112 protein-coding genes, 17 tRNA genes, 1 rRNA gene, 8 pseudogenes, 2 riboswitches and 3 other annotated features (2 of these 143 cut by a window edge) are annotated in these 114,065 nt (G+C 44.2%); of the genes and pseudogenes, 99 read left to right on the top strand and 39 right to left on the bottom strand.

Annotated features, from left to right (window positions below):
• The 8 genes from M654_RS06125 to M654_RS06160 form a co-directional block, all read left to right on the top strand.
• Positions 1–1,850: the 3' portion of a phage tail tape measure protein gene (locus M654_RS06125; protein ID WP_236251207.1), read on the top strand. It extends 181 nt beyond the left edge of the window; the window shows 1,850 of its 2,031 coding nt (coding positions 182–2,031); its start codon lies beyond the left edge, outside the window; its stop codon occupies positions 1,848–1,850.
• A 50-nt stretch (positions 1,851–1,900) separates the two neighbouring features.
• Positions 1,901–2,683 (top strand): phage tail family protein, encoded by a 783-nt coding sequence (locus M654_RS06130; RefSeq protein ID WP_236251248.1) that lies wholly within the window; start codon positions 1,901–1,903, stop codon positions 2,681–2,683.
• 20 nt (positions 2,684–2,703) lie between these two features.
• Entirely contained in the window at positions 2,704–5,352 is a 2,649-nt protein-coding gene (locus M654_RS06135; RefSeq protein ID WP_026588442.1) for an XkdX family protein, read from the top strand.
• On the top strand, positions 5,349–7,214 hold the full coding sequence (locus M654_RS06140; RefSeq protein ID WP_051290425.1) for a phage tail protein: 1,866 nt from the start codon (positions 5,349–5,351) through the stop codon (positions 7,212–7,214). Before M654_RS06135 ends, M654_RS06140 begins: the two co-directional genes overlap by 4 nt.
• Before the next feature lie 12 nt (positions 7,215–7,226).
• Positions 7,227–7,490, top strand: coding sequence for a hemolysin XhlA family protein (locus M654_RS06145; RefSeq protein ID WP_026588441.1), 264 nt, complete (start codon positions 7,227–7,229; stop codon positions 7,488–7,490).
• A 56-nt stretch (positions 7,491–7,546) separates the two neighbouring features.
• Entirely contained in the window at positions 7,547–8,527 is a 981-nt protein-coding gene (locus M654_RS06150) for an N-acetylmuramoyl-L-alanine amidase (protein ID WP_026588440.1), read from the top strand.
• Between the two features lie 21 nt (positions 8,528–8,548).
• Complete coding sequence (locus tag M654_RS06155) at positions 8,549–8,806, top strand: holin (RefSeq protein ID WP_026588439.1); 258 nt, start codon at positions 8,549–8,551, stop codon at positions 8,804–8,806.
• Between the two features lie 116 nt (positions 8,807–8,922).
• Positions 8,923–9,225 carry a hypothetical protein gene (locus tag M654_RS06160; RefSeq protein ID WP_026588438.1) on the top strand — a complete coding sequence of 101 codons (303 nt, stop codon included), beginning with the start codon at positions 8,923–8,925 and terminating at the stop codon, positions 9,223–9,225.
• Positions 9,226–9,283: 58 nt separating this feature from the next.
• On the opposite strand, the gene M654_RS06165 is transcribed toward M654_RS06160, so the two are convergent.
• Positions 9,284–9,481, bottom strand: a complete 198-nt coding sequence (locus M654_RS06165) for a helix-turn-helix domain-containing protein (RefSeq protein WP_026588437.1) — start codon at positions 9,479–9,481, stop codon at positions 9,284–9,286.
• Positions 9,482–9,611: 130 nt separating this feature from the next.
• On the opposite strand from M654_RS06165, the gene M654_RS06170 reads away from it, so the two are divergent.
• Both M654_RS06170 and M654_RS06175 read left to right on the top strand, forming a co-directional pair.
• Positions 9,612–10,394 (top strand): helix-turn-helix domain-containing protein, encoded by a 783-nt coding sequence (locus tag M654_RS06170; RefSeq protein ID WP_026588436.1) that lies wholly within the window; start codon positions 9,612–9,614, stop codon positions 10,392–10,394.
• A gap of 61 nt (positions 10,395–10,455) precedes the next feature.
• The gene (locus tag M654_RS06175; RefSeq protein WP_026588435.1) at positions 10,456–10,785 is read left to right on the top strand and encodes a YolD-like family protein; all 330 of its coding nucleotides are present in this window, start codon (positions 10,456–10,458) and stop codon (positions 10,783–10,785) included.
• Positions 10,786–11,781: 996 nt separating this feature from the next.
• On the opposite strand, the gene M654_RS06180 is transcribed toward M654_RS06175, so the two are convergent.
• On the bottom strand, positions 11,782–11,976 hold the full coding sequence (locus M654_RS06180) for a hypothetical protein (RefSeq protein WP_026588434.1): 195 nt from the start codon (positions 11,974–11,976) through the stop codon (positions 11,782–11,784).
• Positions 11,977–12,375: 399 nt separating this feature from the next.
• Here M654_RS06180 and M654_RS06185 point away from each other — a divergent pair, with 399 nt between their 5' ends.
• The 3 genes from M654_RS06185 (at position 12,376) to erm (ending at position 13,946) form a co-directional block, all read left to right on the top strand.
• The gene (locus M654_RS06185) at positions 12,376–12,567 is read left to right on the top strand and encodes a hypothetical protein (protein ID WP_142246038.1); all 192 of its coding nucleotides are present in this window, start codon (positions 12,376–12,378) and stop codon (positions 12,565–12,567) included.
• A 201-nt stretch (positions 12,568–12,768) separates the two neighbouring features.
• Positions 12,769–12,813 carry an erythromycin resistance leader peptide gene (locus M654_RS24310; RefSeq protein WP_156177705.1) on the top strand — a complete coding sequence of 15 codons (45 nt, stop codon included), beginning with the start codon at positions 12,769–12,771 and terminating at the stop codon, positions 12,811–12,813.
• Positions 12,814–13,091: 278 nt separating this feature from the next.
• On the top strand, positions 13,092–13,946 hold the full coding sequence (gene erm / locus M654_RS06195) for a 23S ribosomal RNA methyltransferase Erm (RefSeq protein WP_026588432.1): 855 nt from the start codon (positions 13,092–13,094) through the stop codon (positions 13,944–13,946).
• Between the two features lie 258 nt (positions 13,947–14,204).
• Here the strand turns inward: erm and M654_RS06200 are convergent, their stop codons facing one another.
• From M654_RS06200 to M654_RS06210, 3 genes are all read right to left on the bottom strand, one after another.
• Positions 14,205–14,567: a VOC family protein gene (locus tag M654_RS06200; protein WP_026588431.1), complete on the bottom strand. Its 363-nt coding sequence runs from the start codon at positions 14,565–14,567 to the stop codon at positions 14,205–14,207.
• Between the two features lie 50 nt (positions 14,568–14,617).
• On the bottom strand, positions 14,618–14,989 hold the full coding sequence (locus M654_RS06205; protein ID WP_163170552.1) for a helix-turn-helix domain-containing protein: 372 nt from the start codon (positions 14,987–14,989) through the stop codon (positions 14,618–14,620).
• A gap of 177 nt (positions 14,990–15,166) precedes the next feature.
• Positions 15,167–15,853 (bottom strand): YukJ family protein, encoded by a 687-nt coding sequence (locus M654_RS06210; RefSeq protein ID WP_026588430.1) that lies wholly within the window; start codon positions 15,851–15,853, stop codon positions 15,167–15,169.
• 582 nt (positions 15,854–16,435) lie between these two features.
• Here M654_RS06210 and M654_RS06215 point away from each other — a divergent pair.
• From M654_RS06215 to M654_RS06245, 7 genes are read left to right on the top strand one after another with little or no spacing between them, the layout of a single operon-like run.
• On the top strand, positions 16,436–16,642 hold the full coding sequence (locus M654_RS06215; RefSeq protein WP_026588429.1) for a DUF1657 domain-containing protein: 207 nt from the start codon (positions 16,436–16,438) through the stop codon (positions 16,640–16,642).
• Positions 16,643–16,701: 59 nt separating this feature from the next.
• Positions 16,702–17,169, top strand: a complete 468-nt coding sequence (locus M654_RS06220) for a YhcN/YlaJ family sporulation lipoprotein (protein WP_035428432.1) — start codon at positions 16,702–16,704, stop codon at positions 17,167–17,169.
• A gap of 11 nt (positions 17,170–17,180) precedes the next feature.
• The gene (gene spoVAC, locus M654_RS06225; protein WP_026588427.1) at positions 17,181–17,660 is read left to right on the top strand and encodes a stage V sporulation protein AC; all 480 of its coding nucleotides are present in this window, start codon (positions 17,181–17,183) and stop codon (positions 17,658–17,660) included.
• Positions 17,660–18,673, top strand: a complete 1,014-nt coding sequence (gene spoVAD, locus M654_RS06230; protein ID WP_026588426.1) for a stage V sporulation protein AD — start codon at positions 17,660–17,662, stop codon at positions 18,671–18,673. Before spoVAC ends, spoVAD begins: the two co-directional genes overlap by 1 nt.
• On the top strand, positions 18,674–19,024 hold the full coding sequence (gene spoVAE, locus M654_RS06235; protein WP_026588425.1) for a stage V sporulation protein AE: 351 nt from the start codon (positions 18,674–18,676) through the stop codon (positions 19,022–19,024).
• 16 nt (positions 19,025–19,040) lie between these two features.
• Positions 19,041–19,247 (top strand): DUF1657 domain-containing protein, encoded by a 207-nt coding sequence (locus M654_RS06240; RefSeq protein WP_026588424.1) that lies wholly within the window; start codon positions 19,041–19,043, stop codon positions 19,245–19,247.
• A 26-nt stretch (positions 19,248–19,273) separates the two neighbouring features.
• A complete protein-coding gene (locus tag M654_RS06245) occupies positions 19,274–20,140 on the top strand; it encodes a DUF421 domain-containing protein (RefSeq protein ID WP_201278490.1) in 867 nt (288 codons plus the stop codon).
• Between the two features lie 14 nt (positions 20,141–20,154).
• On the opposite strand, the gene M654_RS06250 is transcribed toward M654_RS06245, so the two are convergent.
• The gene (locus tag M654_RS06250; RefSeq protein ID WP_026588422.1) at positions 20,155–20,829 is read right to left on the bottom strand and encodes a DUF421 domain-containing protein; all 675 of its coding nucleotides are present in this window, start codon (positions 20,827–20,829) and stop codon (positions 20,155–20,157) included.
• A 162-nt stretch (positions 20,830–20,991) separates the two neighbouring features.
• Here M654_RS06250 and M654_RS06255 point away from each other — a divergent pair, with 162 nt between their 5' ends.
• Positions 20,992–21,906, top strand: coding sequence for a VanW family protein (locus M654_RS06255; RefSeq protein ID WP_026588421.1), 915 nt, complete (start codon positions 20,992–20,994; stop codon positions 21,904–21,906).
• A gap of 135 nt (positions 21,907–22,041) precedes the next feature.
• Positions 22,042–22,959 (top strand): class I SAM-dependent methyltransferase, encoded by a 918-nt coding sequence (locus M654_RS06260; RefSeq protein ID WP_026588420.1) that lies wholly within the window; start codon positions 22,042–22,044, stop codon positions 22,957–22,959.
• Positions 22,960–23,016: 57 nt separating this feature from the next.
• Here the strand turns inward: M654_RS06260 and M654_RS06265 are convergent, their stop codons facing one another.
• Positions 23,017–24,645, bottom strand: a complete 1,629-nt coding sequence (locus M654_RS06265; RefSeq protein ID WP_026588419.1) for a high affinity choline transporter 1 — start codon at positions 24,643–24,645, stop codon at positions 23,017–23,019.
• A 118-nt stretch (positions 24,646–24,763) separates the two neighbouring features.
• Positions 24,764–25,318: a choline uptake/conversion transcriptional regulator CudC gene (gene cudC, locus M654_RS06270; RefSeq protein ID WP_026588418.1), complete on the bottom strand. Its 555-nt coding sequence runs from the start codon at positions 25,316–25,318 to the stop codon at positions 24,764–24,766.
• 323 nt (positions 25,319–25,641) lie between these two features.
• Between cudC and betB the strand changes: the two genes are divergently transcribed.
• The 3 genes from betB to M654_RS06285 all read left to right on the top strand — a co-directional run bounded on the left by betB (position 25,642) and on the right by M654_RS06285 (position 29,032).
• Positions 25,642–27,114, top strand: a complete 1,473-nt coding sequence (gene betB / locus M654_RS06275; protein ID WP_026588417.1) for a betaine-aldehyde dehydrogenase — start codon at positions 25,642–25,644, stop codon at positions 27,112–27,114.
• A gap of 17 nt (positions 27,115–27,131) precedes the next feature.
• Complete coding sequence (locus M654_RS06280) at positions 27,132–28,340, top strand: choline dehydrogenase (protein ID WP_026588416.1); 1,209 nt, start codon at positions 27,132–27,134, stop codon at positions 28,338–28,340.
• A gap of 107 nt (positions 28,341–28,447) precedes the next feature.
• Positions 28,448–29,032, top strand: a complete 585-nt coding sequence (locus M654_RS06285; RefSeq protein WP_026588415.1) for an MOSC domain-containing protein — start codon at positions 28,448–28,450, stop codon at positions 29,030–29,032.
• Positions 29,033–29,144: 112 nt separating this feature from the next.
• On the opposite strand, the gene M654_RS06290 is transcribed toward M654_RS06285, so the two are convergent.
• Entirely contained in the window at positions 29,145–29,633 is a 489-nt protein-coding gene (locus M654_RS06290; RefSeq protein ID WP_026588414.1) for a DinB family protein, read from the bottom strand.
• Positions 29,634–29,750: 117 nt separating this feature from the next.
• Here M654_RS06290 and M654_RS06295 point away from each other — a divergent pair, with 117 nt between their 5' ends.
• On the top strand, positions 29,751–30,662 hold the full coding sequence (locus M654_RS06295) for a DMT family transporter (protein ID WP_026588413.1): 912 nt from the start codon (positions 29,751–29,753) through the stop codon (positions 30,660–30,662).
• A 9-nt stretch (positions 30,663–30,671) separates the two neighbouring features.
• Here the strand turns inward: M654_RS06295 and M654_RS06300 are convergent, their stop codons facing one another.
• The 6 genes from M654_RS06300 to M654_RS06320 all read right to left on the bottom strand — a co-directional run bounded on the left by M654_RS06300 (position 30,672) and on the right by M654_RS06320 (position 35,112).
• Complete coding sequence (locus M654_RS06300; RefSeq protein ID WP_026588412.1) at positions 30,672–31,994, bottom strand: TrkH family potassium uptake protein; 1,323 nt, start codon at positions 31,992–31,994, stop codon at positions 30,672–30,674.
• Positions 31,995–31,996: 2 nt separating this feature from the next.
• Entirely contained in the window at positions 31,997–32,653 is a 657-nt protein-coding gene (locus tag M654_RS06305) for a potassium channel family protein (protein WP_026588411.1), read from the bottom strand.
• Between the two features lie 153 nt (positions 32,654–32,806).
• Positions 32,807–33,454, bottom strand: a complete 648-nt coding sequence (gene pcp / locus M654_RS06310) for a pyroglutamyl-peptidase I (protein ID WP_026588410.1) — start codon at positions 33,452–33,454, stop codon at positions 32,807–32,809.
• A 93-nt stretch (positions 33,455–33,547) separates the two neighbouring features.
• Positions 33,548–33,676: a hypothetical protein gene (locus tag M654_RS24090; RefSeq protein ID WP_256860181.1), complete on the bottom strand. Its 129-nt coding sequence runs from the start codon at positions 33,674–33,676 to the stop codon at positions 33,548–33,550.
• 1 nt (position 33,677) lies between these two features.
• Complete coding sequence (locus M654_RS06315) at positions 33,678–34,787, bottom strand: response regulator aspartate phosphatase (protein WP_026588409.1); 1,110 nt, start codon at positions 34,785–34,787, stop codon at positions 33,678–33,680.
• A 136-nt stretch (positions 34,788–34,923) separates the two neighbouring features.
• Entirely contained in the window at positions 34,924–35,112 is a 189-nt protein-coding gene (locus tag M654_RS06320) for a hypothetical protein (protein WP_026588408.1), read from the bottom strand.
• A gap of 180 nt (positions 35,113–35,292) precedes the next feature.
• Between M654_RS06320 and M654_RS06325 the strand changes: the two genes are divergently transcribed.
• Both M654_RS06325 and M654_RS06330 read left to right on the top strand, forming a co-directional pair.
• Positions 35,293–36,291: a processed acidic surface protein gene (locus M654_RS06325; protein ID WP_026588407.1), complete on the top strand. Its 999-nt coding sequence runs from the start codon at positions 35,293–35,295 to the stop codon at positions 36,289–36,291.
• A 93-nt stretch (positions 36,292–36,384) separates the two neighbouring features.
• Positions 36,385–36,957 (top strand): class D sortase, encoded by a 573-nt coding sequence (locus M654_RS06330; protein WP_026588406.1) that lies wholly within the window; start codon positions 36,385–36,387, stop codon positions 36,955–36,957.
• A 20-nt stretch (positions 36,958–36,977) separates the two neighbouring features.
• Here M654_RS06330 and thiT read toward each other — a convergent pair whose 3' ends face one another.
• A complete protein-coding gene (gene thiT, locus M654_RS06335) occupies positions 36,978–37,562 on the bottom strand; it encodes an energy-coupled thiamine transporter ThiT (RefSeq protein WP_026588405.1) in 585 nt (194 codons plus the stop codon).
• 109 nt (positions 37,563–37,671) lie between these two features.
• Positions 37,672–37,771, bottom strand: a riboswitch (TPP riboswitch).
• A 161-nt stretch (positions 37,772–37,932) separates the two neighbouring features.
• Here thiT and M654_RS06340 point away from each other — a divergent pair.
• Positions 37,933–39,036: a GntR family transcriptional regulator gene (locus M654_RS06340; RefSeq protein WP_026588404.1), complete on the top strand. Its 1,104-nt coding sequence runs from the start codon at positions 37,933–37,935 to the stop codon at positions 39,034–39,036.
• A gap of 795 nt (positions 39,037–39,831) precedes the next feature.
• Positions 39,832–40,252, top strand: a sequence feature (most likely nonfunctional fraction of RNA operon).
• A gap of 318 nt (positions 40,253–40,570) precedes the next feature.
• On the opposite strand, the gene M654_RS06345 is transcribed toward M654_RS06340, so the two are convergent.
• The 4 genes and pseudogenes from M654_RS06345 to M654_RS06360 form a co-directional block, all read right to left on the bottom strand.
• Positions 40,571–40,837: a pro-sigmaK processing inhibitor BofA family protein gene (locus M654_RS06345; RefSeq protein ID WP_026586113.1), complete on the bottom strand. Its 267-nt coding sequence runs from the start codon at positions 40,835–40,837 to the stop codon at positions 40,571–40,573.
• 64 nt (positions 40,838–40,901) lie between these two features.
• Positions 40,902–41,120, bottom strand: a complete 219-nt coding sequence (locus tag M654_RS06350; protein WP_163170574.1) for a YaaL family protein — start codon at positions 41,118–41,120, stop codon at positions 40,902–40,904.
• Positions 41,101–41,259: pseudogene (locus tag M654_RS06355) on the bottom strand (alkaline phosphatase); the annotation flags it as partial. The gene M654_RS06350 and the pseudogene M654_RS06355, both read right to left, overlap by 20 nt.
• Positions 41,216–41,524, bottom strand: coding sequence for a hypothetical protein (locus M654_RS06360; RefSeq protein ID WP_236251178.1), 309 nt, complete (start codon positions 41,522–41,524; stop codon positions 41,216–41,218). The pseudogene M654_RS06355 and the gene M654_RS06360, both read right to left, overlap by 44 nt.
• Before the next feature lie 144 nt (positions 41,525–41,668).
• Here M654_RS06360 and M654_RS06365 point away from each other — a divergent pair.
• The 5 pseudogenes from M654_RS06365 to M654_RS06380 form a co-directional block, all read left to right on the top strand.
• Positions 41,669–42,058 (top strand): annotated as a pseudogene (locus M654_RS06365) (BRCT domain-containing protein); the annotation flags it as partial.
• A 36-nt stretch (positions 42,059–42,094) separates the two neighbouring features.
• Positions 42,095–42,406 (top strand): annotated as a pseudogene (locus M654_RS06370) (PH domain-containing protein); the annotation flags it as partial.
• A pseudogene (locus M654_RS23820) lies at positions 42,400–42,570 on the top strand (hypothetical protein); the annotation flags it as partial. The pseudogenes M654_RS06370 and M654_RS23820, both read left to right, overlap by 7 nt.
• Positions 42,571–42,920: 350 nt before the next feature.
• A pseudogene (locus M654_RS06375) lies at positions 42,921–43,361 on the top strand (ABC transporter transmembrane domain-containing protein); the annotation flags it as partial.
• Positions 43,357–43,896, top strand: a pseudogene (locus M654_RS06380) (preprotein translocase subunit SecY); the annotation flags it as partial. The pseudogenes M654_RS06375 and M654_RS06380, both read left to right, overlap by 5 nt.
• Here the strand turns inward: M654_RS06380 and M654_RS06385 are convergent.
• Positions 43,866–44,549 carry an urea transporter gene (locus tag M654_RS06385; RefSeq protein WP_163170539.1) on the bottom strand — a complete coding sequence of 228 codons (684 nt, stop codon included), beginning with the start codon at positions 44,547–44,549 and terminating at the stop codon, positions 43,866–43,868. The pseudogene M654_RS06380 and the gene M654_RS06385 overlap by 31 nt on opposite strands.
• A gap of 475 nt (positions 44,550–45,024) precedes the next feature.
• Positions 45,025–45,364: a sequence feature (most likely nonfunctional fraction of RNA operon), on the bottom strand.
• A gap of 15 nt (positions 45,365–45,379) precedes the next feature.
• Positions 45,380–45,642: a sequence feature (23S ribosomal RNA rRNA prediction is too short), on the top strand.
• Between the two features lie 123 nt (positions 45,643–45,765).
• On the opposite strand from M654_RS06385, the gene rrf reads away from it, so the two are divergent.
• From rrf to M654_RS06470, 17 genes are all read left to right on the top strand, one after another.
• Positions 45,766–45,881 (top strand): 5S ribosomal RNA (gene rrf / locus M654_RS06390).
• Positions 45,882–45,889: 8 nt separating this feature from the next.
• Positions 45,890–45,964: transfer RNA gene (locus tag M654_RS06395), tRNA-Asn, on the top strand.
• A gap of 7 nt (positions 45,965–45,971) precedes the next feature.
• Positions 45,972–46,063: transfer RNA gene (locus M654_RS06400), tRNA-Ser, on the top strand.
• Between the two features lie 15 nt (positions 46,064–46,078).
• Positions 46,079–46,153, top strand: a tRNA-Glu gene (locus M654_RS06405).
• Between the two features lie 115 nt (positions 46,154–46,268).
• Positions 46,269–46,344 (top strand) — tRNA-Val (locus tag M654_RS06410).
• Between the two features lie 21 nt (positions 46,345–46,365).
• Positions 46,366–46,442 (top strand) — tRNA-Met (locus tag M654_RS06415).
• 23 nt (positions 46,443–46,465) lie between these two features.
• Positions 46,466–46,542: transfer RNA gene (locus M654_RS06420), tRNA-Asp, on the top strand.
• Positions 46,543–46,551: 9 nt separating this feature from the next.
• Positions 46,552–46,627 (top strand) — tRNA-Phe (locus M654_RS06425).
• Positions 46,628–46,630: 3 nt separating this feature from the next.
• Positions 46,631–46,703 (top strand) — tRNA-Thr (locus tag M654_RS06430).
• Between the two features lie 7 nt (positions 46,704–46,710).
• A tRNA-Tyr gene (locus tag M654_RS06435) sits at positions 46,711–46,795 on the top strand.
• Between the two features lie 7 nt (positions 46,796–46,802).
• A tRNA-Trp gene (locus M654_RS06440) sits at positions 46,803–46,876 on the top strand.
• 20 nt (positions 46,877–46,896) lie between these two features.
• Positions 46,897–46,969, top strand: a tRNA-His gene (locus M654_RS06445).
• An 8-nt stretch (positions 46,970–46,977) separates the two neighbouring features.
• Positions 46,978–47,049 (top strand) — tRNA-Gln (locus tag M654_RS06450).
• A 53-nt stretch (positions 47,050–47,102) separates the two neighbouring features.
• A tRNA-Gly gene (locus M654_RS06455) sits at positions 47,103–47,177 on the top strand.
• Positions 47,178–47,192: 15 nt separating this feature from the next.
• Positions 47,193–47,263: transfer RNA gene (locus tag M654_RS06460), tRNA-Cys, on the top strand.
• A 12-nt stretch (positions 47,264–47,275) separates the two neighbouring features.
• A tRNA-Leu gene (locus M654_RS06465) sits at positions 47,276–47,364 on the top strand.
• A gap of 13 nt (positions 47,365–47,377) precedes the next feature.
• Positions 47,378–47,459: transfer RNA gene (locus M654_RS06470), tRNA-Leu, on the top strand.
• 137 nt (positions 47,460–47,596) lie between these two features.
• Here the strand turns inward: M654_RS06470 and M654_RS06475 are convergent.
• The 4 genes and pseudogenes from M654_RS06475 to M654_RS06495 all read right to left on the bottom strand — a co-directional run bounded on the left by M654_RS06475 (position 47,597) and on the right by M654_RS06495 (position 51,602).
• Positions 47,597–47,956, bottom strand: coding sequence for a hypothetical protein (locus M654_RS06475; protein ID WP_026586114.1), 360 nt, complete (start codon positions 47,954–47,956; stop codon positions 47,597–47,599).
• 259 nt (positions 47,957–48,215) lie between these two features.
• Entirely contained in the window at positions 48,216–48,632 is a 417-nt protein-coding gene (locus tag M654_RS06480; protein ID WP_026586115.1) for a YxiG family protein, read from the bottom strand.
• A 413-nt stretch (positions 48,633–49,045) separates the two neighbouring features.
• Positions 49,046–50,272: pseudogene (locus M654_RS06485) on the bottom strand (T7SS effector LXG polymorphic toxin); the annotation flags it as partial.
• A 556-nt stretch (positions 50,273–50,828) separates the two neighbouring features.
• A complete protein-coding gene (locus M654_RS06495) occupies positions 50,829–51,602 on the bottom strand; it encodes a hypothetical protein (protein WP_236251208.1) in 774 nt (257 codons plus the stop codon).
• A 477-nt stretch (positions 51,603–52,079) separates the two neighbouring features.
• On the opposite strand from M654_RS06495, the gene M654_RS06500 reads away from it, so the two are divergent.
• From M654_RS06500 to M654_RS06520, 5 genes are all read left to right on the top strand, one after another.
• Positions 52,080–52,658 (top strand): TetR/AcrR family transcriptional regulator, encoded by a 579-nt coding sequence (locus tag M654_RS06500; RefSeq protein ID WP_268884453.1) that lies wholly within the window; start codon positions 52,080–52,082, stop codon positions 52,656–52,658.
• Positions 52,658–53,566 carry an ABC transporter ATP-binding protein gene (locus M654_RS06505; protein ID WP_026586119.1) on the top strand — a complete coding sequence of 303 codons (909 nt, stop codon included), beginning with the start codon at positions 52,658–52,660 and terminating at the stop codon, positions 53,564–53,566. The genes M654_RS06500 and M654_RS06505 overlap by 1 nt, the downstream gene beginning before the upstream one ends.
• Positions 53,566–55,167: an ABC transporter permease gene (locus tag M654_RS06510; RefSeq protein ID WP_026586120.1), complete on the top strand. Its 1,602-nt coding sequence runs from the start codon at positions 53,566–53,568 to the stop codon at positions 55,165–55,167. Before M654_RS06505 ends, M654_RS06510 begins: the two co-directional genes overlap by 1 nt.
• Before the next feature lie 300 nt (positions 55,168–55,467).
• A complete protein-coding gene (locus M654_RS06515) occupies positions 55,468–55,899 on the top strand; it encodes a DUF805 domain-containing protein (RefSeq protein WP_026586121.1) in 432 nt (143 codons plus the stop codon).
• 351 nt (positions 55,900–56,250) lie between these two features.
• Positions 56,251–57,345 (top strand): response regulator aspartate phosphatase, encoded by a 1,095-nt coding sequence (locus M654_RS06520; protein ID WP_026586122.1) that lies wholly within the window; start codon positions 56,251–56,253, stop codon positions 57,343–57,345.
• A gap of 110 nt (positions 57,346–57,455) precedes the next feature.
• Here the strand turns inward: M654_RS06520 and M654_RS06525 are convergent, their stop codons facing one another.
• Positions 57,456–57,824, bottom strand: a complete 369-nt coding sequence (locus tag M654_RS06525; protein WP_035427959.1) for a four-helix bundle copper-binding protein — start codon at positions 57,822–57,824, stop codon at positions 57,456–57,458.
• Between the two features lie 148 nt (positions 57,825–57,972).
• Between M654_RS06525 and aroD the strand changes: the two genes are divergently transcribed.
• Positions 57,973–58,740, top strand: coding sequence for a type I 3-dehydroquinate dehydratase (aroD, locus tag M654_RS06530; protein WP_026586124.1), 768 nt, complete (start codon positions 57,973–57,975; stop codon positions 58,738–58,740).
• Positions 58,741–58,780: 40 nt separating this feature from the next.
• Here the strand turns inward: aroD and M654_RS06535 are convergent, their stop codons facing one another.
• On the bottom strand, positions 58,781–59,557 hold the full coding sequence (locus M654_RS06535; protein WP_026586125.1) for a sporulation protein: 777 nt from the start codon (positions 59,555–59,557) through the stop codon (positions 58,781–58,783).
• 215 nt (positions 59,558–59,772) lie between these two features.
• Positions 59,773–59,882, top strand: a riboswitch (TPP riboswitch).
• Positions 59,883–60,022: 140 nt separating this feature from the next.
• Between M654_RS06535 and thiC the strand changes: the two genes are divergently transcribed.
• The 5 genes from thiC (at position 60,023) to ssuD (ending at position 65,749) form a co-directional block, all read left to right on the top strand.
• Complete coding sequence (thiC, locus tag M654_RS06540) at positions 60,023–61,798, top strand: phosphomethylpyrimidine synthase ThiC (protein ID WP_026586126.1); 1,776 nt, start codon at positions 60,023–60,025, stop codon at positions 61,796–61,798.
• Positions 61,799–61,999: 201 nt separating this feature from the next.
• The gene (locus M654_RS06545) at positions 62,000–62,767 is read left to right on the top strand and encodes an ABC transporter ATP-binding protein (RefSeq protein WP_026586127.1); all 768 of its coding nucleotides are present in this window, start codon (positions 62,000–62,002) and stop codon (positions 62,765–62,767) included.
• Positions 62,768–62,785: 18 nt separating this feature from the next.
• Entirely contained in the window at positions 62,786–63,787 is a 1,002-nt protein-coding gene (locus tag M654_RS06550; RefSeq protein ID WP_026586128.1) for an aliphatic sulfonate ABC transporter substrate-binding protein, read from the top strand.
• A gap of 53 nt (positions 63,788–63,840) precedes the next feature.
• A complete protein-coding gene (locus tag M654_RS06555; RefSeq protein ID WP_152520986.1) occupies positions 63,841–64,617 on the top strand; it encodes an ABC transporter permease in 777 nt (258 codons plus the stop codon).
• 13 nt (positions 64,618–64,630) lie between these two features.
• On the top strand, positions 64,631–65,749 hold the full coding sequence (gene ssuD / locus M654_RS06560; RefSeq protein WP_026586130.1) for an FMNH2-dependent alkanesulfonate monooxygenase: 1,119 nt from the start codon (positions 64,631–64,633) through the stop codon (positions 65,747–65,749).
• 45 nt (positions 65,750–65,794) lie between these two features.
• Here ssuD and M654_RS06565 read toward each other — a convergent pair whose 3' ends face one another.
• Together M654_RS06565 and M654_RS06570 are read right to left on the bottom strand one after the other, a co-directional pair.
• Complete coding sequence (locus M654_RS06565) at positions 65,795–66,250, bottom strand: DUF2178 domain-containing protein (protein ID WP_026586131.1); 456 nt, start codon at positions 66,248–66,250, stop codon at positions 65,795–65,797.
• The gene (locus tag M654_RS06570; protein WP_026586132.1) at positions 66,247–66,453 is read right to left on the bottom strand and encodes a helix-turn-helix transcriptional regulator; all 207 of its coding nucleotides are present in this window, start codon (positions 66,451–66,453) and stop codon (positions 66,247–66,249) included. Before M654_RS06570 ends, M654_RS06565 begins: the two co-directional genes overlap by 4 nt.
• Before the next feature lie 549 nt (positions 66,454–67,002).
• Here M654_RS06570 and M654_RS06575 point away from each other — a divergent pair.
• The 7 genes from M654_RS06575 to M654_RS06605 all read left to right on the top strand — a co-directional run bounded on the left by M654_RS06575 (position 67,003) and on the right by M654_RS06605 (position 71,263).
• Complete coding sequence (locus tag M654_RS06575) at positions 67,003–67,212, top strand: hypothetical protein (protein ID WP_026586133.1); 210 nt, start codon at positions 67,003–67,005, stop codon at positions 67,210–67,212.
• A gap of 108 nt (positions 67,213–67,320) precedes the next feature.
• Complete coding sequence (locus M654_RS06580; RefSeq protein ID WP_026586134.1) at positions 67,321–68,067, top strand: ABC transporter ATP-binding protein; 747 nt, start codon at positions 67,321–67,323, stop codon at positions 68,065–68,067.
• Positions 68,033–69,502: a hypothetical protein gene (locus M654_RS06585; protein WP_026586135.1), complete on the top strand. Its 1,470-nt coding sequence runs from the start codon at positions 68,033–68,035 to the stop codon at positions 69,500–69,502. Before M654_RS06580 ends, M654_RS06585 begins: the two co-directional genes overlap by 35 nt.
• Positions 69,492–70,400 (top strand): PqqD family protein, encoded by a 909-nt coding sequence (locus M654_RS06590; RefSeq protein ID WP_026586136.1) that lies wholly within the window; start codon positions 69,492–69,494, stop codon positions 70,398–70,400. The genes M654_RS06585 and M654_RS06590 overlap by 11 nt, the downstream gene beginning before the upstream one ends.
• On the top strand, positions 70,397–70,681 hold the full coding sequence (locus M654_RS06595) for a hypothetical protein (RefSeq protein WP_026586137.1): 285 nt from the start codon (positions 70,397–70,399) through the stop codon (positions 70,679–70,681). The genes M654_RS06590 and M654_RS06595 overlap by 4 nt, the downstream gene beginning before the upstream one ends.
• 103 nt (positions 70,682–70,784) lie before the next feature.
• On the top strand, positions 70,785–71,054 hold the full coding sequence (rpsN, locus tag M654_RS06600; RefSeq protein ID WP_026586138.1) for a 30S ribosomal protein S14: 270 nt from the start codon (positions 70,785–70,787) through the stop codon (positions 71,052–71,054).
• A gap of 135 nt (positions 71,055–71,189) precedes the next feature.
• Positions 71,190–71,263: transfer RNA gene (locus M654_RS06605), tRNA-Gly, on the top strand.
• A 102-nt stretch (positions 71,264–71,365) separates the two neighbouring features.
• On the opposite strand, the gene M654_RS06610 is transcribed toward M654_RS06605, so the two are convergent.
• Entirely contained in the window at positions 71,366–71,995 is a 630-nt protein-coding gene (locus tag M654_RS06610) for a hypothetical protein (protein WP_026586139.1), read from the bottom strand.
• 82 nt (positions 71,996–72,077) lie between these two features.
• On the opposite strand from M654_RS06610, the gene queG reads away from it, so the two are divergent.
• From queG to M654_RS06695, 17 genes are all read left to right on the top strand, one after another.
• Positions 72,078–73,226 carry a tRNA epoxyqueuosine(34) reductase QueG gene (queG, locus tag M654_RS06615; protein WP_026586140.1) on the top strand — a complete coding sequence of 383 codons (1,149 nt, stop codon included), beginning with the start codon at positions 72,078–72,080 and terminating at the stop codon, positions 73,224–73,226.
• 61 nt (positions 73,227–73,287) lie between these two features.
• Complete coding sequence (locus M654_RS06620; RefSeq protein ID WP_026586141.1) at positions 73,288–74,193, top strand: amidase domain-containing protein; 906 nt, start codon at positions 73,288–73,290, stop codon at positions 74,191–74,193.
• Between the two features lie 39 nt (positions 74,194–74,232).
• The gene (trmL, locus tag M654_RS06625; RefSeq protein ID WP_152520956.1) at positions 74,233–74,715 is read left to right on the top strand and encodes a tRNA (uridine(34)/cytosine(34)/5-carboxymethylaminomethyluridine(34)-2'-O)-methyltransferase TrmL; all 483 of its coding nucleotides are present in this window, start codon (positions 74,233–74,235) and stop codon (positions 74,713–74,715) included.
• Positions 74,716–74,800: 85 nt separating this feature from the next.
• Positions 74,801–75,415, top strand: coding sequence for a YhbD family protein (locus M654_RS06630; protein ID WP_026586143.1), 615 nt, complete (start codon positions 74,801–74,803; stop codon positions 75,413–75,415).
• A gap of 14 nt (positions 75,416–75,429) precedes the next feature.
• Positions 75,430–76,140: a polymer-forming cytoskeletal protein gene (locus M654_RS06635; protein ID WP_026586144.1), complete on the top strand. Its 711-nt coding sequence runs from the start codon at positions 75,430–75,432 to the stop codon at positions 76,138–76,140.
• Positions 76,141–76,153: 13 nt separating this feature from the next.
• The gene (locus M654_RS06640; protein ID WP_026586145.1) at positions 76,154–76,852 is read left to right on the top strand and encodes a hypothetical protein; all 699 of its coding nucleotides are present in this window, start codon (positions 76,154–76,156) and stop codon (positions 76,850–76,852) included.
• 405 nt (positions 76,853–77,257) lie between these two features.
• Positions 77,258–79,153 (top strand): serine/threonine protein kinase PrkA, encoded by a 1,896-nt coding sequence (gene prkA / locus M654_RS06645; RefSeq protein WP_026586146.1) that lies wholly within the window; start codon positions 77,258–77,260, stop codon positions 79,151–79,153.
• A gap of 150 nt (positions 79,154–79,303) precedes the next feature.
• Complete coding sequence (gene yhbH / locus M654_RS06650) at positions 79,304–80,473, top strand: sporulation protein YhbH (RefSeq protein WP_026586147.1); 1,170 nt, start codon at positions 79,304–79,306, stop codon at positions 80,471–80,473.
• A gap of 302 nt (positions 80,474–80,775) precedes the next feature.
• Complete coding sequence (locus M654_RS06655) at positions 80,776–81,408, top strand: HlyD family secretion protein (RefSeq protein ID WP_026586148.1); 633 nt, start codon at positions 80,776–80,778, stop codon at positions 81,406–81,408.
• Between the two features lie 64 nt (positions 81,409–81,472).
• Positions 81,473–83,038, top strand: coding sequence for a DHA2 family efflux MFS transporter permease subunit (locus tag M654_RS06660; RefSeq protein ID WP_051290399.1), 1,566 nt, complete (start codon positions 81,473–81,475; stop codon positions 83,036–83,038).
• 18 nt (positions 83,039–83,056) lie between these two features.
• Positions 83,057–83,587, top strand: coding sequence for an NAD(P)H-dependent oxidoreductase (locus M654_RS06665; RefSeq protein ID WP_026586150.1), 531 nt, complete (start codon positions 83,057–83,059; stop codon positions 83,585–83,587).
• 13 nt (positions 83,588–83,600) lie between these two features.
• Positions 83,601–83,945 (top strand): hypothetical protein, encoded by a 345-nt coding sequence (locus tag M654_RS06670; protein ID WP_026586151.1) that lies wholly within the window; start codon positions 83,601–83,603, stop codon positions 83,943–83,945.
• Positions 83,946–84,074: 129 nt separating this feature from the next.
• A complete protein-coding gene (locus tag M654_RS06675; protein WP_026586152.1) occupies positions 84,075–84,842 on the top strand; it encodes a hypothetical protein in 768 nt (255 codons plus the stop codon).
• A gap of 3 nt (positions 84,843–84,845) precedes the next feature.
• Positions 84,846–85,226 carry a GntR family transcriptional regulator gene (locus tag M654_RS06680; protein WP_026586153.1) on the top strand — a complete coding sequence of 127 codons (381 nt, stop codon included), beginning with the start codon at positions 84,846–84,848 and terminating at the stop codon, positions 85,224–85,226.
• The gene (locus M654_RS06685) at positions 85,216–85,920 is read left to right on the top strand and encodes an ABC transporter ATP-binding protein (protein ID WP_026586154.1); all 705 of its coding nucleotides are present in this window, start codon (positions 85,216–85,218) and stop codon (positions 85,918–85,920) included. Before M654_RS06680 ends, M654_RS06685 begins: the two co-directional genes overlap by 11 nt.
• Positions 85,921–85,953: 33 nt before the next feature.
• On the top strand, positions 85,954–86,877 hold the full coding sequence (locus M654_RS06690) for an ABC transporter ATP-binding protein (RefSeq protein WP_026586155.1): 924 nt from the start codon (positions 85,954–85,956) through the stop codon (positions 86,875–86,877).
• Positions 86,870–87,811, top strand: a complete 942-nt coding sequence (locus M654_RS06695; protein ID WP_026586156.1) for an ABC transporter permease — start codon at positions 86,870–86,872, stop codon at positions 87,809–87,811. The genes M654_RS06690 and M654_RS06695 overlap by 8 nt, the downstream gene beginning before the upstream one ends.
• A 115-nt stretch (positions 87,812–87,926) precedes the next feature.
• On the opposite strand, the gene cspB is transcribed toward M654_RS06695, so the two are convergent.
• A complete protein-coding gene (gene cspB / locus M654_RS06700) occupies positions 87,927–88,127 on the bottom strand; it encodes a cold shock-like protein CspB (protein ID WP_003155376.1) in 201 nt (66 codons plus the stop codon).
• A gap of 367 nt (positions 88,128–88,494) precedes the next feature.
• Between cspB and M654_RS06705 the strand changes: the two genes are divergently transcribed.
• Entirely contained in the window at positions 88,495–89,880 is a 1,386-nt protein-coding gene (locus tag M654_RS06705; protein ID WP_035427961.1) for an L-cystine transporter, read from the top strand.
• Between the two features lie 39 nt (positions 89,881–89,919).
• On the opposite strand, the gene M654_RS06710 is transcribed toward M654_RS06705, so the two are convergent.
• Both M654_RS06710 and M654_RS06715 read right to left on the bottom strand, forming a co-directional pair.
• Positions 89,920–90,279 (bottom strand): hypothetical protein, encoded by a 360-nt coding sequence (locus tag M654_RS06710; protein WP_026586158.1) that lies wholly within the window; start codon positions 90,277–90,279, stop codon positions 89,920–89,922.
• A 54-nt stretch (positions 90,280–90,333) separates the two neighbouring features.
• Positions 90,334–92,124, bottom strand: coding sequence for a S9 family peptidase (locus M654_RS06715; protein ID WP_026586159.1), 1,791 nt, complete (start codon positions 92,122–92,124; stop codon positions 90,334–90,336).
• 142 nt (positions 92,125–92,266) lie between these two features.
• Between M654_RS06715 and M654_RS06720 the strand changes: the two genes are divergently transcribed.
• Complete coding sequence (locus M654_RS06720) at positions 92,267–92,848, top strand: YhcN/YlaJ family sporulation lipoprotein (RefSeq protein ID WP_026586160.1); 582 nt, start codon at positions 92,267–92,269, stop codon at positions 92,846–92,848.
• A 1,004-nt stretch (positions 92,849–93,852) separates the two neighbouring features.
• Here the strand turns inward: M654_RS06720 and M654_RS06730 are convergent.
• Entirely contained in the window at positions 93,853–94,512 is a 660-nt protein-coding gene (locus tag M654_RS06730; protein WP_077737144.1) for a spore coat protein, read from the bottom strand.
• 286 nt (positions 94,513–94,798) lie between these two features.
• On the opposite strand from M654_RS06730, the gene M654_RS06735 reads away from it, so the two are divergent.
• The 4 genes from M654_RS06735 to M654_RS06750 all read left to right on the top strand — a co-directional run bounded on the left by M654_RS06735 (position 94,799) and on the right by M654_RS06750 (position 101,399).
• Positions 94,799–94,969 carry a hypothetical protein gene (locus M654_RS06735; RefSeq protein WP_163170553.1) on the top strand — a complete coding sequence of 57 codons (171 nt, stop codon included), beginning with the start codon at positions 94,799–94,801 and terminating at the stop codon, positions 94,967–94,969.
• 177 nt (positions 94,970–95,146) lie between these two features.
• Entirely contained in the window at positions 95,147–97,162 is a 2,016-nt protein-coding gene (locus M654_RS06740; protein ID WP_026586161.1) for a PAS domain-containing protein, read from the top strand.
• A 113-nt stretch (positions 97,163–97,275) separates the two neighbouring features.
• Positions 97,276–100,809: a 5'-nucleotidase C-terminal domain-containing protein gene (locus tag M654_RS06745; RefSeq protein ID WP_026586162.1), complete on the top strand. Its 3,534-nt coding sequence runs from the start codon at positions 97,276–97,278 to the stop codon at positions 100,807–100,809.
• Positions 100,806–101,399, top strand: coding sequence for a class D sortase (locus M654_RS06750; protein ID WP_026586163.1), 594 nt, complete (start codon positions 100,806–100,808; stop codon positions 101,397–101,399). The genes M654_RS06745 and M654_RS06750 overlap by 4 nt, the downstream gene beginning before the upstream one ends.
• 397 nt (positions 101,400–101,796) lie before the next feature.
• Here M654_RS06750 and M654_RS06755 read toward each other — a convergent pair whose 3' ends face one another.
• The 3 genes from M654_RS06755 to hxlA form a co-directional block, all read right to left on the bottom strand.
• Positions 101,797–102,792, bottom strand: coding sequence for an NAD(P)/FAD-dependent oxidoreductase (locus M654_RS06755; RefSeq protein ID WP_026586164.1), 996 nt, complete (start codon positions 102,790–102,792; stop codon positions 101,797–101,799).
• A gap of 243 nt (positions 102,793–103,035) precedes the next feature.
• Positions 103,036–103,593, bottom strand: a complete 558-nt coding sequence (gene hxlB / locus M654_RS06760; RefSeq protein WP_026586165.1) for a 6-phospho-3-hexuloisomerase — start codon at positions 103,591–103,593, stop codon at positions 103,036–103,038.
• Positions 103,594–103,609: 16 nt separating this feature from the next.
• On the bottom strand, positions 103,610–104,251 hold the full coding sequence (gene hxlA, locus M654_RS06765) for a 3-hexulose-6-phosphate synthase (protein WP_026586166.1): 642 nt from the start codon (positions 104,249–104,251) through the stop codon (positions 103,610–103,612).
• 355 nt (positions 104,252–104,606) lie between these two features.
• Here hxlA and M654_RS06770 point away from each other — a divergent pair, with 355 nt between their 5' ends.
• From M654_RS06770 to M654_RS06795, 6 genes are all read left to right on the top strand, one after another.
• Entirely contained in the window at positions 104,607–107,048 is a 2,442-nt protein-coding gene (locus M654_RS06770; protein WP_035427963.1) for a GcvT family protein, read from the top strand.
• 2 nt (positions 107,049–107,050) lie between these two features.
• Positions 107,051–108,214: an N-methyl-L-tryptophan oxidase gene (gene solA / locus M654_RS06775; protein WP_026586167.1), complete on the top strand. Its 1,164-nt coding sequence runs from the start codon at positions 107,051–107,053 to the stop codon at positions 108,212–108,214.
• Between the two features lie 56 nt (positions 108,215–108,270).
• Positions 108,271–109,419, top strand: a complete 1,149-nt coding sequence (locus M654_RS06780) for an aromatic ring-hydroxylating oxygenase subunit alpha (protein WP_026586168.1) — start codon at positions 108,271–108,273, stop codon at positions 109,417–109,419.
• A gap of 665 nt (positions 109,420–110,084) precedes the next feature.
• A complete protein-coding gene (locus M654_RS06785) occupies positions 110,085–111,344 on the top strand; it encodes a quaternary amine ABC transporter ATP-binding protein (RefSeq protein ID WP_026586171.1) in 1,260 nt (419 codons plus the stop codon).
• Positions 111,341–112,195, top strand: coding sequence for an ABC transporter permease (locus M654_RS06790; RefSeq protein ID WP_026586172.1), 855 nt, complete (start codon positions 111,341–111,343; stop codon positions 112,193–112,195). The genes M654_RS06785 and M654_RS06790 overlap by 4 nt, the downstream gene beginning before the upstream one ends.
• A gap of 31 nt (positions 112,196–112,226) precedes the next feature.
• Positions 112,227–113,135: a glycine betaine ABC transporter substrate-binding protein gene (locus M654_RS06795; protein ID WP_026586173.1), complete on the top strand. Its 909-nt coding sequence runs from the start codon at positions 112,227–112,229 to the stop codon at positions 113,133–113,135.
• Here the strand turns inward: M654_RS06795 and M654_RS24190 are convergent.
• Positions 113,040–113,273, bottom strand: coding sequence for a hypothetical protein (locus M654_RS24190; RefSeq protein ID WP_328700241.1), 234 nt, complete (start codon positions 113,271–113,273; stop codon positions 113,040–113,042). The two genes, M654_RS06795 and M654_RS24190, sit on opposite strands and share 96 nt — an antisense overlap.
• Before the next feature lie 4 nt (positions 113,274–113,277).
• Here M654_RS24190 and M654_RS06805 point away from each other — a divergent pair.
• A pseudogene (locus M654_RS06805) lies at positions 113,278–113,700 on the top strand (GNAT family N-acetyltransferase); the annotation flags it as partial.
• A gap of 169 nt (positions 113,701–113,869) precedes the next feature.
• Here the strand turns inward: M654_RS06805 and M654_RS06810 are convergent.
• Positions 113,870–114,065 carry the 3' portion of a winged helix-turn-helix transcriptional regulator gene (locus M654_RS06810; RefSeq protein WP_026586174.1) on the bottom strand. 140 nt of this gene lie beyond the right edge of the window, so only the last 196 of its 336 coding nucleotides appear in the window; its start codon lies beyond the right edge, outside the window — the gene reads right to left on this strand; its stop codon occupies positions 113,870–113,872.

Raw genomic sequence — 114,065 nt, forward strand, 5'->3', positions numbered from 1 at the left:
CCGATCGCGTAGCCAAGACGCAAATGGATAACCTGAACGGCTCCTTCGAAGAATTTAAAAGCGCGTTAGACGGCCTCGGTATCAAGATCGGTAACGAATTCTTGCCTACTTTCCGAAAAATTGTCGAAACAGGGACGAAGATTCTCGGTTTTCTCAACGAGCTAAATCCGGGGATCATTACGACAGGGCTCGAAATGGCCGGCACAGCCGCAGCAATTGCGCTTGTCACATCGACGATTCTAAAACTCAGTGTCGCGTTGAAAGGGTTGTTCGTATCGATGGGTCCTGCGGGGTGGATTATCACAGGACTTTCAATTCTTGGCGGATTACTGGTAGGCGTTAAAGAAGGCTACGACGAAATGAACACCGTCAGTTTAGAGACGGCAGAGGCGAAGCAGAAGGAGATCGATTCTATAAACGATCTCGCTACAGAGTTTGACAAGTTGAAAAATAAAACGAAATTAACTGCGGATGAGTTTGCCCGTTATCTCGATATAAACGATCTTTTGAAAACTGAAACCGATCCGGATGTAATCAAGCGCCTCAAAGATGAGCAAGCTGACTTGATGGAAAAGTCAGGGCTTACAAACGAAGAGTTCCGCCGTTTCTTGAAATTAAACGGTGAGGTTGTAAAGAAATCTCCTGATACAGAAGCGGCTATTAGCGCACAAGGGAACGCGGTTGCGAAGAATACAGATGCGTTGAAACGTTTGAACGAACAAAAAGCCGAGGAACTTCGTCTGGAGCTTGAAAAACAGAAAAACCTTGCTGAAAAAAATTATGATCAGAACTTAGAGAGACGAAAAAATATCACGAAGGAAATAAACGATCTAACGAAGGACAGAAAAAGGCTTGAATCTGATGTCGCTTCTCAACTCGAGACGATAGAGTCTACTGAGAAAAGGTTATCTCAGGCAAAAGCAGACGGAAACAAGAAAGAAGCTGATTCAGCGCAAACTGTACTAGATGTTCAAAAAGGAACTCTTAAGAACCTCCGAAAGCAATTAGATACAATTTACGGGAAAATTAGTGCGAAGAATACGGAACTAAATAAGGTCAACGAGGAGATTGGAAAACTTGACACGATAAAGCAAAAGATGATCGATCTTGAACTTCGACAAGTAGGGCTTAATGCAAAAAAAGGTGAAGGCGTGAAGGTCATCAATAAGGAGATTGCCCGTTTGAAAGACGCGAAGGCTAATCTTAAAACCAACACTTCGGCCGCAGACAAAAAGACGAAGGAATATCGTGATTCAGTTAAAGCGATCGACACTGAAATTTCGCGGCTACAGAGCGCCAAGAAGAAGGTTCAGGACATCACGAACTCAGCCGAAGATATGAACAAAAAGTTAGCTCGCCGGATCAACAAAAAGATCCACGTCACCTACAGCATGGACGGAACGGAGATCGAAGAGAGTGCGGAGACGTTCAAGAAGACGCACGGCAAAGGCGGACGGGAAGTGCCGTTCCACGTCGGCGGTATCGTCGGCCGCGGTCAAATTAACAAGCTACACACCGGTGGTCTTGCGTCTAAGTTCGAAAATGCTCCGATGAGCCACGAGGTTGACATCCGGGCACTACGGAATGAAATGGTCCTGACGGAAGCGCAGCAGGCGAATTTAATGCGGATGATTGACGCTGGACATACGGCGGCGCTCGAAGGAAGTCCGGGATTATCAAGCGAGGTCATCGGTATATTGCGTTCGATTGATCAGGGCGTCCGACAAAATCGCAATGTAGCCGTTCAAGTTAGCGGAGAAACGATTGCTTCCGCAACTTATCCGTATGTTAATCAGAAAATGACGGGCGATTTAAAAAGCGAGCTTCGAAGCATGGGGGTGAAGGAATGAAGGTTCTGCATAATTTTAAGATCGTATATAAGGACGGCACTGTATATGATATGGCTTCGGACTTTAACGTTTTGGTTCGGAGCTTCACTATTTCTTCGCCTAGCCCTAACATCGAATCGGAGACGCTCGATAATGGCGATGGCTATATCCGTATGGGTAAAACGTGGGGTTCCCGAAAAATATCGGCGTTGTGTATGTTCAGTGCAGTCGATGATTACGACTATGCGTTGCTCGTCGATAAGCTTTTCCGTGTCTTGATGTCGAGAGACGAATACTATTTGATCTCTGATGCGGAGCCTTGGCGTCGATGGCTCGTCGAGGTATCTAGCGAATGGAGTGCCGATCAGCTTGGATCGACTGGAGAATTTCAGCTCTCGTTTGTGAGTGCGAGTCCATACGCAGAGTCAGTCGGTACATCTCTTTCGAACTTCACGACCGACGTTAACCTGTGGGGATTCGGCAACGGCTTATTTGCGGAGGACTATCAATACGTTCACACGGATAAGGCGTTTCATATATACAATGCGGGTGATGCGACGGTTGACCCGAGAAATAAACCGTTAAAAATAACGATTAAGTCGAAAAAGAATATCTCGAAGGTTTCAATCGGATTATACAACGCGACAACAAAAGACGAATGGACGTACACCGGGAGTATGAATACGACCTTGCCGATCGTCATCGACGGCACTCGGACGGTAAGGAGCGCGACATCACTTACTGACAAAACAAACTACGGTCTGATTACGCTTGCTCCCGGCTGGAATAGCATACAGGTTACTGGCGAAGAAGTGGCGGAAGTCTCGTTTGACTTTCGCTTTTATTATTTATAAACACGAAGGGAGGCGGATATATGGCGAATATAAAAGACGTAAAAGCGCCATTAGACCGCGAGTTTCGCAATACGATAAACGAAAATTTCCGGGCTATGAACGGAGACGTATCGGCATCAAAGGCGCAAATGGACGAAGCACTTTCGGAAGCGAAGGCCGCCAACAAAACGGCCAGCGACGCGTTAACGACCGCAGACGAAGCCGAACGCGTTGCGAATAATGTTCAGCAGCAGTTTAACGGAGTTGTGCTCGAAGGCTCTATCGATCCAGAAACCGCACAAGCTCGCGTTGACTATAACGGAAAGGAATATGCGACATTAAAAGCACGTATCGACGCTAACCAGGTCGAAGTAATGTCGACTCAATCATCGGTCCAATCGCTTAGCCTTAACGCGCTGGATTTCAAAGCGGATGGCGACACAGATGCGGTGGCCATTAACAAAGCGATTGATTATGCGGTACAGAACGGACTCGGCAACGTTCACATCTCGAAGGACGTTACGTTAGATGCTCCGATCTACGCGAAAAGTAATATTCGAATCACAAGCGATCCGGCTGCGAAGATTGAGGTTAGCGGGGGCAACGGGATTGTCATCGAAGGCTCAATCGGTGAGGAGATTCCTATCGCGGCTAACCTGACGATGGGAGACACGGTAATCGAAACGACGGTAGCCCACGGCCTTAAGGTCGGAGATTTAGTACGTATTAAATCGCAAAGAGACGCTTTGTCTTCAGACGCCGGCGATAACTGGCGATTAGGATATGCGACGGCTTCTGTACCGGGATGTTATTTCGGAGAATTTGTCCGGGTCAAAACGGTCACGTCAACGACTTCTTTCGAAACCACAGCGGGGCTCCTATTTCCGGACTACCGAACCGACAGCGCAAACGAAACGGCTTCAACCGCACGAGCAACGACAACGATTCAGAAAATCACACCGATCGAGAACGTAATTATCGAAGGGCTCAATTTTACCGGCCAGGCATCTCGCTTCATCACCGCCAAGTACGCTAATCACTGCTATACGCGAAACAATACGGCTTATAGCGTTGCGGACGGGTACTTTATTATTTTCGAAAACTCCCTCGCTTGTGGCGATAGCGGAAGCCGAATCTATTACGATACTACAACGGCTCCGACCGAAATGTACACACGGAACGCCTTCAAGGTCGTATCGTCCCAGGCCTGCGGGTTCTTCGGATCATACGCAGAGAATGGTACGCAGCCGTTTGATATCACGTACACAACCGGCGAGACTCCGTCGATTAACTGCTACGTAAACAATTGCGAAACAAAAGGATCGACGCAAAATCCGATGACGAGCCACGGTGGGACCTATGCGGTCACCGTTTTAGGCAATACGTTCAATGAATGTCAGTTAAATGGTCCGATGATAAGAACGCGCTCTTCTCGGATTTCAAATAACACGGTGATCGGAACTTCGAACAGCTCAAGTTACGGAATAGGACTGTACGAAGGATGGGCGAGGGATTGCGTTGTAACGTCTAACACGGTCTCAAGCTTCAAAGACGGAATCCGTGTGATTGATGGAACTGATGCGGATCAACAATTTAAATGGGTCGGCGCTATTATCTCTAATAACACGATCACAAACACGAACCAGGCGCTCTATATTTCGCGGGACTCTACGAACCTTTACACAGGCGAAGTCGGGATCGAGATTTTCGGAAACGTCGTAAACAACATGGCCGGCACAACAGCGAAGCCCGTACGGATTGAGGCTTATGTTTGTGGTGTTGAGATTCATAACAACGTATTCAATGGTTCCGGAGCCGCAAACTACGGGGTTTATGCGCAACCTAACACGAACCGGATCGCGATTGTACGAAATAAGTTCGTTAATACCGGACGCGGGATTCGTCTGGATGCTCCGACAGATTCAACGATTGGAACTCCTGTTTGCGAAATCGTTGAGAATAAATATCTTGACGGAACATTATCAGCCGATCAGATCGACGGGTGGAAAACGAAAAACAAAGAAATCCTCGGCTTTTTAAATCCGAAACTGGACAACAAAGAATCTATCGGTATGAGTACGAATAGGTGGGCGTACATCTACGTTGCTTCCGGGACTATTTCGACGTCAGACCGAAATTACAAGAAAGATATAGTCGATGAGACTCTCGGACTGAACTTCATTAGCCGCCTAACACCTCGTTCTTATAAATTTCTGGACGGAACAAGCAACCGCACACACCACGGCTTAATCGCACAGGAAGTCGAAGAAGTCGTCAACAGTCTCGGAATTTTGACGGATGACTTTGCGCCAATTTCAAAGAATCCGGAATATGACGAAGCGGGAAACGAAACAGGCGACTTTATTTACGGATTGCGCTACGAAGAGCTAATCGGACCTTTAATCAAAGCGACGCAAGAACTTTACGCACAGGTTCAGGACTTGGCCGCAAAAGTAAATAAACTTACGCCTGATTCGACAGGCTCGATTGCTCTTTCGCAAAACGCCGACTTGCTCCTGTATCTAGCGGATTCAAGCGATCCGGACTGGTGGTTTAAAAACATCCGGATTCTTTATACAAACGGCATGTATTCGAAGGAACAAGTCGCTAATTACGTCACACTTGCGAAAATTAGCCGCGAACAATACGCAGCAATTACCGGAGAAGTTTACGAGGAGGGCACCGCATGAAAATAACGAATATAACCGGTTCTTCCGAAGTATTATCCGGTTATACCAATCTCGCGATAAAGCGGACAGTGAACGGCGATATTTCGCTGTCTTTTTTATTGCCGAAAACGGAGCAAAATGCGCATGCATTCGATCTAGTCGAAGAGGAATCAGTCCTGACATACAACGGAATTGATTACCGTATAAAGCAGTGTGTCGAGCAACTGGTCGGGGTTACGCCGGTTAAATCCGTCACAGCCCCGCACGTTTTTTTCGATCTAATCGATGATTTCCGTTATGATACGTTAACGACCGGTTTTAAATCGATTAACGTTATTTTCGATTTCATATTCCGCGATACTGGATGGACGTTTAGCATTATCGATTCGTTCGATACGGAGGAGTTCGAGAATTTCGGAAACGATAACTGTATATCGCTATTTAAAAATGCACTTGATAGGTTCGAAGCTGAGTACGAAATTATCGGCCGCGATGTACGGATTTTTAAACAGATCGGTAGTTCGCCCGACTTTCAATTCCGGTATAACCACAATGTAAAAACGTTTAAGAAAACGGTTGATAGCTCGAATTTATCAACATATATTCGCGGCGAAGGAAAACGAGATAATAACGGGGACCCTATCGTAACAGCGGAGTATACATCGCCTCTTGCCGGTATTTATGGCATCCGACATGCTCCGATATATTCGAATGAAACGATTACGAAAAAAGCGACTTTGGAGCGTTATTTAAAGGCGAAGCTTCAGGATAAGCCGGAAATCACAATTGAATTAGACTTCGTTGAATTGAAAAATGCCGGATACGCAGTAGCGAAACCGAGTCTTGGCGATACCGTTCCGACAATTTATGAGCCGTTAGACGTAAGTCTTAACCTTCGCGTAATGGAAATCGAAGAGTATCCCGAATCAAACACGGCACCGAAAGTAACGCTCGCTTCGACAGTAAAGACGTTCGCAAAGTCGGTCATTTCTTATTCGAAGCAATTGCTCGATAAAATATATGATGAGAATTCCGGGAAACTGCGATATGATGCGTACGACGAAGCGGTTCAGCGAGCAACCGAGGCGCTTAATAATTCGTTGACTCAACTGGAATATCCGGAAGGCATGGGGATTATTGCGCGAGATCCAAACGATCCTAACCGATTCGTTGCGTTAAGGTCGAGCGGATTAGGCGTCACAGTAGACGGAGGCCAGACGTTTAAAGAAGCGATCACGGCAGACGGCGTTGTGACCAGCGTTCTGACAGCCGGACAGATTAAAACGAACAATATTCAGATCATCGGAAACGGTGATCTTTTTTATTGGGACGGAAACTATCTGATCGCAATTAACGCCGCCGACCGTAATAAATTTGTGCGTCTGGATTCAAGCGGCCTATATGTCGCAAAGGGAGCCGTATCGATAGAGCGTCCGGACGGTGCGGTCCTTGTAAATAACGGAAAGTTTGCGTTTAACCTAGCGGTTCAAGAAAAGCAGTTCTATGATCCGGCTGTGGTCGAGTTCACCGGAAGCTACTATCAATCGGATTCGACTTCGTATACGAATGCGGAGGTTCTTTATATTTCGCATGACGCGCGGTTCTTGAACTTAACGGTCGCAGCTCGTATACCTTATACGGGTACAACTGACCCACTCAATACCTACGTCAGACTTTCGGAATTTGACGCAGATGACGGAGCCGAATCGGTAGTATCCGAAGTGTCTATACCAACAGAGAAAAACAAGACGAACTATGCGCAAATACAGGTTGATCTCGGTATACCTACGTATAAAGCTCGGAACTTTTATCTGCAATTTAAGTCGGGTTGGTCCGGTAGAGCTACGATGGTAAGAACAACTCGCGCATGGTTAAACGGATAGGAGGCGTAATCATTGGGCGAACCATCGAACAACGAATTAAACGATAAGATAGCCGACATTCGCGAATGGCTTGTGCGTATCGATACGAAGGTCGATTATTTCAACGAAGTAAAACATACAGCAGATCGAGCGTATGAAAAGGCCGACGAGGCGTTGATACTCGCGAAAGAAAGCCAAGCGGATATCTCCGATATGAAAGCAAATACGAAATGGTTATGGGGCGTAATGCTAACGGTCGTTGGCTTGACGATTTCGGGAGCTGCGCTATTTTTATGAGCCCGTTCGGTGAGAGTCCGGCGGGCTTTTTATTATACGAAAAGGGAGACGATTAAATGGCGATTTCAGTCCGAAAAAATCTAGTCGCGTCAAGCAAACATTCGCTCAAGTGTCCGTATTCAATGAACGCGAAGTATATCACGTTCCATAATACGGCGAACGACGCTCCAGCAGCGAATGAAATTTCGTATATGGTCCGGAACAACAACGAAGTATCGTATCACTTCGCAGTAGACGATAAGGAAGTCGTTCAGGGGATTCCGACAGATCGCAACGCTTGGCATTGCGGAGATGGTAGCGGCTCTAATTCCGGAAACCGTACGTCAATTGGCGTCGAGGTATGCTATTCGAAATCTGGCGGCGCTAAATATAAAGCGGCCGAAAAATTAGCGATTAAATTTATCGCACAGCTATTGAAGGAGCGCGGTTGGGGCGTTGATCGTGTCCGGAAACACCAGGATTGGTCCGGAAAATACTGTCCGCATCGGGTTCTCGATGAAGGCCGTTGGGACGAAGTGAAGTCGGCTATTGCGGCGGAACTTAAAGCACTCGGAGGTAAGTCGACTTCTTCTACGAAATCATCTGGAAAGACCTATACCGTTAAGAAAGGCGACACGCTTTCAGAGATCGCAGTCAAAACGGGTGTTAGTGTGGCGAAACTTCAGTCTTATAACGGCATCAAAAATCCGGATAAAATTATGGTCGGTCAGGTGCTGAAGCTTAAGGGAAGTGGCGGTTCATCGTCCAAGTCATCTAAAAAATCGTTCACTCTACCGGACGGAATCATCAAAGTAACGAGTCCGCTGACGAAAGGGACGAAGGTAACGCAAGTTCAGTCTGCACTGGCTGCGGTTTATTTCTACCCGGACAAAGGCGCAAAGAACAACGGAATCGACGGCTATTACGGTCCGAAAACAGCGAACGCAGTCAAACGGTTCCAGTTGATGCACGGACTCGCAGCCGATGGAATCTACGGACCGAAAACGAAAGCGAAACTTGCTGCGGCATTGAAAAAAGAAGGCTATTCCGTAAACTAATCGAAAAGGGAGACGATATAAATGAAAGAAGTACTATTGTTCGCGACTGTATTAGCGCCTATTCTTACGGCGCTTGTTCAACTCGTTAAGAAAACGATTAACATGCCGACTAATATCGTACCGGCAGTAAGCTTCGTTTTGGGGATCGTACTCGGAGCGGTAGCATATCCGTTTACGGACCTCGAATTAGTATTACGGTTGTGGGCCGGGGGCTTTGCGGGCCTCGCTGCGACTGGTCTTTTCGAGATCGGTGTGAAACGTGAAGGAACGACTAAGTAAGCGGAACTTTTGGCGGGCGCCTGCGTATAAGATCGTAGGTGCTCGTATACATAATTGTAATGACATACAACTTTAGTATGGGTTAAAATTGAGGAAGAAGATAAGGGGGTCTCATTATGGTTAATTTTATTAAATATGTAGGTTTCTCGATACTTGCGGCAGGAGTAATTACTTTCTTGTATTTAGGTTTAGGTATGAAAACATATGAACCGGGTCTTTCAGAAGGGTATACATATGAAGAGCCTCATCCGTTGAGATGGGTGTATGCAATCGCATCTTTTCTCTCGTGCGCATTTTTTGGAAGTGTTTTACTTGGAATTTCTCGAATTTTACAACACAAAGAGAGCGAATCGGAATATCTAAAAGGAATTCATGAAGATATTAGGCATATGAAAGCTCGTAATGGGATCATAGATTAACCTTAAGCTCCAACTTTAAACAGTTGGGGCTCTTTTTTTGTTCCGCCCAAAGAATTCCTCAATCAACCTCGAATAATTCGTTCATATCAGTGATGTTAAATTTATCAATAATTTTTTCGAGAGTCTCCTTCGGATACCTCTTCGTTTTACCCGAACAAAGCTCACTTACTGCGCGAGTAGATAGCTGCAATTCTTTTGCGATTTCTTTCTGCTCATACCCATTCTCCTCAAGCAGCTCTTTAAGACGAAGTCGCATTCACCTCACCCTTTCGCATTCTATATCCGTAGTATACGATAAAGTTAAAAATTACGCAATCCGTAATTGACAATTCCGTTTAGTGTAATTATAATTACGTTAAACGGAAATTACGGAAGGCGGAATCGTTATGCATTACTTAGCGGAACACCAAACGTTCAACTCGACGGCTGAACTCAACACGGCTGTCTACGAACACATTAAACGCAATACATACGAATTGAACGACACAGACCGGACGGCGTTGAAGACGATTGCTCGCTATGCGGTCAAGTTCGCCGGCGCAGCGCATCTTAAAGCGGACACACTCGCGGACCTCATCGGAAAGTCCGTCAAGACTGCGCGTCGTGTCGTCAACAAACTCGCATCACTTTCGATCATTCAAAAGATCGCGACAACACGGAAAATAAACGGCGGTCACGGCGCCAATATCATCGTTATTTTACCGATTGACCAGTCGACAATGACCATGCGTGAGGATACGACGAAGTCAACGGAGACAACGGACGAAGCGCCTAAAACTGCGAATGAACCATCGCATTCTATAAATCTTTCAAAAAATCACGTAATAGATACGGTGGCGGCCTGCGGTCTTAAAAATGCGTTACCAAGCGAAGTCTACTCCGCAATGGCGCGCTACTTCGAAGCAGACGAAATTTATAAATACTACGGAATCTTATTGCGGGCTAAGGCAAGCGTAGACCCAACGCTAATCATCGAGGATCAGCCGCAGCCATTCGTTGAAGCGTGGCATGCTTCGATTCTCAAACGAAAACAACGGAAAATAAGCCGTTTTGACGACTACCTATACGCTAGCTTCCGACAAGCCGCATGGACGGTAAAAGCCCGTGAAAATCGCATGAAAAACGTTGGGCTATTGGCGGACTTCGAAACGTTCCTAGAAGCGGAATAAATTGCTCGGGAACATTTGTTCGTGTTATACTTTCGGCATAGGACCGAAGGAGGAAATACGAATGACATTACGCGATAGAGGAACGATGAAATGGACGTCTATATTCTTGCCGGAGCACATTGCGCAGTTGAGGCGGGTTAAGTCCGAAATGGATAACGCCTATAACCGGAAGCCGTCGATTGATCCGGAGCAGTGGTCGGACTTTGAATCGAAAATACAATACGCGTACAGGACCGGAATGGACTGCGAGATCCGTTATTGGCGGAATTGGGTCGCTGAATCGGTAAGCGGCGTGATTGAATCCGTTGATCCAGTCGGCGGGGCATTGCGGATTGATGGCGTAGAAGTGCCGTTTAGGGAGATCGTGTGGGTTGCGTTGGAGGACGTGTGACTTCGCGGAAAAAGCAGAGTATAGTATTACGGACTTGCAACGTAGCGCGTCCGATGTGTATAATAAGATCGATTGACGATTGAAAAACGGTGACTAAGCGCATGAACGCTTGACTTTACGGAATGACTGAGCGGAAGACTTAACGGAAATTACTTCGGAAAGCTGGCAGTGTAGAGGTCAGCGGTTCGAGCCCGCTATGCTCCATACTGAAAACCCTTGATATATCAAGGGTTTTTTATTTTCCTGTTAAGAAATTGGGGTGTATTCTTGAATTGTTGGCAAAACCTTTTGTCAGTGATCGATTCTAATGTTTTAAGGTTTGTCTGTGGATAGTATTACCGGAATGGCTACGTGGACGAAGTTATTCGCAACATAAAAGCGGGCCATCCCCGGCCTGCTAATATATCATTAAATATCAGCGCTCTTTTTCAGCTTTTAAAAGCTTTTAAAAGTTTTTTCAGTCCGTAAACCGTAATAAAGCCGGATAAAGCTAATCCACCAATAAAATACAGTAATAAATATAATGTACCCATTGGGGACATTCCTTTCTTAGTTGGATTTTAATCGGGATTTTTAATTTATTATAAAAAAAACTGTTGCCAATTTCTAGAGGGCCTATTTTATTTCCACACTAGTTAACGTCCTCAAATTTAATTGAAATTGGTGTCTCCTTTTGAATCCATGACATGAAAAACCTTGCGGACTTCACATATTATCCTTTCCATGTCTTTTATATGGACCATGTCGAGTACTGGTCTTTCTCACTCTGTTGTGGTTGCTGTCCAACTCTCGAAGCAAACTGACATGTTACGGCAGCATTATGCCTGTCCATGTGATTGTTCCCCGATCTTGTCATCTTTCATGAAGTTATTCTTCTTTGAGAAAATTAAATAGGAACGAATATTCGTATTTAGCTTTGGGATAGAAGAAGTCCCGACAAAGCATGCAAAAAAAATTGCAGGAGTTATAACGGGGTATATTTGTCAACAGCTTAGCTTACATAAACAAGACTTTATTAAACCTTTCCGGCATAACCAATTTCTCTGAAAGGTTCCGGCCAACGGTAACTAGATCACTTCGATTCAATTGTTTAACAGCAGCTTTTCCTAGTGCATGACACCCCAGTTTCATCTCTTCCGGACAAGATTTTAAGCATTTTGCCAGGTGTTCTGCTGCTTCTTCTATATCCAAATCCTCTTTAAATTTTCCTAAGCTGAAATAAAAGGGATGGACAGAATCGAATATACTTGTTCAGAAAGCATCATCTACACTGACAGTGTAGAGCGCTATGCTCCATATTGGAAACCCTTGATATATCAAGGGTTTTTTTATTTTCCTTTTTATGAAAAGCGCATCTTGAAAAAGTCGGTTATTAATATTCCCTCATGACGAGATAAATAAAAGAAAAAAATCAATTTCAACTGGAAAATCCCCTGAAACATACCAGCATAAACAATGCTCATGTTGTAAAAAGTAACGGTGAATATGAAGAGAAGGAAGTGAGACAATTTGAATTTCCAGTGGATAACAACACTGTTTAGAAACAGAGGTCTTTTATTTGGCCGAAGAAGAAACAGAGGAACCATGTGGATGTCTTTATTAGGCTTAGGAATTGGTGTAGCTGCATTTTTGTTCAGAAGGAATGGCAATCAAAATAACCCTGTGCAAAATGTAATGAAAAATTTTACACAACAAGGCAATCTGCAAAATGCTGCGCTTACCAATGAGTTTGCAAATGAAATAAAACCTAACCAAAATGCATTTAACACCAAGAAGAATTAATTATTAAAGAGCCCCCCTTATAAAAGAGGTGGGTCTTTTTATACTGATCAGCCGCCTTTTTTCAAACCTTTAAATTGGTTTTCCACCGCCTAATAAATAATGTTGCTTCTTGTCTTTATTTCCTATTTTTTGATTTTGACTTTTGCTTTGAACCCCTTTATAATGTTAATGATTTTGAATTTTATGGAGGTTTATTAAAAAATGACACATTCAATGAGACTTCGATTCCCAACTTTGAACCGTTAATTTAATACGTTCAAAGGCTCTGTTTGTGCAAACAGAGTAAACGGGATCAGTCTGTCCTTTTTTAATAATCTTCATTTTTCGCATTGAAATATGTGATTTGTGTAGAAAGGCGGATCGTTGTGCCTTTCTTTTTTTCCCTCTTTTGTTTTTGAAAGAAAGGTTTATTTGACGACGACTGTTTTGCCTTTCGCCAATTTAATAAGGATAGATTTTCTTCCCTTTACTCTAAATCACAGGCAGGTGGCTTGTGATTTTTTTATTTGAAAGGAAGAGATCATATGGCGAAAAAAATTCGTAAGGACAGCGGAAAAAAACGAAGCCGTGAAGAACCTCCCAATTTTTCTGGACAGCATTTAATGTACAATAAAAAGCTGCTGAATGAAATCGTAGATCGAGCAAATGTAAGCCAACATGAAACGGTTTTAGAGTTAGGAGCCGGAAAAGGCGCGCTCACAACTATTTTAAGTCAGAGAGCCGGCAAGGTTTTGGCCGTAGAGTATGATCAAAAGTTTGTCGATATTCTTAAACGCAAAACCGCACAGAACGCAAATACGAAAATTATTCATCAAGACATTATGAAAATCCATTTACCGAGAGAAAAGTTTGTTGTTGTCTCGAATATTCCATATGCCATCACAACAGCGATTATGAAGATGCTTTTGAACAATCCTTCAAACAGGTTTCAAAGAGGTATCATCGTAATGGAAAAAGGAGCAGCTCGACGATTCACTTCAAATTCAGTAAAAAACTTTTATGTTTTGGTTTGGAAAATGTGGTATGATATCCGACTCGTTCAAGTGATATCTAAAGAAAATTTCTCCCCTCCGCCAAAAGTGGACTCAGCACTGGTTATGATCACCAGAAAGAAAGAAGCGGTCATTTCTCATAAGGATTACATGGCTTTTATGGGGCTTGCCCAATATGCGCTCAAGAAGCCGCAAGCTCCTTTAGACCTTGCTTTAAGAGGGATCTTTACTTCTCCCCAAATGAAGCATTTGAAAAGAAATTTAAACATCAACAGTGGAACGTCTATCGAAAGGCTTAATGAATATCAATGGGGGGTTGTTTTTAAAACAATGGTTCAACATGTACCGCGAGCTCGTTGGCCAAGAGTAAACAAAAAGAAAATATGAAAAAAGTCGGCCAGCTTCAGCAGCCACGATGAGAAATCAAGTTTTTCTTTTGATTTAAGGCACCCGGGGTATTGTTCAAATAAAGCAAGAGTCACCTTTAAAAAAGGTGGCTCATTTTTTTATGGATTACGGATAAAAAAATGACCAAGCCGACTCAACAATGCGGTTATCCACCTTAACGTACCGAAGTATAAGCGAGAGAACAAACTTTACCCGAATAAGAAAGACAGACCAGTCCCCAACTGATCTGTCTTCTGTTTACCCTTTTATCAGAAATTCGTTGCCGTCTTCATCGCTAAAGTGTGCATATGTGCCCCATTGCATTTTTTCGGGCTTTCCTTTAAATTCTACTCCATTTGCTTTCATCTTTTCATAGGTCTCGAAAACATGATCGCATTCAAATACCACGGATGCCCTCATCTTTTCATAGCCTTTCATCATGGATTTTGGATATATGACTAAACGGGTTTGCGCATTTTGAGGGGCGACTTCAAGCCAGAATGCTTCCGGTCCCATTGGATGCTCTGCCATAACCTCAAAGCCTGCTTTGTTTACCCAAAAGTCTTTTGCTTTTTGCTGATCTTCAACATAGACTGCAACAGTTCCTAAATTTGTGATCATCAGAAATCCTCCTTCAATCAATATCAATTCCTATCGTAATCAAATATGTTTTATTCATCTTGTAAAAAAACGACGTTTTCATGTTTATGTTGTTCTCGATTCATTTTTTCTAACATCCAGTTTCTATATTCATTCGGAATCAGGCCGATGCATTCTTTAAAGTCTTTTGAGAAATGAGCATAGTCATAATAGCCAAATTCGTGCATACAATCATGAAGGTCTATTTCAGGAGTGAAAAATATTCTTAATCGAACTTGATTAAACCTCGCTGCTTTGCTTAACTTTTTGGGAGAAAGACCTGTTAATTCCAGTGCTTCATTAAAAGAAGTTACAAACCATGCAGCAATAGATGACTTTTTATGGGGGATGGCAGCAGAGGGAAAAGAACGGAAAGGATGGGCATCAGAAAAATATATAAACAATTGAATTTACTGCAATGGTACGAACCAGGCGCCTATCAAAAGATTGTGTCCATTTTAGAAGAAGAATTCAGCAATGTAGCTGTATTGAATGAAAACTAAAAACCACCGATATCGGTGGTCTTTTATTGATTTTCATTCTATGTTTGTCAATAATGCCGTCCGCCGTCACAGGCGCTATTATTCAAACTCTTTATCAGGCTCTGTAAAAGCACAAAATCTGATGGAATTCCCTTGTTTATCGGTGCACCATGACTGTGTTAAAAAAGCTAGGAAAATCGCGACCCAATGATCGCGAAATTGGATGAGTATACCGCCGTCATGGTAAACGCCATTGTCCTTTTTCCATCTCCCTGAATTCCCTTGATTCATATGGATATTGTGCATACCATTGGTTGGTTTGAAGCCAAATATTTTATCCTCTTTATTTTCCGGCCCGAATTTTGAGCCGTAAATATAAATCGAAGCTTTTTCGTTTTTCGCTTTGTTCATATATGTTTCGATAAAATCATTCAAATCATTATGTTCACCAGTCACTTCATGGGGCAGAGGGACCATTTTAGTCGGATCGAACAGGCTGCCTCTTACATAATCAAGCGCAATTCGTTGATTCGTCTCATCTTCATGAATCGGAGTGTATCCATTCGGCAGGTTTTGAACATGGGTGATTTCACTGGCGTTAAATTGATCGTCCGCATAATACAGCACTTCGGATTCGGCTGAACTCGACATCACATTAATGGCGCACCTGTAGTGTTTGTCATCTTCTCCAATCACATCTACTTGGTAATGGGGCGTATCAAAATCGACCTCTCTTTTCGTATCATGCACAATTCCTTTTAAAACCCCGTAATTTTCAACCGCCATCATTCTTCCTCCTTCACTGCTGAAATGTGGTGAGGCGCTTCTTTATTCATAAGTGTATATTCAATCCTCATTTGATCGCAAGAAAATTTACATTTTTCTAAAGATTTCTTCAAATTGTATGATGAAATAAAACATTTAGATGCAAAGGCATGCCGCCAATGTGGTATAGCAGCCGGGTTGCTCTCTTTTCCTGCTAAAGTTTGATAGATTGCACAAAAAAACACCGATCGCTTAACCGGTGTATCAAAAACGCTAAAGAGGTTCTTGCTAAAAGCATACTCATCGATGAACGTTTTTATTCTGCGTGTTTTCGAAAAAAAGAGCCCGCAGCGGGTGCAGCTCTTTTTTATGCGTCTATATAACATATCTGAAGGAGTGAAAGAGATGCGGCATGAAGCCTTTTAGCTTGATAAGAATGTTTTGTCAATTCTTTTAAAGCTGCTTCCCTATCTATGATATGCTTTGCCTGGCTTACGGGTGATTTTTTCGGGTTTTGAAAATATTGGATGGTATATGGTTGGCAAAGTTATTCAACCTACAAGATAAATACAGTTTTTGTAAAAAGGTGAAGGAGGCAAACAAATGACTGTTATCAATCAAGTTAAACAGGCTGTAGCCAGCCTGAAAAGCGCCCAGGCGAGCCTGGAGACTTTTTCATTAAGCACTGACAATCAGGAGGCCAAACAGCTGTATCAGCAGGCCGCTCAACAGACGCAGACGATCGTTGATTCGCTTGAGCCGCGCGTTCAGCAAATCGAGCAGGAAGAACCGCAATATAAGCAGCAGTAGTGTTCGAAAAGGTTGGTCAATGAAGCCAGCCTTTTTCTTGAAAGGGGAGTGCCTCGCAGATGGTTTTTTCCAGGTATGTTCTGATTGGGTTTTTTTTGCTTACTCAACTCTTCGCCAGCGGCTGTCAAAATGCCGACGATCCCGCCGACCAAAACCAGTCGATGGCGGTCCGGCACGTAAATGCCCGAAATGAGGCGACGAACCAAACAGCTGCAAACAAAGCGAAAGACTTGTTATTCAAAAAAGAAGAAGTGACTGAAGTCAGGGGCGCGAGCCGTGATAAAGATCTCGTCCTCGCCGTTCAGGTTGAACAGTTTGACCGCTTTCGGCTGAAGGATATTGAGAAACAGTCGAAAGACATGCTCAAAAAACATTTTCCCGGTTACCGCATTGAAGTCTCGACAGATCAAAAGATTTTTTGGGAGTTAGACAAACTGGAACAAAGAATTGAAAGCAAAAAAATGAGCGATAAAAAACTGAAGAAAAGAATCGAGAAAATCAAAAAATTGATGAAAGAAAAGCCTTAAGAGGTGGTCAAATGGCTGATCAAAAAAAGAAAAATTTAACGCCTGTTATGCAGGAGTATCAGCAATTCGCAAAAGCAAGGGAAGCCAAACGGCCTGTCTTGAAAAATTGTCTGCAGGCCTTTTTAACAGGAGGAATCATTTGTTTAATCGGACAAGCGATTCAAACGTTTTACATGTATTTTTTTAATTTCACAACTTTGACGGCCGGGAATCCGACGGTGGCCACGATGATATTCATCTCCATGCTGCTGACGGGGTTTGGGGTTTACGACCGCATCGCACAGTTTGGCGGGGCAGGTTCGGCCGTTCCTGTCACCGGGTTTGGAAATGCGGTCATCTCCGCTGCAATTGAACATCGGACCGAAGGATTTGTACTTGGTGTAGGGGGCAATATGTTCAAATTGGCTGGATCTGTCATTATGTTTGGCGTTTTTTCCGCGTTTGTCTTTGCGACGATCAAAACGATCCTCATCATGTGGGGGGGACTGTAATGCTTTCAGGGCACCAGACTTGGATTTTTGACAATAAACCGGTGATTGCCGCTACGGGAACGGCGGCGGGGCCTTTTGAAGGCAACGGTAAAATCCCGGAAGATTTCGATCTCCTTCACAACGATATCTGGCTGAATCAGGATTCGTTTGAAAAAGCTCAGCAGGTTCTTTTGGAAGATGCCTGTGAAGCGGCGGTTAAAAAGGCAGACATCCAAAAGGATCAGGTCCAGTTTTTTCTCGGCGGAGATTTGATCAATCAAATCACACCCACCAGCTTTGCGACCAAAACATTGGGAGCGCCTTACATTGGATTGTTTGGCGCGTGTTCGACGTCAATGGAGGGCTTGGCTCTGGCTGCTTTTCTGATCAATCATAAGGGAGCCGACTGTTTGCTGACAGGGGCCGCCAGCCATAACGCGGCAGTTGAAAAACAGTTCCGTTACCCAACGGAGTACGGATCGCAAAAGCCTCCTACTTCACAATGGACGGTGACCGCCGCCGGTGCGGCGCTGTTAAAAGATCAAGGGGATGGACCTGTTGTCACATCCGCTACCATCGGCAGAATTGTCGATATGGGATTGACAGACCCTTTTAATATGGGCGGTGCGATGGCTCCAGCGGCAGTTGATACGATTGAAACCCATTTAAAAGAGCGCGGTGTTGATCCTTCCTATTACGACGTCATCGCGACCGGTGATCTCGGACATATCGGCAGGGAAATCGCTTTGGATTTATTCAAAAAACACGGAACACCGATTCATGAGAAGCAATTCCAGGATTGCGGCTTGATGATTTACAGGGAAGGACAGCCCGTTCTTGCCGGAGGAAGCGGTGCGGGGTGTTCGGCAGCCGTCGCCTACGGGCATTTGTTCAATCGGATGAAAAAAGGCGAAATCAAGCGCCTTCTCGTCGTTGCGACGGGAGCGCTGCTGTCTCCATTGTCATATCAGCAAAAGGAGACGATTCCGTGCATTGCTCATGCTGTCTCAATCGAGTTCGGAGGTGAACAATAGGTGATATTTTTTTGGGCTTTTGTAGTCGGGGGCCTCATCTGTGTGATCGGGCAAATTATGTTTGATGTTTTTAAGCTGACGCCCGCCCACACGCTGTCGATCCTCGTTGTTCTGGGAGCATTGCTTGATGCGTTTGGCCTTTACGAACCATTTATTGATTTTGCGGGAGCAGGAGCGACCGTGCCGATCGTTAGTTTCGGAAATCAGCTCTTTCACGGAGCGATGGAAGAAGCGGAGCAGTATGGTTTGATCGGTGTCATCACCGGAATGTTTAAAGTGACGAGTTCCGGAATTTCGGCTGCGATCATCTTCGGATTGATTGGCGCGCTTCTATTTAAACCAAAAGGGTAAGGAGGTTTTTTAAAATATGACAGTTGGAGCTCAAGTGAAGCAATGCCTGGCCAGTCTCAAGAGCGTTGAAGCGGGTCTTTCGGCTTTGGCGGAGAAATCCCAGGATGAAGATGTGAAGCGTCTTTTTCATGAAACGATGATGGTAAGCGAAGAAGTGGTATCAGACTTGAAAAAGCGGGTCGGTGAGCTTGAGCGGGAGGAATACCAATATAAAGGCTTCTGATTTAGTTTTATTTTATGGCAGGAGGGATGAATGTGCCTGAGTGGCTCGATATTATTGTACGTTCGGTTATTTTTGTCATCGTTCTGTTTCTCATGACGAAATTGTTAGGGAAGAAACAGTTGGCAGAGCTTTCGGTGTTTGAATATATCGCTGGCATCACCATTGGAGGCATTACCTCTGAAGTCGTCATGGGGCTTGAAAGAAGCATCATTAACGCAATCATCGCGATTGTATGTTTCTCTTCCGTCCCCTTTTTGGTCGAGTGGGTTTCCTTAAAAAATAAAAAAGCCCGCGATTTTCTTGAAGGAACCGGAACGGTTTTTATTAAAGACGGAAAAATCATGGAAGATAATTTGAAAAAAGAAAAATACTCGGCAGACGAGCTCCTCGAACTGCTGCGCAAAAAGAATGTATTCAACGTCTCCGAGGTGCAATTTGCCATCCTGGAGCAAAGCGGCGATTTAAATGTGCTGCTAAAAAAAGAACACAGGCCGGTTACCATGAAGGATTTGCAGATGCCTTACAAGTCGGAGAAAGAGCCGCAAACGGTGATCATGGACGGGGAAGTTTTGGATGAACCGTTGTCTGTAGCCGGGCTAAACCGCCGTTGGCTCAACGAAGAGCTTGACAAATTAGGCGTTGCGATGGAAAACGTCTACCTTGGACAAGTCGACTCTGACGGGCAGCTGAGCGTGGATCTGTATGATGATCAAATAAAAGTTCCGTCTCCTCAAGAAAAGCCTTTACTATTGGCAACGATTAAAAAATGCCAGGCTGATCTCGAATTGTTCGCTCTTGCCACTGACTCAGCATCGGCGAAAGCGATGTATGCCAAAAATGCAAAAAAACTGAAAGATATGCTGAAAAAGCTGGATCCCGCCTTACATGATTGACGTTTTGTCTAGCTTTAGTCATCGGCATTTATCATATTAACCGTTAATGAATGATCGGTGTCCCTGACAGAGGCGTAAAAAATCTCATGGATGTTGTCATACCCTTTTTCCTTCAGTTCTTTCTTTAGCCAATCTTCGTCTTTGTTGATTAATGTTAAATTATGCTTTTGAACCTTTCCCTCGATAATGAGCGCAATCGGTAATCCGCTGTAGTCTGTTTTGATATGCAAATCCTTCGGCGTCACCGGAATCAGATCCTTTTTTGGCAAAATGCTGATTTCCCCGTTCGCCTCAAGGATCGCATACTCAATATCTTGAATATCAGGATAGCCTGAAGCCCTTAGATTCGAGAGAAGTTCCGCCAAAGAATATCTGCTTTTTTTCAAATTTGAATAAATGACTTTGCTGTGCTTGATCAGAATCGTCGGCTTCCCAATAATAAAGTCGTTCAGCCAATTGAATAAGCTTAATTTTGAAATGATCAGATGGACGATCGTGATCACAGCGATTCCGATGATTCCCTCGTGAACCCCTTTAATTTTAATGGGAGCAAAGGCCAAATAGGCTAAAAAGATAATCGCTCCGAAATCGTAGGGGGTAAGCTGCGCCAGTGCAGATTTCCCTAAGAGCTTAACAGCCAAAATAAATATAAGAAATAAAAGGATCAATTTAGCGACAAAAACAAACATGACAGCCCTCATTTCGCGGTTTGTTATCATTACTAAATATTCCCTTTTCTGAGGCGGGTTAAAAGAAAAATTTTTAATTGCCCTATTTTATATCATTCCTCATGGAGAAATACATGAAAGGAGCGACAATAGTTCATCATAACGATTGGAGGTGCACGCTTGATGTTACATATATGGATTACCGGCCTTTTGTTGTTGGCTCAGCCCGCCGATCATTCTGATAGCTTGACGATTACCCAGCAAGGAGAGACGATTGCCACTGTCGATCGTTCCGACTTTAAGACGGCGCTTCCAGGTACGCCGCTGATCGATGATGAAAAATATCGCCAATTTGTCGATCGGCTTGATCAGAAGATTTCCCGCAAGCCCGTAAACGCTGTGATCAACGATCAGGGGAGAATCGTCCCGGGAAAGATAGGTTACAGACTGTATCGGCAGGCGTTTAAGGAAAAGTTTTATGACTATTTTTTCGGCCATGGCCCTTCCAAAATCGAAGCTCCTGAATTGAGCATTTTTCCAAAAGTGGACAGCGAACTGCTTGCCCACATCCGGAGTCAGCAGATTGGCCAGTATGTGACTTATTTTAATTCCAGCAATCAAAGCCGGTCACACAATATTTCGCTTGCCGCAAAAGCCATTGACAATCACGTTGTCTTCCCGAATGAAACATTCTCGTTTAACAAAGTTGTAGGTATGAGAACGCAAGGCAAGGGATACATGCGCGCTCCGATCATCGTCAAGGGTGAGTTGTCCGAAGGTGTCGGCGGGGGAATTTGCCAGGTCTCATCTACCCTGTTTAATGCCGTCGATCGCGCCGGATTGCGAATCGTTCAGCGCTATTCACACAGCAGGCGGGTTCCTTATGTGCCGCCCGGACGCGATGCCACTGTGAGCTGGGGCGGTCCTGACTTTCGCTTTCAAAACAAATACAACCAGCCGGTGTTGATTCGGGCGAAACGGTATGGCGGAAGCATGATTGTTACGCTTTACTCATCAGATGTGATCAATAATGAAGAGCGTAAAGTTCCGAAGGCCCCGTCAAGCTTGCCAAAAGAAATCCAAACGGAGGAACCGTGAAAGCTGCCTGCGAAAAACTTGACAAAAAAATTTATTTATGCTATAATTTACTATTTTGGATATAAGCTATATAATAGGATTCTCCTGGCCGGGGGAATCCTATTTTTTTGCTCTAAAGTGAAGGAGTTGCTTTCCATGAAAAAAGACGAATCCAGTTTAACTTCATTAATATCCGCTTTTGCCAGAGCTTATCATCATCAGTACGACGAACCTAAAATCTTTGACGACGATATCGCTGAACAATTGATGTCTCCGCAAGAATGCCATGACATCAAAGAGAATTTGATTCAAGGCATCCAGTTTTTCAACAAAGACATAGCGCAAAAGCTTAAAGGGGATAAAGAAGAGATATTAAAATGGGTGACACACGTGCAGCTTTCTCCCACCCCTTTGGCGCGTGCTAGTTATTGCGAAAACATCTTGCATCATGAAGTGACATTGGGGGCCAAACAATATGTGATTCTTGGAGCCGGTTTAGATACATTTTGCTTCCGACATCCGGAATTGAAGGACACCATTGATATATTTGAAATTGATTATCCTGCAACACAGGAGTTTAAACAAAACAGGCTCGATCAAGCCCGTGTGAAAATCCCGGATTATCTTCATTTGATTCCTTTGGATTTCACCAAACCGTTTTCCATTCAAGATCTCATTGAAAAGGGATTTCATGTTAACAAAAAAACGTTTTTTAGCTTTTTAGGTGTTTCTTATTATTTAACCAAAGAAGAAACGGTCAGACTCATGCGTTGTGTAATGGACGAAGTCCCTTCCGGAAGCTCGATCGTTTTTGATTATGCAGACGAAAATCTGTTTCAAGAAAAAGGATTGTATAACCGGGTCGAGAATATGGTGAAAATGGCTGCGGCAAGCGGAGAACCGATGAAATCGTGCTATTCCTATCGTGAAATGGAGATGATGATGGAACAATCCGGTTTGCTGATTTATGAACATTTATCTCCTGAGCAAATCGATGAACGCTATTTTAAAGATCGACAAGATGATCTGTCAGCGTTTGAAACGATTCACTATATTCATGCTGTCAAAAAATAAAACGGCTCAGGTTTTTGTAAATCAAGAAAAACGCCCGGCTTCGGGCGTTTTTCCATTTTACGCTGCTTGATCTTCTTTCTTTTTTTCTTGGGGGAGTACAAGCTGTTTAGGAGGGCATTTGCGCTGCGTCAGTTCAGACACAACGAAGATCGTCGCAAATGCTGTGATTGCAGCCAATGTACGGAACGGAAAGAGAACCACACCGTCTTCAATCATCGGATACGGCAGAAGTGGAGGAATGCCGAAAGCAGGTTCCCCGCCGCCGAGCCTCAAAATGATGGCGACTGCAAACCCAGCAATTGACCCGTATAAGTTTGCTCTTTTATAAAAGAGGGCCATTGTTAACTGGGGAAATAAAATACAATAAACTAAATCTGAAGCTAAATACCATAATGTGTAAACGCTTTTGACATTTAAGGCGATCACGGCTGCTCCTGCCCCAAACAAAACGATTGACCGTTTGACGACTTTTTGCAGCTGTTTTTGTGTGGCTTTGGGCTTGATCAGCGGACGGTAAATGTTCCATGCAGCCATTGACGATGCCGACAGAATCGATGAGTCCATACTTGACATGACAGCTGCGGCTATCGCGCCCAATCCGATGCCTGCCACAATACCCGGTGTTAAATAAGCCAGCGCCTGTGGCAAAACCATCGCCGGGTTATCCGGTGCGGTTGTACCGAACAAGCTCCAATCCGCACTATTTGCGGAAGCTCCGATCATCACACAAGGAATAGCGGCGATAATGCAGATGACTCCTGCGATAATAGACTGCCACATGGCAGCATTTTCCGATTTGGCTGAAAGAACGCGCTGGAAATAGACTTGCCATGCAATCCCTCCGAAAATCAAGAGAAACGCATAATCCCACCAGTTCCAAAAAAGGTTTCCCCATTCTGAATCCTTCCAGCCGTCCAATGGAGGAAACAGGCTGGCAGCGCCGCCGAAATCATGTTTGTAATTGGTCCATACGACATCCCATGAACCGACATTAGATAGTACAAAGGGGACAACGAGAATCAATCCGAGCAAAATGATGATCATTTGAAATACATCTGTAAAGGCAACCGCCCACATTCCGCCGGCAACCGTATATGCAATCGCTATCATTGCCGAGAGAATGATCGAGGTTTGAAAATCGATATTCAGAATCATTCCGAATGTCGTGCCCAATGCCGTTAAAATCGCGGCGCTCCAAAACAATTCTCCTAACAGCGCCGGTATATACAAAATCCCGGCCATCCGCTTACCGAAGCGCTGTTCGAGAGGATCGATAATGGTCATAAACTCATAACGGCGCATTTTTCTCGCGAAGAAAATCCCGCCGATGATCAGACTTAACGCATAGCCCCACGGCGCTTGGGCCCAGACGATTCCGCTGCTGTAGACCGATTCCGCGGTTCCGTTGATATAGCCTCCGCCGACCCAGGTTGCGGCCATGGTCACCATTCCGACGAAAAACGGCATGCTTCTTTTGGCAACAATCATATCGGAAAACGAATTTGATTTCTTCGCTGCGTAAAAAGCACCCAGATAATAAGTAAAAGCAAAGAAAATCATCATCGAAATAAAACCGCCCCAATGGATATCCGCATTGGAAAATCCGACATAAGCCAATATTCCTCCCAGAAATATTGCAAATATCAATAACTTCAGCCAATTTTTTTTCTTTTCAGCATAATTCATGTATGCACATCGCCTCCGAAAATATTTTTTTGAATTTTCTTGAAATTAAAATGTGAAAAAGGTTTTGCGCCACTCTATAGAGAAGCATAAAAATGACTTCAGAGCGGATAAAACCTTTTTATTTCTCGTTTTCAATTGGTATAAACTCGAATATCTCTCCTGACTGAACAGACTTGGCGAGTCTCAGCAGCCAGTCGTAATACGGTTTTGAATGTTCAAGCTGCTCATAAAGAGCACTTGCCTCTTCTTTAACGCTTTGACCGGCATCATCGCTATCGATGATGTCCATTAGCGCTTGCTGGGCGTCTTTAATCGCTGTCAGATTGACTTTAACTTCTCTTTCCCATTTTTGCGGGAAAAAGCTTGTGAAAAATTTGAAGAAATCCTTTTCAGCGACAAAGCTGTGCTTTCTTCTGCCTCTATGGAATGTCTTTTTCACGACGTTTAAGTCCTGCAGCTTTTTTACGCTCGTGCTCATGCTGGGCTTGCTCATCTGCAGCTCTTCCCGCATTTCATCCAGCGTCATCTCATCTGAAAAGTACATCGTTCCGTACAAAATTCCCGCGCTTCGGGTAATTCCGTACAGATCCATCGTTTCTGCGATGGAATCAATGACCAAGTCTTTTGCTTGAGCAATGGTTTCTTTTGCTGCAAGATCACGGGTATCGTCCATAACTTGCCTCCTTTCAGGGCGAGCGGAAACATTCATCATCGAGATCAACATCCTTAGAAATAAAGGGGTGAATCCGAATTCCGCGTTAAGTTTGTTAAGTTATTTCTGTATGTTCTTTATGTTAACGAAAGAAATGAAAATGTCAAAATTAAATTTTTTTTGAAATCCGGCTCAGCCCATGTGAGGAGTGCGTTCATATAAAATTCAAAAAAAATAATCGGCAGAATTTTCTTTGACACAAAAAAATCCACATGATAAATTCAAAGTGTTCAAAACGTTAAATTTTTATTTAACAAACTTTGCGTGATGAGGAGGTTGCTTTTATGAGTCAAACACTTTTCATTGACGGAAAATGGGTGAGCGCCGAAAAAGGCGAAACACGCAACATTATCAATCCTTACAATCAAGAACATATTGAAACCGTCAGTGAGGGAGACAGAGAGGACGCTGTGAAAGCGATTGCCGCTGCACGCCGCGCTTTTGACGACGGCGAGTGGGCGAATACACCAGGTCTGGAACGCGGCAATATCGTGTTAAAGATCGCGGAACTGATCAGACGCGATCATGAAGAACTGGCAGAGCTGGAATCGCTTGATACAGGTAAAACATTAGAAGAAAGCAGAGCCGATATGGATGATATTGCAAACGTTTTTCAATATTATGCAGGGCTTGCTGATAAAGACGGGGGAGAGGTGATCTCTTCACCGATACCGGATTCAAAAAGCGAAATCGTCAGAGAGCCTGTCGGAGTCTGCGGGCAAATTACACCGTGGAACTATCCGCTCCTGCAAGCAAGCTGGAAGATTGCTCCGGCTCTTGCGGCCGGCAACACAATCGTTGTGAAGCCAAGCGAAATCACGCCGCTGACAACGATCAAAATCTTCAAGCTGATGGAAGAAGCGGGCGTGCCGAAAGGTGTTGCCAATCTTGTGCTCGGACCTGGAGCCACTGTGGGTGATGAGCTCGCCAGAAATACAGACGTCGATCTGATTTCTTTTACCGGCGGAATTGAAACAGGGAAGAAAATCATGCAGGCGGCAAGCACGAATGTTAAGAAAATCGCGCTTGAGCTTGGCGGGAAAAATCCAAATATTGTGTTTAAAGACGCCGATTTTGATGTAGCGGTTGACCAGGCGCTGAATGCGGTGTTTTTCCACGCCGGACAGGTTTGTTCTGCGGGCGCCCGTCTGCTTGTCGAAGAATCGATCCATGACGAATTCGTGGCAGAGATTGTAAAACGCGCGAAAAAAATCAAGCTTGGCAACGGATTCCATGAGGAAACACAAAGCGGTCCGCTCATTTCCGCTGAGCACCGCAGCAAAGTCGAAAAATATGTCGAAATCGGCCTCGAAGAAGGTGCAAAACTTGAAACTGGCGGTAAGCGCCCGGAAGATCCGGAGCTCGAAAACGGTTTCTTCTACCTGCCGACGATTTTCTCAGGCTGCAAGTCTGACATGAGAATCGTACAGGAGGAAGTGTTCGGACCTGTATTAACAGTCGAAGCATTCGCGACAGAGGAAGAAGCCGCAGCCCTTGCAAACGACACGATTTACGGCCTTGCCGGCGCCGTTTGGACACAGGATATCGAAAAAGCGGAACGCGTCGCATCCAAGCTGCGGATGGGTACGGTCTGGATCAATGACTTCCACCCTTACTTCGCTCAGGCGCCTTGGGGCGGATACAAGCAGTCAGGCATCGGCCGCGAGCTTGGCCGTATGGGTCTTGAAGAATACACGGAAGTCAAGCATGTGTACCGCAATACAAAACCGGCAGCCGTCAATTGGTTTAAAGCATAAAAAGGAGGAGATTATTGATGACTTTAAATATGAAAGTAGAAGCAATGAACAAATTCCACACGTTTGAAATTCCGACTGTCATTAAGCACGGCATCGGCGCTGTTAAGCATGTGGGGGAAGAAGTGAAAAAGTTTGGCGTCACAAAAGCGCTTCTCGTGACAGACCCTGGCATTTACAATGCAGGCGTGACAAACCCAGTCGTTGAATCTCTGCAGGAAGCCGGCGTTGAAGTTGTCGTCTTTAATAAAGTAGAGCCAAACCCTCCTGTACGCCTTGTAGCTGAAGGATCAAAGCTTTATGCAGAAGAAAACTGCAACGGCCTTGTCGCAGTCGGCGGCGGAAGCTCAATGGATACGGCGAAAGCGATCGGTGTTGAAGCGACTCATGAAGGCTCAGTCCTTGATTATGAAGCCGCAGAAGGAAAAAAACCGCTTGAAAACCGGATCCCTCCGCTCACGACCATTCCGACGACAGCCGGAACCGGCTCAGAGGTTACACAATGGGCGGTCATCACAGATGAAGAGCGCGAATTTAAATTTAATACAGGCGGACCGCTGATCGCGGCACACTTGACAGTCATCGACCCTGAATTGCATGTATCCATGCCACCGCATGTTACAGCGATGACAGGTATTGACGCATTGGCTCATGCGATCGAGTGCTACACGATGAAATTTGCACAGCCGATCACTGACGCTGTAGCGTTATTGGCGATTGAATACGGTGCGCATTACATCCGCAGAGCGTTTGCTGACGGGGAAGACCTTGAAGCGAGATACGGAATGGCTCAAGCTGCAATGCTTGCAGGTCTTTCATATGGAAGCGAATCAGCGGGTGCGGCCCACGCAATGAGCCAGACACTCGGCGGAATCATTCCGGTCGCACACGGCCAATGTGTGGCAGCTATGATGGGACCTGTTATGGAATACAACTGGAAGGGCTACCCTGAAAAATTTGCGCGCATCGCCAAAGCATTCGGCATCGATACAAGCGGTATGTCAACGGTCGAAGCGGCGAAAGCTTCAGTCAACTGGATGTATCAGCTTGTAGAAGATTTAGAGATTCCTAGCCTTGAGGAACAAGGTGTATCACCTGAGATGATCGACCGCCTTTCAAAAGAAGCAATGAAAGATCCGCAAACGGTCGGAAATCCAAGGGATCTGAACGAAAAAGCATACAATTGGATTTACAAACGCTGCTTTGATTTAACACCGAAAACGGTATAAAAAACATGCGGCCCGCTGTGAACTCACACAGCGGGTTTTTTCAATTTGAGAAAAATAGACAGGCAATGTAAAATAAATCACATATTCAAATAAAGGGGGTGGATCGAATGTGGAAAAAATGGACCGCCGTTGCCGAGAACGTTTACATAGCGGAAACTCCGTCCTTTGTGACAGACAAAAAAGAAAAGATTTCGCTTGATTACGGGGGAATTCCCGGCGACCTTCATTTCGGTTTGACAAAGAAGGCGGGGGCGCGGGAGCCGATGTATCAAAAGGGGACGGAGATTTTTAACAGAAGGCAGATTTCGATCGTCTCAGTCGAGGAATGTCTGGTGATGGCTGAAAAGCTCGGCGTTCCCGCCGTTTTGCCCGAATGGCTCGGAGCCAATATCGCCTTGAGCGGCCTGCCTCATTTGACATCCTTGAGAGAGGGAAGCCGATTGATCTTTCCGAGCGGGGCCGCACTTTTATGCGAAGGTGAAAACGAACCGTGCATTCAGCCCGGGGAAGTCATTCAGCAACAGTTTCCGGACAAGCCGAAGCTTGCTTCCCGATTTGTGCGTCATGCGATGGGCAGAAGAGGAATCGTCTGCGTTGTCGAACGCCCGGGCCTTATTTTTCAAGGTGATCATGCGGAAGTATGGTCCTATTCGCCTAATGCGGTAAAGGGTGACGCCAGGTCATTTGCATAGCCGAAGCAGGAGACCCTTGAAAAAGGGTCTCCTGGAGCATTTCGGCGATTCCCTTGTCAGCAGCTGTGAAAATCGTTCCGATGCCAAGGCCTCTTTAGACAGCGGAGAGGTTTCAATCACGCCCCAATTTCTGTTTGATTTCCTGGATTTGCTGAATATGCCGTTTTTCATGATGACCGATAAAATCGATCCATTGCCTGACCGTCAGTTCTTTAAAGACCGGATGAGGCAATACCCGCTGAAAATCTTCTTCCTGAAAGGCGGCGATGACGGAGGTCAGCTGTGTTCTGACATTGTCCAGCTCAGCCTTGATCGTTAACAAATCTGTGTTTTTTCTTTCAGGCTCGACATGTTGAGGCGCTTTTCGTTTAGGGCTTCGCTCCTCCGCGATCTTGACGGGCTTTTCTTCTATTGTTTTGATCGGTGCATGCTGAATTTTTTCTTTGAACAAATGAGCGGCCATCAAATCGATCTTTTTCAAATGATCCAGCACTTCTTGAACGCTCCATTCTTCCTCTGCCGGCCTTTTATTCAAATCCTCATCTGACAGGCCTTGAAGTTCGCTCCAAAGTTCTTTTCTCGCTTCATTAAAAATGCTCATCGTGAATCCCCCCTGTGTTAACTTTACCATAATGAACGCTGGTAAAATAAATAAGCGCTCGATTTTTATATCATATTCAGATATGCTTAAGAAAAATGAATGAGAGAAGGGGCTTTTTTGAAATCGAATCTGTATCCGTATGCGGCATTGGTGGTCGGCGTTTTGGCCGTATCCTCCTCAGCCGTTTTCGTCAGATTGTCAACAGCCGAACCTGGCATCATCGCATTTTACCGGCTGTTTTTTTCAACTTTGCTGATCTTTCCTTTCTTTTGGGGAAAACGAAAAGAGGTTTTGCGTTTTTCCAGAAAGGACTGGCTATTTTCCGGGGCGGCCGGATTTTTTTTAGCGTTTCATTTCATTTTATGGTTTCAGTCACTTGAACATACGACAGTGGCAAGCTCAGTCGTGCTTGTTACGCTTCAGCCCATCTTTTCCTTTCTGGGGACTTATGTTTTATTTAAAGAAAAGGTTTCAGCGGCTGGAGTTGTCAGCGCGCTTCTGGCTATCGGCGGAAGTGCATATATCAGCTGGGGGGACTTTAAGGTGAGCGGGCAGGCGTTGTATGGCGATATTCTCGCCTTGATCGCCTGCGCATGGGTGACGGCCTACCTGCTGTTCGGGCAGCACGTCAGAAAACGACACAGCCTGTCTGTTTATACGTTCATCGTCTACGGAATCAGCGCCGTTGTTCTACTCGTTTACTGCCTGTTTGATGGCGCGGCTTTTTTCTCCTACCCGCCTGCGGACTGGGGCTATTTCGTTCTGCTTGCCGTCATTCCGACTCTCCTCGGACACTCGTTGTTCAACTGGGTATTAAAGTGGCTGAGCACCAACATGATCTCTGTGGCAATTCTTTTTGAACCGGCAGGCGCGATTGTTCTGGCCTATTGGATTTTGCATGAGTCCGTCATGACCACACAGCTTGTCGGCGGCGCGGTCATTTTTGCCGGCATTCTACTGTTCATGGCGTCGCAGCGTAATCCCAGAAGAATTGATGTGCGAAACAACAGGGCGAAAAGAATGATTTGAAGCGGGCTTTTATCCGGTCAGAATGTCTTCGCTTGAGTAGCGGATGTTGTTTTCCTGTTCGGGCCTTGCCAGTGAAAACGCCAATGTCAGCGGTCCGAGCTTCCCAAGGAACATGATAAAGATGATGATCACCTTCCCGATGGGCGACAGGTCCGCTGTAATGCCCATCGACAGCCCCACCGTGCCAAAAGCGGAAACCACCTCAAACAATATGTTCAAAAAAGGGGTGGGCTCTGTGATATTTAAAATAAAAACGGCAGCCAAAATCAACAGCACACTGATGGTCGAGATGGCGAGAGAACGAACGATCATTTTGTCTTTCAATGTTCTTCGGGCGACGGATATATGTTTTTTTCCTTTCAGAAAGGAACCGACTGAGAGAAGGATGACGATAAATGTTGTCAGCTTGATTCCTCCTCCGGTTGAAGCGCTTCCCGCCCCGACAAACATTAGCAGCAAGAGCAGTGTGATCGTGGCTTCGTGCAAGCTTCCGATGTCAACCGTGTTAAAACCGGCCGTTCTTGGTGTAACGCCTTGAAAATAGGCGCCTAACAGTTTTTCGCCGAACGGCAGCGGCCCCAGTGTTTTGGGGTTCCGGCTTTCAAGCAGGAAGACCATGATCAAGGCGTAAACATTCATCGCAAATGTCCCGTAGATCATCAATTTTGAATGCAGGCTTAAATGTTTAAAATTTCGCTTATGCCACAAATCCGACAACACGGTAAAGCCGATTCCTCCGATGATAAACAGCGAAGTGATGACAAGGTTGATAAGCGGATCGCCTTCATAGCGCATCAAGCTGTCAGGCCACACGGAAAAACCGGCGTTGTTAAAGGCCGATACCGAGTGAAAAAGGCTGTAGTAGACCCCGTTTTTCCAGCCGTATTCAGGAACCCACTTCAATGCCAGTATGATCATCGCCGTCATTTCAATTGTAAAAGAAAAAATAAATAAACTCCGGATTAATTGAATGATGCCGCCCAAAGAGGTCTGATTAAGAGATTGCTGTATCAGCAGCCGTTCTTTAAGACCGATTTTTTTTCCCAGCATAATAAATATAAGAACCGCAAAAGACATAATCCCGAGTCCGCCGAGCTGAATCAAAATAAGAATCACCGCCTGGCCGAACGCCGTGTAATCCGCTGCGGTATCAACGACGACCAGCCCGGTTACGGTCATGGCCGATGTCGCGGTAAACAGCGTGTCAATCCAATTCACGCGTTCCGGTGTTGCAATCGGAAGCTTTAACAAAAGGGTGCCCAACAGGATAAAAAATAAAAAAACCAGGACAAGCAATTGCGACGGGCTTAACTGAATCTGTTTGAATTTCATGTTTAATCACCCTTTTTTTCAAAGGCTTCAATATCTTTATTTTGGCCAATCACAATTAAAACATCGTTTTCATAAATGATATCTTCGGCGCTGGGAGCAATGATAAAATGACCGTCCCTTTTGATCCCCACGATATTGCAGCCGAAATTTGCACGGACATCAATATCGCCCAGACTTCTTCCATCCAGTTTCTTCGTTGCGACAATTTCGACAATGCTGTAGTTTGACGAAAGCTCGACGAAATCGATCATTTTTTCAGACGTAATATGGTTTGCTATTCTTCTTGCCATGTCTTTTTCAGGATGAATGATTCGGTTGACGCCGATTTTGCGAAGGACCTTTTGATGATAATCATTCTGCGCTTTTGACCATACCTGGGGAACACCCATTTCGATCAGCAAAAGCGAGGTTAAGATACTGGCCTCAATGTCGTCTCCAAATGAAACAAACGCATGGTCAATATTGCGAATGCCGATTTGTTTTAATGTGTTCTCATCGACAGCATTGGCGCAAACAGTGTAGGTGGCATAGGCCGAATATTCGTTTACTTTTTCCTCTGATTTATCGATGCCTATGACCTCGGTTCCTTTTTCGTGGAACGCCTTGACAAGGCTGCCGCCGAACTGGCCGAGCCCGAAAACGGCATAAGATTTCTGCATCCTGCTCACCCTTTTGGCTGTTTTTCTTTTAGTGTTTACGTTTTTTTCCGAAAAACACGCCTCGGTTTACATCTTTGGGAAAAGAGCAAAAGTGAGATGAACGATTTGCGGAGACGGAACTTGGGGAGCGGGCTCGCTTTATCAAGCGGAAAGTCAGCTGAGCGAGCCGCCGGTTTCGCGGATGTCTGTTTTGTGATTGGCAGTAGCGGATGCGGCAATTCGCAATCCTTTGATGATCGTTTCCAGACTGAGGCTGGGCTCTTTTTTATCGACCGTTTGTTCAGGCAGGTACGGAATGTGGATGAAGCCTCCGCGCATATTGGAGGAAGTGCGGTCAATGTAGCGCATCAGCCGGTAAAATAAATGATTGCATACGAAGGTGCCGGCCGAATTGGAGACAGATGCGGGAATCCCGTTTTCCCGCAAGCCTTTAACGATTCGCTTAATCGGGAGCGAGGACCAGTAAGCGGCAGGACCTTCGGGTGAAATGTATTCATCAATCGGCTCCTGTCCCCTATTATCGGGAATTCTCGCATCATCGATATTAATCGCGACACGTTCCGGTGTGATATGAAGTCTTCCACCGGCTTGTCCCACACAAATGACCGCATCAGGTGCATGTTTTGCGATCGCTTTTTCCAAAACGTCCGCCGACTGGTGAAAGACGGTCGGGATCTGCTCGACGGCAATGACCGTGTCATCGGTGCGATCGCCGTCCAGCCGTTTAACAGCTTCCCAGGACGGGTTGACAGGCTCACCCCCAAAAGGGTCAAATCCTGTTAGAAGAACTTTCTTTTTCATACGAATCGCTCCTCTAAAATATGTGTTTTAAGACATGGCTACGGCAAAATACCCATCCGGGCAAAATGCCGAATGGGTATTGTTTCGTTATGATCAGCCGCTTGCACCTCGGGAAGCCAGAATCATCTGATCGCTTTGGGAGGCGGCTTGGGATGCATCATCTGCTAATGAAAAACTGAAAACAGCTCCCAACAAGCATAATGCCAGTAAAAACTTTTTCATATTAATCTCCTCCTCTTCCGGCGAGTTTGCTCGCCTTATCTGTTTTAATATAAAAGTAAATCGCTTCCTTATATAATTTCTGTTCCCGGTAATAATTCGCCACATCCATCAATAATTCCTCCAGATCTACCCAAGCTTTTTTATTTTCTAATTGATGAACAAAGTCCTTGATAATTTCCATTTTATTCTCGATATCTGAATATAATGTATTTAAAATATTGAATTTTAATTCAAGGATTTCGCTGTCCATTTCCCGGGATTTTTTAAAGCCTATATTGATCCATTTAAAAGCTTGATCATATGCTTTGGTTTTCAGGAGAGATCTGGTGTTTTCATAAACGCACAGAATATAAGCATAATTTGCTTTTTCAAAATCCTTGACGGCGAAAGCTTTCGAATAAAACGCCAGCGCTTCTTCATGTTTCTCTTCTTTGCTTTTTAAAAAGCCCATATTGTAATAGGCGTAAGGCAACAAATACCGGTCGCCGATTTTTTCGGTTTTTGCGATCGCTTCTTTTAATAAATCTTCACTTTCTGAAAATTTAAACTGATCAATATAGTTAAGCCCCATCAGCATTTTGCAATTGATGACCCTTTTGGCGTACCCGTCGTATCCTTGAAAGATTCCCGAGGCGATATGAATATGGTGGATCGACAGCCATGTCGCCTTTAAATTGTAGTACAGCACGCCGATTTTATAATGAAATTCGGCTTTTTCTATTTCATTTTGAATCGCTCCAAGCCTTTTTTCCGCTATTCTGAAAAAATTGAGCGCTTCCGTATGATTTTGCTTGTAGTCTTCATAGATTCCCTTGAAAAGATAAAAATAATAGTTCAACTTGTCATCGGTGCTTTTTGGGTCTTTATCATGAAAGCTGATGGCTTCTAATTTTTCGGTGGATGATTGGGAGATATCCTCAAGAAGGAGCCTTAAGCGAAAATCCAACATTTGATAATAGAGGAGGACATCCTGATCTTGTTCCATTTCTTCAATGGCTTTATCTATGTCATCTTTCATTTCGATCGAGCGTGAAATGTCTCGTTTCTTCATCAGTATGTACCAATCGTTCAGCATGTTGGCGACTTCCTGAGAAGCCACGGTTTTAGCCATGTTCTTCCCTCCAATCTTTGTGAATTTTTTGTAAATTGAAGTTCTATTAATCATAGCATAAACTGCCGCCGTCTGTGAATATCGCTGAAATCCGAGTTTGCCCCTGTCGGCAAGCTGATAAAGGACAATTTTCGGTCTATATGGTCATTTTCCAAAAGAAGTGAGAGAAAAAAGCAAAAACGACACCGAGCGGAATACAGGAGATCATTGCCGTTCCATTCACCAATCCGTCGGCTCCGCTAATTTTCAAGGCTTCCCGGTAGCCTATTAAAAAATGGATGATGGATAGCACATAACATATAAGCATCATATAGTAAGGATTCATTTTCATACCTCCCTATTCGCTATACTATATTACATTCAATAGAAGCAAGGTTTATGACTTTTTTAAGCTGCAAAATGGACGGAATATTATAGATGAAAACAATTTTTATTACAATACATGTTTTTTTAAAATATTCCATTATAATCAAAGAGAAAAGATAGATTTAGGGGGGACAATTCAATGAAAAAAAGGCTGATGCCGCTTGTAATCTGCGTGTTGTTATTCATGCCTGGAGCTGGGGTTTTTGCTGCACCGAAACAGGCGGAGCTTAAAGAGTACCTTGAAGAGGTAGGAATGACAGAAAAAGAATTGGAAGCCTACTTACAAAATACGTATGATGAAAGTCTGAAAGATTTTGATTCAACGGAAGAATTAAGAGATTTTTTGGGGGAAAGACTGACGAAAGAACTTCTCGCTTCATATTTAAAAGAATATGGGTTAACTGAACAAGAAGCCGCCGGGCTTTTCGCGGAAAACGGCTATATGGAAAGCGGACAAAACATCCTTGACGTGTTTCTGTTTGAATATGAATTGGATGACGCCCTTTTTTCAGTGACATATGAAGAAGGTGATGATGTGGAAATCGGCAACATCTTTCAGGAATTAGGCGTTGACGATTCTGAATGGGAGAGGCTTGTCAATCATCTTCGCAATGTGCGGGACAAAAATCCCAATTTTGAAAACGATCTGTTGGCGCTGGGGGAACGGCTTGAAGCGGTAGCTGATTTTGAGTCGGTATCAGAACTGTCAGGCCAAGACATCGCGGAAATGATTTCTGTATTGAATGATCTTCAAAAGACGCTTGAAGTGAAAACGAAATATTACCTTGTCAAGGACGGCAAGAAAAAAGCGGTGACTTTGACAACCCTTGTCAGCGCAGATGAGCTGAAGGGAGCGAGCCTTCTTGTGGAAGTCTACGATCTGAAAGGAAATTTCATTTTGGATGTGTTGCTTACACCTGAAATGATCGGCTCTGATCTCATTCATGATACAGGTTCAAAAGTGAAGCAAACGCAAACCGCTGTTAAGCATGATGCAAAGAAATCTCATGTGAAAAAGACGGTTACAGGGGCAAAGCTTCCAAAAACTGCAGGGCATTATGCGGAATGGTCCATGCTTGGATTCGTTTTGATGGCTGGCGGATTTTTCATGGTCAGAAGGCTTCGGAAGGCAGCTTAAAGAAACGCAAGCGAATGGGCGCTTTTTTATGGGGAGTGAGTCAAGATCAGAAGATCCCGGAAAAAAAGAATGTTATTGGTGTTATCCATCATGATGATAGCGGCAGGGCTCTATTTAACGACGACAAATGGATTTAAGCTGCTTCATGGCTATACCCTGTTTTCATTTCAGGAGATGAAAAAAGAGAAAGTCCCAGAAACAAAGCCCGTTCCAGCCGAAAAAAAAGAAAAAACCGTGATTGAGCAGTCGTTTGCAAACGGTGAAAAAATCGGTGATCTTGTGATCCCGAAAATCAATGCCGTGCTTCCGATTTATCATGGAACTGACGAGGATGAACTTCAAAAGGGAGTCGGCCATTTTGCCGGATCAGTGCTGCCTGGTGAAGATGATAATTCCGTTCTGTCGGGCCATCGCGATACGATCTTCAGAAGGCTCGGGGAAGTGGGGAAAGGGGACCGCTTAATGATAAAAGCCGTCTACGGAACCTTTACCTATCAAGTGAAAAAGGTTCGAATCGTTGATGCGGATGATCGGACGGTGATCGTCCCCAAACCGAGAGCGACGCTGACTGTTTCCACCTGCTACCCGTTTGATTTTATCGGTTCTGCGCCAGAGCGTTATGTTCTGGTAGCTGATTTGCTGGAACGGAAAAACAGCGGCACCTAAACCAGGTGTCCGCTGTTTTTTTATCTCATATCATCGCCCGTCCTCAGAAGCCTCGGAGCCGTCAGCAGCAGCAGACAGAGCACGATTGTGCAAATGACAAATGACGGAACCATATATGTGCCATTATACGTTAAGGTATAAATCCAAACCGGAGTCCCTTTCGGCGCATAATTTGCGAAAAAGACCGCACCGCTGATGACGTGGGCGAGAAATTTCAGTCCGCTTCCAAAAAAGACCGCAAGCGTGACATAAGCAACAAGCTTCCCTTTTGCGGTTTCCGCGGCCGAAGTTCGGATCGGACCTGCGAATAAACCGCCGATTCCAGCGGCTGTTGGCGCGATAAAATAATCGAGCAGAAATTGGATCGGATGAACGTAAAAAAGCCCCCCTGTGACAAACTGGAGCAATCCGGCCAGCAATCCGGTCATCAGCCCGGCTTTCAGTCCTCGCCGAAAAGAGATTAAAAAAATCGGGATCATCATGATGGCAATCGAACCGCCCTGGGGCATTTTTAAAAACATCCCGGAAATCGCATCTAAAATCATTGCGATTCCTGTCATGATTGCAATTTCAATAAGCTGTACGAGTTGTTTTGATTGATTCATTGTAACCCTCACTTTTGATGAACAAAGGGATACTGGACTTCTTTCCCAATAAAAAAGCAATGCGGGGAAGGAGTAGGAAAGTTTTCCACGCACTGCTTTGGATGCAATTAGAATGACTTTGCCACATCCCTACGCCAGCGTTAACTAACAGGTTCAAAGGGTCAGAACGGTTGTTCACTCTCAGCCTGAAGGCTCCCCTTGTGGTCATCATGTTATTTAGTTATTTTCTACTATACTAAAAAAGAAAACAGACGACAAGATAAATATTCAAAAAAATTTGCTTATTTTCTCCAATATGTAGCAATCACATCTTCCTTTCTTTATAATAGGACTTATTCGTACGTACAAGATGCAGTAAAGGGTTGATCTGATGAGTGAGCATACAAAATACAGCATGGTCAAAAATCAAATTAAATCATGGATATATGAGGGCAAAGTCAAGCCTGGGGAAAAAATTCATTCCGAAAATGAATTAATGAAAATTTTTGATGTCAGCAGACATACGATTCGGCAGGCGATCGGTGACTTGGTTCATGAAGGCCTTCTGTACAGGGAACAGGGCTCAGGAACATATTGCTCACATCGCCTCCGACCTTCTGACAAAGGCAGGGAAAGACATAAAATGATCGGCGTCATCACGACCTATTTGTCTGACTACATTTTTCCCTACATTATCAGGGGGATCGAATCGACGTTGTCGAGTGAAGGGTATACGCTGCTCGTCGCAAGCACGAATAATGACATAGAGAAAGAAAAACAATGCCTTGTCAACATGCTTGACAAAAACATTGACGGATTGATCGTTGAACCGACGAAAACCGGAAGCTTCAATCCGAATTTGAACTACTACCTGACGCTTGAACAGCATCATATCCCTTACCTGATGATCAATCAGCTTTATCAGGAGCTGAATCCGCCCCATTTTATTTTAGACGATGAATACGGCGGATTTATAGCGACTGACCATTTAATCAAGCTCGGCCATGAAAAAGTGTTCGGCCTTTTTAAACAGGATGACATGCAAGGCGTCAACAGAATGAAAGGTTTTATCCGCGCTTTCAGAGAAAACGGCCTGTCTTTTTATCCGGACATGGTTGTCACCTATACGACAGAAAACAAGGAAGAAAAGACCGTCTCTGAGGTGAGAAAACGCCTGTCTTCTTCAGATCGTCCGTCGGCCATTTTCTGCTATAACGATCAAATTGCCCTTTTAGCGCTTGATGTGATTAGGGAACTCGGTCTGAAAGTACCTGAGGACATCTCGATTGTCGGCTATGATGATTCGCATTTAAGCCAGGCCTCGGAAGTCAAGCTGACTTCAGTCACCCATCCGAAAATGCAGATGGGAATTGATGCGGCCAAGTGGATGATCGCTAAAGTCGAAGGGCGAAACGCCGATCAGCTTGAGCATTCCACTGTCTATAAACCTGAACTGATTGTCAGACAATCGACGGCGGAATTAAAAAAGCGCTGAAAAATATAAGGGAATCGAAAAAGTGGACTGCCATCACCTGAATGAATGGCGGTCTTTATTTTGGATCAACTGACCGCTAGCTAAAGCGGAAAGATAAATGAAAATGTGTTGGTGTGATTTCCGGTTTTAACAGCTCCGAGATCTCCCCTGAAACAAGAGAAACCGCTGCCGAAAAGAGTGGTCAACGTTTTTTCGGTAAACTATGTTGTCAGCACATAACCTATAATGGAAGAAAAGCATTTATGAGTATGGTCGGCAACTTGCTCCATTTTATTCATTAAAGAAAGGGGCGGAAATGCTTCATCTTATAAAGCGGAAGTTATCTCCTATCTAATAGAAGAAACAAAACGGTGCAATACTATCCTTTGATTGGCTATGGTTATTGAAGGCAAAAGTTTATCCTTTAGGTGTGCATATACGTTCGATGCGCAATATCGTTCATCTTGATTATTATTTTTTTGAAAAAACTATTGTACAAAACATAAATAGATGTTATATTAATGTCCGTGCCTAAAAAACGGCTTTATAAAAACAACGTTTTGAAATGGATTTAAAAAAGTTGTTGACATCACTTTGGTAGAATGTTATATTAATAAAGTCGCTTCTTTGAGGCGGAAATGATCTTTGAAAACTAAACAAGACAAAACGTACCTGTTCATTCATTTTTATAAATCGCACATGCGAGTGTGCGTAGTCATTATCAAACAGGCCTGCACGATGCAGGTCACACAGACTCATCTGTGTTCCATTTATGGAGAGTTTGATCCTGGCTCAGGACGAACGCTGGCGGCGTGCCTAATACATGCAAGTCGAGCGGACCGATGGGAGCTTGCTCCCTGAGGTTAGCGGCGGACGGGTGAGTAACACGTGGGTAACCTGCCTGTAAGACTGGGATAACTCCGGGAAACCGGGGCTAATACCGGATGCTTGATTGAACCGCATGGTTCAATCATAAAAGATGGCTTCGGCTACGCATCGTCGCCTTGGTGAGACGTTACCTCACCAACTAGCTAATGCACCGCGGGTCCATCTGTAAGTGATAGCCGAAGCCATCTTTTATGATTGAACCATGCGGTTCAATCAAGCATCCGGTATTAGCCCCGGTTTCCCGGAGTTATCCCAGTCTTACAGGCAGGTTACCCACGTGTTACTCACCCGTCCGCCGCTAACCTCAGGGAGCAAGCTCCCATCGGTCCGCTCGACTTGCATGTATTAGGCACGCCGCCAGCGTTCGTCCTGAGCCAGGATCAAACTCTCCATAAATGGAACACAGATGAGTCTGTGTGACCTGCATCGTGCAGGCCTGTTTGATAATGACTACGCACACTCGCATGTGCGATTTATAAAAAATGAATTAACAGGTACGTTTTGTCTTGTTTAGTTTTCAAAGAACTTCGTTGCCTCTCTCGAAGCGACTATAATATATTAACATCAATCTGATGTGTCGTCAATAACTTTTTTCAAAAAAAAAAATAATTCGTCATTAGCGACGAATATAAATTTAACACCTTTAAGAACAGATGTCAACAATAATTTAAACAGCGATAAATTGTTTAATTACGATGAGAGCCGCTACCCCCGGTACACCTAATAATCCGCTGACCCCCGTTGTCACAATATTAATCGGCACATGAATGCCAATGCTTTCTCCAAACAGATTTACACAAAACAACAACAGGGCGCCGATGATCAATCGAACGGCAATCGTCCCGATCCATTTTAAAGGTTTAAAGGCGGTCTTTGAAAAAAACAGCAGGGCAACCAAAGCCGCAATTGCCCCGATAATGATAACAGATCCCACGAACTCTCTCACTCCTCACCTTTTCTAGTACAAGCATATGAAGAGATTCACGTAAATAGACCTGCTACTTCCATCCGCCGATTCTTAAGTTTCTTTTTTTGGCTTCCCGCAAATAAAAAAAGTACTTTGCTTCAGCTACTTTCAACTCGTAGAGGACTTCAGCGGAAGGCTCAAGGCTGTTTTCAATCAGCCGCTGTTGCCTGTTCCATTCCTCTTTTTGCTGCATCAGCTGTTCAACCAGCTTGTTATCAAATTCTTTTCTAAGCTTCTTTGACCGCGTCATCAAATGCCAGGACATCGCTGATGATGCCGATCGGATCATTTTGATGCGCCGCCCAGTCCGGCTTGCTGCCTTCAACGAATAAGAAGAAACCGTCTTTATCCTTGGACAGCGTCTGAATCGATTTTTTCGTCATCTTGATTCCCGTTTGCCGCGAGCGTTTTGACTTCTCCGCCGAGGGTTTCCACCTCTTTTTCAAATGCCGCTTTGTCTTTGTACCAGCGCTCTTCTTTCAGCGTGTCGATCGCAAAGCCGACATATAATTTGTCAGAATCGGCAGTCAGCTTTACTTTTTCCTCTTTTTCAGCACTCTTTTGCACAGTATTGAACGAGCACCCCGCTGCGGCGAACAGCAGGCCGAACAAGACGAGCGCAAACAGTCCTCTTTTCAAATTTGCTGTCAACATGAAAACCTCCCATTTCATTGAAACATCACAGTTTAAACCGCTTGATCATCCCGTTCATCCGTTCGACCATTTCTCCGAGCAGGCGGGCGCTTTCATCCACTTTTTCAATGGAACCGCTTTGTCCATTGATTTTGCGAAATGAATGAATTAATCGAAGTGGAAGAAATCGGCGATAAGATGGCGGACGCCCTCGTCACTTATTTTGAAAAAGAAGAGATTCTGAAGCTGTTGGCTGAGCTGGAAGAGCTCGGCGTCAATACGGTTTACAAAGGCCCGAAAAAAGCGGCCGCCGAAGACAGCGATTCCTATTTTGCCGGAAAAACGATCGTGCTGACCGGTAAGCTCAGCGAGATGTCGCGAAACGACGCGAAAGCGGAAATTGAAGCGCTCGGGGGAAAAATCACAGGCAGTGTAAGCAAAAAAACCGATCTTATCATTGCCGGCGAAGCGGCAGGCAGCAAACTGGCCAAAGCTGAAGAGCTGAACATCGAAGTCTGGGATGAAGCAAGGCTGATCAGTGAGCTAAAGAAATAAGAGGAGTGTGTTCTATTGAAAAAGATATTATGTTTGGCGGCTGCTGCGGGTGTGCTGATTTTCCTTTTTTTGATTGCAAGCAGCATAATCAAATGGCGGAAATTCACCTATCGGATTGAGGAGGATGAACTGCGGATCGAGGAAGGTCTGATCACCAGAAAGAAAAGGTACATTCCGATTGAGCGCATTCAAACGATCAACACGAGCGCGGGTCTCATCCAGCAAATGTTTAAGCTTGTCAAGCTTCAGGTCGAAACGGCCGGTGACGGCAAAGAAGCGGAAGTGTCCCTTGTCGCCATCACACAGGAAGAAGCTGACAATATCCAGCAGGTTCTGTTTGACAGGCAGGGGTTTATAAAAACCAAGGAAAAGGGTATCAAACATATCAATGGAACGGAAAGATCAATGATACAACCGCCCTTAAACCGGGCAAATATCATATGCTCGCTTACGCCTCTTCTAAAGGAAAATCAAGCTATGTGCTGACAGAGGAGCCGTTTATCGTCGAATAATGGGAAGCCTTGTTGAGAGTCACTCAACAAGGCTTTTTTATGTTAAAATACGGATAATCAAACCCCCTCGCGTTCACAGGAGAAGCCCTTCTCTTTAAAACGCGAAAAAATCCAATCGGAGGATTTCGCTTATATGCTTTCATTTCTCGTATTATTCGGCTTATCCTTCATGTTCAAGGTCATGTTTTTTGTTCCTTTCTCATTTGTAACTACACAAGTTACATTATGTAATAATAATAGTTACACCTCTTTCATCTGTCAACCTTAAAGTTAAATAAAAAAACGGCAGGCTTGGAAACCTTTTGCCGCCTATCTCGTAGTATGATTCGTTACAGAAAGGAGGCAAGCAAATGAAAACAGAGAACAAACCAACCAGCATAAAACCGTTCTTCTCATTGATTCTCTCATCCAACGTCCCTAAACTCGCATTAGCAATCGGCTTAAGCACAAGCCTGATTACGACATTGGTGGGGCTGTCCATCCCGCTTTTAACGAGGGAAATGGTTGACGGCTTTTCCGCCCAATCGATCAACATCGCCTTAGCGGGAATCCTCGCGCTCGTTTTTATCATTCAAGCGATTTGCGACGGGTTTTCCACCTATTTTCTTGCCTATGCCGGGCAAAAAGTCGTCGCTTCCTTGCGTGAGCGGATGTGGTTTAAATTGCTGCGACTCCCCGTTCGGTACTTTGACGAAAAGACGAGCGGCGAAACCGTCAGCCGCGTTGTCAATGATACCGGCATCGTGGAAGACTTAATATCCGACCATTTTCCGCAATTCATTTCAGGGATTCGGTACTTATTTGACCATTGCGATTGTGCTGACTGCCGGAACTGCTTTTTTAATGTGGCTGGGAGAACAAATTACGTCCCATGGAGTTGGTAATGGAATATCGATTATCATCTTCGCCGGTATCGTTGCCGGTATTCCGCAGACGGTCAATCAGATCTACGCTCAGCAGTTTACAGACGCTGGAGATCAGTTGTTCTTGCAAATCTTAAAGGTTGTCATCATATTGGTTGCGATTGTGGCGATTGTCGTTGGCGTGATTTTTATCCAACAGGCAGTAAGAAAAATCTCAATTCAATATGCGAAAGGTTCAGGCCGTTCACCGGTTCCTGGCGGTCAGTCAACACACTTGCCGCTGAAGGTTAACCCGGCGGGTGTTATTCCGGTTATCTTTGCTGTTTCGTTTATCATTACACCGCGGACCGTGGCTTCATTCTTTGGTACCAACGATGTGACGAACTGGATCCAAAAAACGTTTGATTACACGCATCCGGTTGGAATGGCGATCTATGCAGCACTGATGATAGCAACTGCATTTCCGATAACTGTATATAGTCCTAGTTTTCTTCCTGCCCAACATACGGCGAGGAATACTAAAATCCCAGATACTGTGTTACTAAGAAAAAATACTTGTCCAATTCCATGAAAGACCCCGTCTATTAAATTGACTTCACCTGCTGTCTTTAGTTCCCAGTGTGTTAAATCCTGAGGTACCAGGGCAGAACTTAATCTAATCCCTTTTAATTTGTATGAAGCTAATAATATAAACCATGTCAGGATAACAAAGGGGAATGTAAGAATTGGAACTTCGGTTCTTTTCGTAAAATGCATCATGGCGGCTGTGAAGATGGCTGCTGCGGCTGCCCCAATTAAAGCGATAAGCCACATGTAAGGGCCAGTTAAGAATGATGCCAATGCCATTCCAGTTAACACAGAATTATATCCTAACAAACCCTGATTTATATTCTTTTCATCTGCCGCCCCCAATTTCCCTGCTAAGGTGCCGATAATAGCGGACAACAGAGCAATTATGCCTAAATAATAAGAAGAAACAGTGATGGCTATCAGAATTAGAAAGCCGGTCATTACATTCTCAATCAGGATGACTTGAGAGATGCCTTTGAGAGAAGCTGTTATTAAAGGGAAAAACACCCCCTCGCTTAATAAATGATGCTTGTTTTTTTGCATCATGTATCATCTCCTTCTTTTCAACTTAAATATCTACAGTATATCATATGTAAATTTTTAAATATATAAATTGACATATATGTAAGAAATGATATACTCATTTCAAATGGAAGCGGGGAATCAAGTATATTTTCAGTTTGAATAACAGGTGGCCAATCTTATCCTGTATTTGTGAAGGTAAATCCAATGGTTTCCAGCATGGTTTTTTGGCAGTTGTCTCTTTGCACAACAGGCAGGAAACACTTGATTTTTAGGCGCTGTCAGGTCGGAAATATGAATATGAAGAAGAGAAATTGTTTGGTTTCTATGAAGATGAAGAATGATCTTAATATAAAAACCCACTTATAGAGTGGGTTTTTATATATTGTGGGAATATCAAAACAGCCGGACCATAAAGCACACTCTTTTCTTGTTGATGCAAAGAGCCCTCCGATCTTATTCTAACAGTGATGCATGCCATCCTCTCTCTTATAAGCCCTCGATCGATTAGTATCTGTCAGCTCCATGTGTCGCCACACTTCCACCTCAGACCTATCAGCCTGATCATCTTTCAGGGATCTTACTTCCTTAACGGAATGGGAAATCTCATCTTGAGGGGGGCTTCATGCTTAGATGCTTTCAGCACTTATCCCGTCCGCACATAGCTACCCCGGGGATAACAGGCTTATCTCCCCCAAGAGTCCACATCGACTGGGAGGTTTGGCACCTCGATGTCGGCTCATCGCATCCTGGGGCTGTAGTCGGTCCCAAGGGTTGGGCTGTTCGCCCATTAAAGCGGTACGCGAGCTGGGTTCAGAACGTCGTGGGACAGTTCGGTCCCTATCCGTCGCGGGCGCAGGAAATTTGAGAGGAGCTGTCCTTAGTACGAGAGGACCGGGATGGACGCACCGCTGGTGTACCAGTTGTTCTGCCAAGGGCATCGCTGGGTAGCTATGTGCGGACGGGATAAGTGCTGAAAGCATCTAAGCATGAAGCCCCCCTCAAGATGAGATTTCCCATTCCGTTAAGGAAGTAAGATCCCTGAAAGATGATCAGGTTGATAGGTCTGAGGTGGAAGTGTGGTGACACATGGAGCTGACAGATACTAATCGATCGAGGGCTTAACCAAAACTTTTGTGAATCGTCTTGAACCGTTATCTAGTTTTGAGAGAATAATTTCTCGAAAAATGCTCTTGCATTTTTCCAAATACATAGTATAATGATCTTTGTCACTAAATTGTCTGGTGATGATGGCGAAGAGGTCACACCCGTTCCCATGCCGAACACGGAAGTTAAGCTCTTCAGCGCCGATGGTAGTCGGGGGCTTCCCCCCGCGAGAGTAGGACGTCGCCAGGCAGACTCATTCCGCAGTAGCTCAGTGGTAGAGCTATCGGCTGTTAACCGATCGGTCGCAGGTTCGAATCCTGCCTGCGGAGCCATTTTATTGGAGAGCTGTCCGAGTGGTCGAAGGAGCACGATTGGAAATCGTGTAGGCGGCCAACGCCGTCTCAAGGGTTCGAATCCCTTGCTCTCCGCCACTTTTAAAAACATCTGGCCCGTTGGTCAAGTGGTTAAGACACCGCCCTTTCACGGCGGTAACACGGGTTCGAATCCCGTACGGGTCACCATTTCTTTGGACAGCATGTTGAAAAGCAGAAAGCGAATGCCGGAACTTTTCAAAGGAAGGCATGCTAAGGGAGCAACGTCCTGTTGCAACGCATGCATTTGCACGTCCTGTGCTTCGGAGGATTAGCTCAGCTGGGAGAGCATCTGCCTTACAAGCAGAGGGTCGGCGGTTCGATCCCGTCATCCTCCACCATATCTATGAAAATCATATTATCGCGGGGTGGAGCAGTTCGGTAGCTCGTCGGGCTCATAACCCGAAGGTCGCAGGTTCAAATCCTGCCCCCGCAACCAAATTAAAAATTCATTGCCAAAATGGTCCGGTAGTTCAGTTGGTTAGAATGCCTGCCTGTCACGCAGGAGGTCGCGGGTTCGAGTCCCGTCCGGACCGCCATTTAAATAAGGCTCGGTAGCTCAGTTGGTAGAGCAACGGACTGAAAATCCGTGTGTCGGCGGTTCGATTCCGTCCCGAGCCACCATTTGCCGGTCTAGCTCAATTGGTAGAGCAACTGACTTGTAATCAGTAGGTTGGGGGTTCAAGTCCTCTGGCCGGCACTGTTGTGGAGGGGTAGCGAAGTGGCTAAACGCGGCGGACTGTAAATCCGCTCCCTCAGGGTTCGGCGGTTCGAATCCGTCCCCCTCCACCATGATTTTAGGGGCATAGTTTAACGGTAGAACAGAGGTCTCCAAAACCTCCGGTGTGGGTTCGATTCCTACTGCCCCTGCCAATTTTACTTCACAATTTATGGCGGTTGTGGCGAAGTGGTTAACGCACCAGATTGTGGCTCTGGCACTCGTGGGTTCGATTCCCATCAATCGCCCTTAATATTGGGCTATAGCCAAGCGGTAAGGCAACGGACTTTGACTCCGTCATGCGCTGGTTCGAATCCAGCTAGCCCAGTTTTATCTTTCTTTAAAAAGCTGAATATGATAAAATAAGTTCATCATGAAAATGCGGAAGTAGTTCAGTGGTAGAACACCACCTTGCCAAGGTGGGGGTCGCGGGTTCGAATCCCGTCTTCCGCTCCAATTTCTTAAAATGATGGCGGCATAGCCAAGTGGTAAGGCAGAGGTCTGCAAAACCTTTATCCCCGGTTCGAATCCGGGTGTCGCCTTATTTGCCTCGTGCCGGGGTGGTGGAATTGGCAGACACACAGGACTTAAAATCCTGCGGTAGGTGACTACCGTGCCGGTTCAAGTCCGGCCCTCGGCACCATTTGCTCACACATGCCGGTGTGGCGGAATTGGCAGACGCGCACGACTCAAAATCGTGTTCCTTCGGGAGTGTCGGTTCGACCCCGACCACCGGTATCCTTTGCTCTTTTTAAGAGCCGATAAGATTTTTCGAAACGCTCATAAATGTTGATATATCAACGTTTATGAGCGTTTTGCATTATTAAAGAAGAGGCATTATTGAAATAACAAAAAGAGGCCCTCGAAAGGGCCTTTTAATCGTATTCAATAACAACAGTTTTATTTTTGGCGTTTTCGAGAAATTGTATAGTTTCTTTAACTAATTCAACTAATTCTTTTTTAAAACCGTCTGAAGTATCTAGTTTGCTTACATCAAAACTTTTCATTTGGTTTATTGTTAATTGTACATCTTCAATTACCCAAGGTGAGTCATTATACCATCCTTCTTGATAAAAGTACTCTTTGATTATTCCTTCTTTTTTAATGTTGGTATCTAATAAAGAATTTAATAAAGTCTCAAAGTATCCATTCCAAATCACGACTTTGTTTTCTCCATCAGATAAGACAATTTCAGGTTCACCCTCAAATCCATCATAAAATTTTGTATGTAACAATTCAATCAATCCTCCTTTAGGGAAAATCCCTCCCTAAAATCAACTTTATGAATCAAGATAGAAGTCGCTTGCGTTATGGACTGCCCGAAAAAGGAGTAAACTTGGAAGTGAAGCAGGTGTCTGGAGGAGTGAATGGGCGGCATATTTGAATTTTGAAATGTGCACTTATTATCGATCCGGGTTATCCGCATAGCCAATTGCAAAACACGGCCCTCTAAAAAGAGGACCGTAGTTTTTAAAAGTCCAAAATTGTAAATGGTTAATTATTCACTTCGTATTTATTACCATTGATGATAATACTTTTTGCTTCAACTAATAATAAGGCATCCCATATCTCTAATGCAAAATTAGCATTGGAGTAATATTGATTTACCCAATCTTCTTCTATTGACGAAGGCTTAATTTGTCCAATCCCATTTTTATAAAAGTCTATTGAAGTTAACTCTAAATAATCTTGGTCTTCTGTTTCATCAATTGTGTTGAATCTATCTTCACCGCTATCTTCAATGAAATACCAAGCAGATACTCCCTTAAAGATCATTTTATGTTTTGCTTCAAGACCATTGTCTATTGTCTTGAGCTCAAAACTAATCGAATTTTTCAACATATCAAATTCATACTTTTCAATAACTGCTGCCCACATTTCGTTCAGCAAAGTTACTAATCTTGTTTCCATGCTATGATCACTTTCCTTTATAAGTTTTTATCATATCTTCTATTTGTTTGAGAGAGTTATCTGTCTGTAATATCAATATGAGTAAGAGCTCTGTCATTAGAAATTTTACCGTCAAGAGTGATAGAACCTTTTCCATTAACACTGACTCTAAAGTAAGGTTTATCTCTCCCTCCAGACCCTTTATCCATGATCCTTACAGTAATTGTTTTATTGCCATTTGGTATGTTTACTTTGTATCCTTTTCCTTTAGCATTTGAAACAGAACCATCTAATTTATTTCCTATATCATCTGCTAACCCTTTAATGTTATTAACATACTTAGTACTCTTTGTGCTTTTTTCAACTTTTGAAGCTTTCTCAGCCGTTTTCTCGCCTTTTTGAACCTTAGAAATTTCCTCAGTTGATTTCGCACCTTTCTCAACCTTGGCAATTTTCTTTGCTGATTCCTCACCTTTGAATAATTTGTAACCGCGTTTTCCGTATTTAAATGCTTTTCCAAAAGGTGTGACATAAAATCCAGCTAAAAAACGATCTTTGACTGAAACGATTTCACCTGTTGCAAGGTCGTACCCAAATCCGGCTCTTACTGCATCATAAACTCCTGCAAATTCCAAACCAGTCTCTAGATATTTTTCCCATTCGCTTTTTTCAACATCTTCAGGAAGGGTGTAAGTAGGTTCTAACTTGACGATTATATTACCATCTATATAAGCTCGGTACACTGTGTCATTATAAACAGTATATTTCTTTTCTAGCTTTTCTAACTCCTCTTCACTATACACTTTCTTAGAAACTTTTTGTGTCGCTAATTTTTTTGTTCGGTCAGGGTCGGCGAGAGTATTCATTTCAGTGTCTTCTTTGTCTCCGACTTTTTTCAACATAACACCCATCGCTGTTTCTTGATTTCCACTCAGGGTATCCATCTCATCCGGCTTTAAAATCGCGCCTTTTTGATAGCCGGTTATTTCAATTTTTGGTCCGGTATACATCTTTTCGAGCCGCGCAATGTATTTCTGCATCGTCTCAAGGTCGTTTTCAGCCGTTTTGAGGGCGTTTGTTTGCTCGCGGTCAAACGCATGCAGCTTTTCAAGAGTCGTGCTGATTTCCTTTAACGCTTTCTGATTCTGTTCGTGAAAATCGCTGTCGTTCAAATCCGGCAGATCAACGATATGACTGACTTTTGCGATTGTCGCGTTGGTCTTGGAAACCAAATGTTTCGTTGTTCGATCAGCAGCATTTAAACCATTCTCAAGTTCGTGCTCGAGAAAGGACTGTGAAATAAATCCATTATGGTTTGGTTCCAGGGAATTCAACGCGTTTTTCATTTTCTTCAGCGCGGAACTGTATTCCTCTATGAAAGTATCATAGAACTGTAGAAAAGGATTCCGATGCATTTTTGATTTTTTTCAGTGCTGACTGGTATTCGTCAATAAAAGATTCATAGAACTTCAAGAAAGGGGTATGACATTCTTCATAAAAGTTACGAATGGCATCGCCGCCTTTTCCTTTTAAAGCATCGTCAAGGGACGTGATTCCATCCACACTTTTTTTGACATTGGCAATTCATCTGATTGCTTTTTTAATTGTTCGAGCGTCTGGTCAATTGCATGGTGCAACGCTTGAACATCCAAGGTCTTCATGGCATTCTCCTCTAATACTAATGGTTACAATCAGTATAGAGTTTACCACTTTATAGTAGAATAATGGTGAATAAATCCTGTGCATCCATCAAAATGAATCATTTGGTTTAGGTTATTATTCCTTATCAATATCATTTGATAACTGAGGGGAAGGGGGGGACAGAATGCAACCAAACGGTTTCAAATGATGCGTGGTTTGGATGCAGATTGAATTAACGATCAAAAATACGAAAAAAATTTTAATATTTATTATAGTAACAACAAAGGGCAGGCGCTATGCCTGCTCCTTCTGTCTTTTTTCTAACGAGATTCGGTTGAGGATTTTAGGAAACTAATGAACAATGGTGAAATGACAATTACTGCAACGATTAATAAGAGTTTACTAGATATCAAATTGACAAATGTAGTATTAATTATATATAGGGCTAAAACCATTAAATAAAAAAACAAGTAAACATAACCATACATTTTTTTGCTGAATGGTTCTTTCATGTAAATCAAAAGAAATAGCCCTGCCATTAAAACAAAGAAAGTCATAGTTTCCCTTCTTTCATTTTTATTGTGGAAAAACCCCAGTTGGAACAGCTGCATATCCAAGTCCAGTAAAACGTATTCTGACACCATGCCCTTCATGTTCGTCTTGAATCATTTGACCAAAACCTACAAGTCCGCCTCCAATTACTCCGGCAATTGCACTTGCTAATTGTGTAGGCGGTACGGGTATAAACCTTGATATTGCAGCAAGACCAGTAGTTGCTCCACCCCCTGCTTTAAATGATTGATAAAGTGTTCTTGTTTCATTACAGTCAAAATAAAGATTATACCCCCACCAGTACACTTTATGACCAGATCGGCCGCAACCTTTTTTCGCCACTTTCATTTTATCATTGTTTCCATTATCAAGCGTCAGTACACTACCGTCTTTGGCTAAAATTTTAACACTAAAATCGGAGTTAATGACAGCTTCATTTTGTTTTACTAAACCGTTTAAGTATTTAATCCACTCATGAACTTCGTTTGTTACAGAGTGGGAAATACCTAGTTTAGTATACGATGGATCTAAGGTAAGAGTTCCATCTGCGTTTAATTTAAGATAAGCTTCTAACCTCTTTACATCATCCATATTCACATTTACATTTTCAAATTCTTCGCTTTTCAGCTTTTGGTTGGGTACAGAAATTCCTTTAGTTGATACAGCAGTTTCGTTATGTAATTTCTCATTATCAGTTAGTTCTGTAGCTGATGCGGCTATTGAAAAAACAGGTAAAGCCAATACTAATGTCAACAATACAACAAACACCTTAAAACCCTTGCAACCCCAATTGTTCATTATAATTACATCCTTTCCATTTATATTCCATCACATTGTACTTGAAAATTATTATTGTTTGGTGATTAAAATAAAAAAAGTTCAAAAGTAACATTTCTCTGCTTTATAAGCAATACTTTAGATGTGAAATTACACTGGGTGTAACGGATTAGCATTTTCATTTTTTGAGGAGGCACATGCTGAAGTAAGCCCAACTCTTATAAGAAGGGCTCTTTTTTAAAGATAAGTCTGCCGAGATAGGACGTTTAAAGATTCGTGGGGTAATGATCAATGTTGTCATGAAGCTCTTCTTGGCCTGATGGAAAGCGAGGAAGGCTGCGGTCCCATATGTTATGAAGAGTGCGAGTTCGGATTTTATTTGACCGCATTGGTCATTCATGTTACATTAAAAATGACCGATGTGGTCATTTTCTGTGAAAGGAGTGAAGTGCAATTAACACAAAATTTAACAGTTTAAAGCCTGAAAAACAAGAACGCATTGTCAACGCGGCATTGACACAATTTGTACAAAGTGGCTATGAAAAAGCATCAACAAATGAAATCGTCAAGGAAGCACAAATATCTAAGGGATCGTTATTCAATTATTTCAATAATAAAAAAGATCTGTATCTTTATTTGATTGATCACGCCCTAAAAATAATTGATGGAATCTATGATGAAATAGATTTGAATGAACGTGACCTTTTTAAACGACTCAGTCAAGTCGGATTGATTAAATTAAAGATACAACAAACATACCCTTTAGTGTTTGATTTCTTAAAATCGATAGGTGAAGAACAAGCAGCAGAAGTTAAACCTGATATTGAGCAGCTAATGGGTAATATTCTGGATAATGGCTTAAATAGAATCTATGAAAATATAGATTGGTCAAAATTTCGAGAAGATGTCGATCCTGAAAAAGCACTTCATATCCTGAATTGGACAATGGTTGGTTTTGCAGAAGCTCAAATCAAGAAAATCAAGTCTTTTAAAAACGTCGGAATGGAGCATATCAACGAATGGAACAGCTATTCAAAGATACTGAAGCGTTGTTTCTATAAAGAGGGGGAAGAGTGATGAGCTTACTAAAAGTGTCCAATTTAACGAAAAAGTTTGGCAAGTTCACTGCTTTGGACGGAGTCAACTTTGAGGTGAATAAAGGTGAGGTAGTGGGCTTTATCGGTCCAAACGGTGCAGGTAAATCGACAACGATTCGAGTGTTATTAGGAATACTAAAGGCAACAAGCGGAGACGTTGAAATTTTTGACAAGGATGCCTGGCATGATGCAGTAGAAATACATAAGCGTATCGCTTATGTTCCTGGTGATGTCAATCTGTGGCCTAACTTAACTGGAGGCGAGGTCATTGATTTATTTGTGAAATTAAATGGCACAACGAACAAATCAAGACGCGAAGAGCTGATAAAAAAATTTGATTTGGATCCATCCAAAAAATGCAGAACATATTCTAAAGGAAATCGGCAAAAGGTTGCCTTAGTTGCTGCTTTTTCATCGGAGGCGGACCTTTATATTCTGGATGAACCGACATCTGGACTGGACCCGTTAATGGAAAAGGCTTTTCAGGAATGTGTGATGGATATAAAAAGGCAAGGAAAAAGTGTATTGCTGTCGAGTCATATCTTATCAGAGGTAGAAAAGCTGTGTGATCGAGTCAGTATCATACGACAAGGAAAAATTATTGAGTCCGGCACTTTAAGCGAATTGCGCCACTTAACACGAACACAAATGCTCGTTGAAACCAAACAGCCAATCACGGGTTTACATGAACTGCAAGGAATTCATGAAATCGAAGAACGTGAACTTGTCACGTCATTTCAGGTTGATAGTGAAAAAATGGATGATGTGATGAAGCATATTAGTCAATTTGGAATCGTTAGGCTGGAAAGTGCTCCACCGACGTTAGAGGACTTATTCATGCGTCATTATGAAGGAGCGAAGAATGCGGGAGTGGGAGGTGAACGGTGATGGCGAACAATTTAGTTGCTAAAACGGTTAACCTTTCCCGTTTTATTTTCCGGCTTGATCGGATCAGGATCCCAATTTGGATCATTTCCCTTACTTTTTTTACATTGATTGTACCAACCGCTTTTAAGGATTTGTACGGCTCTGAGCAGGAAAGAGATGGGATGGCACAGACGATGGCTAACCCTGCGATGACGGCCATGACAGGCCCAGCTGATTTAAATAACTATACGCTCGGCGTCATGACGGCACATCAAATGTTACTCATGACGGCTGCGGTGGTAGGACTGATGAGCATCCTGCTCGTCACGCGTCACACACGGGCGGATGAAGAGGATGGCCGCTTGGAAATCATGCGTTCACTGCCAATCGGGCGTCTTTCGTATTTGAATGCATCATTACTCGTCGTTACGGTGACATGTATCGGATTGGCATTGATTATTGGATGTGGGCTTTATGCACTAGGGATTGAAAGTATGGATTTGGAAGGTTCGTTATTGTACGGTACGGCATTAGGCGCTACTGGTTTATTTTTCGCTGGAGTAACAGCTGTCTTTGCGCAATTGTCGGATAGTTCGCGTGGTACGATTGGTTACTCGATTGCTGTGCTTTTGATTGCTTATCTGTTTCGGGCGATTACAGACGTTAGCAATCAGACGCTGTCATGGATTTCACCGCTGGCATGGGTAACAAAAGCAGAAGTTTACGATACGAATAATTGGTGGCCGACTGTTTTAATGATCGCTGCTTCATTGGCTCTATATATCGTTGCGAATTATTTGAATGCCATTCGTGACTTGGATCAGGGATTTTTACCATCCAAGCCTGGTAAAAAAAATGCATCTCGTTTTTTGCAAAGTCCAATCAGCCTTGCTTTAAGACTGCAGCGAGTTGGAATCATATCATGGGCAATCGGTATGTATGTATTAGGTGCATCATACGGCTCTGTTTTAGGTGATCTCGAATCATTTTTTTCCGATAACGAAACGATAAAGCAGCTGCTCCAGACACATGAAGGGGGCACGTTGTTAGAACAATTCATACCGATGTTGATGATCGTCATTTCATTGCTGGCAACTGTTCCTCCGATTATGGCAGTGAATAAGCTGCGCGGTGAGGAGAAAAAAGAACGGGTCGTGCATCTGATAGGCAGAACTGTTTCACGGACAAAACTATTAGGGAGTTACTTCATCATTTCAATTGTCAATGGGTTTGTCATGATCTCGCTTGCTGCACTCGGGCTATGGTCTGCGGGGACGGCTGTGGTTGAAGGCGGATTATCTTTTGAGATGATCTTTGGAGCAGCATTCTCCTATTATCCAGCCATGCTTGTCATGATTAGTTTAGCAGTATTGCTGATCGGGTTTTACCCTAAGTTAACGAATCTCATTTGGCTTTATGTTTTTTATTCTTTTATCGTACTGTATTTAGGAGGTTTATTCCAATTCCCGGACTGGGTTGGCAATATTTCTCCATTTGGCTACGTTCCGCAAATACCTGTTGAGGATTTCTCTTTCACGCCGCTGTTTTTATTAAGTATTTTTGCGATTGTGTTCACAGTAATAGGTTTTGTTGGCTTTAATAAACGGGATGTTGAAATTTAATGTGAAAGCACCTCCAATTTGTCTTAGTGGGGGTGCTTTTTATTGCTATTTTAGAGAAAGAAGAAACGGACTAAAGCATAACAAAAGAGAGCAACTTTCGAGAGGCTGGGTTAAAAAAATTTAGACGCAAATATCAGATAGATAAACTACATGAAATCAGAAGTGGCGAGAATAATGGCCCTACTTGCCGACCAATGATATCGATCCAAAATCATAGGATTACAAACAACAAATGGATTTTTTATGATATAATGCATATGTTTTGCATTATTCAATAAAGTTGATAGTGGAGGAAATGTTATGCAATGGTATTGGAAATGTTTAAAGAACTATGCAGATTTTGAAGGGAGAGCAAGGCGAAAGGAATATTGGATGTTTTGTTTATTCAATGCCCTTATTTGTTTTACTTTATTTATACTCTCAATCATAATAGTAGGAATTTTAACCGCTGGAATTACGACAGCAGCAGGGTTTGACGGCTATCAAGTGGGATATGTCGCTGGATATGGCGGCGGAATGCTAGGATACATCCTGATCATTCTGTATCAATTGGCGGTTTTGGTGCCGTCTCTCGCTGTCGGTGTCCGCAGGTTGCATGATATCGGGAAAAGCGGCTGGTGGATATTCATTGGCTTTATTCCGCTTGTCGGTGCTATTATTTTGCTGATCTTTTACTGTCAAGATAGTGAAAAAAACGATAATCAATATGGAGTAAATCCAAAAGTAAGTTAGATGAATGGCACCCCAACGATCCAACGGTTGGGGTGTTTTTTAATGAGAGAACATCATGTACACTCCCAGTAACTTTTGAAACCAGTTCGTTCATTTCCGGATGGTTTGTTTACTTTCAGCATACGGAGGCCTGCAAGCCGCCCGCTCTCTAGAAAAGGCTGTTGTGGTTACTAAGGAGGATCAGGGGTCAGAAGATCTGAAGAAAAGGAGTGAGGGCTGAAAGTGAAAATTACGCCAATTGTATAACTGAAAAAGTTAAATATTCTCGCAACCCCTTTGCAAAAATTGACAACTTTCTGTAAAATATGATCATAAACGGTAGAGGCAGGATGAGATATGGGAGGTTTGTCAATGAATGCGGTGGCCTCGGTGGATGTAGCCAACCTGATCAATACATGGTACGTCCATATTAAAAAGAGGGAAGTCTCCAAGGCGATAGAGCTTAGGGACAGGATAGAGAGTCTGTTTGGCGTTATGGAAGAAGATCAAGATGTATTGCTTTATTTTAATTTGCTCGACTATAGATTTAGAGTGCTAATGGAAGATGTGGCGGGAGAACCTTCACTTCCTCCCAATGCCGAGGATAAGGCTAAAACCGATAATATGTTAAGGTATTATTATTTTCTGTTCAAAGGAATGTATGAGAGTGCGAAAAATAACTACTCTCAAGCCCTCACATTTTTCAGGGTCGCGGAAAGACAGCTGGACAAGGTTGAGGATGAGATCGAAAAGGCCGAGTTTCATTATAAGCTTGGGAACCTTTATTATTTTACGAAAACAACCCTGCTCTCTTTTCATCACCTCCAAATGGCGAAAAGCATTTATCAGGCATACGGGGAATATAAGACACAATCCATAAACTGCACTGTTCTGCTGGCTTTGAATTACATAGACGACGGCCGGCTGATGAGAGCGGAAAACATGCTCAAAAGCTGTGCTGACAGGCTGATGAAGATGGGTGACAACCATTTGTTAGCCGCTGTTTATTATGATTTAGGTTTTTTAAAAATTCAAGAGGATCAGCATGAAGAAGCGCTTGAATATTTTGACCTGTCCTTTAAAACAAATGATCTTAAAAAAAACGCCCCGATTATGTATATGCAGTGTATTTATGAGTCGGCCCGATCGACTTATAAGATCGGGGAATTGGACAAAGCCATAAAGTGGGTCATATTAGGCGCTAATTTTGCGCAGAAAACAAATAATATCAACTTCTCCCTCAAGTTCTCTGTTCTCAATATCTGCTACACTGTCCCCCTTGAAGGGGCTGAGCAAGTCAAGGAACTGATTGGCAGGCTGGAAAAGAGAAAGGCTTATGTGGATATTGAAGCACTTGCAGAAGATGTGGCAAAAGTGTACAGTTCGTTAAATCATTACAAAAATTCCACATACTTCTTGGAGAAAGCGATAAAATCAAGTAAACTAACAGGAAAGGAGGTTCTTTAAAATGAAAAAACGTTCATCTAGGGGAGCAGGCTCTTAAAACCTGTAAAACAGAGGACGGCTGTTCAGCCGTCTTTTTTATTTGTATGAACCTTTTTGGGTATTGAGTATCATCAAGAAGACATCGCGAATTCACGGCATTCCCGGGCGCATTGCAGGCATGTTTGGCCGCACTTTTGCGATTGCTGGTCAGGATGCCGTAGACAATGATTTCCGCAGGCTTCGCAAATTTTGGCGCACACCGAGGCCGGCGATTTGGCAAAGCGGCTGTGCCGTGCCATATATTTAGCGGTCAGCGTGCATATATCCGCACAATCTCTAAGCATTCTCAGTTGCTCTTTTCGACGGTTTGCATCTTCCCTTGTGAGAATGTAATTTGCGGTGAATTCACAAACAGCTTCACAGTGCTGAACGGTTTTTAACACATGGCGATTTTGGATGTTCCTCACATTTGTATCATAAGGAACAGGATGACCATACATATCATTTCCCCCTTCTTTCTTCATAATATTCCTATTCATATGTGGTTGCCTATGCGTCTGACATTCTTAAGATTTTTCTTGCGCTTGTGATGAATATTCGGTACCGTTAAGTCATTGAGATTTCCCGGACATAGAGGAGCTGAAACAAGTGAAGAAACTGGTGAAGGTCAAAGGGGTTACCTTTGGAGAAGGAGCGCCGAAAATCTGTGTGCCTCTCGTCGGAAAAACGCTTGCGCAATTGAAAGAAGAAGCGGCACACATCAAGACGCTTGATGCGGATGTTGCCGAGTGGCGGGCGGATTTTTTTGAAGGTGTTGAAGACGTTGAGAAGATCGCGGAGGCTTTGGCGGAAATCCGCGCTCTTTTGCACGACATGCCGCTCATCTTTACTTTCCGCAGTGCAAGGGAAGGCGGGGAAAAGGAAGTCGGCCGGGAATATTATGTTTCTTTAAATCAGGCGGTTGTCAACACAGGGCTTGCCGATGTGATCGATATCGAGCTGTTTTATGAGGAACGCGACGTGAAAGCGCTGGTGGAAGCCGCACAGGCGAAAGATGTGTCTGTCATCATTTCCAACCATGATTTTGAGAAAACACCGTCCGTTGAAGAAATGATTTCCCGCTTGAAGAAAGCGCAAGAGCTGGGCGCGGATCTGCCAAAAATTGCTGTGATGCCTGAAACACCGGCTGATGTGCTGAAATTGCTTGAAGCGACTTATTTGATGAATGAGCACTACGCGAAGCGGCCCATAATCACGATGTCAATGGCTGGAAAAGGTGTCATCAGCCGTCTGGCCGGAGAGGTGTTTGGCTCGGCGATGACATTCGGGGCGGCCAAGAAGGCCTCTGCACCGGGGCAACTCGCCGCCGCCGATCTGAGGCGGATCATTGGCGTTTTGCACGACAATTTGTCATGACTGCAAAAGGAGCCGGCTTGTGTGAGCCGGCTCCTTCAATCTATTTGGCGCATTGTTCAATGATGTCCTTCAGCACCTCTGCAAGCTCTCCTTTATCCTTGAGCTCTGATTCGTCAAAATGGAGGCGACAGACCTCTTCATCGCCGTTATACATTTCTTCCAGCCAGCCCCGCATTCCTCTTGCGCGGCGGTCCACTTCGATGATCACATCCACCCCGTCCTCCTGCACAAGAAAAACGAGCTCCACTTCATCCAGCAGCTGACGATAGTGCGGTGTGACCGGCACAAATTCGAATTCCTGGACGAAAGGCAAACGCTTTCTGAAATATGATGCTTGCTCACAGTCCGCCTCATGAAGCCGGAATCCGAGGCTTTCAACCGTTTCTAAAATACTGTGAACCCACGGATGTGGTTTAACGAAGAGATGATCATCATCCGATTTGTCAATCCCGCCTTGTATGTCCAGGTCGGTCAATAAGAACACTTTAGCTCCTTTTATCGTAATCGGCGTGTCAAGCGGAAGAATGAATGAGAAAGAAAATTCCCGTTCTTCACCGGTTTTGATTGTAAAGGCATCTGTCACGCGGTGGGATTCAATGGTAGCGTTTTTCCAATGTTTTTCGTCTTTCTTGACGACGAGATATTCCGTCTCGAGCAATAAATCGATATACCTGATGTGCTGTTCAACATTGCCGCCTTTAACATGAACGGTTCCGCTCACCCGTTCTCCCGGGCGATATGCGCTCTTGTCCAGAATCGTATTCACTTTCGCTGAACCGATCCCGGCGCTTGCTGCAAGCTTTTTCAAAAAAGACATGTTTACCATTCCTCCTATTATTGTCGTACAAGAAATGAATACGTTTTACACAGGGCGAAAGATTCATTTTATTTTGAAATCAATAGGTCCTTTGTCTTTTCGAAGCTAAAAAACGGGAGTCTCTTAAAAAAAGCGGAAACTTTCATAGGCTTAAATCGGTTCAAACTTCACCTTTCCATCAATCACTGGATATGCTACCATAATGAAGAAATGAATAGCTTTACTAGGGGTGCCCTGTATGGGCTGAGAGAGAAACGACCGGGTTTCTTAACCCTTTGGACCTGATCTGGTTCGTACCAGCGTGGGGAAGTAAAAAGGTGTTTGCAGATGTCGGGAGATCAGACGTTCATCTGCGGATTTTACTGACTGTAAAACCAGGTTCATCAATGTGCCTGGTTTTTTTGTGCTGGTGCTATTCTGGAGTTTCGTCTAAGATCTTTTTTAAAGAGGGGAAGGAATGTACACATGAAACAAGAGTCAGTGCAGCAAAAAAACATTAAGTTGATGTCAAGCTTTTCTGGAAGCCGAAAGGTCTATGTCGCAGGGTCCCGGCCTGACATTCAGGTGCCGATGAGAGAAATCGCCTTGAGTTCTACGACGGGATCATTTGGAGAAGAAGAAAATCAGCCTGTGCGCGTATATGACACGAGCGGTCCTTATACGGATGAACATGCGGAAGTTGATATTCTAAAAGGGCTTAAGCCTTTGCGCTCAGCCTGGATCAAAGAGCGCGGCGATACTGAGGAATATGAGGGACGGGAAGTGAAGCCTGAGGATAACGGCTATAAAAGCGGGAAGCAGGCGAATCACAGCTATCCGGGGCTGAAAAGAAAACCGCTGCGCGCCAAAAAAGGACAAAATGTCACTCAGCTTCATTATGCGAGAAAGGGGATCATCACTCCTGAAATGGAGTTTATCGCCATTCGCGAGCATGTATCTCCCGAGTTTGTCCGCGACGAAGTGGCGAGCGGCCGGGCGATCATCCCGGCAAACATCAATCATCCGGAAAGCGAGCCGATGATCATCGGCCGGAATTTCCATGTGAAAATCAATGCAAATATCGGCAATTCCGCCGTCACATCCTCGATTGAAGAAGAAGTGGAAAAAATGACGTGGGCGATCCGCTGGGGGGCCGATACCATGATGGATCTGTCCACAGGAAAGGATATTCACACGACAAGGGAATGGATTATCCGCAACTGCCCTGTGCCCGTCGGAACAGTGCCGATCTATCAGGCGCTTGAAAAAGTAAACGGCGTCGCTGAAGATTTGACGTGGGATGTTTACCGCGACACATTGATTGAACAAGCTGAGCAGGGCGTCGATTATTTTACGATTCATGCCGGTGTCCGGCTCCACTATGTGCCGCTGACGGCAAAGCGTGTCACAGGAATCGTTTCCCGCGGCGGGGCGATCATGGCGCAGTGGTGTCTCGCCCATCATGAAGAAAGCTTTCTTTACACACATTTTGAAGAGATATGCGAAATTATGAAAGCGTATGATATCGCGTTTTCACTTGGAGACGGCCTTCGACCGGGTTCGATTGCGGATGCCAATGATGAAGCGCAATTTGCCGAATTGGAAACGCTTGGCGAGCTGACGGAAATCGCCTGGAAGCATGACGTTCAGGTAATGATCGAAGGGCCGGGGCATGTGCCGATGCACAAAATTAAAGAAAACGTCGATAAGCAGATGGAGATATGCAAGGAGGCGCCATTTTATACACTCGGGCCGCTGACGACAGATATCGCCCCGGGGTATGATCATATTACATCGGCGATCGGAGCGGCGATGATCGGCTGGTATGGAACGGCGATGCTTTGCTATGTCACGCCGAAAGAACATCTCGGGCTTCCGAATAAAGATGACGTCCGCGAAGGGGTCATTACATATAAAATCGCGGCCCATGCGGCTGATCTCGCCAAAGGGCATCCCGGCGCACAGATTCGCGATGATGCGTTGTCGAAAGCGCGCTTTGAATTTCGCTGGCGCGATCAGTTCAACCTCTCACTTGATCCGGAAAGAGCGCTTGCGTTTCACGATGAGACACTCCCCGCTGAAGGGGCAAAGACGGCGCATTTTTGCTCGATGTGCGGGCCGAAGTTTTGCAGCATGAGGATCTCCCAGGATATTCGCGACTACGCCAAGGAAAACAACCTTGATGAAGAAGCGGCGATTGAAAAAGGACTTGAAGAGAAGGCGAAGGAATTTAAAAAGGCCGGCGGTCAAATTTACAGCTAAATACAAGGTCATGGACAGATGAAGGGGGAACCTTTCATCTGTTTTTTTATAAAATAGGGTTGACAGGTCGGAATAATATGAATTAGTATATTATGTAATATTTAGGAAAGTTCTATCAGCGCTGATCGGTCAACCGAAGGCTCTTATCTCGTTTGGGATAAGAGCTTTTTATTTTATTCTGCAAAGAAAGCGGGGAATATGATGTCTTTATCAATTCGTGTAAACGAAAAAATGTTTGCAAGCGGCGGCCGGAAAGCCAACGCGCTTCAAGGTGTTAAGCTTGCAGTCGATAGCGGAGAATTTCTTACCGTTATCGGACCAAGCGGCTGCGGCAAAAGTACACTGCTGAAAATCATTGCCGGCCTGGACCGGGATTATGATGGCAGAATCAGCATGAATGGCAGGGAAATAACGTCCCCGGGGATTCGTCAAGGCTTTATATTTCAAGAACATCGACTTTTTCCGTGGATGACGGTTGAGCAAAATATTGCCGCAGATTTAAGCCTAAAAGAAACATCCGTTAGAAAAAAAGTCGATGAATGGATTGAAACCGTACGGCTAAAAGGTGCTGAGAAACTGTATCCGCGCGAGCTTTCCGGCGGGATGGCACAAAGGGTTGCCATTGCCAGAGCATTGCTGAGGGAGCCGGAGGTTCTTTTGCTCGATGAACCTTTTGGCGCTTTGGACGCATTTACGAGAAAGCATTTGCAGGATGTGCTGACAGAGATATGGCGAGAGAAAAAAATGACGATGATCCTGGTGACCCATGATATTGACGAGTCCGTGTATTTAGCCAACCGGATAGCGGTCTTCACCGCAAGGCCGGGAAGAATCCACAAGCTGATTCCGGTTGATTTGCCTTTTCCTCGTAATAGAACATCACCCGTTTTTCAGTCCATCAGACAAAAAGTACTCAAAGAATTTGAAAAAACGGAAGAGTACAGTTTTCAAGAAGGCTCGGGGATTTGACAGAAAGGATGGGATCTGGTGAAACAAATGAAGGTATATATGGTGGGCTTATTTATGCTGCTCACGGGCTGCTCAGCAACAGAATCAAACGAGAGCGGAAACAATTTGAAAGAAATTCGCATCGGTGTACAGCAAAGTTTAAGCCCTTTGCTGTTAGCAAAAGAAAAAGGCTGGTTTGAAAAGGAGTTTGCCGAAGAAGGAATTAAAGTCAAATGGACGGAGTTTCAAAGTGGTCCGCCTCAGTTTGAAGGGATCGCCGCTGCCAAAATTGATTTTTCCCAGGTGGGGAATTCGCCGGTGATCGCAGGACAGGCGGCAGGGATTAACTTTAAGGAAATCGCCCTTTCACAGGATGGATTAAAGGCAAACGGCATCCTCGTTAAAAAAGGGAGCGGTATAAAAAATATTAAAGACTTGAAAGGAAAGAAGGTGGCGGTTGCCAAAGGAAGCAGCGGTTTTGATTTTCTGTATCAAGCCTTTGACAAGGCGGGCTTGAAGCCTTCTGATGTCAACGTCATTCAGCTTCAGCCGGATGAAGCGATGCCCGCTTTTGAGAGTGGAGCTGTTGATGCATGGTCGATTTGGGAACCGTTCCTTTCGCTAAAAACGATCAAAAGCGATGCCGACATTTTGGTTGACGGGGAAACAATCAACCGTTATTCTCCCGGATTTACGCTTGTGCGGAGCGAATTTGCCGATCGGCATCCGGAAGAAGTGGTCCGCTTTCTGGAGGTGTACGACAAAGCGGTGAAGTGGCAGAAGAGCCATAAAAAAGAAGCGGTTGAAACCTATTCGAAAATTAAAAACATCGACAAAGAAGTCGTTGAAAACGTATTGAAAAACACTGAACCATTAAATGAACCCATCAGTGAAAACATCGTCAAAACACAGCAGGAGACAGCCGATTTTCAATATAGATTAAAAGCGATCAACAAAAAGATTGACGTAAGAAAAGTGTTTGACAACTCATTCATTGAAGAAGCGCAAAAGGTGACTAGTGAAGGAGGGAAACAAGATTGAAGACAGTTTCGCCGAATGCTGCGGTATTAAAATCAAAAGCAGCTAAACACAAGCTGAATACAGCTGTCTTTACAAAGGGAAAAGGTTTTGTACTGCCAGTTATCATCATCTTATTGTGGCAGTTGGCTGGTACACTTGGCTTGATATCAAAAACCGTGCTCCCCGCGCCTCTTGATATATTGCTGACATTCGGAGACCTCATCGCTGCCGGAGAGTTTTTTACCCATATCGGCATCAGTATTCAACGGGCAGCTCTCGGGTTTTTTCTGGGGGCCGGACTCGGTCTTGTGCTGGGGCTTACGATTGGTTTCTCAAAGGCAGCGGAAGATTTTCTGGATCCGTCTCTGCAAATGCTCAGAACCGTCCCTCATCTGGCGGTTACGCCATTGTTTATTTTATGGTTTGGATTTGATGAGATATCAAAGGTTTTGCTGATTGCTTTGGGCGCTTTTTTTCCGGTTTATATCAATACATTTTCAGGGATCAGGGGAGTGGATTTAAAGCTGTTCGATGTCGCAAGGGTTCTGGAGTTTCATTGGTTTAAACAGGTGACAAAGCTGATTCTCCCCGCTTCACTTCCAAATATCCTTTTAGGAATACGCTTGTCTCTCGGTGTATCTTGGCTTGGCCTTGTTGTTGCCGAGCTTATGGGGTCAAGCGCAGGAGTCGGATATATGATCATGGATGCCAGACAATTTTCGCAGACTGACCGAGTGTTTGTCGGAATTTTGATTTTCGCAGCTGTCGGTAAATTAACGGATTCTCTTGTCAAAGTATTGGAAAGAAAAGCCTTGAAATGGAGAAGCAGCTATCAAGGAAATCATAAGTAAAGGAGAGATTGGTTTGGACATTTTATGGTTTATTCCTACACATGGTGACGGACATTATCTCGGTACAAAAGCGGGCGGCAGAGCTGCTGACTACACTTATTTTAAGCAGGTGGCCCAAGCGGCGGACAGACTAGGGTATACGGGTGTTCTCCTGCCGACAGGGAAATCGTGCGAAGATCCGTGGATAACAGCGGCCGCTTTAGCCGCTGTCACGAACGACTTGAAATTTTTAGTTGCCCTCAGGCCTGGTTTAATGCAGCCTTCTGTCGCTGCACGGATGTCCTCCACACTTGACCGCCTTTCAGAAGGGCGGCTTCTTGTCAACGTAGTTGCCGGCGGAGATCCGTATGAGCTGGCGGGAGACGGCCTTTTTATCAGTCATGATGAACGGTATGAAGCGGCAAATGAATTTTTGGAAATATGGCGTTCCTTCTTAAAAGGGATGGTCGTGAACTACAATGGGAAGCACCTTCGGTCGGAAAATGGGCATTTGTTGTTTGAACCGGTTCAAAATCCGCATCCGCCAATCTATTTTGGCGGGTCGTCTAAAGCGGGACAGGAGACTGCGGCAAAGCATGCGGATGTTTATTTAACATGGGGCGAGCCGCCATTTCTCGTAAAAGAAAAAATTCGATCCGTTACGGAGCTGGCTAAAAAAGAAGGTCGGACCGTTCGTTTTGGTATTCGGCTGCATGTCATTGTAAGAGAAAGCGAAAAAGAGGCTTGGCAAGCGGCAGACAAACTGATCAGCCGCTTGGATGAGGAAACAATTCATACTGCTCAAAAGGTAATGAGCCGCATGGATTCAACAGGACAGCGGAGAATGGTTGAGCTCCATCGCGGCAGCAAAAACAATCTCGAAATCAGCCCTAATCTCTGGGCGGGAATCGGCCTTGTCAGAGACGGAGCCGGGACGGCGCTTGTCGGTGACCCCAAAACGGTAGCCAGCAAGATAAAAGAATATGCCGATCTTGGCATTGAGACGTTCATTTTTTCGGGATATCCACATCTTGAAGAAGCATACCATTTTGCAGAGCTTGTTTTTCCTTTGCTGCCATTTCGGGTGAAGCGTGGAAAAGCAGCTGTCGGCGAAGCCATAGGAAATGACCGCTTTCCGTCACAGACACAATGAAAATTCGTGCACCAAAAAAACTCCAGGCTGCTGGAGTTTTTGATATTATTTATGTTTTTGAAATGACAGCATATATGACAAGTGCTGAATGACGATCAACACGAAGATGACGATGATCGGAAAGTACGGGATATCGGCTTGAATAAACGGATAAAAAATCATCGCGAGCGCTGCGACAGGCATTGCGAAATACAGGACGATATAAGAAGTGCGGCACGCTTTGGCGGTGATCATCTGCTCCCTTTCATCCTGTTCCTTAAATTCGTCCGGGATGGATAGAAGGTTTTGTTTGCGGGAGCCTTTTTTCTCCAAATAAGAGTAGACCGCAAGGACCGCAGCAAACAGAAGGATGGGAATCGGGTTAAAAACAAAATACAGTTCAGAATCGCTTGTTTTCAGGCTTCTGGCAATTTGTTCAGCTGCTTTAAAAAACGTGATAAACGTCCAGCATGCCAGTCCGAAAAGCACAATGTGAAAAAGGGTCCTCGTTTTCATATTCATTCAGTTTTTCCCTCCTCTAACCAAAAGACATCTTCCATTTTTAATTGAAACTCCTCGCAAATTTTCAATGCCAATAGGAGCGATGGTATGTAATTGCCTTTTTCAATCGCCGCTACGGTTTGTCTCGTGACCCCGACAGCTTTTGCCAGCCCTTCTTGTGAATATCCGTATCTGGCCCTCAGCTCTCTGACTCTGTTGTTCATCTTACCACCTGCAATTCTTCGTTTATATAGTATATTTGACATATTGTTAAATAGACTAGACATAATGTTAAATCAATTTTACAATGGAATCAACATCTTTTGATCTAGGTTTGGAAGATGTGCAACCGTAATATTTAAATTTATACATAAAATTAACAAAAATGGAATAGATAAAATAGAACCATCTAAGGCTTGGGAAATAGGGTCTTTATGGTTATTTTATTGTTTTGATTGCGGATGGGGATGCGCCTTATTTTCTGCTCCTTATTTCCTACTATGCTAGAAAACAGCCTGTTTGATTGAACAAAGGAAAGAAAAGCGAAAAAGGTTGAAAATTGAGATAAATTGACCATGTGGCAGACATACTAGAGTCATATGCGGGAAGAAGTCTGATTACAGAGGATATGAATAGGACAATGGTTGGGAAAAGAGGGTCGTGTTTAAATAAATAGTTGGAAGGTAGTGTTTGTGAAATAGGAAAATTCATAGATTTCAGTATGAATTTGGGTATGTTACGCTTTGGTTACTTGATAGAAAGGAGGGGGAAAAATGACATACGCAGCTCCGCAGGTTGATTATTCTGTCAATCCGGCGATTGAAGACCAGGCTTGGTTCCTAGTGTTTATTGCGGTCCTATTGGCTCTTGGTGCAACTGTTGTGCTCGGCGCGGCGGTATGGTGTCTCGCTAACGGCCACGGCAGCTTCACGGGATCCGTCAAATGGGTCAGCGGTTTGCAGGTCAAAATTGAATGTAGGTAGCTATACTTACGTATCTGTTCACATCAAAAGACATAACTTTACCGGGACTTATCCGTCTGTGGGGGGCGGTTAAGTCCTCCCTACCATTTATATTACCCTGGAGGCATTATGTTTATAATAGATCATCTGTCTAAAACATATAAAAACAATGTGACTGCCGTTAGCGGGTTTCATATAAAAATTGAAAAAAATCAAATTGTCGCGATCGCTGGTCCGAACGGTTCAGGGAAGACGACGATCATTAATGCCGTTTTAGGGATCATTACGCCAAGTGAAGGAACCATTCAGCTGGATGACCTGCCGAACACATCGGCGGAATTCAAGCAAAAACTCGCGTATGTTCCCGATGAACTCCTTTTGCCGGATGCCCTTTCAGCCGCGGAATATTTGGATTTTGTTTCTTCAATGTATAATTGTACATCAAAAGAGAAGCGGAAACAATTAATTGAGCTTTTTGATATGGAAGCAGCATTGAAGGAACCGATCGAAACGTATTCACACGGAATGAAAAAAAAGACGCAGCTGATCGCAGCGTTTATGCTGGAGAGCGAATTTGTCATCATGGATGAACCGTTTCGGGGACTTGATATTGAAGCGGTCATCAATACAAAGAAATTGATGAAGCGCTTTGCAGACACACAAGGATCGATTCTCCTTTCGACGCATGACATGCTTTCTGCCGAAGAATTATGCGATAAAATCGCAATTCTTTCAAAAGGAATCAAAATGGACGAAGGAAAAGTCGAACAATTAAAGCGTAAATATAACAGCGATTCACTGGAAGAAGTGTTTTTAAAAGCTTCGATGCTGAGTGATAGGGGTGCGCATTTTGATCAAATCATTCGAAATTTCTAAAATGATGCTGAAAATGTGGCAGAAGGAAATGGGCAAACTCTTAAATACCGGGACGAAAAAAGGAATGGCCGCGCTGTTTTTGCTTTTGGCCATCAGTATGGGTGCCATCATCGGGTATAGCTTTACCGGCATGTTTTTGAGTTCATTTTTAAATGGCGATGTTCGATCTCTCGGGTTGTTTGTGATTTCGATGTATATGAACGCCTCGATTTTCACCTTTGTGTTCTTCATTTTGTTTAAGGTGAGGACGCCGGAGCAGCACAGCTTTTCGATGCAGCTCAGCTGGTTTCCGCTGACGGCTTTCGAAAGAAGCCTCGGCTACTATATTCCGTTTGCCGGAGCAGTTTCATTTCTTGTCTTATTTTTCATGTTGGTTTTGCTGATACCGAATTTTATGGCGAGCGGTGTCGGCTTCTGGTTTGCGTTTTCATTTTTTGCGGTGCTGTTCGTGCAGATCATCTTTTTCTTTTCACTGCTCAACCTTGTCTATCACTTGGTTTACATCATCATTCTCAAATTCGGTTTTCCGCTTCAGAAGTTCTTTTCACTGTTTGTACTCGTCGTATTGGCTGTGTTTTACGCCATGACTCAATTTGATCTGGCAAACATTCAGAATGCTTATGCATCCTTTGATTATAACCTGACCTATTTTGCTGCGCCCTTGTTTCTATTGTTGAACGGTCAGGCGATAGATGCAGCGTTCATTCCGATCGTGATGATCTTGGCAGCCGCTGTAGCGGGTTCTTTTCTGTCGCTGAATTTTGTACCGATCCTCACTGAAAAAAAATCATCCAAGCTGTTTTCATTTATTAAAATCCCGTCATCAAAACCGTTGAGTCTGATGGTGAAAGAAATCAAAACCCAAGCCAGAAATGAAGAAAATATGCTCAATTTCATTTTTTTGCTTTTGGCTTTATGCTTTTTAAAATACAGATTTCAATTTGGTTTTACAGGGGAGAGTTATGCGGTTCTCGGGGGTGTTACCGGTATCATCGCATTTAATTCCTTTGGCAATGATATGAAGATGCTCGCGGTCTACAAGTCGCTTCATTTGAAGATGGCGGCGGTTTTATGGTCGAAATATCTCGGGTTATGCGTGCTCGGCCTGCTGCAGCTTTGCTTGTTTTCCTTGCTGACATGGACGTTTCCGGAGAGCTTTCCGGTCTTTTTGCAGACGCTTGGCGTCCTTTTAAACTCGATTGCCATGTTTTACTTGGCGGGCATTATCTTTCCGCTTGATCGACATAATCCTTATATGGGAATCTTTTCGTTTGGGATGCTGCTTCTCTGTTTAATTCCGCTGTTTTTCATCGGGAATTATGCCATTGATAAAATCTCCGGGCAAGGCTTGCTGTTTCTCATCCCGTGTCTGGAGCTGGTGCTGATCCTGCTTTTATACGGAGGGTTCAAATGGAGGTACCATTATGATCATTGACATGTTGAAATCGTTGTTCAGAGTGAAAAAAATCCCCTATTTTCCGGAGCATGTGACGCTTGAGCAAAAGCATATTTCCGATCATGACCTCGGTGCGGATTTTCCCATTAACCCGACAGCTTATCAAATGCTGAAGGAAGTCGACGGAAAAAAAGATGAAGAGGAGATAGCAGCCGCTCTTTCGGGTGTGTTTCAGATCGGCGAGGATGTCTTGTTGAAAGATTTGCACGAGCTTCTCTCGGGGCTGAACCGCCGCTATTTAATCAATTGGAAATACGGGGAGCGCCCGTCTTTTCAAGGGTTTGTCTGTCAATTTTTCAGCCAGTACCATATTCGCTACAGAGAGAGGTTTTCCAGCCGGTCTGCTTCATTTCTGTTTTTGTACATCAAGTTTCTGCAAATCATCTCCAAGAAGATCATCGTGTTCTGGCTGATCTTTCTGTTGCTCTCGTGTGCGGCATTTGTTGCGGTTCCCGATGGTTCGATCATCGGCATCGCCGTTTACTTTTCCGTCATTTATTTCGGGCTGATTACGGGAACTGCGCTTCATGAAGTGGCGCACGGCGTCGCACACCGGAAGCTCGCCGGAAAGCAGCAGGCGGGAGGGTATCTGGCCGCGGATATGATGTCCGTTAAGTTTATCAGGCCGGTGACAAACCCGTATGATGGAAAGATGATCTGGATTACGGCGCTGGGACCGCTTGCCCCGGGGCTTTTAGGCTTGGCCGGGGTGCTGTTTACAATCTTTTTCCTTCAGGAAAACATAGTTTCTGTCGGCGTGCTTCTGTTCTTTTCAACGTATGCTTTGCATATGATGTATCTGCTTCCATTTATGGGGGACGGGAAGTCGATCATGAAACAGCTATTGATCAGAGGAATTGGGGGGAAATCATCATGAATGCAAACGTTTTGAAACAGGGATTGATATTTGCCAGTTTCTCAAGTTTCCTGGCGTTTCCGATGTTGTCTGTTGCGCTGTTGTTTTATCATCTGTTTTCAAATCAAACGAGTAACGACATTTTGTTTAACAGCTTGTCGTTTGTCATGGAAAATGATTCTTCTTTTTCATTTCAGGTGAAACCGAACTTCTTTTTTATTATGATTGGACTGTTTATCGGCATCTTCGTCATCACCGCCGCGGTTTCTTTTCTGCATCAGCAAAAAAAGAAAGGATCTTAAAAAAAGCTTGCCTGCTTGAGCAGGCTTTTTTGTTTGCATCCGAATGGGAGATATGATAAATTTAAATCGAAATAATTACGATTTACGAAAGGTGGGTGCAAAAGTGGCTAAAAAATCAAAGATTGCTAAGGAAAAAAAGCGGCAAAAGCTGGTTGAGCAATATGCGGCCATCAGGAAAGAGCTAAAAGCAAAAGGCGATTACAGGGCGCTCGCCAAACTTCCTCGCGATTCTGCCCCGTCAAGGCTGCATAACCGCTGTGAGATCACCGGCAGGCCGAGAGGATATATGAGGAAGTTCAACATGTCGAGGATTGCGTTTCGAGAATTGGCCTATAAGGGACACCTTCCAGGTGTGAAAAAGTCAAGCTGGTAAAAATAAGAGGAAAAAAACCGCCGATTGTTTTCGGCGTTTTTTTTCGACAAATTTTTAATATCCCCTTGACGAAAATTTAATAAACATGTAACATTATAAAAGTCAAAACGATGATCTGTTTATTGAAGATCTGATGCGGGTGTAGTTTAGTGGTAAAACCTCAGCCTTCCAAGCTGATGTCGTGGGTTCGATTCCCATCACCCGCTCCATACATACTGTTTATAACGCAGTGTTTCGTTTCTTAGATTAAACGAAGCATTGCGTTTTTTCATGTATGACAAAAAAGACTTGCCCTCTAAGAAAGCAAGCTTTTACGGAGAGACCGCTGAGACGTGTTCTCCGCCGTGAATTTGTTCAAACATTTTTGTCAAAGCTTCTAGGAGCCGGTGCGCCTCATTCTTTGAAACCGAGGGTCTGAAGAAGACGAGCTGCAAGGCGTCTTTTGTATCCGCGCTGACAGGGTGATGATGGATATATTGCGAAAGCGACCCGAAAGTCTCATCCCCGGCTGAAACCGTTATGAGGGTTTTGCTGTCGCCGAGGGCGATGTGAATCGGCCCCTTTAGATTGCGGGCGTCATGAATATGGACGGGCATCGCATATTTCAAGGAGAAAAAGCGGCTCAAATCGGTGGCTGAATCGGCCGGTTCAAGATAGCGATTTTGCTGGATATCCGTGAGCATCCGTGTGTGGCTTGTCTGCCGTCCGGTAAATGACGGGTTCAGGTTGGCCAGTGTATCCCGCCATTCCTGATTGACCGGTTCATCTTCGAGGCTCCTGTCAGCGTAATCAAAAAACAGTGCTTCCTGAAAAAGGCGCAGGCGGCCCTTTAACATTTGCGGAGAGTCCGCGATCTGGATTCCTTTATATAAAACAGCGCCGACCTTAAATGAAGGAACGCGCTTTAAAACGCCGGAATCTATTTGCACATTTAGCTTCAATTCAAATTCAACTCCCACTGATCATGTTACACTTATATTATACAGTGAGCGAATACCAAAACAAAGAAAGGAGGCTCTGCCCATGGATGTCAAAAAGCTGAAGCAGGATGTCATTCAATTCGCACAGCAAATCGGAATCGACAAAATCCGTTTTGCAAGCGCCGATACATTTGCGACTTTAAAAGAGCGTTTAATCGAAAACCGTGCGCTCGGCTATGAATCAGGCTTTGAAGAGCCCGATCTCGACAAACGGACCAATCCCGATCTATTGCTGCCAAAGGCGAAATCGATCATCGCGATTGCGCTTGCATACCCTTCAAAAATGAAAAACGCGCCAAGGAGCACGAAAGGGGAACGCAGAGGCATCTTTTGCAGAGCTTCCTGGGGAAAAGACTACCACCATGTATTGCGGGAAAAGCTCGATCAGCTGGAAGCGTTTTTGAAATCGCAGCGCAGCGATGTGAGAACAAAATCAATGGTTGATACGGGAGAGCTGTCCGACCGTGCCGTCGCCGAGCGCGCCGGTATCGGCTGGAGCGGAAAAAACTGCATGATCATTACACCTGAATTCGGCTCCTATGTCTATTTGGCGGAAATGATTACGAACATCCCGTTTGAACCGGATGAGAGAATAGAAGACCAATGCGGTTCATGCAACAAGTGCATTGAGGCATGCCCGACTGGTGCGCTCGTCAATCCCGGGCAGCTCAACTCGCAGCGCTGCATTTCTTTCCAGACGCAGACGAAAGGTTTTCTGCCCGATGAGTTCCGCACGAAAATCGGCAACAGGATCTACGGCTGTGACACATGCCAGATGGTATGTCCGAAAAATAAAGGCGTCGATTTTCACCTTCATCCGGAGATGGAGCCTGATCCTGAGATCGCCAAGCCGCTTTTAAAGCCGCTTTTGACGATCTCAAATCGCGAATTTAAAGAGAAATTCGGCCATGTCGCAGGATCGTGGAGAGGGAAAAAGCCGATTCAGCGAAATGCGATCATCGCGCTGGCGCACTTTAAAGAAACGGACGCACTGCCTGAATTGATCTCCCTCATGCACAATGATCCGCGCCCGGTCATCAGGGGAACAGCCGCCTGGGCGGTCGGAAAAATCGGCGGAGTGGATGTCAAAGAAGAGCTGGAAAAAGCGCTGAACCGCGAACAGGATGAAGAAGCGAAAGCGGAAATCGAAAAAGGCATCGGGTTATTAAAGGAAACGAGTGCGACTAATTAAGGGCTGTCCTGACATATGTTTGTGAAGAGAAATGTTTAACAAACATGTGGGGGTGCAGCCCTTGAAGCAAACAATCGAACAATTGCTGACGGCCAGGCTGAATTATCTCATCAACGGCAAGGAAGAGGAGAGCTTGCGGGAGACAGGCGATTTTGACGTTCTCGAACGCAAGCGGAAGCTTTTCGAAAAGCGCGGGGTGCAAATCGTTAAAGCGAATACACGGGCAGCTATAAAAGACCATTGGCTTGATGAAGACGGCGCAGCCCATGTAAACTATCAAACCCAAACTGCATACTTGTGCAAAGATGGGGATGATATGTATATGGAAGAACAAGTTGAAAACCGGAGCGCTCTGTTGGATGAGCAAATGGTGGTCAAAGACTGCGGAGTCCCGCGCCCGGCTGTTGAGCCTATCCCTGATGGCGAAAGGAGCTCCGGTGCAGAGCCGGACGAATTATTGGGGCGGGCGTTCCGATATGACCGGCTGGCGGCGGTCCGGTATGCGGAAACATTTTGGAACAAACGAAATCCGGCGTATAAAAATTTTGAAGACAATTGCACTAATTTTATTTCTCAATGCCTCAGAGCTGGGGGTGCGCCGATGCGCGGCTATCCGAACAGGGGCACAGGCTGGTGGATGCAAAATCATTCCTGGAGCTACAGCTGGACCGTCGCCAATTCGCTCAGGTCGTTTTTAAGCCGCTCTAAAGCCGGCCTCCGCTCCGTTCAAGTGAAAAATGCCGCAGAGCTTACGGAAGGCGATGTGATTTTCTACGATTTTAACGGTGACGGAAGGTTTGATCATTCGGTGATTGTCACGGCAAAGGATAAAAGCAATATGCCGCTTGTCAACGCCCAGACCCATGACTGCCGGATGAGGTACTGGTCTTACGAAGATTCGCCCGCATATACCGCATCGATTCGGTACGCGTTTTTTCACATTGCAGATGATACGCCAAAAGCGTAAAGAGTGGTATAATAAACAGCGGATTAGAGAAAAACAGAGGTGAACATTTTGGCATTGCATGTCGTATTATATCAACCGGAAATCCCTGCCAATACGGGGAATATCGCACGAACTTGTGCAGCAACAGATACAACGCTTCATTTAATCAGGCCGCTCGGCTTTTCAACCGATGACAAAATGCTGAAGCGCGCAGGCCTTGATTACTGGGAATTCGTCAATGTCGTCTACCATGACTCATTGGAGGAATTATTTGCAGCCCATCCCGAAGGGCAATTTTTCTATATTACGAAGTTCGGCCGTAAACCGTACACATCATTTGACTATTCAGACCAAAATGAAGATTATTTTTTCGTATTCGGCAGGGAAACGAACGGGCTTCCAAAGGATTTAATCGAACAAAACATGGAGCGCTGCCTGCGTCTGCCGATGACAGAGCATGTCAGATCGCTGAATTTGTCAAATACAGCGGCGATTCTCGTCTATGAGGCGCTTCGCCAGCAGAATTACAGACATTTAACATAAGATGATGCCCCTTTGAAAAGGGGCACTTTTTTTACTTTATAATGTAACAGTGTTATGTTACAATGTTTCGGAAGGAGTGAAGACAATGGCGCAGGAGGATTTAATTTCAAAAAAAGAACTGCTTGATTTGACGTCGATATCATACGGACAGCTTTACAGGTGGAAACGGAAAAATTTAATACCTGAAGAATGGTTTATTCGAAAATCGACGTTTACCGGACAAGAAACGTTTTTTCCTAAAGAGGACATTCTGAAGAGAATCGAAAAAATTCAAAGCATGAAAGAAAACCTTTCGCTTGATGAATTGGCGGAAATGTTTTCACCAAAGCTTGATCAATTAAGTGTCACCAAGAGTGAATTGCTTGAAAAAGGGCTGGTGACAGATGCGGTCATGTCATTTTTTACGGAAAATACCGATAAACGAACTGAAGTCTTTGAGCTGAAAGAAGCGCTTGCGGTGTATGTATTGGAAGGTTTGCTTCAATCAGGGGAGATCAGCCTTGAGGAAGGAAAAATGGTTTTGGATGTTCTTTTGTCGAAAGCTTCGAAACATCAGGGCAGACTGATCGTCCTGCGGAAGCTCGGCGTTGCTGCATGTTTCATCACCGAAGGCGACATCGTGTTTGAACAGGCTGCGAAAATCGCTGCTGACATCGATCTGGCAGCTGCGGGCGAAGAATTAAAGACAAAATTAGTGTAATGGAGGAGCGGAAAATGGAAAATTTGATCATAAACGGTTTTGGAAGCTCTGGCGGAGGAACGTTTCAATCGGTTGAATTAAATGGAAAAGGAACCGTTAACGGTGATATTGACTGCAAGCGGCTGATCTGCAACGGCACCGGGACCGTCAACGGAAATGTAAAAGCCGATACGGTCAAAATCAGCGGTCATGCCAAACTGAACGGCGGCATAACGGCGTCGTCGGTGCGCATTGACGGCTCGGCAAAGGTCGAACAGGACATCAGTGCGGAAAAAGTTGAAATCGCCGGATATGCGGGCTTAGGCGGACATATCAAAGGAGACGAACTGATCGTCATGGGAAAAGCGTCAATCGGCAAGGACTGTGAGGTCGAACATTTTTCAGCCGAAGGCTGCTTTACAATCGACGGACTGTTAAATGCCGAACAAATTGAGATCAAGGTTCACGGAGGGGAAAGCAAAGTCAAAGAAATCGGCGGCCGCCGCATCATCTGTACAGCCCACCAGTCAAAACTGCTGTCATTTTTGACACCGCTGATTTCTCCGCCGAGATTGTCTGCCGAACTGATTGAAGGCGATCATATTGAACTTGCCAACACGACGGCGAAAATCGTTCGGGGAAATACCGTGATCATCGGTGACAATTGCGAGATCGGTCTGATCGAATACAGGGAAGACCTCAAACAGGCAAAATCGGCAAAAGTCGGAGAGCGCCAGAAAATATAGCGGAGGTATAAAAATGGAAAAAAACAGCTTGAAAATTAGCGGATCCGGCTGTGCAGCGGGCGGTGATTATCAGCATGTCGTCATCAGAGGAGAAGGAACGATCGGCGGGGATCTTGTCTGCTCCAAATTTCGCACATACGGCACAAGCACTGTGTCTGGAGGGGCAAAAATCGAAAAATTCGGCGTCCATGGAGAGGCTGAGGTCGCCGGCGCCCTGGAAGCAAAAGAGGCGAAAATCTACGGTACGGCTGATGTTGAAGGCGACGCCGAAATCAGTGAAGCAACTGTGAAGGGCGTCCTTACCGTCGGCGGACAGATGGCTTGTGACAGATGTGATGTCAAAGGCACGCTGATTGTGAAAGGCGACTGTGAAGCGGAGCAGTTTACTTTACAGGGGAGTGTTGAATTGAAGGGTCTCTTGAACGCCGGTGTAATTGACATCGGATTAAGGTTTGGAAGCAGCAGCATTGGAGATATCGGCGGGACGAATATAAAAGTCGTCAATAAACGCGGGATATTTAAGCGGAACGGCGGTTTTCTGAACGCCGGAGTAATAGAAGGAGACGACATCTATCTTGAAAATACGGCCGCTCGGATCGTCAGGGGAAACCGCGTCCATATCGGCCCTGGCTGTGAAATCGAAACCGTTGAATACAAAAGCGATTATCAGGTTTCACCCAAATCGGAAGTAAAGGATAATAAACAAAGTTAATGGAACAGTGTTATGTTATAGAAAAAGGATGGCGTGAATTCGCCATCCTTTTCATTTACTAATTTTTCTTTCCGGGCTTACTTTCATACCCGGCGGTGAAAATAGACACGAGAAATGTGAGGATGACCCCCATCATGATCAATGTCTTCAACAAAATCCCCCTTTCCATCCTTTTTCCCTTGCTGTCGATCAAGCACGTGTTGCGTTTTAGCCGGTCCCGCGGATTTGTCTTGTGCGCGCCGAGCTTATCTGCCTTTATTATGACTGGTTTGCACCGCACTTGTCAATTCGAGGAAGTACTTTCAATTTGAAGATGAAAAGCATGCAAAAGGACATCTCCGCATACAGTGAATGTAACAGTGAGTCACTTGGCACCTTGCATTAATCATCATATAGGAGGTTCTTATGGATATATTAAAAAAGATTGAACAGTATAGAGAGGAAGAACAGCGTCTGAAATGGGAAGGAACCTTCGCTGATTATTTGGAAATCGTGAAAGAAAATCCGGCTGTCGCACAATCTGCTCATTCCCGCGTTTACAATATGATAAAAGACAGCGGTATTGAAGAAAAGGACGGAAAAAAGGTATACAGCTTTTTTGACAAGGAGCTGTTTGGGCTTGAAGAGCCTTTGGAGCGCCTTGTGGAAGAATATTTTCATCCGGCCGCCAAACGCCTTGATGTCAGAAAAAGAATTTTGCTTTTGATGGGGCCTGTCAGCGGCGGAAAGTCAACGCTTGTCACAATGCTGAAAAGAGGACTTGAAGCTTACTCCTTGACCGATGAAGGCGCAGTCTACGCGATTAAAGGATGTCCGATGCATGAAGACCCGCTTCATCTAATCCCTCAACATCTGCGCGAGGATTTTTATAAAGAATACGGGATCCGTATTCAAGGCAACCTGTCCCCGCTGAATATGATGCGGCTCGAACAAGAGTATGGCGGAAGAATTGAAGAAGTGAAGGTTGAGAGAATCTTTTTTTCCGAGGATAAACGGACAGGGATTGGCACGTTCAGTCCATCCGATCCGAAATCACAGGATATTGCCGATCTGACGGGGAGCATTGACTTTTCAACAATTGCTGAATACGGATCGGAATCCGATCCGCGGGCATACCGGTTTGACGGCGAATTAAACAAGGCCAACAGAGGCATGATGGAGTTTCAGGAGATGCTGAAGTGTGATGAGAAGTTCCTCTGGCATCTCTTGTCCCTCACACAGGAAGGCAATTTTAAGGCGGGACGGTTCGCCCTCATCTCGGCGGATGAACTGATCGTAGCCCATACGAATGAAACCGAATACCGCTCATTTATTTCCAATAAGAAAAATGAAGCGCTCCATTCGCGGATTATCGTCATGCCGATTCCATATAATTTGAAAGTGTCGGAAGAGGAGCGAATCTACGAGAAGATGATTGCTGAAAGCGATGTGTCAGATGTCCATATCGCCCCGCACACGCTGAAAGTCGCCGCAATGTTTTCGATTCTCACCAGACTGAAGGAGCCGAAGCGCTCCGATATTGATCTTGTCAAAAAGATGAGGCTTTATGACGGGGAAAGTGTTGAAGGTTTCAATTCGGTCGATGTCGAGGATTTGAAAAAGGAATACACTGATGAGGGGATGAGCGGGATTGATCCGCGTTATGTCATCAACAGAATCTCCTCGACGATCATTCGCAAAAACATGGAGTCGATCAATGCGCTCGATGTCCTTCGCTCTTTAAAAGAAGGGCTTGATCAGCATCCTTCGATTTCCGCCGAAGATCGTGAACGCTATTTGAACTTTATCTCCGCCGCGAGAAAAGAATATGATGAGATGGCGAAAAAAGAAGTTCAAAAAGCCTTCGTCTATTCTTACGAAGAATCAGCCAAAACATTAATGGACAATTACCTCGACAATGTCGAGGCGTACTGCAATAAAATCAAACTGCGCGATCCGCTGACAGGCGAAGAAATGAATCCTGACGAAAAGCTGATGAGGTCGATAGAGGAGCAGATCGGCATTTCTGAAAACGCCAAGAAAGCATTCCGTGAAGAAATTCTTATCCGGATCTCGGCTTATGCGAGAAAAGGGAAGCGTTTCGACTACAATTCGCACGAACGGCTCAGAGAAGCCATTCAGAAAAAGCTGTTTGCCGATTTAAAAGACGTGGTCAAAATCACGACATCAACCAAAACGCCTGATGAACAGCAGCTGAAAAAAATCAACGAAGTCGTCGCCCGTCTCATCGATGAACACGGCTATAATTCAACAAGCGCAAACGAGCTATTAAAATATGTAGGAAGCTTATTAAACCGGTAGATCAAGACCCGTCCGGAATAAGGGCGGGTTCTTCTGTCCCATTTTCACAATTGTTTGTCAAAAGTCGTCCGCCATCCGCATAAGATAAAAATAAACATTTTTTAAGGCTGGTTTCATCAAGCAGGGATTTATCAATAAGGAGGGGAATTCATGTCCCATAAAGACAACGGCCATTTTATTATTTCTCAGGAAAACTGGTCCCTCCATCGAAAAGGGTATGATGACCAACAGCGCCATCAGAAAAAGGTGCAGGATGCGATAAAAAACAATTTGCCTGATCTTATCACAGAAGAAAGCATCATCATGTCAAACGGCAAAGATGTCGTGAAAATACCGATTCGTTCATTGGATGAATACAAAATCCGCTATAATTATGATAAAAACAAGCACGCCGGACAGGGAGACGGAGACAGCCAGGTCGGTGACATCGTCGCAAGGGACGGCTCAGACAGACGAAGCGGCGCCGGAAAAGGCCAGGGAGCGGGTGATCAGGCCGGCGAGGATTATTATGAAGCTGAGGTTTCCCTCATGGACCTGGAAGAAGCGCTTTTCAGCGAAATGGAGCTGCCGAATTTGGAGCAGAAAGAACGCGACGACATCGTCGTCCAGGATATCGAGTTCAATGACATTCGCAAAACGGGTCTGATCGGCAACATCGATAAAAAAAGAACGATGCTCTCCGCGTTTAAGCGAAACGCAATGACCGGAAAACCGTCGTTTTATCCGATTTTTCCTGAAGACTTGAAATTTAAGACGTGGAACGATTCCGTCAAACCGGAATCAAAGGCTGTTGTATTGGCGATGATGGATACGAGCGGCAGTATGGGCGTCTGGGAAAAATATATGGCGCGAAGCTTCTTCTTTTGGATGACACGCTTTTTACGGACAAAGTATGAAACGGTTGAGATCGAATTTATCGCCCACCATACAGAAGCGAAGGTCGTATCTGAAGAAGATTTTTTTTCAAAAGGGGAAAGCGGCGGGACGATCTGTTCATCCGTATACCGAAAAGCGCTCGAGCTGATCGCCGACAAATACCATCCGACTCGCTACAATATTTATCCGTTCCATTTTTCCGACGGCGATAATTTAACATCTGACAATCCGAGATGTGTTAAGCTCGTCGGCGACATTATGGAGAAGGCCAATCTATTCTGCTACGGGGAAGTCAATCAGTACAACAGGCATTCAACTTTAATGTCAGCCTATAAAAATATTAAAAATGAAAAATTCAAATATTATGTTCTCAAGCAAAAAGCCGATGTATTTCAGGCGCTGAAAAGCTTTTTCAGCAATGAAGAACGGCATCAATATACGTAAACGCCTCCGGTTCCGGAGGTTTTTTGATGTGGAAAATATTTAATTAAAAATTTTTGATGCAAGGCTGTTGACATTTTTGTTTACTTTAACTAATATTTAATCTTGTTAACTATTAATTTTGTTGTTTTGTAAAGGTGTAATCGCTTTTCAGAATTCCGTTTTTCCTTGCTCAGTTATGAACAACCAAGTATAGTACACGTCCGCATTTTCAGGCTGGGCGGGAAAGAGGAACAAAGCAAACTGTGTGCGGGCCGCTTGCCGGTTTCGCCGAAAATATAAGAATTCGGAAGGAGAAATCAAACATGAGCAAAGGACGTTTAATTGCCACGAATATTATCGGACTCATCATCGTGCTTGCCATCATTGCAGGAGGCGCGTATTTCTATTATGACAGCATCAGCTATGTGAAAACAGATGAAGCCCATGTCACAGGGGATATGGCTGATATTACAGCGCCCGCATCAGGTAAGCTGACGGATTGGGACATCAAAGAAGGAACAGAGGTTTCCAAAGATGAAAAAACAGCAAAAATCAAAGGTGAACAAACAGTTGATGTGAAGTCCATTATGGACGGAACGATTGTCAAAAATGAAGCAAAAGAAGGCCAGAGCGTACAAGCCGGACAAACGCTTGCTAAAACGATCGACATGAACCACCTGTACATTACAGCAAACATTAAAGAAAACGACCTGAAAGATATTGAAAAAGGCGACAAAGTGGATATCGTCGTTGACGGTGATTCAGACACGACATTTGAAGGAAATGTGGAAGAAATCGGCTATGCGACAAATTCAACATTCGATCTGCTTTCCCAAAGCAATTCAAGCGGAAACTACACAAAAGTAACGCAGAAAGTGCCTGTGAAAATTTCCATCAAAAACCCGTCTGATAAAGTTCTGCCGGGAATGAACGCATCTGTGAAAATTTCCAAATAGCCAGGGGAAAAAAACGAACGAAAGGAGGATGTCATAAGTGGCTTCTCAAAACAAACAAGGAAACATGTCACTGCTTGTTATCTTAATGGCCGGTTTGTTTCTGGCCATTTTAAACCAGACGCTGCTGAATGTGGCGATGCCGCACTTAATGACCGAATTTAATGTGAGCGCCACAACGATTCAATGGCTGACAACCGGATATATGCTGGTCAACGGTGTTTTGATTCCTTTGTCAGCCTTCTTGATTATGCGCTTTGGCGGCCGCAGCTTATTTTTAAGCGCGATGTTCTTGTTTACGGTCGGGACGCTCATTTGCGGATTGGCGCCAAACTTTTCAACGATGCTGATCGGCCGCCTCATTCAGGCAGCTGGCGGAGGCATTCTGCAGCCGCTGGTCATGACGACGATTCTCTTCATTTTCCCTCCGGAAAGCCGCGGGAAAGGGATGGGCATCTTCGGGCTGGCGATGATGTTTGCCCCGGCTGTCGGCCCGACTTTATCCGGCTGGGTTATTGAAAACTACAGCTGGCGGGTGATGTTTGACGTTCTCGTACCGATTGGACTTATCGTCATCATTCTCGGCTTCTTCTTATTTAAAAATATGACAGAGCCGAAAAAAATCAAGCTTGATATCGCCGGTGCGCTTCTTTCAATCATCGGTTTTGCCTCATTGCTGTACGGAGTCAGTGAAGCGGGAACCGACGGCTGGGATGATCCGGTTGTTCTTTCTACAGTTGTCATCGGTGTGATCGGCATTATCGCCTTTATCATCCAGCAATTGAAAGCAAAAGAGCCGATGCTTGATTTCAGGGTGTTTAAATATGACATGTTTTCATTGTCAAGCGTCATCAATGCCATCATTACGGTCGCTTTATACGCCGGGATGTTCCTGATTCCGATTTATTTGCAGAACCTTGTCGGATTTACCGCACTGCAGTCGGGATTATTAATGCTTCCAGGCGCGATCGTTATGCTTTTAATGTCACCTGTATCAGGTATCCTGTTTGACAAAGTCGGTCCGAGACCGCTTGCGATCGTCGGTTTATTGATTACCGTCGTGACGACTTATGAATTTACGACCCTTACCATTGATACGCCTTATATCCATATCGTCGTGATTTATGCGATTCGCGCCTTCGGAATGTCAATGCTGATGATGCCGATTATGACAGCCGGTATGAACCAGCTTCCGAAGCATCTGAACAGCCATGGAACGGCTATGTCGAATACGCTTCGGCAAATCAGCGGTTCGATCGGAACCAGCTTGATCACGACAATTTATACAACGCGCACGACATTCCACTATGCTGCGCTCGCTGATCAAACCAATACGGCTGATCCGTCATTCATGCATACGCTGCAATCGACGATTCAGTCCACAGCGCAATCGATGCATATATCGCTCGAACAGGCACAACAATATGTTGTGAAATACTTGACCGGACAGGCCCAGCTCAATTCCAATGTCATGGGTATCAACGATGCATTTATGTGGGCAGCGGGCTTCTGTGTCGTCGGTCTTGTACTCAGCCTGTTCCTGCGGGATGTCAGAAAAGACAAGGACCGCAAGAAACGGAATAAAGAAGAGCTGACACTGCTGCCGGCTCCGAAGGAAGCAAAAGAATCTTAAGGATGAGGAGGTTCTCATATGAAAATCTATGTTGTGTATGACAGTGAAGGCGATCATACAAAAAAATTAGCTGAAGCCATTGCAGAAGGCGCCGGGGAACATGAAGCGGCGGAAGTGCTGATCGATCATGTCAGCCAGGCTGATGTCAGAAAGCTCGAAGACATGGATGCCATCATCTGGGGGTGTCCGGGACATTTCGGCACGATCAGTTCCGGTTTAAAAGCATGGATTGATAAGCTTGGTTATCTCTGGGCGGAAGGAAAGCTGATCAACAAAATCGGCGCGGTTTTCTGTACAACAGCGACGACTCACGGCGGACTTGAAGCGACGATGCTCAACCTCATCACACCGATGCTTCATCAAGGCATGATGATTGTCGGCTTGCCGGGAAATGTGCCTGAAAATGCTTTGTACGGATCTTATTACGGCGCGGGTATTACATGCCCTGTCGACAGCGATGAATTGATTGCAGAAGAAGGGCTTGAGCTGGGCCGGGCGCTGGGCAGACGAGTCGCACAAGTGACTGAACGCGTTGCCTCAGGACAGTAAGGAGCGGTTTACCATGACCATTATATTGACCATTATAGCTGCAGTCATCGTTATTATCGGTCTTGTGGTGTTTAATGTGCGCTCCGTATCCTCCGGAAAAGAAGAGCCTCAGAAGATTGGAGAGGAGCGCACCGCCGCATTGGACGCATCCCCGGTTGAGGAAGATCGGGAGCAGGAGATGCCGCCAAGCACTTCCGAAGAAGATGATCGGGATGTCATGAATGATCAAACATACCGTGAGATCCTGCAAAAATTGCAAAAACCAAGGGCGGAACAAACTAGGGCTCCGAAAAACGATATGAATGACATGGATTATCGCAATGCTTTGAAATCCATGCAGAAAAGGGATCAAGATTAACGGCAAATTCGCTGGATAACAGCGGATTTGCTTTTTTTTATGCGGAATTTTGCTTTTTTGGTTGTTTTTCATTTTGTATTAGTGTACTATTCATGTAGTACACATGATGGTTAGAGGAGGCTATTGCTTTTGAAATCTTTCAGCGGTTTATTAAAAAAAGATTTGCGCATCTCACGATTCTGGTCTGTGACTTGGATATTCATTCTGATTTGTGCGATTATTGCAAGCTTTGTGTTTGCCCGTTATATAGACGAACCGATGGCGCTGTTTGGGGCATTTGCAACCATTTTATTGTTTCATAGTCTGTTTTGTCCGCTTATGATGATCACTCAGCTTCGTTTGGAGGGGAAAACACAGCTATGGCTTTACAATCCGAACAATGGAGCGGTTCTATTGCTGTCAAAGCTGGCGGCAGCCGCCGTTTACCAATTGATTTCGCAGGTGATTCTCGTGATCTTCGGATTGATTGTCAGAGGCGTCCTGCAATCTCTTGCTGACCGTTTGTTTTCCGTTTCGGATTTGCTTTTGGTCAACATTGTCGTCTTTTTAAGCTCATTGTTTTTGTCAGCGTGGGTGATGTTCCTGTGGACGATCTATGAATCGCTTAGAAAATTTCCGGCCATCAAGAAAGTTCGCTGGCTTGTTCCGGTGTTGATCTACAATGCTTATGGATGGTTGGAGTGGATGATAGCAAAAAGCGGTCTTTTCCAGTTCGTACAGGGGTTTTGGACGATTCCTATAAAAGCGAATTTCAATTTGCACTATCAAGACTCGCGCTGGACGGTTACATTTTCTCAAATTGATCTACCGGGTGTTCTCCTGGTGTATTACACAGTTTTAGCTCTTAGTCTTTTCTACTTTGCGGGCAAATTACTTGATAGAAGAGTCGAGGTGTAGAGAATGGCCAATGATTTTTCTGCCTCTAAGCCGATCTACAGGCAAATCGCCGAACAGCTGTTTAAACAAATGGTCCGCGGAGAGATCAAACCGGGAGAAAAGCTGCCTTCCGTTCGCGAGCTGGCCGTTCAGACTCAGGTCAATCCGAATACGATTCAAAGAACCTACAATGAGATGGAGAGGATGGGTGTCGTGGAGAGCAGAAGGGGGCAGGGAACCTTTGTTGTGGAAAATACGGAAGTCATCGATGATTTAAAGCGTGAGATGAGGTTGGAGGTCATCGGTCAATTTGTGGAGAGCATGGAAGAGCTCGGCTTGTCTAAACAAGACATGTTGTCAGAACTGAACCATTATCTTCAGAAAGGGGATCCAAATGAACATTGAGCTGAAAAATGTCACGAAAAAGTACGGCAGAGATTATGCGCTCAAAGATGCCAATCTATCGCTTACACCCGGGAAAATTTACGGCTTGGCCGGACCGAACGGCAGCGGTAAATCAACGCTTTTGAAACTGATCACCGGGCTTTCGTTTCCGAATTCGGGTGCCGTGTATATCGACGGGCAGCCGGCAGCCCGGAATATGACGAAACATATCGCCTATTTAACCGAGCTTGACATGTTTTATGATCCTTTCCGAGTAAAGGATATGATCCATTTTTACGCAAGCCAGTTCGCCGATTTTCAAGCTGATAAGGCCTTTGATCTTTTAAAAGAAATGAAACTTGACCCTGATAAAAAGATCAGCAGGCTTTCCAAAGGGAACCGCGGCAGACTGAAGCTCGTGTTGACATTGGCGCGCGATGCTTCGGTCGTGCTGCTTGACGAACCTCTGTCAGGGCTTGATCCGTTAGTCAGAGAGTCGATTGTGAAGAGCCTTCTCACATATCTTGACCTGGAAAAGCAAACGGTCATCATCGCTACGCATGAGATTAAGGAAATCGAACAGATTTTGGATGAGGTGATCGTTGTCTTAAATGGGCGGATTGAAGAGAAAAAGGATGTCGAAGAGCTTCGGGAAGAATCAGGGATGTCGCTTTTAACATGGTTTAAGGAGCTCATTTTAGAAAAGGCGCACTAGGTTTGCATATGAAAAAGACGGGGGGAAAACACAGTGGAAACACTTTTGCAATTAAAAAACGTCTCAAAAACGATCAGAGGCAGGAAAATTATCGACGGTTTGAGCTTTGATGTGCACGCCGGCGAGATTTTCGGCTTTCTCGGACCGAACGGCGCCGGTAAAACGACAACGATCAGGATGATTGTCGGCCATATGAAGATCTCCGCCGGCGAGATCGCGGTGTGCGGTGTCAGTGTAAAAGACAATTTTGAAAAGGCGGCTGCACATATCGGGGCGATCGTCGAAAATCCCGAGCTTTACAAGTTTTTAACGGGCTATCAAAACCTTCAGCAATACGCGCGGATGACAAAAGGGGTGACGAAAAAGAAAATTGATGAAATCGTTGAGCTCGTCGGCTTGAAACATCGAATTAATGATAAGGTCAAAACGTATTCTTTGGGGATGAGGCAGCGGCTCGGACTCGCACAAAGCCTTTTGCACGATCCAAAGCTCCTGATTCTCGATGAGCCGACAAACGGACTTGATCCGGCCGGCATCAGGGAAATCCGTGACTATTTAAGAAGGCTGACGAAAGAAAGAGGTCTGGCCGTCATCGTATCAAGCCATCTGCTGTCGGAGATGGAACTGATGTGTGACAGGATTGCCATCATTCAAAACGGAAAGCTCCGCAACATTCAATCTGTGAAGGGTCCTGCGGCTGATGAGAAAAAGCGTTATTTCATCCAGGCTGATGACAGAGACGCCCTTTACCGCGAAGCTGGCGGGTTTAAAGACAGCCGCATTGAAAAAGTCGAACACGGGATCGAACTCAGCCTGTCCAAAGATGAAGTCCCTGATTTCATCAAACACTTGACCGACAGCGGCATCCGTTTATATGAAGTGAAGGCGATCAACAAATCATTGGAAGACCGATTCTTGGAAATTACCTCGGAAAAAGGGGAGGCTCAGTATGTTTAAGCTTATCGTGAATGAATGGATCAAGATTTTCAGCCGAAAAGGAACATACGTCATGATCGGGATATTGCTGTTATCGGTCATTGGATTGGGCATTCTCGCGAAAACGAGCGGAGTGGCAGATCCAAACACAGACTGGAAAAAGGAACTGGCGCAGGAAAATGCGAATATGAAGGAACAGCTGAAAGGGGTCAACAATCCGACACTTGAAAAAAACTATGAAAGGTCGATCGCGATTAATGAGTATCGGATCAAGCACGATATGCCGGAAGACGGAAAGTATTCGGCGATGTCGTTTATCAATGATGCCGGAGATGTGATCTCCCTGACCGGTCTGTTTGTGATTACGGTGGCGGCTGGAATCGTCGCCAACGAGTTCAGCTGGGGGACGGTGAAGCTCCTGGTGATTCGGCCGATCAGCCGCTTTAAAATTTTGCTGGCGAAATATATAACGGTCCTGCTTTTTGGCTTGGCACTGCTTGTCATTTTGTATGCAAGCGCAGGGATAACAGGTCTTGCTTTATTCGGAGCGGGTGACGGCAGCCAGGTTCACTTGGCGTATGTCGACGGAAGTGTTGAAGAAAAGAACCTGTTGTTGCATCTGGGCGTGGGCTACCTGATGAAATCAATCTCGCTGTTGATGATGGCGACGATGGCCTTTATGATTTCAGCGGTTTTTAGAAACAGTTCGCTTGCAGTAGGTATTTCCATTTTCCTTTTGGCCGTTGGCGGTACGGCAACCAATCTTCTCTCGCTGAAATTCGACTGGGTGAAATACATCTTATTTGCAAACACAGACCTAAGCCAATACTTTGACGGGGAGCCGCTTGTTTCCGGCATGACGCTCGGCTTCTCGGTGACGGTGCTGGCGGTGTATTACATCATTTTTCAAGTGCTGGCTTTTGGCGTGTTTACGAAAAGAGACATCGCCTCATAAACCGGTGTTGCTTCAAGGAGCATAACGCGATTTTTTAGGCGTTGTGCTTTTTTTGTGAGAAATAAAAAGACTGCTGACAATGTCAGCAGTCTTGAATAAAGAGCCGTGCTCTTTATTATGCTTTTGTTACGTTAGCAGCTTGTGGTCCGCGGTTTCCTTCAACGATTTCGAAAGAAACAGATTGGCCTTCTTCCAAAGTTTTGAAGCCTTCGCCTTGAATAGCAGAGAAATGAACGAATACATCGTCTTGTCCTTCTACTTCGATGAATCCGAAACCTTTTTCAGAGTTAAACCATTTTACTTTACCTTCTAGCATGAAATTTCCTCCTAAAGCGATAACGCTTAAATTCACTATTCTTGCTCTAAAAACTTCCAAGACGAAAACTCTTACAAAACTTTCTTCTTAAAGATAGTTCGAACAAAAATAATTACCTTTACTTTACCAGTGTTTAAGCGAAATTACAACTGATTCTCAAAAATTTTTTTGAAAAAGTGAATTTAGCTTGAGAATTTGAAACACTCGGCATGACATGGTCTTTAAATGGAGAATTTTATATGAGAATTCACGTTTCAATAAAAACGGGCCCATTTCCGGTTGGTTGAGTAATTCCTACTTGACCAATCAGGTTTGTTGTACTATAGTTTTTTAATGTAAAAAAATTCTGGGGGTGCTTTTTGCTATTATGACATTCTTTGTGATTATTAATATTCTCGTCATGCTTTTTCTGATGGCGCTCCTTTATATGATGCAAAAAAAGCATGTTTCGTTTTCTAAGCGGGTATTTTCCGCTCTTGGACTCGGAATTGTTTATGGATTCGCTTTGCATTTTATATATGGTTCGTCTTCAGAAACGATTACACAAACGTCTGACTGGTTCAATATTGCGGGCGGCGGTTATGTCAAGTTTTTGCAGATGATCGTCATGCCGCTTGTTTTCATTTCGATTTTAGGGGCGTTTACAAAGCTTAAACTGACCAATAATATCGGAAAAATCAGCGGGCTGATCATCGGAATTTTGATTGCGACGACGGCTGTCGCTGCCGCTGTAGGTATTGCGTCCGCGCTTTCCTTCGACCTTCAGGCCGTCCATGTTGACCAAGGGGCGGCTGAAGCGACAAGAGGTGCCGAGCTTGAGCAGAAATCCCAAGCCATGGAGGCCAAAACACTGCCCCAGCAAATTGTTGAGCTCCTTCCGGGAAATCCGTTTTTAGATTTTACCGGAGCAAGACCGACATCAACAATCGCTGTTGTCATTTTTGCGGCCTTTCTCGGTATCGCATATCTTGGCGTGAAGAGAAAACAGCCTGAACAGGCCGAACTTTTCAAAAAAATCGTTGATGCGATATATGCGATTGTGATGCGTGTTGTGACGCTCATTTTAAGACTGACGCCTTACGGTGTCTTAGCGATTATGACAAAAACGATTGCGACAAGCGACCTCGACAGTATCGCTAAACTCGGCAAATTTGTGATTGCGTCATATGCGGCGCTGATTGTGATGTTCATTATTCATTTGCTGCTGATTACAATCAGCGGATTAAACCCGGTCACATACGTGAAAAAGGCATTTCCGGTGCTTGTCTTTGCCTTCACGTCTAGATCCAGTGCCGGTGCTTTGCCATTGAACATCAAAACGCAAAGAAGCCTGGGCATTCCAGAAGGAATCGCCAACTTTGCCGGTTCCTTCGGTTTATCGATCGGTCAAAACGGCTGCGCCGGTATTTATCCGGCCATGCTTGCGGTTATGATCGCGCCGACGATCGGTCAAAATCCGCTTGATCCGTCATTTCTTTTCACATTGATCGCCGTCGTTGCTGTCAGCTCGTTCGGTGTGGCCGGCGTCGGAGGCGGGGCGACATTTGCGGCGCTTCTCGTCCTATCGGCTTTAAATATGCCGGTTGCCCTTGCAGGACTGTTGATTTCAGTAGAACCGCTGATCGACATGGGTCGGACGGCTCTCAATGTCAGCGGCAGCATGACTTCCGGTCTTGTGACAAGCAAGGTGACAAAAGAGCTTGAAACCGATACGTACCATGACCGAACAAATATTATTGAAGCTGAAATGTAGCAAAAACCCGCACAGTTTATGGCGCTGTGCGGGTTTTTTTCATGAATACGTCTGATCTGTATTGTACATGGTCTGACCTGCCGGTTCGTCACTCATGACATTGACCGGAGCTGACGTCATATGGCCGTAAGCCTGCTGGTGATTCTGACTCTCTGTTTGGCCTGACTGGCTGTCGCTCTGCTGCGTCTGTGATTGTCCTCCCGGATTGAATGCTTGTTTGATCAAGTCAGCCGGATTCAACATCGCGTTCTTTTGATCACTTCCACGCTGTTGTCCGCCCATCCAATTGGAAAACATGTTTGTGACTCTTTTGCGGATTTCAGGGGAGAATGCCGCGGTTAATGCAGCAGATCCCAAAACCAATACAGCGGGATGGATTCCTGCTCTTCGTCTGAACAAAGGATCAACCTCCTTTTTACGTTTACCATCCCCGGGATTCCCATGTTTTATACTTCATGCTTTGGACGTCTGAGTTTGCCGGTGTTTTTCAAAAAAGCTGAAAATCGCGGTGAGCACCTTGATTTTGTTTTCTTTTTTGGAAAAACCGTGTCCTTCATTTTCCATGACGATATATTCAATGTCCCTTCCCCAGGCTTTCAGCTGGTCGACGACCTGGTCTGACTCCTCTTTGACGACGCGCGGATCGTTTGCTCCTTGAACAATCAGCATCGGCCGCGTCATCGTTTGCAAATAAGTGATCGGGGAGTCGGCTTTCATCTTTTCATCATCATGTTCCGGATCGCCGACCCATTTTTCCATAAAAGGCTTCCAGAAATCAGGAACGGATTTGGCGAAGGAAAACAGGTTGCTGACTCCGCATATATCAACGACGGCGCGAAAATATTCAGGATGCCTTCCATGCAGTAAAAGAGCCATATAACCGCCATAGCTGCCGCCCATTAAATACAGTTTGTCAGGGTCGGCAAGGTTTTTTTCGATGAGCCAGTCGATGCCGTTCACCATATCGAGCCGCGGCCCGCCTCCCCAATCCTGTTCCACCATTTTGTAAAATGAATAGCCATAATTTGCAGACCCGCGGAAATTCGGCATAAATACTTGATATCCCATTTTCGCTGCGATCTGAAAAATATCATAGAACATGAATTGTTCCGCGTGCTGCGGTCCGCCGTGCGGCCAAATGATCGTCCAGCCGTTTGCTTCTCTTGCCGCCGGCTTAAACAGCATCGCCTCGATCGGCAAGCCGTCAAACGACGGATATGTGACGACTTCCGGATATGACAGCTCGTCTTCACTAAAACCCGGAACAATGTGCTTAGTCAATTGCCGCCAGTTTGCTTCGTTCCGGCTTTTCACATAAATGTTCGCCGGCCGGGTCGGGGTAGATCCCAACAAGTAGAGCGATCCCGATTTCACACAGCATACTTTGGCGATGGATGTGCATGGAGACGCGATCTCTCTTGCTTCTCCGGTCGCTGTCTCATATTCATACAGCACATCTTTCACACCTTTTTTTCCAATGAGGTAGAGATATTTCCCGTTCGGATCGGGGTGAATCGATGTCAGCTCCGTTTTGTCAATTGAAAGAACCGGGGTGAATGTATCGGACGAAATGGTGTATGACGCAAGATATGTAAATTCGGAATCGTAGTTGAGAGTGACGTACAGCTCGTCATCTGATGTGAAAAAGGATGAATAGACCATGTGGGGCTTCTCTTTGTCGGGAACAATCGTTGTGATATCTCCCTTTTCAGTCTGGACCATACAGACGCAATGGCTGTTGACATAGGAGACAAGGATGCTGACCGCCTTTTCACCGGGGCTGACATCGCTAAGCATGGATGGCCCGCCTTTTCCTTCAAAAACAAGCTCTTCCTTGCCTGTCAAAAGGTCGCATTTGTATGTATTTAAAAATGTAGGGTTATCTTTCGTTGACGTGTAGTACACTGCGTGGTTTGCCGGTATCGGTTCAAAATGGCGGTCCGTTTTGTTTCCGTTTAGCGGCACGGGCTCACCGCCTTTTGCCGATAGCTTGTAAAGCCCGCTTCGTTCGTCTCCATCATTGTCAAACCCAGCAACAATGACAGATGCGTCTTTGCTGTAGGCGATACCTTGTGTGTTCTGATTCAAAAATGAAAGCTGATATGGATATGCGTGGGGAAGATCCATCGCCCACAAGTTTGATTTTCCATTGATGTTTGTGTCAAAGATAAGCTGCGTCTCCTCTGGGTGAACGGCAAAGTCTGCAATTCGAAAAACATGAAATAATTCTTTGGCACCTTGCATTTTTCAAACACCTTCCTCAGTTTAGTATAGATCGATACTCTTTGATCATAACAAAATATGGGTATAAAAAATACGTCCTAGGACGAATAAATCAGATGGAAAAGATAAACCTAAACATAAATCAAAAAAGGAGGCAATTAAAATGTTCAACCTAAAAAAGGGCGCAATCATCGCTTTTCTTCTTCCGCTGTTGTTTGCTGCGGGATGCGGAATGGCGAACCAAGGCGAAAATGCCCGCCGCAATCAAGATAATGCGCTTCAAAATGTGACCAACAGAGATAATCTGAATGATGGAACAAACGTAAATGATGTCAATGATCGAAATAACCGGATGAATGTCACGGACAACCGCGATCTCAACCGGGACAATCGGAACAATAATAATGGAAATAACATGGAATCTGCCGATGATGTAGCAGATAAAGTAGCAAAACTGAAAGAAGTCAGCAGCGCCAATGTGATTGTGACAGACAACAACGCTTATGTGGCAGTTGTCTTGAAAGGCAATCCGAAAGGCGACGTCACCGGCGATTTGAAGGAGAAAATCTCCAAGAAAGTGAAAGAAACAGACAAAAGCATCGACAATGTATTTGTTTCAGCCAATCCGGATTTTGTTGACCGCATGAGAAATTATGGAGACAGGATCAACAACGGTGAACCGATTGAAGGCATTTTTGACGAGTTTGGCGAGACGATCAACAGAATTTTTCCTCAGCAAAGATAAAAACGAAAGGCCGCAACGTTAATGTGCGGCTTTTTTTGTCGGCTGTTTTCATCCCGGGTTACTTTTCATCCATCACGGCATAGTGTTATAAAGAGAACCTTTTTTGCGGATGGAGGGAGAAACGGTGACGGGAGAGTTGAAAGCAGCCTTTGTTTTCATCGCAGCGGGGGCTCTATCCGCTCTGTTATTCATCATGTTTATCATCTCAAATCAAGGCTTCCAGAAGGGAGCGCTTGTTTCTGAAGAGAAAGAAAAACTGAAAGCATCGTTGCAGATGACCGTCCATAGAAATGTCAGCATTTATCATTCAGAGGCGGAAAAATCGATTTTGCATCTTACAAAAGAGACGCTTGATGATGCAGAAGCCGTGAGCAGAACACTTTTTGGCAATCTCCGTTCAGACAAAGTGGACCTGATCTTTTTTTCAAGCAGAGAAGAAATGGAGTCATTTTCACAGTTAAAGGATATTACCGGGTTTTATTCAGAAAACTTGCGAATGATCGGGCTGCTCCCGGAGGAAAAAAAGCAGCTTTTGAATGGAAAGGGGTTCGCCGTCTTTCTTTATAAGCGGGTGCTGATTCACGAATATACCCATTTTACATTCCACGAAAAGCTTCGGGAACTGAACGCAAGCCCTAAACAATTTCCCCTCTGGTTCCACGAAGGGGTCGCAGAATGGGCCGCAGCCCATGATGAGGCTTATGCCCGGAACCTGGCGACAGTCGTTCCTTTTAGAAAATTAAAGTCGGATCGGCAGTGGCAACAAGCGCGCGATGATGATGAGACGGATATTTATTTGCAGAGCTTTTATATTATTGAAGAACTTGTGGCCCGAAAAGGGGAGGGAATCATTCTCAAAATCATGGAGAAAACAGCGGAGCGAAACAATTTTGAAAGCGGGTTTAAGGCTGCTGTGGATCAGGAGTTAAGCGAGTTCGAAAACGACTTTACACAAAAATACGGAAAAACGGCATTGAATCATTATATCAATGCCGTTTTTGTGATTAATGAATCGGTCTCTGCTGCGTTTGGCCGTTGTTTGGAGGCATCTGCATCTGACCTTGAGCAGGCGCGTAAGCCGAAAGCATTTTTTGCATATCCTGAGAAGCAAGTTGAGGCACCTGGTAATAGCCGTGTTTGTTTTGGTAAAGAAAGATTTCATAAGCCATCTCGATATAGTGAGGAATTTGGTCCGCAAGCACCCTTCTGCAGACAGGGTTCGTCACCTCGGGAGCTGCCATGGCAAGAGAGGAACAACATGTCTTCATTAAGCTGAGCATAAAGCTGCTGATGCAGGCGTCATCGATTTGTTGAGGAGACTGCTTCGGCGTTTTAGGCTGGGTGTTCTTCAAGCCGTAAACAAACTGGCGATCCTGCTTCATCATATAAGTCGCCGTTTCCTGGCTCGGTTTTTGCCCCGTCCGGAAGCACTCTACTGTCAGATTGTACTGCGACGTAATAAATTGATGCTGTCTATCTAAAATATCGAGCAGCTCGGGATCCTTCACTTGCTGTCTGAACATCATGTACTGCTCCAGAGTACCGATCATTCCTGACAGCACTTCGTGCATATCAAAAACCTCGTGGCCTCCGTGATTCATGTGCTGCATTCCTTCATTGCCCTGATTGATTTGCATTTGCTGCTGTTGGTTTGGTTGTTCCATTCTTTGGTATCCTCCTTAAACTTAGTTCAAACGTTATCTTTTGTTTTTGACAATGTTTTTATTCAAAAAAGCATATTCGACAAATTGGATTTAAAGGGATTTTATTCTAACCGTCGAATAGGATATGTCAGAAGAAAATATTATAGGGTCTTTTCCATAAGACATTGCTGGCGATTAAAAATCCGGGAACATGAGTCATTCAAAGGTTGATGTGGCGGTAATCAAATTCACTTGGCATAAAACTTAAGTTCTTGCCCGACTTCAGGCCGGTTTTGGAATCACTTGTATGAGTAAGACGCTGCTTGTTAAAGCAAATCACGGCACAGCCCGAAAAAACAATGTCGTATTGAAAGTCGAAAACGGCTGCCGGATGTATGGCGGAAAAAGCTGTAGCTCAAGGTCTTTAAAGAAAGGGACGGAACTTGGACCAAAAGGAAACAGCGTCCGGCTTTTTTAACGATTGTTTTGCTGGGAAACTTCATTCCAAAAAGGCTCTTTTATTGCCCCTGCGTGTGTTCTGTAAAGGATTCTCCCTCCGTAAATGATTTCAGCTGCCAAGGTTTTTATTATCACCATGAAAATGCAAAAAAAGGATTTCCCTTTTTTATTTTGCACTTAGAAAAGGAGGATGTTTATGCTGGGCTCAAGCGAGACGGTTGGAAAAATGTCAGGCTTAAGTGATGATGAAGCTTTGTATCCAAAGGTGCAATTGGAAGCATATAAAAAAATCAACGAACTGAGTGATTTCTACAGAATGGATGATATTTACCTGTCACTAATCGACCAGTATGCATGTCCTTGTACGATTCTAAACGACAGGGGAGAAATTGTAGCATCTTCAAATCGCGCGCAAACATATTTAACATGTCCAAAAGGAAGCATCGACCAAGCGTTTCCCGCCAGTTTGGCACAGCAGATCAATGCGGCTTTGAAGCGGGTGAAAAAAGAAAAGAGGGAGACGGCACTCAAAAACGTTCCGATTTATTTAAGCGGAAAGCTTTCCTTTGTTCATCTGACATTAAAAAGTTACTTTCGTCAATACCACAAGCTGTACGTACTTTTAATCGAAAAAGCACACGAGGAGAGACGCGCAGGAGACAGCGGACAAACATCAGAATGCGATCAGCAGCTTCAGCGAACGATAAAAGAGCTTGAAGCGTCCAATGAGGCATTGATAGCCGCAAATCAGAACTTACAAAATAAAAACAGGAAATTAATGAAGGTCAACAAGGCGTATGAAAATAAAATCCGCGAGCTGAACACCATCAAAAAAGAGATGGACAATCTGCTGATCCATACAGATACGGCCGCGGTTTTTCTCGATCAGCACCTTCAATTGAAATTGTTCACTCCGAAAGCGGCTCATATGTTTGAGCTGGACAAGCGGGATATCGGGAGTTCCGCGAAAGTTTTGGGAAACCGGCTCAAATACGAAGCATATGCAGAAGGTGTGAAGGCGGCGCTTGAAGAAAACAGGACGATTCAAAAAGAATGGAACACATCTGCCGGCGAATGGTATGCTGTCAAAATCATACCTTATCGTAAGGCGGTAAACAGAGTGGAGGGGGTTGTCATTACATTTGCCAATATCACGGAGCTGAAAATGACGAACGAGGCTCTCCATATCAGCTCACAGGCGATCGACCAAAGTCCTGCGAACATATTAATGGCTTCTGTTGAGGGAACTGTGCAATATGCAAATAAACGGTTCTGTCAGCTGATCGGAAAAGAGCAGGCAGAAATCAGCGGCAAAAATGTGTTTAACCTGTATCATGAACATTTTGATTGCTCCGATCTGGCCGGCTTCTGGGAGCAGGTTTTAGAAAAAAATCCATGGTCAGGTGAACTGCACTGCCGTGATAATAACGGAAAAGACAGGTGGGAGCAAGTCTCGCTCGTTCCTGTTGAAGACCACGAGGGCGACGTTCAGCAAGTGATGGTGATTTCGGAGGATATCACAAATCAGAAGCAGTCTGAAAAAATGCTGATGAAATCGGAGATGCTTTCAGCCGTGGGACAGCTGGCAGCAGGGATAGCCCATGAAATCCGCAATCCGCTTACATCCCTGAAAGGGTTTCTCCAGCTGATGATCCAGAGCAAAAAATATCAAAAAGATTATGCGGAAGTCATGATGTCCGAATTTATCAGACTTGAATCGATCATCAACGAGTTTCTCGTCTTGGCGAAAACGAAATCTGCTACATATGATCCGGTGCAGGTCAATACGATCGTCGAAGATGTCTGCATGATTTTGGAGTCCCAGGCGGTCTTGAACAGCGTGCGGATCGAGAAGGAACTGAGCGGTGATCTTCCTGAGATTCTCGCGGTCACAAACGAACTGAAACAAGTATTTCTAAACATCTTAAAGAATGCGATCGAAGCAATGGAAGATGTCCAAGGTGTCATTTCCATTCGTTCCTACCGGGAGAAAGACAGCGTATTCATCATTTTTGAAGATCAGGGCAAGGGGATTTCCAAAGAAGTTCTCGAAAAGCTGGGAGAGCCATTTTACACGACGAAAGAAAAAGGAACGGGACTCGGTCTAATGGTCACCTTTAAAATCATTGAAAATCACGGAGGAAGCATCCGTTTTGAAAGTGAAGAAGGCAAAGGGACAAAAGTGAAATTGAAGCTTCCGATTAAAGAATGAGAACCTGAGGCCACCTCGATTCTCATTCTTTTTTGAAATTTTTACAAAAACTTGATGTCAGCTTTATAAATATTAGATACATTTGATGAAAAGCAAAATAAGGAGGCGAATTAATGGTTCATTTACTGAAAGGCCGTTTGATATCCTGTGTTGTCATTGCGATTTTTCTGGCTTCGTCTTTTTTGGCACCATTTGCCGGCACAGCTCATGGGGCGGAGGCACCGATATCGGTTGAAGATGCCATCAAACATAATGAAGGGCATGCACGTGTTGAAGGCTATGTCGTCGGCCACACGGTCTCTAAAGGAAAATACAATTTCACAGGGAATTTTGCGAATGATTACAATTTGGCGATCGCCGACCGAAAAGAAGAAACATCGCCGGCCAATATACTCCCCGTGCAAATTCCCGCATCATTCAGAAACCAATTCGGGCTGAAAACCAATCCAAATCTCCTTGGAAAAAAACTAACGATAGAAGGTGAACTTTCTTCATACTTTAACTCCCCGGGTTTAAAGTCCGTTCAATCCATTCAGCTTGCAGATGTTGACCAGCCTCCAACCCAGCCCGTTGTAAAAACGATAGCGGACGCCCGCAAGCGAATGAATGAAATCGTTACAATCAGCGGGGTCGTCACCGCTGATCAGGCTGCGATCGGCGGCGGAAAGCTGTCAACCTTCATCCAGGATGAAACAGCTGGAATCAATATTTTTTCCGCATCACAAAGCGATTTTCCCGAACTGAAAGAAGGGATGATCGTCTCGGTTACGGGGAAAATCACAGCCTATCGAGGCTTGACGGAGATCATTCCCGAACCGTCAGGCCTCGTGGTAACAGGTGAAGGAGCGGCGCTTCCCGAGCCTATTCAGCTGACGATTGAAGAATTGCAGAATGATGCAAAAGCAGATGAAAACGAAGGGCGCCTCGTCAAACTGAAAGGATATATAGAGTCAAAACCTGAAACGCCTGCCGGCGGCGGCTACAACATGACGATGATTGATGAACACTATCATCCGCTCACACTGCGGGTGATGGAAGAAACAAATGCGGTCAAACAACTCGAACAAGGGCAATGGTATGACATAACCGGCATTTTAAGCCGTTATGATACGCTGCAGCTCTTGCCGAGAAAACCGGAAGACATCAAAAGGCTTGACGATGCCGGCCATCCTCCTCCCGTCTCTGAAGGGGAATATGAAAGCGTTGTGGACCGCGTGATCGACGGTGATACCATCCATTTAAAAGAGCCGGTATTGGGGTCGACAAAGGTCCGCTATGTCAATATAGACACCCCTGAAACATATCATACGCCGAAAAACGACTTGGATGAAAATCAGCTGAGACACGGAACCGTGGCAAAAGAATATTTGAAGTCGCTTTTGTCACCGGGTGACAAAGTGACGATTAAAGTAGGCAAAGAAGCGAAAGACGACTACGGTCGGCTGCTTGCCCAAGTCATCACAGCCGACGGATTAAACACGAATTTAGAAATGGTCAAAAAAGGGCTGGCTTCGACCTATTTTATTTGGCCAATCGGCAATGAAAAAGATTACGAATTGTTTCAAAGCGCTGTCAAGCAGGCAAAAGCGGAGCACCTCGGCATATGGAACCTTGATGATCCCCTTTTAGAATTACCGTTTGAATTCCGTGCAAGAGAGCAGGGAAAAGGGCTGACGAGGTATGTCGGAGACTCCGCAGAGAAAACATTCGTCACACCTGACAAATGGCGCGACGTTCCTGTGGAGAGACGAATTTTCTTTGCTTCTTCAGAGGAAGCTGAAGCGGCCGGCTATCGGACAAAAGAGCAAAGCGGAAACCTTTCCCTGCGCCTGTTAAGCATGAATGATCTACACGGCAAAATCGACCAGCAGTATCAGCTCGATATCAATGGCGACGGCCTCCTTGACGGAACCTTTGGGCGAATGGATTATACGGCTGCTCTTCTTAAACAAAAAAAAGCGGAAAAGAAAAACACGCTGCTCGTTCATGCGGGAGATATGATCGGCGGAAGCTCTCCGGTGTCTTCCCTGCTTCAGGATGAGCCGACCGTTGAGATCATGGAGGAAATCGGCTTTGATATAGGGACTGTCGGAAATCATGAATTTGATGAAGGGACGAATGAGCTTTTGCGGATGTTAAACGGCGGTGAACATCCTGAGGGCAAAGGGACGAAAGGCTATGACGGCCAGGATTTTCCGCTTGTCTGTGCCAACTGTAAAATGAAAGGCAGCGGAGAGAATTTTTTGCCCCCGTATGAGATTGCTGAAGTGGAAGGGATTCCGGTCGCTTTTATCGGAGTTGTGACCAGATCTGCCGCCGATATGGTCATGCCGGATGGCATTAAGACGATTGAATTCACCGATGAGGTAAAGGCGGTCAATCAAACCGCTGCAGAACTGAAAGCGAAAGGTATCCGCTCAATCGCTGTGCTCGCCCATATGACAGCTGCCCAGAGCGGTACAACCATCACAGGAGAATCAGCGCAACTGGCCAAACAGGCAGATCCTGAGGTGGATATCATTTTCGCCGGTCACAACCATGAAGTCGTCAACGGCGAAGTCAATGATATTTTAATTGTGCAAGCATATGAATACGGAAAAGCGATCGGTGTCATCGATCTTGAAATCGATCGGAAGACAAAAGATATTGTCAAAAAGAAGGCCGATATCGAATATGTCAGCCAGGAAAGCTTGAGCCCCGATCCCGCCGTGGGTCAGATTTTAGAAAAATACGAACGAATGGTTGAGCCGATCATCAGTGAAAAAGTCGGTGTAGCGGCGCATGATATGGCCGGCGGATACTCGAATGACGGCGACACACCGCTCGGGAACTTAATCGCCGACGGGATGAGACGTGCGATGAACTCCGATTTCGCTTTGATGAATGGCGGCGGCATCCGCCAAGATTTAAAAAAAGGGCCGATTACATGGGGCGATTTATTCAATATCCAGCCGTTCGGAAATGTTCTCGTTCGGCTTGAAATCAAGGGCCGGGACTTGTATGACATCATCGATGCACAGATTTCACCGCAATACGGTCCGGACTACAGCATCAGCGGTTTTACATATACATGGGATCCTGCAACGAACAAAGCGGTCGACATTTTTCTTGAGGATGGCTCGCCAATTGAAAAAGACCGGACTTATACAGTGACGGTCAACGATTTTATGGCCTCTGCTTCCGGAAGCAAATATCTGCCGATTTCCAAGCTGGGAAAAAATCCGGTGACAGGGCCGGAAGATATCGAAGCCACCGTTGCATTTGTCAAAAGCTTTAAGGATCCGATCGCCTATGAAGAAGAAGGGCGGATCAAAATGGTCGAAGACGCCTCACATCCCGGAGAAACGCCTGGAAATGGAGCGGACCCTGATAACGGAGAAACGCCGGGAAGCGGTGAGGATTCGGCCGGCGGCGGACAGCCCGCGGTTCCGGGAGATGGGGGAAGCGCTCGCGATCATGCTGATAAGCCGGATCGTGACGGATCAAAAACAGGCGGACCGTTTCGGCCAGCGCTTGAAAAAACGGGAGAGGAACATTTACTGCCGCAAACGGCAACAAGCCTTTACAACACATTGCTGTACGGTTTCCTGCTCATTTTGATTGGCATGATTCTTTATGGATGGAAAAGGAGATTGGCAAAACGATGAAAATCAAGTTTTTTTCGCTCTTTCTGATCGCTGCCGGCCTGATGATTGTCGGCTATGGCGGATGGAAGATATTTGATATGAACAGACAGACAGGTATTTCTCTATCAGAAGCAAAAGAAGCGGTTGCAGCGGGAAAGCCGAGGGATTCCGATGCAAGCTCTTCAGCGGAGACGGGGCCGGATTCCTTGCAAACCGCAACGGGCGAGGCAGTGGGCATTTTAAATATTCCCCGGCTGAAAGCCGAGCTGCCGATTGTCGAAGGAACGAGCCCGGATGATTTGGAAAAAGGAGTCGGCCATTATAAGGACAGCTACTATCCGAAGCAAAACGGGCAAATTGTCCTTTCGGGACACAGGGATACGGTTTTTCGGCGAACAGGCGAGCTCGAAATAGGCGATAGACTGAATATTGAGCTGCCGTACGGCAGCTTTGATTACCGGATTACAAACATGAAAATCGTTGACAAAGAAGATACATCGATTATCACCCTGCAGCACGAAAAAGAAGAATTGCTGCTGACGACATGCTACCCGTTTTCTTACATCGGAGATGCGCCCAAGCGCTATATTATTTATGCAAAGCCGCTTTAAGACTGTCCTTGATGGACAGCCTTTTTTATCGTTTAATCAACCGTGCCGAACAGTCATCTGCCTTCATCTTTCAAGTCATCCGGCAGCGGTGCCGTGACAGTGATACGTTCTTTTGTGAATTGTCGTAACGAACGTATGTCGGAACCAATGAAGACTGATCCTTTGGTTCGCCCCAGCGATTCGAACCACCTCTTTTGCAATCTTATAGAGATGATGATAAGTGATTCTCTGACGAGTTTCTTCCTTATTTGTAAAAATCATCGTTGCCCATTCCACACAATCTTGTATATATGAGCTCCTTGTCAAATAAGAGATAAAGCGAGGCTATAGAGGGAATGCATGTGCTATCTGTTTTAAGGTTTTGTTACCAGAAACTTTTATCGATTTCTTCTCATTATTAAGCAAATACAGAAGTGCTATGAAGCGGCTGAACTTTTGCTTTTGGATCTAAATAGGATTTAGCATTATTTACAGCAGTAGGTGCCTCTCCAAGACCAGTCGCAATCAATTTCACTTTTCCGTCAAATGTACAAATGTCTCCGGCAGCATACACTCCTGGGATATTAGTTTCCATCTTGGAATTGACAACAATCGAATTTTTTTCAATTTCTAAACCCCAATTCTTAATAGAACCAAGAGAAGATACAAAACCATAGTTAATAATTATTTCATCAACCTCAATGGCTTCTTCAGTGCCTACTATCCCCCCTTCTAAAATTACTTTGTTAATCCTATTATCGTTTCCAACTAATTCAACTGGAACATAAGGGGTTTTTAAAGTAACATTTGAAGAATGTAATTGGGTAACACTGTGTTCATGTGCTCTGAATTTCTCCCTGCGGTGAACGAGAATGACTTTCTCTGCAATTGGTTCAAGCATAAGCGCCCAATCAATAGCAGAATCTCCCCCTCCACAAATCATTACTTTCTTATTACGAAATTTCTCCACGTCATCGATGAAATAATGGATGTTTTTATTCTCATACTTTTCTGCACCTTCAAGCTCTATTTTTCTAGCGTTAAAAGCTCCAATTCCTGCTGTGATAATAACTGTTCTTGTTAAATGCTCTTCTATATCAGTGGTGAGTTTAATCGTTCCGTCTTCCTTAATATCAAGGTCTTTCACTGTTTGTTGTAAACAAATTTTTGGATTAAACTGCCCCATCTGTTCTTTTAAGCTTTTGATCAAATCTTTTGCCCGAATTTTAGGAAATCCGGCTACATCATAAATATATTTTTCTGGATAAAGGGTAGAGAGCTGTCCGCCAAGCTGAGGTAAACTTTCAATTATTTTTACGGATGAATTTCGCATACCTCCATAGAAAGAAGCAAATAGGCCAACAGGACCTCCACCAATAATTGTAATATCATAGATCATCTTATCTTGTTTCATCATTAAAGCCTCCAAAATCACTCTCCATAATTCCTCATAAGATTTCGATTAGAAATATTAATAGAATTCAATATTTACCTAAAACTGCCCAAGCCTCCAAAGTGTGCAGTTTCGTGGAAATCCTGTTCGTTAAAAAAGCCGTTAGAGTGGAAGGACTTTCTTTCTGTAAAAAGAGTAAAAGATCGGCTTCTTACATTTATGCATTGAATGTTCTATTAAGTCCAAGATTAAGAGCTTTTGATTCTACTCCAGATTGGCATGTCTGCTAAACATTGTTTTCGAATTCATCCCTTTTTTCTCCATAACCTTTAATATAACAGCATCAAAGAATAATAAGAGAGTTTGCTCGAATAGGGATCCCATTGGCTGTATTGTTTTATATTCACTGTCTGTTTCAGTTTTGGATTGAGCCGCTAATTTAATAGAAACATCGGCTGTTTTTCCAATAGTGGAATCAGGAAATATTGTGACAAGTGCTACTGTTGCTTCCAATTTTTTCGCTTTTTCAGCCATGGATACCAGACTCTTTGTTTCTCCAGATCCGGAACCGATAATCAAAATATCCTTCTTCTCCAGGTTAGGAGTAACGGTTTCGCCTACAACATAGGCGTCTAAGCCCATGTGCATCATCCGCATGGCAAAAGACTTAGCCATAAATCCGGAACGCCCCGCTCCAGCTACAAGAACCTTCTTTGCTTCGAGGATATAATCCACCAGCTTTTCAGCTTCTTCAGTGGATATTAAATCAGCAGAACGGTTTAGTTCTTCGATAATTTTATTAACGTATTGGGTTGTCTGCATAATAGTTGTAACCTTCCTATGCAAAAGTTTTTCGTTTAATTAAGGTTTGCATTTGTCCCGCCACGGCTTTTTTATCTTCGCTGCCTGTAATGCCTCCGCCTACAATAACAAGGTCGGGTTGTGATTGCACTACTTCCGGAAGTGTGGCTAACTTAATTCCCCCCGCAACTGCAGTTTTCGCATTGTTTACGACACGCTTAATCGTTTGAAGCTGTTCAAAAGGATTTTCTCCCTCTGCTTGAAGGTCATAACCTGTGTGGACGCAAATATAGTCTACTCCCAGTGCGTCAACATCTTTCGCGCGTTGTTCAAGGTCTTTTACATTAATCATGTCAACTAGGATTTGTGTTCCCTGTTTTTTAGCCTCTTCCACAGCTCCCTTGATTGTCGCATTGTCTGTTGCTCCAAGGACGGTAATAATATCAGCGCCTGCTTCTGAAGCTTTCATGACTTCATATGCACCAGCATCCATAATTTTAAGATCAGCCAATACCCTTAGTGAAGGAAATTCCTCCTTCATCTCTTTTACGGCTCTGAGGCCTTCATTAATTACCACGGGTGTACCGATTTCAACGATATCAATGTGTTCTTGAACCTCTTTTACCACTTTTTTTGCTTCAGGAATATTAACAAGATCCAATGCTAATTGAAGTTCCATCCAATCTTCACTCCTTATTTATTTGGTGTAATTTTAGTCTAAGTGGTAATTTTCAAAAAAAAAGTACGCACTTATAAAGCATATAGTTACAAATAACACACTTATTGAAAAAGGAAGGGAAAGTAACTCAAGTTGGTATTACATAAAATCATCGGGAATTGAAAGCAGTTGTGGTGTATTTTTGTTATAAAAACAACTATGAAGGGCCGTTTCCGAACGTTTTGAAAAATTCCTTTTGAAAAATATGGGTTAGATTTTCTCGCAAAATATTTTTAATATTCCAAAAATTGAAATTATAATTGATCCCAATCGTAATATTACGACTTTGTTTTACAAGGGAGTGAGATGAAGAGTTATGAAACAAAAGAAAATTGTCATCATTGGTGCCGGTATTGTTGGATGCAGTACTGCCTACTACTTAAGCAAAATGGGGCAACAAAACATTACAGTCATTGAGCAAGGGCCGTTGTTTGAAACAGGGGGATCAACCTCTCATGCACCAGGGCTTGTGTTTCAACTTAGTTTTTCTAAAGTATTGACTGCTTTGGCCTCTCAAACAGTGGAGACTTTTAAGGATTTAAGTGCTGAGGGACAACCTTCTTTCTATTCGGTAGGGAGTCTAGAAATTGCAACTACACCTGAGCGTTTAGAAGATTTGAAACGAAAAGCAGGTGTGGGAGCATCATGGGGAATCGAGGCAGTGATCCTTTCACCCGAGGAATGTGCAAAAAAATGCTCGCTAATTAATGCTGATAACATTTGTGGAGGACTATATGTACCGTCAGATGGAGTTGCTAAACCGCTTCGTGTTATTGATAAAATGGCAGAATTCACAAAATCTCTAGGTGCTAGGTTTTATGGTCACACAGAAGTAACAGGCATCGACATTGTGGATGGTCAAGTAAAAGCAGTTGAAACAAGTGCTGGAAGATTTGAAGCTGACTTAATTATTTGCTGTGCTGGATTCTGGGGACCACGCATTGGAGAAATGGCGGGAGTCACTATTCCTCTGCAACCAATGGCACATCAATATGTGATTACCAATGATTTGCAAGAACTGGCTGATGAAAAAGAAGAAGCAACCGCACCGCTTATCCGCCAACAAGATGATTCCATATATTTCCGTCAAGTATTCAATCGTTTAGGTATCGGTTCTTATCAGCATCGTCCATTGCCTGTCGAGCTTAGTGAGATTACCAAGTATGGCGAAGCGAAAGAAATGCCATCTGTAAAGCAATTTACACCTGAAGACTTCGAAAAACCATGGCATGATGCCCTTAAACTTATTCCTGCATTAAAACAAACAGGCATGAAAAAAGGAATAAACGGTATATTCTCCTTTACACCTGATGGAATGCCACTGCTGGGAGAATCACAAAAAGTACGTGGGTTTTGGGTGGCAGAAGCTATATGGGTGACCCATTCTGCTGGTGTTGGGAAAGCGATGGCTGAGTGGATTGTAAATGGAGCGCCAAACCTTGATCTGGAGTTATGTGATATTAATCGTTTTGACACATATGCACAAAGCCCCGCTTATTTTAAAAAGCGTTCCATTGAACAATATGAAAAAGTATATGATATCCATCATCCATTTATGCCGCCGGAAACATCGCGTGATATGCGTGTAAGTCCATATTATATGCGTCAAAAAACATTAGGTGCTTATGTTAATGAACGATCTGGATGGGAGCAGCCGCAATGGTATGAAGCAAACGATTCGCTTGTTGCAAAATATGAAAGGGACATCTTGAAACGAGATGGATGGGCAGCTCAGTATTGGTCACCAATTATTGAAGCTGAACAGCTGCATACCAGACAATATGCTGGGCTTTATGATATGACGGCTACCAAAAAACGGCTTGGGATCAGCGGTGAAGGGGCACTAGAGTTTTTACAACAATTAACAACAAATAATATCGATATTCCAGTTGGACATGTAACGGATACATTGATGCTCCATGAATTAGCCGGAATAAAAGATCGAATAAGAGTGATTCGTACAGCGGTTTCGTCCTTCCTTGTTCTTTGTACGGGAGCTGTTGAAGCGAGTTGGATGAATAAACAATTACAAGCTTCCAGCCGAGTTGTTATCCAAGATTTAACGGCAGGGATATGCAGCCTCGGTGTAATAGGGCCTAAGGCAATAGAAATTATGCAACCTTTTGTTTCTGAGACCTTTACATCAGAAGGATGGATACTTGGGAAAGCAAAGGAACTGTTTATTGCAAATGTTCCGGTGTTAGCTGTTTATGATTCATATGTCGGTACAGAAGGGTGGGAATTATTCACTGCTTTCGATCAAGGATTACAATTATGGGATTTATTGTTTGATGCGGGACGCCCACATCAGCTTATTGCCGCAGGAGACCGTGCACTTGAAAATCTTCGAATCGAATCATTTTCGTCAAGAAGCGGGAAAGACTTTTGGAGTGAACATGATCCATATGAAGCGGGACTAAATCATATGGTTGACCTTAATAAACCAGCCTTCATTGGAAAAGATACATTGCTTGACCGTAAGGCAAAGGGGCCCAAGCTGTTGTTAGCTGCGTTAGTGTTGGATGATCCGTCAATGGTTGTGATGGGGCATGAACCAGTATTTCATGCAGGAAAGACAGTTGGCTTTGTGACGAGCGCTGGATATGCATACAGTCTTGGTAAAGGGGTTGTATATGCGTGGCTATTACCTGAAGTTGTAAAAGAAGGTTATGCATTAAGTATTGAATACTTTGGACAGAGGCACAGTGCGAAAATCCTGGCACAATCTGTCACAGTTTCTCAAAAACAGGAGGTATAGACATGTCCAACAATTACGATGTCATAGTGATCGGTTTAGGAGGAATGGGGAGTACAGCTTTATACCAATTAGCAAAGAGAGGTCAACGGGTGCTTGGACTTGAACAGTTTGGTCCAGCACATGACCAAGGATCAAGTCATGGTGGTTCACGAATCATTCGACAATCTTATTTTGAAGATCCTGCTTATGTTCCTTTATTACTTCGTGCCTACGAATTATGGGATGAGATTGAACGGGAAAGCGGAGAGGAAATTCTCACTATTACAGGGGGATTAATGATGGGGGCCCCTGACAGTTTAACGGTATCCGGCAGTATTGAAAGTTCCAAACAGTGGAATCTTTCATACGAGATTCTGGAAGCGAATGATATAAACAGACGTTTCCCGGTTTTTACCCCTTCATCTAACACAATTGCATTATATGAAGAAAAGGCTGGGTTTGTTCGGCCGGAACTAAGCGTGTATATTCATCTTCTTCAAGCGGAGAAGCATGGTGCTGAACTCCGATTCTTTGAAACTGTTCAATCATGGGAAGCTCATCCTTCTGGTGAAGGCGTATGTGTTGTTACAAATAATGGAACATATGAAGCCGGAAAAATAATTATTTCAGCTGGGGCTTGGGCACCCAATTTATTGAGGGACTTAGCTGTAAACTTACAAGTCGAACGTCATATTCAAATGTTCTTTGAACCGACAGAAGGAATAGAGCCTTTCCGTGTTGGGAAGCACCCGATTTATGTATGGGAAGCAGCTGATAATGTGCAGTTATATGGTTTTCCTTCTTCCGGATTAGGTGCTGAAGGAGCAAAAGTCGCTTTCTTTCGCAAGGGAAAACCTTGTACACCTGAAACCATTGATCGCATTGTGTATGACGATGAAGTTGCAATGATTAGAGAGTATCTTGCCCAAGGCCTTCCACAGTTAAATGGTCGTTTTTTACAAGGAAAAACATGTATGTATACCAATACACCAGATGAACATTTTGTGATTTCCACTCTTTTAGATTATCCGCAAGTGGTAGTAGCAGCTGGATTTTCCGGACATGGATTTAAATTTGCGAGTGTAATTGGAGAGATTTTAGCGGATTTATCTATCAATGGAAAAACTAATCATCCAATTGATTTATTCAGTCCACAACGTTTTGTTGATCAGGAAGTTATTAAGTGAATCAGCCATAGGTGCTCTATTTAAATCTTTCCAAGTGGATAAAGGAGGAAAAGAAGATGGAAATGAATCAGATAACAGTAAGAGATTCAGGGAAATTAAAGCCCACATTAAAAGGAGATCTGTATACATCTCCGGAAATCTTTGAACTAGAAAAAGAGCGTATTTTCACTAAAGAATGGATTTTCGTTGGCTTTGAATATGAGGTAGAAAAGCCGGGTCATTATATTACAACAAAGGTGCAGAACGAAAATATTTTAATTATCAGAGGAAAAGACAATGTTCTCCGTGCGTTCTTAAATGTATGCCGCCATCGTGGAGCGACACTTTGCAATAAACCTTGTGGCAAAACGGGAATTATTCGCTGTCCATATCATTCTTGGAGCTATGGTCTTGATGGTTCCCTGCTTGGAGTTCCTAATACAACTGAGTGCCGTGAAGAGTTAGTTAACAATGAAAACTATGGTTTAGAGCCGGTGCATCTCCAAGTATGGCATGGAATGCTTTGGCTGAACCTATCGGAAAATCCACTGCCGGTCGAACAACAATTAGATACACAAATATTGGAACGTTTTGGCGAGCTTGCTACATTTAGTCGATATCAAATACAAAATTTAAAAGTCGCTCATCGTAAAGAGTACGAGGTAGCGGCAAATTGGAAACTCATCGTGGAAAATTTCCAAGAATGTTATCATTGCTCTTCTATTCATCCTGAATTAACAGCGGCTCTTCCGGAATTCCGTTCAGGCATTGGTACACAAAATAAAGTCAGTGGAGCAGCCAAATTTAATGATGAGCTGGAAGCTTTCTCAATAAGCGGCAAAGGCAGCAGGGTGATGTTAAGAGGATTACTTCCAGAAGATGATCGTTTATATTATGGCATAACGATTCTTCCACTCGTATTCATTAACTTAACACCGGATCATGTCATTATTCATCGTATCCTTCCAATTAGTCCGGAGAAATCGAAAGTTATTTGTGAATGGTTATTTGAACCGGAAGAAATTGAGAAGCCGGATTTTGATCCAACAGATGCTGTTGAATTGTTCCATCGTGTCAATATGCAAGATTTTGAAGCTTGTGAGTGGTGTCAAGAAAACATGGGATCAAGATCATACAAGAATGGCGGAATTTTAGTACCGATTGAACAACATGTTTCCAAATTTTACAATGCTGTCTTAGAGTCAATAGGCATGAAAGCCGAATAATCAATCCGGTTTGACACGATGGACGCTATAGATGGACGAAAGCTATACGTGTCAAACCTTTTTTTAAAAAGATGTGTCCTCTCCGAGTCCTTCGAGGCCATGGACATGTTTAAAAATGGGTATGGCAAATGGACCTTCTTAATCGCCCTATTTTGGACGCTACAAGTGGCTCCTGCCTTTGCGGAGGGAAACAGGGAGTATCTCGGCTCTACCCTCTTTTATTTAGTAGGATTAATATCCAATGGATAAATTTGGAAGTAAACCGGTGCTGATTTTGTCCTTTCTAGTATATGTAATTATTTCAATAATATTAGGGGTAATGTCCAAATGGCAGCTGTCATTCACCTTCACCATTACGCTATTGGAGATTTACGGTATTTTTAACACCAGTATGAATATCCACCAATGGATTTTACCCAAATGAATTGTTAGAGGCATGAGTCGAATTGGTGCTTCTCTGAATACATTTTTGTTTTCCATGATCTTGGTTAATTAACTTTGTATGTTTGTTCAGGCCTGTTTTTTTCTTGGTTTCTGATTTCGTTAGTGATGGCCCCAGAGACCAGAAATATGACTCTGATTGAGACAAGTGCTTTAAACAAATTTACCGATAAACGTAGCAATAAACATAAGACAGAGGCTATGTATAAGAGAGGAGAGTGAACATGGAACGCGAATCCAGATTTTCGGAACCCATCATTCGTATCACCAATGTGTCAAAAGTATTTGGGCGTCAAAAGGAACAAGCACTTGAACTGCGAAAGTTAGGACAAAGCAAGCATGAAGTCGAACAAGAAACAAAAACAACGGTTGCCATATTCGATGCTAATTTTGAAGTGAAAAAGGGAGAAATATTTGTGTTAATTGGACTGTCTGGCAGTGGAAAATCCACATTGCTTAGATGTTTAAATGGACTTATCGAACCAACAGAAGGCATGGTGTTTCTTGAAAATGACGATATTGCACATATGTCTAACAGGCAGCTTCAGCAAGTAAGACGAAATAAAATCGGTATGGTCTTCCAAAATGTCGGGCTCTTACCAAATCGGACAGTGATTGATAATGTTACGTTTGGTTTGGAACTGCAAGGTGTGCCTGCAAATGTGAGAGAGAAGAAAGGGAAAGATGCGCTTGAGCTGGTAGGATTGAACGGTCAGGCGTATAAGCGCATTTATGAATTGTCAGGAGGTATGCAGCAACGTGTCGGCTTAGCAAGAGCGCTTGCTTCTAACCAAGAAATCTTACTAATGGACGAACCTTTCTCAGCTCTGGATCCTCTTATTCGGCGAGAGATGCAAAAGCTGTTTCTTGATATTCAAGGAGAAATTCAAAAAACCGTTATTTTTGTGACTCATGATTTAGATGAAGCACTTACTTTGGGGCATCGTGCGGCAGTGATGAAGGATGGGGAAATTGTACAGCTTGGAACAGCTGAAGAGATTTTGAGCCTGCCTGCAACCGATTATGTAAAACAGCTTGTACAAGATGTAGATTACAGCAAAATTCGCCTGACAAAAAGCGCCATGACACCTGTTGAAGTTGTTGCATATGAAAACGAATCACCGCAAGTGGTATTACGGAGAATGAAAACGAACAAACGATCAAACATTTTTGTCCTAGATAGACGGCGCCATTTATTAGGAATTTTAAATATTGACGAAGTAGCAGAACTGGTTGAGTTTCATAAACAAAATTTAATAGGAAAAGTGGATAATCAAATGCATCATGTTCATCCGGATGTCCCTTTAAGAGAAACTCTTCCTCTATTTATAAACAACGATCTTCCAGTAGCGGTTGTCGATCATCAAAATCGTTTAGAAGGAATGATCACACAAAATACACTGATTGCGAGTTTAACTGAGCAAATTCAAGGGGATGAGGAGAAAAATTTTGAATCTTATCAAATGGAGGGGGTACAAAGATGACTATACCTTCTTCGATTATACCTCGTATTCCACTAGATCAATGGGCTAATTATTTAGTGGATTTTGTGACAAATCGTTTTTCTGGGCTATTTAATGTCATAAATGACATTATGACAAGTGTAATTGGGGGGCTTGAATGGCTATTAACGACCCCTTCTCCGTTAGTAATGGTCATCATTCTGGTGGCGCTTGCCGGCTGGTTAACGAACTGGAAAACAGCTGTTTTTACAGGTTTAGGATTGCTCCTCATTATAAGCTTAAATTTATGGGAGGCATCTATGCTTACATTGTCTCTCGTTTTAGCCTCTACCATGATTTCTCTTCTCTTCGGTGTTCCGTTAGGTATTTTATCCTATCGTTTTGAATGGGTGAGAGCGGTGGTCAATCCTGCGCTCGATATTATGCAAACAATGCCAGCTTTCGTTTATTTAATACCCGCTGTCCTCCTGTTCGGGTTAGGGAACGCAACAGCTCTAATTGCTACTTGTATCTTTGCGATGCCTCCGGCTGTACGTTTAACGTTATTAGGTCTTCAACAAGTTCCGCAAACGACTGTGGAAGCAGCCGAAGCATTTGGAGCAACAGAATGGCAAAAGTTAATCAAAGTGCAGTTACCCTTAGCTTTGCCAATGATTATGTCCGGTGTAAATCAAGTCATTATGTTGTCTCTTTCCATGATCGTTATTTCATCAATGGTCGGAGCAGGTGGTTTAGGAGCAGAGGTATTAAGAAGTATTAGTATGCTAAATGTTGGATTAGGGTTTATTGGAGGTATTTCTGTTGTGATTATCGCAATTATTTTGGATCGAATGACACATCTTGCTTCTCAGAAAAAAAGGGGCATTCAATAGGAAAAACAAAACGGATAGGAGTGATAGTTCATTGAAACAAACAAAAAGCCTTTTCATTATAATTACAATCATATTAATGATGGTGTTCGTAACGGCCTGTAGGAGCAGTAGTACGGGGAGTCCAGAAACGGAGCAGGGTAAGTCAAATGAAGAGGAAAATAAGGAAAAGGAAATAACGATTGGATATATACCATGGGATGAAGATGTAGCTGTCACTTTTTTATGGAAAGAGTTGTTAGAGACAAAAGGATACAAGGTTAAAGCTGTTCAGGCAGATGTCGCCCCTATCTTCTCTGGAATGGCCCAAGGAAATGTTGATCTATTTTTAGATGTTTGGATGCCGTCTACCCATGCCTCATATATGGATAAGTTTGGTGATGATTTGGAAGTGCTGGGAACGTGGTATGAACAAGCGGACAACGGATTAGCGGTACCAGACTATATAGATGTGCAATCAATAGAAGATTTAAAGAACTATAAGAATAAATTAAAAGGAAAAATCATCGGGATTGAACCCGGGGGTGGTTTAATGGGCGTCAGTAGAAAAGCATTACTTGGTTATAGATTAAATGATTGGACTTTAGTTGGAAGCAGTACACCAGCTATGTTGGCAGAACTGGACAAAGCTGTGTCGAATAAAGAACCGATTGTTGTTACATTATGGCGCCCTCACTGGGCTTTCGAAAAATACAATCTGCGTTATTTAGACGACCCTAAAAAACTGATGAATCCAAACGGAGCTGAAGAGCTTCAAGCGGTTAGCCGTAAAGAATTCTCAGCAGATTACCCTGAAGTCGCTAAATGGCTTGGCGAGTTTACAATTACCTCAAATCAGTTAGCGAAGCTAGAATCTGAAATAAAAAATGCCACAATTGAAGCAGAAGGCGTAAAAAAATGGATTTCTGAGAATAGAAGTGTGGCAAAAGCTTGGGTGGAGTAACAGCGCTGATCCCATACGAATCCCCTTGTGACAAACGGACTTTTCACGATCGTATGGAATCGTGTTTTTTTTGACGGTAATACCCGCTTCATCTAATAATTTCTCTGCTGCTTTTCCTGTTAAGTTCCAAGGGCGCACATCTAAAAATTATGAAGAAAAAGACTTTCCTGGCTTAATTCACATTCAGAAAGAAAGTTTTCCACCTCCTTTCCCCGTCTGAATGATGGTGGAAAACAGAGCAGTTGAAAAAGATGTCACTTTGTTTTCCGAAGGAGCTTTGTGTATAGAGGTTAATGGAGAAATTGCGGGCTCCATAACCGCTTTGTTCCTGAACATACATGGGAATAAATTGCAGATAATGGATATACGAAACCATAGCCCAAATGGCAGTACGCTCTATGTTGTTGATATTGGCGTACGTTTGGGAAAATGGCTGATGTCATCCATGTATGACGTTGTTATACATAAGCAACTGAAACGGCTTTTAGGTGGTGGAAGAATGCCAGGATATCACAAAAAAGCAAAGGAAATGACGCCAGAGAATTACCTAGAAGCTTTCGTACAGAATCTAAACAGCTAAGAAGGATTGCGTGGAACGATTAAGTGAATGAGGACAGGATGACTAACAGATAAAATCTGCAACCATGAAAGACGGCTTGTTGAAGTTTCTTCACGAAGTGTTTGGCCAACTTTTAACTTAGCTCATGTATTTTGGATAAATTCGTTTTTTCTTCTCAAAGTTCATTGGTTTCCATGTAGTTTTTACCCCATTGATACATTGATTCGAGAATGGGCATTAGGGTTTTTCCTTGTTCAGTCAGTGAGTATTCTACTTTAGGCGGTACAACAGGATATACTTCGCGATGAATAATAAGGTCTTCTTCTAATTCTCTCAACTGGTTGACAAGCATTCTTTGAGTGATACTCGGA

The sequence above is a fragment of the Bacillus sp. NSP9.1 genome (assembly GCF_000465465.2).
In the GTDB taxonomy this organism is placed as follows: domain Bacteria; phylum Bacillota; class Bacilli; order Bacillales; family Bacillaceae; genus Bacillus; species Bacillus sonorensis_A.

Excerpts from the sequence above, each read along its gene's own strand:
- M654_RS06130 (WP_236251248.1), top strand. The coding sequence starts at position 1,901 with ATGGCTTCGGACTTTAACGTTTTGGTTCGGAGCTTCACTATTTCTTCG.
- M654_RS06135 (WP_026588442.1), top strand. The coding sequence starts at position 2,704 with ATGGCGAATATAAAAGACGTAAAAGCGCCATTAGACCGCGAGTTTCGC.
- M654_RS06140 (WP_051290425.1), top strand. The coding sequence starts at position 5,349 with ATGAAAATAACGAATATAACCGGTTCTTCCGAAGTATTATCCGGTTAT.
- M654_RS06150 (WP_026588440.1), top strand. The coding sequence starts at position 7,547 with ATGGCGATTTCAGTCCGAAAAAATCTAGTCGCGTCAAGCAAACATTCG.
- M654_RS06155 (WP_026588439.1), top strand. The coding sequence starts at position 8,549 with ATGAAAGAAGTACTATTGTTCGCGACTGTATTAGCGCCTATTCTTACG.
- M654_RS06160 (WP_026588438.1), top strand. The coding sequence starts at position 8,923 with ATGGTTAATTTTATTAAATATGTAGGTTTCTCGATACTTGCGGCAGGA.
- M654_RS06165 (WP_026588437.1), bottom strand. The coding sequence starts at position 9,481 with ATGCGACTTCGTCTTAAAGAGCTGCTTGAGGAGAATGGGTATGAGCAG.
- M654_RS06170 (WP_026588436.1), top strand. The coding sequence starts at position 9,612 with ATGCATTACTTAGCGGAACACCAAACGTTCAACTCGACGGCTGAACTC.
- M654_RS06175 (WP_026588435.1), top strand. The coding sequence starts at position 10,456 with ATGACATTACGCGATAGAGGAACGATGAAATGGACGTCTATATTCTTG.
- M654_RS06185 (WP_142246038.1), top strand. The coding sequence starts at position 12,376 with ATGTCTTTATTAGGCTTAGGAATTGGTGTAGCTGCATTTTTGTTCAGA.
- erm (WP_026588432.1), top strand. The coding sequence starts at position 13,092 with ATGGCGAAAAAAATTCGTAAGGACAGCGGAAAAAAACGAAGCCGTGAA.
- M654_RS06200 (WP_026588431.1), bottom strand. The coding sequence starts at position 14,567 with ATGATCACAAATTTAGGAACTGTTGCAGTCTATGTTGAAGATCAGCAA.
- M654_RS06210 (WP_026588430.1), bottom strand. The coding sequence starts at position 15,853 with ATGGCGGTTGAAAATTACGGGGTTTTAAAAGGAATTGTGCATGATACG.
- M654_RS06215 (WP_026588429.1), top strand. The coding sequence starts at position 16,436 with ATGACTGTTATCAATCAAGTTAAACAGGCTGTAGCCAGCCTGAAAAGC.
- M654_RS06220 (WP_035428432.1), top strand. The coding sequence starts at position 16,702 with ATGGTTTTTTCCAGGTATGTTCTGATTGGGTTTTTTTTGCTTACTCAA.
- spoVAC (WP_026588427.1), top strand. The coding sequence starts at position 17,181 with ATGGCTGATCAAAAAAAGAAAAATTTAACGCCTGTTATGCAGGAGTAT.
- spoVAD (WP_026588426.1), top strand. The coding sequence starts at position 17,660 with ATGCTTTCAGGGCACCAGACTTGGATTTTTGACAATAAACCGGTGATT.
- M654_RS06240 (WP_026588424.1), top strand. The coding sequence starts at position 19,041 with ATGACAGTTGGAGCTCAAGTGAAGCAATGCCTGGCCAGTCTCAAGAGC.
- M654_RS06245 (WP_201278490.1), top strand. The coding sequence starts at position 19,274 with ATGAATGTGCCTGAGTGGCTCGATATTATTGTACGTTCGGTTATTTTT.
- M654_RS06250 (WP_026588422.1), bottom strand. The coding sequence starts at position 20,829 with ATGTTTGTTTTTGTCGCTAAATTGATCCTTTTATTTCTTATATTTATT.
- M654_RS06255 (WP_026588421.1), top strand. The coding sequence starts at position 20,992 with ATGTTACATATATGGATTACCGGCCTTTTGTTGTTGGCTCAGCCCGCC.
- M654_RS06260 (WP_026588420.1), top strand. The coding sequence starts at position 22,042 with ATGAAAAAAGACGAATCCAGTTTAACTTCATTAATATCCGCTTTTGCC.
- M654_RS06265 (WP_026588419.1), bottom strand. The coding sequence starts at position 24,645 with ATGAATTATGCTGAAAAGAAAAAAAATTGGCTGAAGTTATTGATATTT.
- cudC (WP_026588418.1), bottom strand. The coding sequence starts at position 25,318 with ATGGACGATACCCGTGATCTTGCAGCAAAAGAAACCATTGCTCAAGCA.
- betB (WP_026588417.1), top strand. The coding sequence starts at position 25,642 with ATGAGTCAAACACTTTTCATTGACGGAAAATGGGTGAGCGCCGAAAAA.
- M654_RS06280 (WP_026588416.1), top strand. The coding sequence starts at position 27,132 with ATGACTTTAAATATGAAAGTAGAAGCAATGAACAAATTCCACACGTTT.
- M654_RS06285 (WP_026588415.1), top strand. The coding sequence starts at position 28,448 with ATGTGGAAAAAATGGACCGCCGTTGCCGAGAACGTTTACATAGCGGAA.
- M654_RS06290 (WP_026588414.1), bottom strand. The coding sequence starts at position 29,633 with ATGAGCATTTTTAATGAAGCGAGAAAAGAACTTTGGAGCGAACTTCAA.
- M654_RS06300 (WP_026588412.1), bottom strand. The coding sequence starts at position 31,994 with ATGAAATTCAAACAGATTCAGTTAAGCCCGTCGCAATTGCTTGTCCTG.
- M654_RS06305 (WP_026588411.1), bottom strand. The coding sequence starts at position 32,653 with ATGCAGAAATCTTATGCCGTTTTCGGGCTCGGCCAGTTCGGCGGCAGC.
- pcp (WP_026588410.1), bottom strand. The coding sequence starts at position 33,454 with ATGAAAAAGAAAGTTCTTCTAACAGGATTTGACCCTTTTGGGGGTGAG.
- M654_RS24090 (WP_256860181.1), bottom strand. The coding sequence starts at position 33,676 with ATGAAAAAGTTTTTACTGGCATTATGCTTGTTGGGAGCTGTTTTCAGT.
- M654_RS06315 (WP_026588409.1), bottom strand. The coding sequence starts at position 34,787 with ATGGCTAAAACCGTGGCTTCTCAGGAAGTCGCCAACATGCTGAACGAT.
- M654_RS06320 (WP_026588408.1), bottom strand. The coding sequence starts at position 35,112 with ATGAATCCTTACTATATGATGCTTATATGTTATGTGCTATCCATCATC.
- M654_RS06325 (WP_026588407.1), top strand. The coding sequence starts at position 35,293 with ATGAAAAAAAGGCTGATGCCGCTTGTAATCTGCGTGTTGTTATTCATG.
- M654_RS06330 (WP_026588406.1), top strand. The coding sequence starts at position 36,385 with ATGATAGCGGCAGGGCTCTATTTAACGACGACAAATGGATTTAAGCTG.
- thiT (WP_026588405.1), bottom strand. The coding sequence starts at position 37,562 with ATGAATCAATCAAAACAACTCGTACAGCTTATTGAAATTGCAATCATG.
- M654_RS06340 (WP_026588404.1), top strand. The coding sequence starts at position 37,933 with ATGAGTGAGCATACAAAATACAGCATGGTCAAAAATCAAATTAAATCA.
- M654_RS06350 (WP_163170574.1), bottom strand. The coding sequence starts at position 41,120 with ATGACGCGGTCAAAGAAGCTTAGAAAAGAATTTGATAACAAGCTGGTT.
- M654_RS06360 (WP_236251178.1), bottom strand. The coding sequence starts at position 41,524 with ATGTTGACAGCAAATTTGAAAAGAGGACTGTTTGCGCTCGTCTTGTTC.
- M654_RS06385 (WP_163170539.1), bottom strand. The coding sequence starts at position 44,549 with ATGATGCAAAAAAACAAGCATCATTTATTAAGCGAGGGGGTGTTTTTC.
- M654_RS06480 (WP_026586115.1), bottom strand. The coding sequence starts at position 48,632 with ATGGAAACAAGATTAGTAACTTTGCTGAACGAAATGTGGGCAGCAGTT.
- M654_RS06495 (WP_236251208.1), bottom strand. The coding sequence starts at position 51,602 with ATGAACAATTGGGGTTGCAAGGGTTTTAAGGTGTTTGTTGTATTGTTG.
- M654_RS06505 (WP_026586119.1), top strand. The coding sequence starts at position 52,658 with ATGAGCTTACTAAAAGTGTCCAATTTAACGAAAAAGTTTGGCAAGTTC.
- M654_RS06510 (WP_026586120.1), top strand. The coding sequence starts at position 53,566 with ATGGCGAACAATTTAGTTGCTAAAACGGTTAACCTTTCCCGTTTTATT.
- M654_RS06515 (WP_026586121.1), top strand. The coding sequence starts at position 55,468 with ATGCAATGGTATTGGAAATGTTTAAAGAACTATGCAGATTTTGAAGGG.
- M654_RS06520 (WP_026586122.1), top strand. The coding sequence starts at position 56,251 with ATGAATGCGGTGGCCTCGGTGGATGTAGCCAACCTGATCAATACATGG.
- M654_RS06525 (WP_035427959.1), bottom strand. The coding sequence starts at position 57,824 with ATGTATGGTCATCCTGTTCCTTATGATACAAATGTGAGGAACATCCAA.
- M654_RS06535 (WP_026586125.1), bottom strand. The coding sequence starts at position 59,557 with ATGTCTTTTTTGAAAAAGCTTGCAGCAAGCGCCGGGATCGGTTCAGCG.
- thiC (WP_026586126.1), top strand. The coding sequence starts at position 60,023 with ATGAAACAAGAGTCAGTGCAGCAAAAAAACATTAAGTTGATGTCAAGC.
- M654_RS06545 (WP_026586127.1), top strand. The coding sequence starts at position 62,000 with ATGTCTTTATCAATTCGTGTAAACGAAAAAATGTTTGCAAGCGGCGGC.
- M654_RS06565 (WP_026586131.1), bottom strand. The coding sequence starts at position 66,250 with ATGAATATGAAAACGAGGACCCTTTTTCACATTGTGCTTTTCGGACTG.
- M654_RS06570 (WP_026586132.1), bottom strand. The coding sequence starts at position 66,453 with ATGAACAACAGAGTCAGAGAGCTGAGGGCCAGATACGGATATTCACAA.
- M654_RS06575 (WP_026586133.1), top strand. The coding sequence starts at position 67,003 with ATGACATACGCAGCTCCGCAGGTTGATTATTCTGTCAATCCGGCGATT.
- M654_RS06580 (WP_026586134.1), top strand. The coding sequence starts at position 67,321 with ATGTTTATAATAGATCATCTGTCTAAAACATATAAAAACAATGTGACT.
- M654_RS06590 (WP_026586136.1), top strand. The coding sequence starts at position 69,492 with ATGATCATTGACATGTTGAAATCGTTGTTCAGAGTGAAAAAAATCCCC.
- M654_RS06595 (WP_026586137.1), top strand. The coding sequence starts at position 70,397 with ATGAATGCAAACGTTTTGAAACAGGGATTGATATTTGCCAGTTTCTCA.
- queG (WP_026586140.1), top strand. The coding sequence starts at position 72,078 with ATGGATGTCAAAAAGCTGAAGCAGGATGTCATTCAATTCGCACAGCAA.
- M654_RS06630 (WP_026586143.1), top strand. The coding sequence starts at position 74,801 with ATGGCGCAGGAGGATTTAATTTCAAAAAAAGAACTGCTTGATTTGACG.
- M654_RS06635 (WP_026586144.1), top strand. The coding sequence starts at position 75,430 with ATGGAAAATTTGATCATAAACGGTTTTGGAAGCTCTGGCGGAGGAACG.
- M654_RS06640 (WP_026586145.1), top strand. The coding sequence starts at position 76,154 with ATGGAAAAAAACAGCTTGAAAATTAGCGGATCCGGCTGTGCAGCGGGC.
- prkA (WP_026586146.1), top strand. The coding sequence starts at position 77,258 with ATGGATATATTAAAAAAGATTGAACAGTATAGAGAGGAAGAACAGCGT.
- yhbH (WP_026586147.1), top strand. The coding sequence starts at position 79,304 with ATGTCCCATAAAGACAACGGCCATTTTATTATTTCTCAGGAAAACTGG.
- M654_RS06655 (WP_026586148.1), top strand. The coding sequence starts at position 80,776 with ATGAGCAAAGGACGTTTAATTGCCACGAATATTATCGGACTCATCATC.
- M654_RS06660 (WP_051290399.1), top strand. The coding sequence starts at position 81,473 with ATGTCACTGCTTGTTATCTTAATGGCCGGTTTGTTTCTGGCCATTTTA.
- M654_RS06665 (WP_026586150.1), top strand. The coding sequence starts at position 83,057 with ATGAAAATCTATGTTGTGTATGACAGTGAAGGCGATCATACAAAAAAA.
- M654_RS06670 (WP_026586151.1), top strand. The coding sequence starts at position 83,601 with ATGACCATTATATTGACCATTATAGCTGCAGTCATCGTTATTATCGGT.
- M654_RS06680 (WP_026586153.1), top strand. The coding sequence starts at position 84,846 with ATGGCCAATGATTTTTCTGCCTCTAAGCCGATCTACAGGCAAATCGCC.
- M654_RS06685 (WP_026586154.1), top strand. The coding sequence starts at position 85,216 with ATGAACATTGAGCTGAAAAATGTCACGAAAAAGTACGGCAGAGATTAT.
- M654_RS06695 (WP_026586156.1), top strand. The coding sequence starts at position 86,870 with ATGTTTAAGCTTATCGTGAATGAATGGATCAAGATTTTCAGCCGAAAA.
- cspB (WP_003155376.1), bottom strand. The coding sequence starts at position 88,127 with ATGCTAGAAGGTAAAGTAAAATGGTTTAACTCTGAAAAAGGTTTCGGA.
- M654_RS06705 (WP_035427961.1), top strand. The coding sequence starts at position 88,495 with ATGACATTCTTTGTGATTATTAATATTCTCGTCATGCTTTTTCTGATG.
- M654_RS06715 (WP_026586159.1), bottom strand. The coding sequence starts at position 92,124 with ATGCAAGGTGCCAAAGAATTATTTCATGTTTTTCGAATTGCAGACTTT.
- M654_RS06720 (WP_026586160.1), top strand. The coding sequence starts at position 92,267 with ATGTTCAACCTAAAAAAGGGCGCAATCATCGCTTTTCTTCTTCCGCTG.
- M654_RS06730 (WP_077737144.1), bottom strand. The coding sequence starts at position 94,512 with ATGGAACAACCAAACCAACAGCAGCAAATGCAAATCAATCAGGGCAAT.
- M654_RS06735 (WP_163170553.1), top strand. The coding sequence starts at position 94,799 with ATGAGTAAGACGCTGCTTGTTAAAGCAAATCACGGCACAGCCCGAAAA.
- M654_RS06740 (WP_026586161.1), top strand. The coding sequence starts at position 95,147 with ATGCTGGGCTCAAGCGAGACGGTTGGAAAAATGTCAGGCTTAAGTGAT.
- M654_RS06745 (WP_026586162.1), top strand. The coding sequence starts at position 97,276 with ATGGTTCATTTACTGAAAGGCCGTTTGATATCCTGTGTTGTCATTGCG.
- M654_RS06750 (WP_026586163.1), top strand. The coding sequence starts at position 100,806 with ATGAAAATCAAGTTTTTTTCGCTCTTTCTGATCGCTGCCGGCCTGATG.
- M654_RS06755 (WP_026586164.1), bottom strand. The coding sequence starts at position 102,792 with ATGAAACAAGATAAGATGATCTATGATATTACAATTATTGGTGGAGGT.
- hxlB (WP_026586165.1), bottom strand. The coding sequence starts at position 103,593 with ATGCAGACAACCCAATACGTTAATAAAATTATCGAAGAACTAAACCGT.
- hxlA (WP_026586166.1), bottom strand. The coding sequence starts at position 104,251 with ATGGAACTTCAATTAGCATTGGATCTTGTTAATATTCCTGAAGCAAAA.
- M654_RS06770 (WP_035427963.1), top strand. The coding sequence starts at position 104,607 with ATGAAACAAAAGAAAATTGTCATCATTGGTGCCGGTATTGTTGGATGC.
- solA (WP_026586167.1), top strand. The coding sequence starts at position 107,051 with ATGTCCAACAATTACGATGTCATAGTGATCGGTTTAGGAGGAATGGGG.
- M654_RS06780 (WP_026586168.1), top strand. The coding sequence starts at position 108,271 with ATGGAAATGAATCAGATAACAGTAAGAGATTCAGGGAAATTAAAGCCC.
- M654_RS06785 (WP_026586171.1), top strand. The coding sequence starts at position 110,085 with ATGGAACGCGAATCCAGATTTTCGGAACCCATCATTCGTATCACCAAT.
- M654_RS06790 (WP_026586172.1), top strand. The coding sequence starts at position 111,341 with ATGACTATACCTTCTTCGATTATACCTCGTATTCCACTAGATCAATGG.